Source organism: Nocardioides humi (assembly GCF_006494775.1).
Classification (GTDB): Bacteria; Actinomycetota; Actinomycetes; order Propionibacteriales; family Nocardioidaceae; genus Nocardioides; species Nocardioides humi.
In genome coordinates this window covers 228486-338584 of record NZ_CP041146.1, presented here as the reverse complement: position 1 = coordinate 338584, position 110099 = coordinate 228486, and the positions used below count along the sequence as shown (strand labels likewise).

The 110099-nt window shown below is 73.5% G+C and carries 122 protein-coding genes, 3 pseudogenes and 1 riboswitch (2 of these 126 cut by a window edge); of the genes and pseudogenes, 81 read left to right on the top strand and 44 right to left on the bottom strand.

The window, feature by feature from the left end:
- The 4 genes in view from qcrA to FIV44_RS34275 are tightly spaced (at most 58 nt apart) and all read right to left on the bottom strand, a layout consistent with a single transcriptional unit that may run on beyond the window.
- Positions 1 to 721: the 5' portion of a cytochrome bc1 complex Rieske iron-sulfur subunit gene (gene qcrA / locus FIV44_RS01615; protein ID WP_141002977.1), read on the bottom strand. Its footprint begins 383 nt before the window's first position; 721 of the gene's 1104 nt are visible here — the first part of the coding sequence; its start codon is at positions 719 to 721; the stop codon falls past the left edge of the window.
- Positions 718 to 1593, bottom strand: coding sequence for a cytochrome bc1 complex diheme cytochrome c subunit (gene qcrC / locus FIV44_RS01610; RefSeq protein WP_141002976.1), 876 nt, complete (start codon positions 1591 to 1593; stop codon positions 718 to 720). Before qcrC ends, qcrA begins: the two co-directional genes overlap by 4 nt.
- 58 nt (positions 1594 to 1651) lie before the next feature.
- A complete protein-coding gene (locus FIV44_RS34280) occupies positions 1652 to 1852 on the bottom strand; it encodes a cytochrome c oxidase subunit 3 (RefSeq protein ID WP_484213885.1) in 201 nt (66 codons plus the stop codon).
- On the bottom strand, positions 1840 to 2295 hold the full coding sequence (locus FIV44_RS34275) for a cytochrome c oxidase subunit 3 (protein ID WP_484213884.1): 456 nt from the start codon (positions 2293 to 2295) through the stop codon (positions 1840 to 1842). Before FIV44_RS34275 ends, FIV44_RS34280 begins: the two co-directional genes overlap by 13 nt.
- A gap of 115 nt (positions 2296 to 2410) precedes the next feature.
- Between FIV44_RS34275 and FIV44_RS01600 the strand changes: the two genes are divergently transcribed.
- From FIV44_RS01600 to trpD, 3 genes are read left to right on the top strand one after another with little or no spacing between them, the layout of a single operon-like run.
- Complete coding sequence (locus FIV44_RS01600) at positions 2411 to 3367, top strand: cytochrome c oxidase assembly protein (RefSeq protein ID WP_141007675.1); 957 nt, start codon at positions 2411 to 2413, stop codon at positions 3365 to 3367.
- Positions 3368 to 3377: 10 nt separating this feature from the next.
- On the top strand, positions 3378 to 3779 hold the full coding sequence (locus tag FIV44_RS01595; protein WP_181410924.1) for an Rv3143 family two-component system response regulator: 402 nt from the start codon (positions 3378 to 3380) through the stop codon (positions 3777 to 3779).
- Positions 3780 to 3795: 16 nt separating this feature from the next.
- Positions 3796 to 4818, top strand: a complete 1023-nt coding sequence (gene trpD, locus FIV44_RS01590) for an anthranilate phosphoribosyltransferase (RefSeq protein WP_141002974.1) — start codon at positions 3796 to 3798, stop codon at positions 4816 to 4818.
- On the opposite strand, the gene FIV44_RS01585 is transcribed toward trpD, so the two are convergent.
- The 6 genes from FIV44_RS01585 to FIV44_RS01565 all read right to left on the bottom strand — a co-directional run bounded on the left by FIV44_RS01585 (position 4776) and on the right by FIV44_RS01565 (position 9612).
- On the bottom strand, positions 4776 to 5576 hold the full coding sequence (locus FIV44_RS01585) for an HTTM domain-containing protein (RefSeq protein WP_141002973.1): 801 nt from the start codon (positions 5574 to 5576) through the stop codon (positions 4776 to 4778). The genes trpD and FIV44_RS01585 overlap by 43 nt on opposite strands.
- The gene (locus FIV44_RS01580) at positions 5570 to 5920 is read right to left on the bottom strand and encodes a hypothetical protein (protein ID WP_141002972.1); all 351 of its coding nucleotides are present in this window, start codon (positions 5918 to 5920) and stop codon (positions 5570 to 5572) included. The genes FIV44_RS01585 and FIV44_RS01580 overlap by 7 nt, the downstream gene beginning before the upstream one ends.
- A 13-nt stretch (positions 5921 to 5933) precedes the next feature.
- Complete coding sequence (locus FIV44_RS01575; protein ID WP_141002971.1) at positions 5934 to 7409, bottom strand: DUF2339 domain-containing protein; 1476 nt, start codon at positions 7407 to 7409, stop codon at positions 5934 to 5936.
- Positions 7410 to 7601: 192 nt separating this feature from the next.
- Positions 7602 to 7880, bottom strand: coding sequence for an Lrp/AsnC family transcriptional regulator (locus FIV44_RS01570; protein ID WP_139621662.1), 279 nt, complete (start codon positions 7878 to 7880; stop codon positions 7602 to 7604).
- Positions 7877 to 8326: a hypothetical protein gene (locus FIV44_RS33475; protein WP_342778872.1), complete on the bottom strand. Its 450-nt coding sequence runs from the start codon at positions 8324 to 8326 to the stop codon at positions 7877 to 7879. The genes FIV44_RS01570 and FIV44_RS33475 overlap by 4 nt, the downstream gene beginning before the upstream one ends.
- Positions 8218 to 9612 (bottom strand): DEDD exonuclease domain-containing protein, encoded by a 1395-nt coding sequence (locus FIV44_RS01565; RefSeq protein ID WP_342778871.1) that lies wholly within the window; start codon positions 9610 to 9612, stop codon positions 8218 to 8220. Before FIV44_RS01565 ends, FIV44_RS33475 begins: the two co-directional genes overlap by 109 nt.
- A gap of 432 nt (positions 9613 to 10044) precedes the next feature.
- On the opposite strand from FIV44_RS01565, the gene FIV44_RS01560 reads away from it, so the two are divergent.
- The 4 genes from FIV44_RS01560 (at position 10045) to FIV44_RS01545 (ending at position 14087) form a co-directional block, all read left to right on the top strand.
- A complete protein-coding gene (locus tag FIV44_RS01560; RefSeq protein ID WP_141002970.1) occupies positions 10045 to 10251 on the top strand; it encodes a hypothetical protein in 207 nt (68 codons plus the stop codon).
- 167 nt (positions 10252 to 10418) lie between these two features.
- Positions 10419 to 10584, top strand: a riboswitch (cyclic di-AMP (ydaO/yuaA leader).
- Between the two features lie 26 nt (positions 10585 to 10610).
- Positions 10611 to 11606 carry a C40 family peptidase gene (locus FIV44_RS01555; protein WP_246086756.1) on the top strand — a complete coding sequence of 332 codons (996 nt, stop codon included), beginning with the start codon at positions 10611 to 10613 and terminating at the stop codon, positions 11604 to 11606.
- Entirely contained in the window at positions 11603 to 12811 is a 1209-nt protein-coding gene (locus FIV44_RS01550) for a hypothetical protein (RefSeq protein WP_141002969.1), read from the top strand. The genes FIV44_RS01555 and FIV44_RS01550 overlap by 4 nt, the downstream gene beginning before the upstream one ends.
- A 25-nt stretch (positions 12812 to 12836) precedes the next feature.
- Positions 12837 to 14087, top strand: a complete 1251-nt coding sequence (locus tag FIV44_RS01545; protein ID WP_141002968.1) for a M48 family metalloprotease — start codon at positions 12837 to 12839, stop codon at positions 14085 to 14087.
- Here the strand turns inward: FIV44_RS01545 and FIV44_RS01540 are convergent.
- The 11 genes from FIV44_RS01540 to FIV44_RS01495 all read right to left on the bottom strand — a co-directional run bounded on the left by FIV44_RS01540 (position 14077) and on the right by FIV44_RS01495 (position 25161).
- Positions 14077 to 14247, bottom strand: a complete 171-nt coding sequence (locus FIV44_RS01540) for a Flp family type IVb pilin (RefSeq protein WP_141002967.1) — start codon at positions 14245 to 14247, stop codon at positions 14077 to 14079. The two genes, FIV44_RS01545 and FIV44_RS01540, sit on opposite strands and share 11 nt — an antisense overlap.
- Positions 14248 to 14324: 77 nt before the next feature.
- The gene (locus FIV44_RS01535) at positions 14325 to 14525 is read right to left on the bottom strand and encodes a Flp family type IVb pilin (protein ID WP_141002966.1); all 201 of its coding nucleotides are present in this window, start codon (positions 14523 to 14525) and stop codon (positions 14325 to 14327) included.
- A gap of 150 nt (positions 14526 to 14675) precedes the next feature.
- Positions 14676 to 15326 carry a response regulator gene (locus tag FIV44_RS01530; protein WP_141002965.1) on the bottom strand — a complete coding sequence of 217 codons (651 nt, stop codon included), beginning with the start codon at positions 15324 to 15326 and terminating at the stop codon, positions 14676 to 14678.
- The gene (locus tag FIV44_RS01525; RefSeq protein ID WP_141002964.1) at positions 15323 to 16897 is read right to left on the bottom strand and encodes a sensor histidine kinase; all 1575 of its coding nucleotides are present in this window, start codon (positions 16895 to 16897) and stop codon (positions 15323 to 15325) included. The genes FIV44_RS01530 and FIV44_RS01525 overlap by 4 nt, the downstream gene beginning before the upstream one ends.
- A 30-nt stretch (positions 16898 to 16927) precedes the next feature.
- Positions 16928 to 17848 carry a type II secretion system F family protein gene (locus FIV44_RS01520; protein WP_141002963.1) on the bottom strand — a complete coding sequence of 307 codons (921 nt, stop codon included), beginning with the start codon at positions 17846 to 17848 and terminating at the stop codon, positions 16928 to 16930.
- Complete coding sequence (locus FIV44_RS01515) at positions 17848 to 19776, bottom strand: type II secretion system F family protein (protein WP_141002962.1); 1929 nt, start codon at positions 19774 to 19776, stop codon at positions 17848 to 17850. The genes FIV44_RS01520 and FIV44_RS01515 overlap by 1 nt, the downstream gene beginning before the upstream one ends.
- Positions 19776 to 20105 (bottom strand): hypothetical protein, encoded by a 330-nt coding sequence (locus FIV44_RS31660; RefSeq protein ID WP_246086755.1) that lies wholly within the window; start codon positions 20103 to 20105, stop codon positions 19776 to 19778. The genes FIV44_RS01515 and FIV44_RS31660 overlap by 1 nt, the downstream gene beginning before the upstream one ends.
- The gene (locus tag FIV44_RS01510; protein ID WP_246086754.1) at positions 20087 to 21295 is read right to left on the bottom strand and encodes a TadA family conjugal transfer-associated ATPase; all 1209 of its coding nucleotides are present in this window, start codon (positions 21293 to 21295) and stop codon (positions 20087 to 20089) included. The genes FIV44_RS31660 and FIV44_RS01510 overlap by 19 nt, the downstream gene beginning before the upstream one ends.
- 4 nt (positions 21296 to 21299) lie before the next feature.
- Complete coding sequence (locus FIV44_RS01505; protein WP_141002961.1) at positions 21300 to 22487, bottom strand: CpaE/TadZ family protein; 1188 nt, start codon at positions 22485 to 22487, stop codon at positions 21300 to 21302.
- Between the two features lie 7 nt (positions 22488 to 22494).
- On the bottom strand, positions 22495 to 23199 hold the full coding sequence (gene cpaB, locus FIV44_RS01500; protein ID WP_141002960.1) for a Flp pilus assembly protein CpaB: 705 nt from the start codon (positions 23197 to 23199) through the stop codon (positions 22495 to 22497).
- 174 nt (positions 23200 to 23373) lie between these two features.
- Positions 23374 to 25161, bottom strand: a complete 1788-nt coding sequence (locus FIV44_RS01495; protein WP_141002959.1) for an AMP-dependent synthetase/ligase — start codon at positions 25159 to 25161, stop codon at positions 23374 to 23376.
- 246 nt (positions 25162 to 25407) lie between these two features.
- Between FIV44_RS01495 and FIV44_RS01490 the strand changes: the two genes are divergently transcribed.
- Genes FIV44_RS01490 through FIV44_RS01465 form a run of 6 tightly spaced genes read left to right on the top strand, consistent with a single transcriptional unit; the run spans position 25408 to position 30582 of the window.
- Complete coding sequence (locus FIV44_RS01490; protein WP_141002958.1) at positions 25408 to 25866, top strand: SRPBCC family protein; 459 nt, start codon at positions 25408 to 25410, stop codon at positions 25864 to 25866.
- A 23-nt stretch (positions 25867 to 25889) separates the two neighbouring features.
- Positions 25890 to 27083 (top strand): ArsA family ATPase, encoded by a 1194-nt coding sequence (locus FIV44_RS01485; RefSeq protein ID WP_141002957.1) that lies wholly within the window; start codon positions 25890 to 25892, stop codon positions 27081 to 27083.
- Entirely contained in the window at positions 27080 to 27439 is a 360-nt protein-coding gene (locus tag FIV44_RS01480) for a hypothetical protein (protein ID WP_141002956.1), read from the top strand. Before FIV44_RS01485 ends, FIV44_RS01480 begins: the two co-directional genes overlap by 4 nt.
- Positions 27436 to 28383 (top strand): ROK family glucokinase, encoded by a 948-nt coding sequence (locus FIV44_RS01475; protein WP_141002955.1) that lies wholly within the window; start codon positions 27436 to 27438, stop codon positions 28381 to 28383. The genes FIV44_RS01480 and FIV44_RS01475 overlap by 4 nt, the downstream gene beginning before the upstream one ends.
- 1 nt (position 28384) lies before the next feature.
- Entirely contained in the window at positions 28385 to 29287 is a 903-nt protein-coding gene (locus tag FIV44_RS01470; RefSeq protein ID WP_141002954.1) for an ROK family protein, read from the top strand.
- An 11-nt stretch (positions 29288 to 29298) separates the two neighbouring features.
- Entirely contained in the window at positions 29299 to 30582 is a 1284-nt protein-coding gene (locus FIV44_RS01465; protein ID WP_141002953.1) for a glycosyltransferase 87 family protein, read from the top strand.
- Here the strand turns inward: FIV44_RS01465 and FIV44_RS01460 are convergent.
- Positions 30530 to 30958, bottom strand: a complete 429-nt coding sequence (locus FIV44_RS01460; protein ID WP_141002952.1) for a hypothetical protein — start codon at positions 30956 to 30958, stop codon at positions 30530 to 30532. The two genes, FIV44_RS01465 and FIV44_RS01460, sit on opposite strands and share 53 nt — an antisense overlap.
- Positions 30959 to 30968: 10 nt before the next feature.
- Positions 30969 to 31781: an alpha/beta hydrolase gene (locus FIV44_RS01455; RefSeq protein WP_141002951.1), complete on the bottom strand. Its 813-nt coding sequence runs from the start codon at positions 31779 to 31781 to the stop codon at positions 30969 to 30971.
- An 87-nt stretch (positions 31782 to 31868) separates the two neighbouring features.
- Between FIV44_RS01455 and FIV44_RS01450 the strand changes: the two genes are divergently transcribed.
- The 5 genes from FIV44_RS01450 to FIV44_RS01435 all read left to right on the top strand — a co-directional run bounded on the left by FIV44_RS01450 (position 31869) and on the right by FIV44_RS01435 (position 35073).
- Positions 31869 to 32591: a lysophospholipid acyltransferase family protein gene (locus tag FIV44_RS01450; RefSeq protein ID WP_141002950.1), complete on the top strand. Its 723-nt coding sequence runs from the start codon at positions 31869 to 31871 to the stop codon at positions 32589 to 32591.
- A 47-nt stretch (positions 32592 to 32638) separates the two neighbouring features.
- Positions 32639 to 33721, top strand: a complete 1083-nt coding sequence (gene macS / locus FIV44_RS01445) for a MacS family sensor histidine kinase (protein ID WP_141002949.1) — start codon at positions 32639 to 32641, stop codon at positions 33719 to 33721.
- Positions 33718 to 34227 (top strand): flavin reductase family protein, encoded by a 510-nt coding sequence (locus FIV44_RS01440; protein ID WP_141002948.1) that lies wholly within the window; start codon positions 33718 to 33720, stop codon positions 34225 to 34227. The genes macS and FIV44_RS01440 overlap by 4 nt, the downstream gene beginning before the upstream one ends.
- A 193-nt stretch (positions 34228 to 34420) precedes the next feature.
- Positions 34421 to 34621, top strand: coding sequence for a response regulator (locus FIV44_RS33785; RefSeq protein WP_425465150.1), 201 nt, complete (start codon positions 34421 to 34423; stop codon positions 34619 to 34621).
- On the top strand, positions 34573 to 35073 hold the full coding sequence (locus tag FIV44_RS01435; RefSeq protein ID WP_425465149.1) for a LuxR C-terminal-related transcriptional regulator: 501 nt from the start codon (positions 34573 to 34575) through the stop codon (positions 35071 to 35073). Before FIV44_RS33785 ends, FIV44_RS01435 begins: the two co-directional genes overlap by 49 nt.
- Before the next feature lie 12 nt (positions 35074 to 35085).
- Here the strand turns inward: FIV44_RS01435 and FIV44_RS01430 are convergent, their stop codons facing one another.
- On the bottom strand, positions 35086 to 36303 hold the full coding sequence (locus FIV44_RS01430; RefSeq protein ID WP_141002947.1) for an oxygenase MpaB family protein: 1218 nt from the start codon (positions 36301 to 36303) through the stop codon (positions 35086 to 35088).
- 58 nt (positions 36304 to 36361) lie between these two features.
- Between FIV44_RS01430 and FIV44_RS01425 the strand changes: the two genes are divergently transcribed.
- Both FIV44_RS01425 and FIV44_RS01420 read left to right on the top strand, forming a co-directional pair.
- Positions 36362 to 36964 carry a TetR/AcrR family transcriptional regulator gene (locus FIV44_RS01425; RefSeq protein WP_181410923.1) on the top strand — a complete coding sequence of 201 codons (603 nt, stop codon included), beginning with the start codon at positions 36362 to 36364 and terminating at the stop codon, positions 36962 to 36964.
- A gap of 21 nt (positions 36965 to 36985) precedes the next feature.
- Positions 36986 to 37876, top strand: coding sequence for a hypothetical protein (locus tag FIV44_RS01420; RefSeq protein ID WP_141002945.1), 891 nt, complete (start codon positions 36986 to 36988; stop codon positions 37874 to 37876).
- A gap of 129 nt (positions 37877 to 38005) precedes the next feature.
- On the opposite strand, the gene FIV44_RS01415 is transcribed toward FIV44_RS01420, so the two are convergent.
- Positions 38006 to 38824, bottom strand: a complete 819-nt coding sequence (locus FIV44_RS01415) for a DUF1028 domain-containing protein (protein WP_141002944.1) — start codon at positions 38822 to 38824, stop codon at positions 38006 to 38008.
- Between the two features lie 23 nt (positions 38825 to 38847).
- Here FIV44_RS01415 and FIV44_RS01410 point away from each other — a divergent pair, with 23 nt between their 5' ends.
- On the top strand, positions 38848 to 39876 hold the full coding sequence (locus FIV44_RS01410; RefSeq protein ID WP_141002943.1) for a 6-phosphofructokinase: 1029 nt from the start codon (positions 38848 to 38850) through the stop codon (positions 39874 to 39876).
- Positions 39877 to 39892: 16 nt separating this feature from the next.
- On the opposite strand, the gene FIV44_RS01405 is transcribed toward FIV44_RS01410, so the two are convergent.
- Both FIV44_RS01405 and FIV44_RS31000 read right to left on the bottom strand, forming a co-directional pair.
- The gene (locus FIV44_RS01405; protein ID WP_219996240.1) at positions 39893 to 40294 is read right to left on the bottom strand and encodes an endonuclease/exonuclease/phosphatase family protein; all 402 of its coding nucleotides are present in this window, start codon (positions 40292 to 40294) and stop codon (positions 39893 to 39895) included.
- Between the two features lie 3 nt (positions 40295 to 40297).
- A complete protein-coding gene (locus FIV44_RS31000) occupies positions 40298 to 40480 on the bottom strand; it encodes an endonuclease/exonuclease/phosphatase family protein (RefSeq protein ID WP_219996239.1) in 183 nt (60 codons plus the stop codon).
- A 54-nt stretch (positions 40481 to 40534) separates the two neighbouring features.
- Between FIV44_RS31000 and FIV44_RS30995 the strand changes: the two genes are divergently transcribed.
- The 4 genes from FIV44_RS30995 (at position 40535) to FIV44_RS01385 (ending at position 44750) form a co-directional block, all read left to right on the top strand.
- Positions 40535 to 40879, top strand: a complete 345-nt coding sequence (locus FIV44_RS30995) for a nucleotidyltransferase domain-containing protein (protein WP_219996238.1) — start codon at positions 40535 to 40537, stop codon at positions 40877 to 40879.
- 4 nt (positions 40880 to 40883) lie between these two features.
- Positions 40884 to 42335 carry an APC family permease gene (locus tag FIV44_RS01395; RefSeq protein ID WP_141002942.1) on the top strand — a complete coding sequence of 484 codons (1452 nt, stop codon included), beginning with the start codon at positions 40884 to 40886 and terminating at the stop codon, positions 42333 to 42335.
- A gap of 76 nt (positions 42336 to 42411) precedes the next feature.
- Positions 42412 to 43761, top strand: a complete 1350-nt coding sequence (locus FIV44_RS01390) for a class II 3-deoxy-7-phosphoheptulonate synthase (RefSeq protein ID WP_141002941.1) — start codon at positions 42412 to 42414, stop codon at positions 43759 to 43761.
- Positions 43758 to 44750, top strand: coding sequence for a threonine aldolase family protein (locus tag FIV44_RS01385; protein ID WP_141002940.1), 993 nt, complete (start codon positions 43758 to 43760; stop codon positions 44748 to 44750). The genes FIV44_RS01390 and FIV44_RS01385 overlap by 4 nt, the downstream gene beginning before the upstream one ends.
- A 16-nt stretch (positions 44751 to 44766) precedes the next feature.
- On the opposite strand, the gene FIV44_RS01380 is transcribed toward FIV44_RS01385, so the two are convergent.
- The 4 genes from FIV44_RS01380 to FIV44_RS01365 all read right to left on the bottom strand — a co-directional run bounded on the left by FIV44_RS01380 (position 44767) and on the right by FIV44_RS01365 (position 48632).
- Positions 44767 to 45795, bottom strand: a complete 1029-nt coding sequence (locus FIV44_RS01380; protein WP_141002939.1) for a discoidin domain-containing protein — start codon at positions 45793 to 45795, stop codon at positions 44767 to 44769.
- Between the two features lie 51 nt (positions 45796 to 45846).
- The gene (locus FIV44_RS01375; protein ID WP_181410922.1) at positions 45847 to 46329 is read right to left on the bottom strand and encodes an SRPBCC family protein; all 483 of its coding nucleotides are present in this window, start codon (positions 46327 to 46329) and stop codon (positions 45847 to 45849) included.
- Positions 46330 to 46449: 120 nt separating this feature from the next.
- Positions 46450 to 47310, bottom strand: a complete 861-nt coding sequence (locus tag FIV44_RS01370) for a Stk1 family PASTA domain-containing Ser/Thr kinase (RefSeq protein ID WP_181410921.1) — start codon at positions 47308 to 47310, stop codon at positions 46450 to 46452.
- On the bottom strand, positions 47238 to 48632 hold the full coding sequence (locus tag FIV44_RS01365; protein WP_246086753.1) for a protein kinase domain-containing protein: 1395 nt from the start codon (positions 48630 to 48632) through the stop codon (positions 47238 to 47240). Before FIV44_RS01365 ends, FIV44_RS01370 begins: the two co-directional genes overlap by 73 nt.
- A 114-nt stretch (positions 48633 to 48746) precedes the next feature.
- On the opposite strand from FIV44_RS01365, the gene FIV44_RS01360 reads away from it, so the two are divergent.
- Genes FIV44_RS01360 through FIV44_RS01350 form a run of 3 tightly spaced genes read left to right on the top strand, consistent with a single transcriptional unit; the run spans position 48747 to position 50072 of the window.
- Positions 48747 to 49118, top strand: a complete 372-nt coding sequence (locus FIV44_RS01360) for an Rv2175c family DNA-binding protein (protein WP_181410920.1) — start codon at positions 48747 to 48749, stop codon at positions 49116 to 49118.
- 10 nt (positions 49119 to 49128) lie between these two features.
- A complete protein-coding gene (locus FIV44_RS01355) occupies positions 49129 to 49665 on the top strand; it encodes a guanyl-specific ribonuclease (protein ID WP_246086752.1) in 537 nt (178 codons plus the stop codon).
- Positions 49662 to 50072: a barstar family protein gene (locus FIV44_RS01350; protein ID WP_141002935.1), complete on the top strand. Its 411-nt coding sequence runs from the start codon at positions 49662 to 49664 to the stop codon at positions 50070 to 50072. The genes FIV44_RS01355 and FIV44_RS01350 overlap by 4 nt, the downstream gene beginning before the upstream one ends.
- A 25-nt stretch (positions 50073 to 50097) precedes the next feature.
- Here the strand turns inward: FIV44_RS01350 and FIV44_RS01345 are convergent, their stop codons facing one another.
- Positions 50098 to 51186 carry a polyprenyl synthetase family protein gene (locus FIV44_RS01345; RefSeq protein ID WP_246086751.1) on the bottom strand — a complete coding sequence of 363 codons (1089 nt, stop codon included), beginning with the start codon at positions 51184 to 51186 and terminating at the stop codon, positions 50098 to 50100.
- A 76-nt stretch (positions 51187 to 51262) separates the two neighbouring features.
- Between FIV44_RS01345 and metF the strand changes: the two genes are divergently transcribed.
- Complete coding sequence (gene metF / locus FIV44_RS01340) at positions 51263 to 52153, top strand: methylenetetrahydrofolate reductase [NAD(P)H] (RefSeq protein WP_181410919.1); 891 nt, start codon at positions 51263 to 51265, stop codon at positions 52151 to 52153.
- A gap of 30 nt (positions 52154 to 52183) precedes the next feature.
- Here metF and FIV44_RS01335 read toward each other — a convergent pair whose 3' ends face one another.
- On the bottom strand, positions 52184 to 53485 hold the full coding sequence (locus FIV44_RS01335; protein ID WP_246086750.1) for a phytoene desaturase family protein: 1302 nt from the start codon (positions 53483 to 53485) through the stop codon (positions 52184 to 52186).
- Positions 53486 to 53495: 10 nt separating this feature from the next.
- Positions 53496 to 53975 carry a YbaK/EbsC family protein gene (locus FIV44_RS01330; protein ID WP_141002932.1) on the bottom strand — a complete coding sequence of 160 codons (480 nt, stop codon included), beginning with the start codon at positions 53973 to 53975 and terminating at the stop codon, positions 53496 to 53498.
- A gap of 64 nt (positions 53976 to 54039) precedes the next feature.
- Between FIV44_RS01330 and FIV44_RS01325 the strand changes: the two genes are divergently transcribed.
- The 5 genes from FIV44_RS01325 to FIV44_RS01305 all read left to right on the top strand — a co-directional run bounded on the left by FIV44_RS01325 (position 54040) and on the right by FIV44_RS01305 (position 57683).
- Positions 54040 to 54612 carry a hypothetical protein gene (locus tag FIV44_RS01325; protein ID WP_141002931.1) on the top strand — a complete coding sequence of 191 codons (573 nt, stop codon included), beginning with the start codon at positions 54040 to 54042 and terminating at the stop codon, positions 54610 to 54612.
- 73 nt (positions 54613 to 54685) lie between these two features.
- Entirely contained in the window at positions 54686 to 55144 is a 459-nt protein-coding gene (locus FIV44_RS01320; RefSeq protein WP_141002930.1) for an SAV_6107 family HEPN domain-containing protein, read from the top strand.
- Positions 55145 to 55180: 36 nt separating this feature from the next.
- Positions 55181 to 55897, top strand: coding sequence for a methyltransferase domain-containing protein (locus tag FIV44_RS01315; RefSeq protein ID WP_141002929.1), 717 nt, complete (start codon positions 55181 to 55183; stop codon positions 55895 to 55897).
- Between the two features lie 18 nt (positions 55898 to 55915).
- The gene (gene dinB, locus FIV44_RS01310) at positions 55916 to 57121 is read left to right on the top strand and encodes a DNA polymerase IV (RefSeq protein ID WP_246086749.1); all 1206 of its coding nucleotides are present in this window, start codon (positions 55916 to 55918) and stop codon (positions 57119 to 57121) included.
- Between the two features lie 145 nt (positions 57122 to 57266).
- The gene (locus tag FIV44_RS01305) at positions 57267 to 57683 is read left to right on the top strand and encodes a DUF3040 domain-containing protein (RefSeq protein ID WP_141002928.1); all 417 of its coding nucleotides are present in this window, start codon (positions 57267 to 57269) and stop codon (positions 57681 to 57683) included.
- Between the two features lie 270 nt (positions 57684 to 57953).
- Here FIV44_RS01305 and FIV44_RS01300 read toward each other — a convergent pair whose 3' ends face one another.
- The 3 genes from FIV44_RS01300 to FIV44_RS01290 are packed head-to-tail and all read right to left on the bottom strand — an operon-like array spanning position 57954 to position 62535.
- Positions 57954 to 60317, bottom strand: a complete 2364-nt coding sequence (locus FIV44_RS01300) for a transglutaminase TgpA family protein (protein WP_141002927.1) — start codon at positions 60315 to 60317, stop codon at positions 57954 to 57956.
- Entirely contained in the window at positions 60314 to 61561 is a 1248-nt protein-coding gene (locus tag FIV44_RS01295) for a DUF58 domain-containing protein (RefSeq protein ID WP_141002926.1), read from the bottom strand. Before FIV44_RS01295 ends, FIV44_RS01300 begins: the two co-directional genes overlap by 4 nt.
- An 8-nt stretch (positions 61562 to 61569) precedes the next feature.
- Positions 61570 to 62535, bottom strand: coding sequence for an AAA family ATPase (locus FIV44_RS01290; RefSeq protein ID WP_141002925.1), 966 nt, complete (start codon positions 62533 to 62535; stop codon positions 61570 to 61572).
- A gap of 370 nt (positions 62536 to 62905) precedes the next feature.
- Between FIV44_RS01290 and mraZ the strand changes: the two genes are divergently transcribed.
- From mraZ to FIV44_RS01230, 14 genes and pseudogenes are all read left to right on the top strand, one after another.
- Entirely contained in the window at positions 62906 to 63328 is a 423-nt protein-coding gene (gene mraZ, locus FIV44_RS01285; RefSeq protein ID WP_141002924.1) for a division/cell wall cluster transcriptional repressor MraZ, read from the top strand.
- A gap of 318 nt (positions 63329 to 63646) precedes the next feature.
- The gene (locus FIV44_RS30120; RefSeq protein ID WP_181410918.1) at positions 63647 to 63799 is read left to right on the top strand and encodes a hypothetical protein; all 153 of its coding nucleotides are present in this window, start codon (positions 63647 to 63649) and stop codon (positions 63797 to 63799) included.
- Positions 63800 to 63802: 3 nt separating this feature from the next.
- Complete coding sequence (gene rsmH, locus FIV44_RS01280; RefSeq protein WP_141002923.1) at positions 63803 to 64792, top strand: 16S rRNA (cytosine(1402)-N(4))-methyltransferase RsmH; 990 nt, start codon at positions 63803 to 63805, stop codon at positions 64790 to 64792.
- A 2-nt stretch (positions 64793 to 64794) separates the two neighbouring features.
- Complete coding sequence (gene ftsL, locus FIV44_RS01275; protein ID WP_141002922.1) at positions 64795 to 65322, top strand: cell division protein FtsL; 528 nt, start codon at positions 64795 to 64797, stop codon at positions 65320 to 65322.
- 49 nt (positions 65323 to 65371) lie between these two features.
- Entirely contained in the window at positions 65372 to 67198 is a 1827-nt protein-coding gene (locus FIV44_RS01270; protein ID WP_246086748.1) for a peptidoglycan D,D-transpeptidase FtsI family protein, read from the top strand.
- Entirely contained in the window at positions 67192 to 68724 is a 1533-nt protein-coding gene (locus tag FIV44_RS01265) for a UDP-N-acetylmuramoyl-L-alanyl-D-glutamate--2,6-diaminopimelate ligase (RefSeq protein WP_141002921.1), read from the top strand. Before FIV44_RS01270 ends, FIV44_RS01265 begins: the two co-directional genes overlap by 7 nt.
- A 290-nt stretch (positions 68725 to 69014) precedes the next feature.
- Positions 69015 to 69383: pseudogene (locus FIV44_RS31655) on the top strand (Mur ligase family protein); the annotation flags it as partial.
- Between the two features lie 191 nt (positions 69384 to 69574).
- The gene (locus FIV44_RS33780) at positions 69575 to 70090 is read left to right on the top strand and encodes a glutamate ligase domain-containing protein (protein WP_425465148.1); all 516 of its coding nucleotides are present in this window, start codon (positions 69575 to 69577) and stop codon (positions 70088 to 70090) included.
- Positions 70087 to 71157, top strand: coding sequence for a phospho-N-acetylmuramoyl-pentapeptide-transferase (gene mraY / locus FIV44_RS01255; RefSeq protein ID WP_141002920.1), 1071 nt, complete (start codon positions 70087 to 70089; stop codon positions 71155 to 71157). The genes FIV44_RS33780 and mraY overlap by 4 nt, the downstream gene beginning before the upstream one ends.
- On the top strand, positions 71157 to 72632 hold the full coding sequence (murD, locus tag FIV44_RS01250; protein ID WP_141002919.1) for a UDP-N-acetylmuramoyl-L-alanine--D-glutamate ligase: 1476 nt from the start codon (positions 71157 to 71159) through the stop codon (positions 72630 to 72632). The genes mraY and murD overlap by 1 nt, the downstream gene beginning before the upstream one ends.
- On the top strand, positions 72539 to 73912 hold the full coding sequence (gene ftsW / locus FIV44_RS01245) for a putative lipid II flippase FtsW (protein ID WP_141002918.1): 1374 nt from the start codon (positions 72539 to 72541) through the stop codon (positions 73910 to 73912). The genes murD and ftsW overlap by 94 nt, the downstream gene beginning before the upstream one ends.
- Positions 73913 to 73922: 10 nt before the next feature.
- Positions 73923 to 75029 (top strand): undecaprenyldiphospho-muramoylpentapeptide beta-N-acetylglucosaminyltransferase, encoded by a 1107-nt coding sequence (murG, locus tag FIV44_RS01240; protein ID WP_141002917.1) that lies wholly within the window; start codon positions 73923 to 73925, stop codon positions 75027 to 75029.
- 196 nt (positions 75030 to 75225) lie between these two features.
- Positions 75226 to 76641 (top strand): UDP-N-acetylmuramate--L-alanine ligase, encoded by a 1416-nt coding sequence (gene murC, locus FIV44_RS01235; RefSeq protein WP_141002916.1) that lies wholly within the window; start codon positions 75226 to 75228, stop codon positions 76639 to 76641.
- Positions 76628 to 77392, top strand: a complete 765-nt coding sequence (locus FIV44_RS01230) for a cell division protein FtsQ/DivIB (RefSeq protein ID WP_141002915.1) — start codon at positions 76628 to 76630, stop codon at positions 77390 to 77392. Before murC ends, FIV44_RS01230 begins: the two co-directional genes overlap by 14 nt.
- On the opposite strand, the gene FIV44_RS01225 is transcribed toward FIV44_RS01230, so the two are convergent.
- On the bottom strand, positions 77353 to 78306 hold the full coding sequence (locus FIV44_RS01225; RefSeq protein WP_181410917.1) for a phosphatase PAP2 family protein: 954 nt from the start codon (positions 78304 to 78306) through the stop codon (positions 77353 to 77355). The genes FIV44_RS01230 and FIV44_RS01225 overlap by 40 nt on opposite strands.
- Before the next feature lie 478 nt (positions 78307 to 78784).
- Between FIV44_RS01225 and ftsZ the strand changes: the two genes are divergently transcribed.
- The 12 genes and pseudogenes from ftsZ to FIV44_RS01165 all read left to right on the top strand — a co-directional run bounded on the left by ftsZ (position 78785) and on the right by FIV44_RS01165 (position 90783).
- Positions 78785 to 80008, top strand: a complete 1224-nt coding sequence (gene ftsZ / locus FIV44_RS01220; RefSeq protein WP_141002913.1) for a cell division protein FtsZ — start codon at positions 78785 to 78787, stop codon at positions 80006 to 80008.
- A 14-nt stretch (positions 80009 to 80022) separates the two neighbouring features.
- The gene (locus FIV44_RS01215; protein ID WP_141002912.1) at positions 80023 to 80712 is read left to right on the top strand and encodes a purine nucleoside phosphorylase YfiH/LACC1 family protein; all 690 of its coding nucleotides are present in this window, start codon (positions 80023 to 80025) and stop codon (positions 80710 to 80712) included.
- Positions 80709 to 81407: a YggS family pyridoxal phosphate-dependent enzyme gene (locus tag FIV44_RS01210; RefSeq protein WP_141002911.1), complete on the top strand. Its 699-nt coding sequence runs from the start codon at positions 80709 to 80711 to the stop codon at positions 81405 to 81407. The genes FIV44_RS01215 and FIV44_RS01210 overlap by 4 nt, the downstream gene beginning before the upstream one ends.
- 61 nt (positions 81408 to 81468) lie before the next feature.
- Complete coding sequence (locus FIV44_RS01205) at positions 81469 to 81966, top strand: cell division protein SepF (RefSeq protein ID WP_141002910.1); 498 nt, start codon at positions 81469 to 81471, stop codon at positions 81964 to 81966.
- Between the two features lie 179 nt (positions 81967 to 82145).
- Positions 82146 to 82439 (top strand): YggT family protein, encoded by a 294-nt coding sequence (locus tag FIV44_RS01200; RefSeq protein WP_141002909.1) that lies wholly within the window; start codon positions 82146 to 82148, stop codon positions 82437 to 82439.
- Positions 82440 to 82583: 144 nt separating this feature from the next.
- Positions 82584 to 83351, top strand: a complete 768-nt coding sequence (locus FIV44_RS01195; RefSeq protein WP_141002908.1) for a DivIVA domain-containing protein — start codon at positions 82584 to 82586, stop codon at positions 83349 to 83351.
- A gap of 220 nt (positions 83352 to 83571) precedes the next feature.
- Complete coding sequence (locus tag FIV44_RS33000; RefSeq protein WP_181410916.1) at positions 83572 to 84579, top strand: TraR/DksA family transcriptional regulator; 1008 nt, start codon at positions 83572 to 83574, stop codon at positions 84577 to 84579.
- On the top strand, positions 84552 to 85175 hold the full coding sequence (gene lspA / locus FIV44_RS01185; RefSeq protein WP_141002907.1) for a signal peptidase II: 624 nt from the start codon (positions 84552 to 84554) through the stop codon (positions 85173 to 85175). Before FIV44_RS33000 ends, lspA begins: the two co-directional genes overlap by 28 nt.
- Complete coding sequence (locus FIV44_RS01180) at positions 85172 to 86110, top strand: RluA family pseudouridine synthase (protein WP_141002906.1); 939 nt, start codon at positions 85172 to 85174, stop codon at positions 86108 to 86110. The genes lspA and FIV44_RS01180 overlap by 4 nt, the downstream gene beginning before the upstream one ends.
- On the top strand, positions 86097 to 86567 hold the full coding sequence (locus FIV44_RS01175; RefSeq protein ID WP_181410915.1) for a GNAT family N-acetyltransferase: 471 nt from the start codon (positions 86097 to 86099) through the stop codon (positions 86565 to 86567). Before FIV44_RS01180 ends, FIV44_RS01175 begins: the two co-directional genes overlap by 14 nt.
- 93 nt (positions 86568 to 86660) lie before the next feature.
- Positions 86661 to 90223, top strand: a pseudogene (dnaE, locus tag FIV44_RS01170) (DNA polymerase III subunit alpha).
- Positions 90220 to 90783, top strand: coding sequence for a hypothetical protein (locus tag FIV44_RS01165; protein ID WP_141002904.1), 564 nt, complete (start codon positions 90220 to 90222; stop codon positions 90781 to 90783). Before dnaE ends, FIV44_RS01165 begins: the two are co-directional and overlap by 4 nt.
- Here FIV44_RS01165 and ybaK read toward each other — a convergent pair.
- Both ybaK and FIV44_RS01155 read right to left on the bottom strand, forming a co-directional pair.
- Positions 90725 to 91213, bottom strand: a complete 489-nt coding sequence (gene ybaK, locus FIV44_RS01160) for a Cys-tRNA(Pro) deacylase (protein ID WP_141002903.1) — start codon at positions 91211 to 91213, stop codon at positions 90725 to 90727. The two genes, FIV44_RS01165 and ybaK, sit on opposite strands and share 59 nt — an antisense overlap.
- Before the next feature lie 8 nt (positions 91214 to 91221).
- Positions 91222 to 91887 (bottom strand): LON peptidase substrate-binding domain-containing protein, encoded by a 666-nt coding sequence (locus FIV44_RS01155; RefSeq protein ID WP_141002902.1) that lies wholly within the window; start codon positions 91885 to 91887, stop codon positions 91222 to 91224.
- 64 nt (positions 91888 to 91951) lie between these two features.
- Between FIV44_RS01155 and hisD the strand changes: the two genes are divergently transcribed.
- Genes hisD through FIV44_RS01120 form a run of 7 tightly spaced genes read left to right on the top strand, consistent with a single transcriptional unit; the run spans position 91952 to position 97524 of the window.
- A complete protein-coding gene (hisD, locus tag FIV44_RS01150) occupies positions 91952 to 93268 on the top strand; it encodes a histidinol dehydrogenase (protein WP_141007668.1) in 1317 nt (438 codons plus the stop codon).
- Positions 93265 to 94389, top strand: a complete 1125-nt coding sequence (locus FIV44_RS01145) for a histidinol-phosphate transaminase (protein ID WP_141002901.1) — start codon at positions 93265 to 93267, stop codon at positions 94387 to 94389. Before hisD ends, FIV44_RS01145 begins: the two co-directional genes overlap by 4 nt.
- Entirely contained in the window at positions 94386 to 94994 is a 609-nt protein-coding gene (gene hisB / locus FIV44_RS01140; protein ID WP_141002900.1) for an imidazoleglycerol-phosphate dehydratase HisB, read from the top strand. Before FIV44_RS01145 ends, hisB begins: the two co-directional genes overlap by 4 nt.
- Complete coding sequence (gene hisH, locus FIV44_RS01135) at positions 94991 to 95653, top strand: imidazole glycerol phosphate synthase subunit HisH (protein WP_141002899.1); 663 nt, start codon at positions 94991 to 94993, stop codon at positions 95651 to 95653. The genes hisB and hisH overlap by 4 nt, the downstream gene beginning before the upstream one ends.
- Positions 95646 to 96383 (top strand): bifunctional 1-(5-phosphoribosyl)-5-((5-phosphoribosylamino)methylideneamino)imidazole-4-carboxamide isomerase/phosphoribosylanthranilate isomerase PriA, encoded by a 738-nt coding sequence (gene priA / locus FIV44_RS01130; RefSeq protein WP_141002898.1) that lies wholly within the window; start codon positions 95646 to 95648, stop codon positions 96381 to 96383. Before hisH ends, priA begins: the two co-directional genes overlap by 8 nt.
- The gene (gene hisF, locus FIV44_RS01125; protein ID WP_141002897.1) at positions 96380 to 97156 is read left to right on the top strand and encodes an imidazole glycerol phosphate synthase subunit HisF; all 777 of its coding nucleotides are present in this window, start codon (positions 96380 to 96382) and stop codon (positions 97154 to 97156) included. The genes priA and hisF overlap by 4 nt, the downstream gene beginning before the upstream one ends.
- A 17-nt stretch (positions 97157 to 97173) precedes the next feature.
- Complete coding sequence (locus FIV44_RS01120) at positions 97174 to 97524, top strand: hypothetical protein (protein ID WP_141002896.1); 351 nt, start codon at positions 97174 to 97176, stop codon at positions 97522 to 97524.
- A 6-nt stretch (positions 97525 to 97530) separates the two neighbouring features.
- Here the strand turns inward: FIV44_RS01120 and FIV44_RS30115 are convergent, their stop codons facing one another.
- The gene (locus FIV44_RS30115; protein WP_181410914.1) at positions 97531 to 97704 is read right to left on the bottom strand and encodes a hypothetical protein; all 174 of its coding nucleotides are present in this window, start codon (positions 97702 to 97704) and stop codon (positions 97531 to 97533) included.
- Between the two features lie 430 nt (positions 97705 to 98134).
- Between FIV44_RS30115 and FIV44_RS01115 the strand changes: the two genes are divergently transcribed.
- From FIV44_RS01115 to FIV44_RS01080, 8 genes are all read left to right on the top strand, one after another.
- Positions 98135 to 98371 carry a type II toxin-antitoxin system CcdA family antitoxin gene (locus tag FIV44_RS01115; RefSeq protein ID WP_141002895.1) on the top strand — a complete coding sequence of 79 codons (237 nt, stop codon included), beginning with the start codon at positions 98135 to 98137 and terminating at the stop codon, positions 98369 to 98371.
- Entirely contained in the window at positions 98343 to 98753 is a 411-nt protein-coding gene (locus FIV44_RS01110; protein WP_141002894.1) for a type II toxin-antitoxin system VapC family toxin, read from the top strand. The genes FIV44_RS01115 and FIV44_RS01110 overlap by 29 nt, the downstream gene beginning before the upstream one ends.
- 37 nt (positions 98754 to 98790) lie before the next feature.
- Entirely contained in the window at positions 98791 to 100560 is a 1770-nt protein-coding gene (locus FIV44_RS01105) for an ABC transporter ATP-binding protein (RefSeq protein ID WP_181410913.1), read from the top strand.
- A complete protein-coding gene (locus FIV44_RS01100) occupies positions 100557 to 102389 on the top strand; it encodes an ABC transporter ATP-binding protein (protein WP_246086747.1) in 1833 nt (610 codons plus the stop codon). Before FIV44_RS01105 ends, FIV44_RS01100 begins: the two co-directional genes overlap by 4 nt.
- A 186-nt stretch (positions 102390 to 102575) precedes the next feature.
- Positions 102576 to 102920 (top strand): phosphoribosyl-AMP cyclohydrolase, encoded by a 345-nt coding sequence (gene hisI, locus FIV44_RS01095; RefSeq protein WP_141002892.1) that lies wholly within the window; start codon positions 102576 to 102578, stop codon positions 102918 to 102920.
- On the top strand, positions 102913 to 103515 hold the full coding sequence (locus FIV44_RS01090; protein WP_141002891.1) for a Trp biosynthesis-associated membrane protein: 603 nt from the start codon (positions 102913 to 102915) through the stop codon (positions 103513 to 103515). Before hisI ends, FIV44_RS01090 begins: the two co-directional genes overlap by 8 nt.
- A 59-nt stretch (positions 103516 to 103574) precedes the next feature.
- Entirely contained in the window at positions 103575 to 103775 is a 201-nt protein-coding gene (locus FIV44_RS01085; RefSeq protein WP_141002890.1) for an HGxxPAAW family protein, read from the top strand.
- 19 nt (positions 103776 to 103794) lie between these two features.
- Complete coding sequence (locus tag FIV44_RS01080) at positions 103795 to 104232, top strand: DUF2752 domain-containing protein (protein WP_219996237.1); 438 nt, start codon at positions 103795 to 103797, stop codon at positions 104230 to 104232.
- A gap of 28 nt (positions 104233 to 104260) precedes the next feature.
- On the opposite strand, the gene FIV44_RS30110 is transcribed toward FIV44_RS01080, so the two are convergent.
- The 3 genes from FIV44_RS30110 to FIV44_RS01070 all read right to left on the bottom strand — a co-directional run bounded on the left by FIV44_RS30110 (position 104261) and on the right by FIV44_RS01070 (position 105184).
- Entirely contained in the window at positions 104261 to 104503 is a 243-nt protein-coding gene (locus tag FIV44_RS30110; RefSeq protein ID WP_181410912.1) for a DUF4190 domain-containing protein, read from the bottom strand.
- Positions 104500 to 104691, bottom strand: a complete 192-nt coding sequence (locus FIV44_RS30105) for a hypothetical protein (protein WP_181410911.1) — start codon at positions 104689 to 104691, stop codon at positions 104500 to 104502. The genes FIV44_RS30110 and FIV44_RS30105 overlap by 4 nt, the downstream gene beginning before the upstream one ends.
- Before the next feature lie 148 nt (positions 104692 to 104839).
- The gene (locus tag FIV44_RS01070) at positions 104840 to 105184 is read right to left on the bottom strand and encodes a DUF4190 domain-containing protein (protein ID WP_141002888.1); all 345 of its coding nucleotides are present in this window, start codon (positions 105182 to 105184) and stop codon (positions 104840 to 104842) included.
- Positions 105185 to 105351: 167 nt separating this feature from the next.
- On the opposite strand from FIV44_RS01070, the gene trpC reads away from it, so the two are divergent.
- The 6 genes and pseudogenes from trpC to gltB form a co-directional block, all read left to right on the top strand.
- Positions 105352 to 106158: an indole-3-glycerol phosphate synthase TrpC gene (trpC, locus tag FIV44_RS01065; RefSeq protein ID WP_141002887.1), complete on the top strand. Its 807-nt coding sequence runs from the start codon at positions 105352 to 105354 to the stop codon at positions 106156 to 106158.
- A complete protein-coding gene (gene trpB, locus FIV44_RS01060; protein ID WP_141002886.1) occupies positions 106155 to 107384 on the top strand; it encodes a tryptophan synthase subunit beta in 1230 nt (409 codons plus the stop codon). The genes trpC and trpB overlap by 4 nt, the downstream gene beginning before the upstream one ends.
- Positions 107381 to 108211, top strand: coding sequence for a tryptophan synthase subunit alpha (trpA, locus tag FIV44_RS01055; protein WP_141002885.1), 831 nt, complete (start codon positions 107381 to 107383; stop codon positions 108209 to 108211). Before trpB ends, trpA begins: the two co-directional genes overlap by 4 nt.
- The gene (locus tag FIV44_RS01050) at positions 108204 to 108797 is read left to right on the top strand and encodes an SCO family protein (protein ID WP_141002884.1); all 594 of its coding nucleotides are present in this window, start codon (positions 108204 to 108206) and stop codon (positions 108795 to 108797) included. The genes trpA and FIV44_RS01050 overlap by 8 nt, the downstream gene beginning before the upstream one ends.
- Positions 108798 to 108815: 18 nt before the next feature.
- A complete protein-coding gene (gene lgt, locus FIV44_RS01045; protein ID WP_141002883.1) occupies positions 108816 to 109868 on the top strand; it encodes a prolipoprotein diacylglyceryl transferase in 1053 nt (350 codons plus the stop codon).
- A gap of 106 nt (positions 109869 to 109974) precedes the next feature.
- A pseudogene (gene gltB, locus FIV44_RS01040) lies at positions 109975 to 110099 on the top strand (glutamate synthase large subunit) (it continues 4482 nt past the right edge of the window).

Below are 110099 nucleotides of genomic sequence, written 5' to 3'. Positions count from 1 at the left end.
CCTCGACCTCGGTCGGGTCGATGTCGTAGCGCTCCGGGTTGTGCAGGGCGTCGGGCTGGCAGTTGACCAGGTCGCCGATCTCGAGGTCCGAGGCGAGGATCGGCGTCCAGATGCCGTCGCGGACGATCCGCATCGGAGCGTTCGGCGTGCCGCTGCCCCAGATCGTGTGGTACAGCTTCCGTCCCGGCAGCGGGCCGAGGTCGCGGAGCAGGACGACGGCGGGCAGGCCGAGCAGGCCGACCGCGCCCAGCAGCGAGTTGCGGATCAGCGGCCGGCGGCCGATGCCGGACTCGGCGATGCCGTCGTTGAGCGCCTGGACGGCGACCTCGCGGTCCTCGTCGGAGGACTTCGCCGGGTGGCGCAGCTCGACGATCTCGTGGTCGGCCATCAGCTTGCGGGCCCAGTGGATGATGCCCACGCCGATGAAGAGCAGCGCGAGGCCGAGGAACAGGCCCAGCGCCATCGTCGAGGCGCCGAAGCCGCCGATGACGTGCCAGTTGTCGCCGATGTCGAGGGTGAAGTAGGCGACCAGGAAGGCGACCGTCGAGACGGCCGAGAGGCCGAACAGCGCGGCGACCTGGCGCTCCGCGCGCTTCTCCTTGGCGGGGTCGACGTCCGTCGGCCGCCACTGGTGGTCGGGCAGGCCCGGGTCCGGGATCGGCTCGGCGACCGCGAGCTCGCCCCCGTGCGGGTCGGAGTGGGTGTCGTGTACGTCGGTCACGCTGCCGCCTCGTCCTTCTTCTTGCTCGAGCGGGTGGTGTGCGCTGCGATCCAGACGGCGAAGCCGACCAGGAGGCCGATGCCCACGACCCAGGCGATGATGCCCTCGCTCACCGGGCCGAGGCCGCCCAGCGTGAAGCCGCTGTAGCTCGGGGCCTCGTTCAACGTGTTGAGATAGGCGATGACGGCCTTCTTGTCCTCCGGCGGGATGTTGCCGTCGGAGAAGGTGTCCATCGACTGCGGGCCGGTGAGCATCGCCTCGTAGATGTGCCGGGGCTCGACGTCGCGGATCTTGGGGGCGTAGCCGCCGCGGGGCATGGCTCCGCCGGAGCCCTCGAAGTTGTGGCAGGCGGTGCAGTTGGCGAGGAAGATCTGGCCGCCGCGGACGACGAGCTCCTCGATCTCCTTCTCGCTCATCCCCTCGGTGGAGTAGAGCTCCTTGTCGGGGATGGCGGGACCGGTGCCGAGCGAGGCGACGTACGCCGCCAGCGCGGCGGTCTCCTCCTTGGTGTAGACGACCTCCTTGCGCGGGGCCTGCGAGCCCGGCTGGGCCATCGGCATCCGGCCGGTGCCGACCTGGAAGTCGACCGCCGCGGCGCCCACGTCGGTCAGCGCCGGGCCGTACTGCGAGCCGCCCTGGGTGAGGACGCCCTCACCGTTCTGGCCGTGGCAGAACGCACAGCCGACCAGGAAGAGCTCACGGCCCTCCTTGACCAGCGCCGCACTGTCCTGGTCGGTGTCGGCCTGGGCCGGCGCGAGCGCCGCGTAGGCGCCTCCTGTCAGCAGGAGGGCGCAGACGAGCACCAGGAGTCCGGCGATCGGACCGCGGCGGTGCCGCGAGAGTCGACCGGCGGAGCGGTTCAGAAGGCGCACATTCAGTCCTTGTCAGTCCGGAGGATCCAACAGCTCTTCGTCATCGGGGCCCGCCGCGTCACTTGATCAGGTAGATCGTCGCGAACAGGCCGATCCACACGACGTCGACGAAGTGCCAGTAGTACGAGACGACGATCGCGCTGACCGCCTGCTCGTGCGTGAAGCGCTTCGCGACGTACGTCCGGCCGAGGACGAAGAGGAAGGCGATGAGACCGCCGGTCACGTGGATGCCGTGGAAGCCGGTGGTCAGGTAGAACATCGTGCCGTAGGCGTCGTGGGGATGGTGACGCCGTGGTGGATGAGCTCGGCGTACTCGAGCGCCTGGCCGCCGATGAAGATCGCGCCCATGACGTAGGTCAGGATGAACCACTCGCGCAGGCCCCACTTGCCGATCTGGAGCAGCGAGCCGGCGCGCGAGACCTGCCCGCGCTCGGCGGCGAACACACCCAGCTGGCAGGTGAAGGACGACAGCACCAGGATCGTGGTGTTGACCGAGGCGAAGGGGACGTTCAGCAGCTCGGTGTTGTCCGCCCACATCTCCGGCGACACGGAGCGGATCGTGAAGTACGCGGCGAAGAGCGCCGCGAAGAACATGAGCTCGCTGGACAGCCAGATGATCGTGCCGACGGCGACCATGCTGGGTCGGTCGTGCTGGCCGTGCAGGCGCGAGGCCGGAAGGGATGCCGAAGCTGAGATCGCCACGGGCGCCATTATGGCGGTAACGCTTCCCGTCGGCATCCCGACCCCCCGTTCTGGGTGGTGACCGGGCAAGACCTACGCTCGAACCGGTCCTGAACGGGCCAGGGAGGTACGCGTGATGCTGGTGTTGTCGTCCGCGACAGGTGGGGTCGAGGACCTGCCGCCGTTCGACGCCGGCGCCCTGATCTCCCAGTGGGGGATCGCGCCGCTGCCGCTCGTGGTCACCGTGTGGGCCACTGGCCTCTACGTGGTCGGCGTCCTCGCCCTGCGCCGGCGCGGCGACAGCTGGCCGGTCGGCCGGTCGATCGCGTGGGGCGTCGGCATGCTCGCGTTCTACCTGGCGACGTCGTCCGGCCTGGCGGCGTACGACACGGTGCTGCTCAGCGCGCACATGGTCCAGCACATGGTGCTGTCGATGGTCGTCCCGCTCTCGCTCGCCCTCGGCGCCCCGGTCACCCTCGCGCTGCGGACCCTGCCCCGCCGGCCCCGCGGCTGGCTGCTCGCCGTGCTGCACTCGCGGCTCGCCAAGGTGCTGGGGTTCCCGCCGCTCACCTTCGGTCTCTACGTCATCTCGCCGTGGGCGCTCTACTTCAGCGGCTGGTACGAGGCCTCGCTCCGGTCGACGTACGTCCACGAGATGATGCACGTGCACCTCGTCGTCGTCGGCGCGCTGTTCTTCTGGCCGATCGTCGGGGTCGACCCGCTGCCCGGCCGGGTGGCCCACCCGTTCCGGGTGCTGCTGACCGTGATGACGCTGCCGTTCCACGCCTTCCTCGGCGTCACGATCATGGGCCAGAAGACGCTCCTGGGCGGCGACTGGTACCCCGCGCTGCACGACGGCCCACTCGGGGCCTGGCTGCCCGACCCCTTCGAGGACCAGCGGCTGGCCGGCGGCATCCTGTGGGGCGCGGGGGACCTCGTCGGCGTCGTGTTCTTCGTCGTCCTCTTCGCCCAGTGGGTGCGCTCCTCGATGAAGGAGGCGGAGCGCGAGGACCGCCGCCTCGACCGCCTCGAACGACAGGAGCGGCTCGCCGCGACCGAGGTCACGGCCCCGGACCGGGCGCCGTCCGAGTAGCATCGCGCGGGTGAGAACCCCAGCGACTCTGAAGGTGCTCGTCTACAGCGACGATGTGCACACCCGCGAGCAGGTCATCCTGGCGCTGGGCCGCCGGCCCCACCCGGACCTGCCGGAGCTGGAGTACGTCGAGGTCGCGACCGAGCCGGTGGTCATCCAGAACATGGACGCCGGCGGGCTGGCCCTGGCCATCCTCGACGGCGAGGCCGTCCCCGCGGGCGGCATGGGGATCGCCAAGCAGCTCAAGGACGAGATCCTCGACTGCCCGCCGCTCGTCGTGCTCACCGGGCGTCCCCAGGACGCCTGGCTGGCGACCTGGTCGCGTGCGGACGCCGCCGTACCGCACCCGATCGACCCGATCCAGCTCGCCGACGCCGTGGTCTCGCTGCTGCGTGCCCGCGTGCCCGCCTGAGGCGCGCGGTCCGGCGATGACCTGGCCCGACGTCCTCGGCGCCCTCGTGGCCGGGGAGGACCTGACGCCTGCCCAGTCCACCTGGGCGATGGGCGAGATCCTCGGCGGCGAGGCGACCCCCGCCCAGATCGCGGGCTTCGTGGTCGCGCTGCGGGCCAAGGGGGAGTCGATCGACGAGCTCACCGGGCTCGTCGAGGCGATGTACGCCGTGATGACGCCCATCTCGGTCCCCGGGCGGCTGCTCGACGTCGTCGGCACGGGCGGCGACCGCTCGTTCTCGGTCAACATCTCGACCATGTCCGCGATCGTGGCCGCCGGGGCCGGCGCGCGCGTGGTCAAGCACGGCAACCGCTCGGCGTCGTCGCAGGCCGGCACCGCCGACGTGCTGGAGGCGCTCGGCGTCCGGCTCGACCTCCCGGCCGCCCGCGTGGCCGAGGTGGCCGAGGAGGCCGGCATCACCTTCTGCTTCGCCGCGGCCTTCCACCCGGCGATGCGGCACGCCGCGGTGCCCCGCAAGGAGCTGGGCATCGGCACGGCGTTCAACGTCCTCGGCCCGCTCGCCAACCCCACCCGGCCGGCCGCGCAGGCCATCGGGTGCGCCGACCCGCGGCTCGCGCCGGTGATGGCCGGCGTGTTCGCCCGTCGCGGCGTCGACGCCTGGGTGTTCCGCGGCGACGACGGGCTCGACGAGCTCACCACGACCACCACGTCCCGGCTGTGGATCGTGCACGGCGGCGAGGTCCGTGAGGTCACCGTCGACCCGGTCGCGCTCGGCATCGCGCCCGCGACCGCCGAGGACCTGCGCGGCGGCGACGCCCAGCACAACGCCGGCGTGGTCCGCGACCTGCTCGCGGGGAAGGGCGGTCCGGTCCGCGACGCCGTGGTGCTCAACGCCGGCGCGGCGCTCGCGGTCTACGACGCCCCCGGAGCGCCGTACGACGAGGCGCTGGCCGCCGGCATCGCCCGCGCCGCCGAGGCGATCGACGCGGGTGCGGCTCAGGCGACCCTCGACCGCTGGGTCGCCGCCGCCTCGTCCTGAGGGAGGCGCGGCCAGGTCCAGACGGACGGGTACGCGCTGAGGCACAGCAGGGCGAACGCCGCGAACACCAGCGGCGCCCCCAGCAGGGCGATGATCGACAGGTGGAGGAGCACGCCGAGCCCGAGCACCCACCGGCGGGTGGCGCGCCACCAGATCCCGGCGCCGATGGCGACCTCGGTGGGGACGCTCGCCCAGGCGAGGAGTCCGGCCGGAACCCAGTCGGGCGACATCGAGTCGACCAGGTCGCCGGAGAGGAACTCGGGGTTGAGCTTGCTGAGGCCGGCGAACACGTAGCAGGCCGAGACGGTGGCGACGATCAGGAGCTGGGGCCACCACGGCACCTCGGCGTCCCGGCCGCCTCGGGCCGGGCGGAGCAGCGCTCGCAGCGAGCGGGCGTGGTCGGCGCGGGCGAGCAGGAACCAGACGCAGAGCAGCACCAGCAGGAGGCGATGGTTGCTGTAGAGCTGCTGGTCGGCCAGCAGGAGGAGCACGTTGCCGACCGCGAGGGTGGCCGTGCAGAGACGGCTCGCCGCGCCGAGCAGCAGGAGCAGGCACGCGGTCGCCATCACGAGGAGCCACGGCCCGGCCGGGAGCGCCTCGGGGGAGAGGAGCCCGCCGCTGACGGGGACCCGGATCCGCCCGTCCTGCAGCCCCGACAGCTGGACGGCGCCCTCGACGCAGGTCAGGGCCGCGCCGGCGGCCAGGAGCATCCGCCCCCAGGCCACGGGGCCGGCGGGCACCATGACGGCGGTCAGCACGCCACGCTCCGCCGCTGGAGGCCCCCGGGCTGGGTCCGGCCGACCTCCACCCGGACCGCCGAGGGGAGGCGCCGGCAGAGCTCCTCGGGCAGGAAGGCCGTCCAGTCGATCTCGGTGCGGACGCTGGCGGTCTCGTGCGCGAGATCGACCTCGTGCAGCTGCCCGCTGCGGTCCTCCCAGGAGGCGGTCACCATGCCGTAGCCGGAGTACATCTGGAAGCCGAGCCGGCTCGGCTTCGGGCCGGCCACCAGGAGGACGGCGGGCACCAGGAAGAGCAGGACGACGACGCCGGCGACGACGTGGTCGCGCCAGCCGTCGAGGCCGGCGCCCGCGCTCAGCCGCACGACCGCACCGCGCTCACGCCTCGTCCGCCGGCGGCACGAGCAGCACCAGGTCGCCGGACCGCTGCAGCACCTGCCAGCCGTCGCGCCGGAGGGCGTACGACAGCCGCTCGTCCTCGGGCAGCAGCGCGGCGCGCGGGGCGAGGCGCGCCAGGGTCTGGTCCCAGCCGGGCTCGAGGCGCGCCAGGCCGGCGTACCGCTCCAGCTCGTCGTCGGTGTAGACGTCGCCGTACCCGTGGAGCGGGACGTCGAGCTGCGGCTCCGTCCACAGCAGCACTCCGCCCGTCGGCCAGTCGGTCACGACGCGGCTGCCGTCGGGCAGCGCCGCCAAGGCGGCCGCGAAGGGGCGGACGTCGTCGGCCGGGTCCTCCACGACGGTCTGGAACGGCGCCGCCGCGAGGGCTGCGCCGGCGAGGAGCGCGACGACGGCGTACTCCCTCATGCCCGTCGGCGGGCGCTCCCGCCGGCGTCCCCACTGCGCCGCCACCACGACGGCCAGGGTGATGAGGGCGAGCGGAACGGTGCGGCCGGAGTAGACCGAGAACGCGCCGCCGAGGGCGAGCAGGCCGATGTCGTAGGGCGCGACGCCGGTGCGGCGGACCAGCAGCAGGACGGCGGCGGCCAGCAGGACCGCCAGGGGCGCGGAGCCGAGGGTGAGGATCTCGGGCACCCCCCATTCGGCGAAGTACCTGCCACGGGAGTTGACCTGGACGACCGCGGTGAGCAGGCGCGGGCCCACCGGCGTCACCAGGGCGGCGGCGAGCATGCCCAGCGGCACCAGGAGCAGGACGACGGCGCGGCGGCGGTCCGGGCGCCGCTCCAGGACGACCAGGACGGCGAGCAGCGCGCTGGCGGCCACGCCGATGATCCACATGCCGTGACAGGTGGCCCACAGCCAGCCCAGCGGCACCAGGAGCCACGGCACCCGGCCGGTGCGCCGGGCGCTGTCCCAGGCGGCGAGGAGGGCGATCAGGAACGCATAGCTCAGCACCTGCGGCCGCAGGGACAGGCTCGGCAGGAGGCCGATCAGCACGATGGCCGCGAGCAGGAGCGAGACCCCCGGGCCGGCGTGGCGCCGCAGCAGCAGGTAGAGCGCCGCGGTCAGGCCGGTGCTCAGCACCGCGAACACGATCACGAGGCCGGTCCGTCCGCCGACGTCGGCGATCCAGGACAGGCCGACCTGGGGCAGCCACTGGGTCGGCGCCCAGTCGTTCGTCGAGGCGGGGCTCGGCTGCCCGGGATGGCCGATCGACCAGCCGTGCCGGAACTCGTCGCCGAAGCGCAGGTGGAAGTAGGTGTCGAACGCCCGGAACGGACGGCGGTCCCAGGCGATCAGCAGGGCCGTGAGGAGCGCCCCGCCGGCCAGCGGCAGGGCGCGGGCGACGAGGGGGAACCGGGGCTCCGCCGGCCCGCCGGGGGCGCGCTCGTCGAGCGTGCGCTCGCCAGGGCTGCGCTCGCCGGGGATGCGCTCTCCGGGGGCGCGGGCGGTCATCTGGCCCCGGGCTCAGAACGTGTTGGGAAAGTCGTGGTCGTCGCGAGCGTCGCATCCGTCGAGTGCGTCGCAAAGGCCACTTCGTTCAGACCTAGATGCGACGGCGGTCTGGTTGCACCATCGAGCATCTGCAACGCCGCGAGGCGCCGACGGGGCGGCGCGCAGCAGGCCACGACCTTTCCCAACACGTTCTCAGTCGAGCCCGAGCGAGAACGCCGCCTCGAGGTCGTGGCGGGAGTAGGCGCGGTAGGCGATGTGGGTCTCGGTGTCGACGACGCCCTCGACCTTGTTGAGGCGGTCGGCGACCACCGCGGCGATGTCGTCGTGGGAGCTCACCCGGACCAGCGCGATCAGGTCGATCTGGCCGGTCACGGAGTAGACCTCGCTCACGCCCTCGAGCGCCGCGATCGCCTCGGCGACCTCGGGGATCCGCGCGGTCTCGGCCTGGACGAAGACGATGGCGGTGATCATGGGGCAACAGTAGTGGGGGACAGGGGCGTCGGGGTGGCGGCGTGGCGGCCCGCGCCCCGCACCGGACAGGCCCACTCGCCGACCACGTCGACCAGGCGCACGCCGGGCGACTCCAGCCAGCGCAGGATCCGCTCGGACTCCTCGGCGGTCGCCGCGGGCGTCGGCCCGATCGCCGGGAGCACGGTCTCGGCGGTGGCCCGGAGGCCGTCGACGTACGCGACCGCGTCGGCGCCGGCGGGGATGACGCCCGCGGCCGCCAGCCGCCCGTGGCGCACGACGTGGACGGCCCAGCGCCCGTCGTCCTCCCGGCGGGTGGCGACCACCTCAGGACAGCCGGTCAGCGCGGTGAGCCGCTGGGTGCGGGCTGCGGCGCGCACGAAGTCGGCCAGCCGGTCGCGGTGGTGGGCCGCCTCCTCGAACCGCTCCTGCTCGGCCAGCGCCGCCATCCGGGCGTGGACGAGGTCGACGACGTCGTCGGGCCGCCGCAGCAGCGTGTCGCGCAGCTGGCGGACGACGGCGGCGTACGTCTGCGGGTCGACGCTCCCGTCGCAGGGGAGAGGCAGCGGTCCATCTCGGCGAGGACGCAGGAGCTGCGCCGCGGCTGCCGGGCGAGGCGGTCGTTGCACTGCCGGATCGGGAACACCTCGTGCAGCGCCGCGAGCGAGCTCTCCGCCGCCGCGCGGGAGGAGAACGGGCCGAGGTAGTCGGCGTCGTCGTCGAGCACCCGCTTGACCAGGGACAGGCGCGGCCACGGCTCCCGGGTCAGCTTGAGCCAGGTGACCTTCTCCGGGTGCCGCGAGCGGCGGTTGTAGGGCGGCTTGTGCTCGGCGATCAGGCGCAGCTCGCGGACCGAGGCCTCCAGCGGGGTCGCGCACTCGACCGCGCTCACCGACGTCGCGATCTGCACCATCTCGCCGATCCGGGTGCGCTTCTCCGAGGCCGTGAAGTAGCTGCGCACCCGGCGCCGCAGGTCGCGCGAGGTGCCGATGTAGAGCACCCGCGAGCTGTCGTCGCGGAACAGGTAGACGCCGGGCGCGTGGGGGAGGTGCTCGGCGAGGTGGCGCTTGCGGCGGGCGGCGCTCGCCACCTTCGAGGAGTAGCCCTGGAGCTCCTCGAGCGTGTGGACGCCGAGCCCGCCGAGGCGCTCCATCAGCCCGTGCAGGACGTCGACCGTGGCGCGGGCGTCGGCGAGCGCGCGGTGGTTGGGCGTCGTACCGGACCGGAAGACCCGGGCCAGCGACGACAGCTTGTGGTTGGGCGCCTCGTCGCGGGTGACGACGTGGCGGGCCAGCCTGACCGTGTCGAGGACCTCGAAGTCGGGCCAGACGAGGTCCTGCTCGCGCGCGAAGTGGCGCAGGAAGCCGACGTCGAAGCGGGCGTTGTGGGCGACCAGCACCGAGCCCCGGGCGAACTCCAGGAACGCCGGCAGCGCGGCGCCGACGGGCGGCGCATCGGCGACCATGCCGTTGGTGATGCCGGTCAGCACCGCGATGAAGGCGGGGATCGAGGTGTGCGGGTTGACCAGGGTCTGGAACTCGCCGAGCACCTCGCCGCCCCGCACCTTGACCGCGCCGATCTCGGTGATCATGTCGCCGTCGGCGACCGACCCGCCGGTGGTCTCGAGGTCGACGACGCAGAAGGTGACGTCGTGGAGCGGCCGGCCGAGCTCGTCGAAGCTGCGCTGCTCGTCCCACCTCGCGGGAGGTGCTGCGGCGGGCGGCGCGGTGGTCATGTCCCCGACCGTAGGCGGAGCCTCCGACGGTTTCGGGGAGCCGCGCTGGCCGGTCGGGATGCCCCACTGGCCCCAGGCGTTGCGCGAGGGTGCGCCCGGTGTCCCCAGGCGAGGTGCCGCGGCCGGTTGTCCACAGCGGATGGTCCGTCGCCCGGCGTGCTGCGCTCCGTGCCGACAGGGTCGTGGACATGCCGTCGCCGGAGCACCAGACCCCGATCGGGCTGGTCCGCCTCGATCCGGAGCTGGTGGCATGGCTGCTCGCGGAGGTCCTCGACTACCCCGTGCCTGCGCACGCCTCGGCACGGTCGCACGCGACCGAGGCGCAGACGGTGGTGCCGCGCACCTGCCACGCCGACGCGGTCCTGGTCCTCGCCGACTGGGCCGAAGGCGAGTCCGCCGGTTGTGTCGGAGGGTGCTGCCAGCCTCACCGGCATGACGACGAGGATCGACTGCGACACCTGCGTGGTGCGCGGGCTGGCCTGCCACGACTGCGTGGTGACCGTGCTGCTGGGCCCGCCGCCGGAGCTGGTGATCGGCGACGACGAGATGGCCGCCCTCGAGGCGCTGGCCGACGGCGGGCTGGTGCCGCCGCTGCGGCTGGTGCGACCGGTGAGCGGCCCGCAGGTGGAGTCGGCGTGACTGCTGTGACCACCGTGACCAGAGAGAGACATGTGACGGATGTGACATCGTGTCGCGGGCGTTCGTCCCCAACACACCCCGGACGGGTTTGGTCCGTCCGGGGGCCGGGACTAGGCTGCTCGCTCAGGTGTCCGAGGAAGTGGGTCGACCGACCCGCGCGGGCACCGCGCTGAGTCCGGATCCACTCGGGGATCCGGAGCCGGGGAACCACTCACTCTGGGGTGAATCCCGTACGAGGCGCGAGGGCGGCGGTCCGACCAGGACCACGGTCCGCGCGAGGAGTGCGGGTAGGGCAAGTCGTGCCCGAATCCGTCAGCTCACCCGGTAGGCGTACGACACCAGAGGGGACCCGCCAGCTCGTGCTGAACGGCCGCACACGCACCACCGCCGCGCTCGCGGCACTCGCCGTCACCGGAGCCATCACGCTGTCGATCAGCGGCGCATCGAGCCCGGCGCAGGCGGAGCCCGACATCGACACCGTCCGGGCCAAGGTCGACCGGCTCTTCCACGAGTCGGAGCAGGCGGCCGAGCGCTACAACGACGCCGAGCTCGAGCTCGCCGAGCTCAACGACGACCTGACCTCGCTCGAGGCCGACCAGTCCCGCCAGGGCGACGCCCTCGCCGGCGTCCGCTCCGACGTGCGCGACTCCCTCATCCAGCAGTACCAGTCCGGCAGCCTCGGCCCCGCCGGCGAGCTGCTGTCCTCCGACTCCCAGGGCTTCCTCGACGAGCTCTCCACCATGTCCACCGTGGAGGGCCTGCAGGACTCGCTCCTCGCCGACTACGGCGCCGAGCTCGAGGCCTACGACATCCGCAAGGACCAGACCGAGAAGCGCCGTGACGGCATCGCGCAGCTCAAGACGACCCTCGCGGAGGAGAAGAAGACCGCCGACGCCAAGCTGGCCGAGGCCAAGGACCTGCTCTCCCGCCTCGAGGCGGCCCAGCGCGCCGAGATCCTCTCCCGCAACGCCGGCCGCCCGATCGACCCGACGTCGATCCCGGCGTCCGGCCGTGCGGCCGCGGCGATCGAGTACGCCCTCGCCCAGGTCGGCGACGCCTACGTCTGGGGCGCCACCGGGCCCAACGCCTTCGACTGCTCGGGCCTGACCATGATAGCCTACGCGCAGGCCGGCGTCCGGCTGCCGCACTCCTCGCGGGCCCAGTACGGCACCGGCACCCGGGTCGCGAAGACCGACCTGCAGCCGGGCGACCTCGTCTTCTACTACAGCCCGATCAGCCATGTCGGGATCTATCTCGGCAACGGCCTCATCGTGCACGCGGCCAACCCGGGCGCCGGCGTCAAGGTCTCCGACCTCGACGAGATGCCCTACGCCGGAGCGGTCCGGCCTGGGTGAGCCGGCGCGCCGCCGCGGCGGTCCTGCTCGCCGCCGCCGTCCTGGCAGGCGGCTGCTCGAAGGGTGAGTACGTCGCCCCGCCGCCGTCGGCGACCACCGGCGACGTCGCCGACCCGGCGGCCGCCGCCGACACCCTGGCGCGCCTCCAGACGGCGATCCGCGACGGCGACGGGGACGCCGCCTCCGGCCTCGGCGCCGACGCCGCCGCGGGGGACCTGCTCGCGGCGGTCGTCGCGAACGCCGCCGCCCTGGGCCTCGCCGACGTCACCCTCCGCTATGTGACCGAGACCGGCCGCACCAGCGGTGCGGCCGGCTGGGACGGCCAGGTCGCGGCGACCTGGCGCGTCGACGGCTTCGACGAGGCGTCGGCGCGCATCGAGCTCCCGGTCTCGTTCGCCGGCCACGGGACCTCGATCGCCGCGCTCGGGGGCTCCGGCGCCCGGCTCCCGCTGTGGCTGGCCGGACCGGTCGCCGTCCAGCGCGACGGGGACGTGCTCGTCGCGGTCGCCGGCGACGCGGCGCAGGCCGAGCGCTATCTCCCGGCCGCCCGGCGCGCTGTCGAGGAGGTCCGCGCGGTCGTGCCCGACCGCGGCGGCCTGGTCGTCGAGGTCCCCGCGGACGCGGAGGGCCTGCAGCGCGCGCTCGACACCGAGCCCGGCAAGTACGCCGCCATCGCGGCGATCACCGCGCCCGTCGACGGCACGGAGGCCGCCGGCAGCCCGGTGCACGTGTTCCTCAACCGGACCGTGTACGACGGCCTCGACCCCGTCGCCGCCCAGGTGGTGATGACCCACGAGGCCGTGCACGCGCTCACCGGCGCCGTGGCGGCGCGCCGGGCGCCGCTGTGGCTGGTGGAGGGGTTCGCCGACTACGTCGCGCTGCGCGACGTCGACCTGCCCCTCGCGAAGACCGCCGGGCAGATCGCCGCCCAGGTCCGCACGGACGGCGTACCGAAGGCGCTCCCGGCGCCCGGCGACTTCGACCCGTCGGCCAGCCACCTCGGCGCCGTCTACGAGGCCGCGTGGCTCGTCTGCGTGACCTTGGCCGACCACGCCGGCGAGCGGGCGCTGGTCGCCCTCTACGAGGACGTGCGCGACGGCACCGACCTCGCCGACGCGCTCCGGGAGCACGCCGGCTGGACCGAGGCCGAGCTCACCACCGCATGGCAGGACCGGCTCGCCGCGTTGCCCGGCGTGGCAGGCTGACGTCGTGCTCCCAGACGATCGGCCGGTGGACCGGTCCGCGGTGCGGCGGGTCGCGCTCGGCACCGTCCTGGTGGGGGTGGCCGCCTTCGTGCTGGTCGCCGCGGCGCGGGTCCCGTGGCACCCCGTCCCCGGCGGCCTGCCGGACGCGGTGACGGCGTCGTCGGTGTTCACCCAGGAGCAGATCGACCGTGGCGAGCACTACGCCCTGTGGGCCCGGATCTGGAGCTGGTCCGGCCTCGCCGTCGCGCTGGCGGTCGCGGCCTGGCTCGGCTTCGGGCGGACCGGGCGCCGCTGGGCCGCGCGACTGCGCGGCTGGTGGTGGGTCCGCGTGGTCGTCGTCGTGCTGGGGCTCACCCTGGTCGGTGAGCTCGCCACGCTCCCGTTCGGCGTCGCGCTGCGCAGGCTCGGGCTCGACGAGGGCCTGGTCACGAGCACCTGGGCGGCCTGGGGCCTCGACCAGGTCAAGGGCCTGCTCATCACGGTGATCGGTACGTCGATCGCGGTGGTCGCGCTCGTCGCGTGCATGCGCCGGCTGCCCCGGCTGTGGCCCGCCGTGGCGGGGCTGGTGGCGGCGCTCCTGGTGGTGCTGGGGTCCTTCGCCTATCCGCTGGTGGTCGAGCCGGTCTTCAACCGGTTCGCGTCCCTGCCCGACGGCCCGCTGCGCTCCGACGTGCTCGCGCTCGCCGACAAGGAGGGGGTGGCGGTCGACGACGTGCTCGTCGCGGACGCGTCGCGGCGTACGACCACGCTCAACGCCTACGTCTCCGGCTTCGGGCACAGCCGCCGGGTGGTGCTCTACGACACGCTCGTGGACGGCTCGCCCCACGGCGAGACGCTGTCCGTGGTCGCGCACGAGCTCGCGCACGCGAAGTACGACGACGTGCTGACCGGGACGCTCCTGGGCGCCGCCGGCGCCCTGGTCGGGGTGGGCCTGCTCGGCCTCCTGCTGCCCGGCGTGCGCCGGGAGCCGGGGGAGGACGGCGGCGACGAGGTGTCCGCCGTGCCGCGGGTCCTGGCGCTCGTCGCGATCGCGACGGTGCTGGTGGCGCCGCTCGAGAACGGGATCAGCCGGGCGATCGAGACCCGGGCGGACCAGACGGCGCTGGAGGTGACCAACGCCCCCCAGGCGTTCGTCGACCTCCAGCGCCGGCTGGCGGTGCGGTCCCACGCCGACCCCACCCCTCCGGCGTGGTCGCAGTGGTGGTTCGGCTCCCACCCCACGGTGCTGCAGCGGATCGGGCTGGCGAACCAGTTCCAGGCGCGTCCTACGGACTGATCGCGCTGTCGAAGCTGGCGTTGGTGTTCTCGAACAGGGTGGAGACGCCGCCGCCGAAGAGCACCACCGCGAACACGATCACCGTGGCGAGCAGCGCCACGAGGAGGGCGTACTCGACCGCGGATGCGCCGCGTTGCTCGATCGCGCTCGATGGGGTCATGGCGGTCCTCGGTCTGTGGGTGGAAGTGCGGCGGCCGCGTCATCGCGAGCGATGACGCGGCCGCTGAAGATGGGCGATCAGCTACCGGTGGCCGCGCCCGAAAGCTCGCTGTTGACGTCCTCGAAGGCGGTGTTGAGCTTGCCGCCCAGGATGACGACCGCGCCGATGATGACGGCCGCGATGAGGGCGACGAGCAGGCCGTACTCGACGGCCGTCGCGCCGCGCTCCTCCATCTTGGCGAGGCGGGCGTTGAGCAGGATGTTGAGGTACTGGATCATCGGGGTCTCCCTCTGCACTGGTTCTTCGTGTCCCCGGGGAGTGCTCCCCGACGAGAAGAACTCTGCCGGAGCCGCGACGGCGGCGGATCGGGAGTTCGTCTCCTCGCTGCTAGTCACTTCGGACTAGCGGCCAGGCGCGTGCGCGGGGCGTCAGCGGGCCGAGGGCTGCACGGTCGAGAGCAGCCCGATCCGCATCGCGGTCACCAGCGCCTGGGCCCGGTTGGCGGCGCCCAGCTTCTGGTAGATCCGGGCGATGTGGGACTTGGTCGTCGACTCCGAGAGATAGAGCCGCTGGCCGATCGCGGCGGCGTTCAGGCCCTCGGCCAGCAGCAGCAGGACGTCGTGCTCGCGCTCGGTGAGCGCCGTCGACTCGGCGGACTGGCGGCGCATCATGGCCCCGACGAGACCGGCGCACACGAAGGCCTTGGGAGAGACCGCGGCGTGCCGGGCCGCCTTGATCACCTCGGTGGACGGGGCGTCCTTGCCGACGAAGCCGGAGGCGCCGGCCTGCATCGCCGCGAAGATCTGCTCGTCGCCGGAGTGCATGGTCAGCACGATCAGCCCGACCTGGTCGCTCTCCTTGCGCAGCGTGCGCACGATGTCGAGGCCGGTGCCGTCCTGCATCTGCAGGTCGGTGATCACCACGTCGGGAGCGACCTCGCGGTAGCGCTGGATGCCCTCGCTCACCGAACCGGCGGTCGCGACCACGCTGAGGTCCGGCTCCAGGTCGATCACGGCGCCCAGGCCGTCGCGGATCAGCTCGTGGTCGTCGATCAGGAGGACGGTGGTCGAGTCGCTCATCGCTGCTCCGTGAGGATCGGGGAGGCGACGCCGTCGGCGAGCGCGCTCCGGGGGATCTTGAGGGCGACCGCGACGGTGAGGCCGCGGCTGGCATTGTCGCGGACCACGAGCTCCGCCCCGATCAGTCTGGCACGTTCGCGCATGATCTTCAGGCCGTGGGAGTCCGAGCGGGCCGCCTGCAGGCCCACGCCGTCGTCGGTGACCGTGATGACGGCCTCGGGCGCGTAGACCTGGCAGCGCACGTCGATCGAGGTGGCCCGGGCGTGCTTGACCGCGTTGTTCATCGCCTCCTGGGCGATCCGGAACAGCTCGGCCTCCACCTCGGGCCGCAGCCGGGTCGGCTGCTCGTCGAGGCGCACCCGGATCGGGATGCCGGAGGACTCCGAGAGGTGGCGCGCGACATTGCTGATCGCGGCGCCGAGGCTCTCGCTCTCGCCGATGCTGGTGCGCAGGTTCATCACCGACTGGCGTACCTCGGAGACGACCTTCGAGACCCGCTCGCGCAGCATGGTGAGCGCCTTGGCCTGCTGCTCGTCGGCCGGGCGGGCGGCGAGGGCGTCGATGATGTAGCCGAGCGAGGCGATGTCCTGGGCGACGCCGTCGTGCATCTCGCGGGCGAGCCGGTTGCGCTCGTCGGCGGTCGCGGCGTCGCGGAACTGGGCGAACAGCAGTGCGGCGTCGAGCTTGACCGCGGTGTCGGCGAGGTCGTCGGCCACCGCCGTCAGGGGGAGCGGGCGGGTGGTGTCGGACCCGGCCGGGCGGAGGCCGGCCACGATGGCCTGGTCGCTGACCCGGAACGCGAAGCCCTCGCCGATCTCGACCGGGCGGTGGGTGCCCTCCTCCTGCATCCGGACGTCGCCGGCGAGGGTCTCGGTCGCCACGGCGTCGGCCGGCTCGAGCTCCACGGTCGAGGCGACCGAGGCGAGGGCGTCGCCGCGCGGGACGTACAGCACGAGGGCGCGGTTGGGGATGCCGTCGCTGACCTCGCTGAGCAGCTCGCCGCCGAGGGAGCCCACGTCGAGCCCCGAGCTGAGGCTGCCGGCCAGGCCGATCAGCTGCTTGAGGTGCTCCTGCGCGTCGCGGTAGGGCGCCACCGGGTCGGGGACCCGGTCGGAGGAGAAGGTCACCGCGGCGATCAGGCTGAGCCCCAGGCCGGCCATGACCCACGTGAAGATCGCCACGGCCTGGTCGGAGGTGATCTCCTCCCACCACATGAGGCTGAGCGCCACCACGGCGATCAGCTCGACCAGGACGGTCCGGACCATGGTGCGCACGCCGGAGATCGCGGTGGCGTAGAGAGGCGGCACGACGAGCGCGGCCAGGATGACGGGGGAGTTCTCCATGCCGAGCGCGCAGACGACGCCGATCGCGGCGGCTTCGGTCATCGGGCTCAGCGAGAGCTGAAGCTCGCGGCGTGTCGCGGTCACCGCCTGGTAGATCCAGAGTCCGCCCACGGCGGCCAGGGCGAGCAGGCCCTGCTCCTGGTGGAACCACACGATCGGCCCGCCGATGGCCAGCAGCGCGAAGAGGCGCGCCGCGCCCACCACCGCATAGGTCTGGCTGCTCGGCATGGTCTCCACCCTAGTGCCGCGACCGTCCGCTCACTTGCCGTTGAACGCGTCGAGGGCGTTGAGCACCGCAGGGCCCATCACGACGATGAACAGGCAGGGCAGGATGAAGAGGATCAGCGGGATCATGATCTTGACCGGGACCTGCTGGGCCTTCGCCTCGGCGTACTGCCGGCGCTTGACCCGGATCTCGCTCGACTGGACCCGGAGCACCTGGCTGATCGGGATGCCGAAGGCGTCGGCCTGCACCATGGAGCCGACGAAGGTGTGGAGGTCATCGACGTTGCTCCGCGCACCCATCGCCTTGAGCGCCTCGGACCGGCTCATGCCGAGCTGCATCTCGCGCAGCACCCGGGAGAACTCCTCGGCCACCGGGCCGTCGGTGTTGCGGGCGACCTGCTGGACGGCGGCGTCGAAGCCGAGCCCGGCCTCGACGCTGATGGTGAGCAGGTCGACGGCGTCGGCCAACGAGCGCTTGATCTGGTCGGCGCGGTGCGCGGCCTTGTTGTAGAGGTAGAGGTCGGGGCCGAAGAAGCCCAGCACGGCGGCGGCGATGGCAATCACGACGAGGGTGGTGAGCGAGCCGCCGAGCAGGGCGCCGTAGGCGACCACCAGCACCGGGAGGACCACGGCGCAGAGGACCTTCGTCGAGAGCACCCGGTCGATCGTCCAGCCCCGCGGGTTGCCGGCGAAGTCGAGCCGGCGGCGGATCCGGTCGGCCTTGTCGGCGCCGGTCAGCCGTCGGCCGAGGGCGAGGGCGCGGGCCTGGAAGGGCGCCAGGATCCGGTCCGCGAACGGCCGGTCCGCCTCCTCGGCGAGCTCGTGACCGGCGGGTCCGGAGCGCTCCAGCGCCTCGAGGGCGCGGGCCAGCCCCTGGGGCTGCTCCTTGGTGAAGGCGGCGCCGACCGCGGCGATGGCGGCGAGGAGGAGCACGAAGGCGAGCAGGAGCAGCATCACATGTCCACCTTCACCATGCGGGACATCCAGAAGCTCCCGATGACCATCCAGACGATGCCGAAGCCGGAGAGGATCCAGCCGCGCGGGTCGTGGATCAGCGGATCGAGGAACTGGCGGTTGGTCAGGAACAGGAACGCGAGGAAGAGCACCGGCAGCGCGCACAGGATGATGGCGGACAGCCGTCCCTCGGCGGAGAGCGCGCGGACGTGCCGGCGCAGGAACTGCCGCTCGCGCATCGTGGCCGCGACCGTGGTGAGCAGCTCGGCGAGGTTGCCGCCGACCTGGCGCTGGATCCGGATCGCCATCACGGCCCAGCCGAAGTCCTTGCTCTGGAACCGGGCCGCGACGCCCTCGAAGGCGTCCTCGATGGACACGCCGATCCGGGCCTCGACGAGCACCCGCTTGAACTCCGAGGCGATCGGCTCGGGCCCCTCGCGGACGACCGTGTCGACGGCCTGGGCCAGCGAGAGCCCGGCGCTCAGCGCGCCGGAGAGCAGCTGGAGGACCTCGGGGAGCGCGGCGTCGAAGGCCCGGCGCCGGCGGCCCGCCATGAGGCGCAGGTAGACGGGCGGTGCGACCAACCCGAGCAGCATGAACAGGAGGCCGAGGACGATGCTGCCCTTGCCGAGCAGCAGCCCGACGACGCCGCCGGCCAGCACGGAGCCGATGTGGAGCAGCAGCCACTCCGAGGGCTTGAACTCGCTGCCGGCGGCGGCCAGCCGCCGGGTCATCCGCTCGTTGAGCGCGCTGTTGCGCTCGAGGATCTCCGCGGCCGCGGCTCTGGCCTGGTCGAGCACGGGCTCGGCCTGCGGCTTCTGCTGGCGCTCCTCGAGCCCGGTCACCCGGGTGCTGTACGCCGTCACCCGGTCCGCGATGCTCATCGGGGCCGGGCGCGCGGGCACGAGCAGGACGGCCACCGCGACCAGGCCCACGGCGAAGACACCGATGCCGACCCACAGCAGCCAGTCCGGCGCCGTCCAGCCGGCGCCCTCGTCGGCGATGGTGGGCAGCGGGACCGCGGCGCCCGGGGTGCTGGCGGCCTCGACCGGGGCGAGGGCGCGGGCCACGACCGGCTCGCCGTCGCTCGTCGGCAGGGTGACCTGGACCGTCGCGACCGTGGCCGAGAAGCCCGAGGGGAGGGGAGCGGTGACGAGCACCTGGTCGGCGAGCGCCTCGGCCTGCTCGGCGAAGGCGGCGGCCAGCGCGGACCCGCTCGAGGTGATGACGTCGCCCTTCCCGGCCGCCGCGATGGTGCGCAGCGGGGCCAGCTGGTCCTCGTCGAGGTCGAGCCCGACGATGTGGACCCGGGTGCCGGCGTCCTCGATCGCGGCGGTGGCGTCCTCGAGGGAGGCGCTGCTCCCGGCGTCGGCGCCGTCCGAGAGGAGCAGCAGCGAGCGCTGGCCGCTGTCGCCGGCGAGGTCGGTGGCGGCGAGGATGCCGTCGTACAGCAGGGTGTTGCGCCGCAGGGACAGCCCGTCGATGACGGTGCGGGCGGCGCTGCGGTCGGTGGTCGGCTCGAGGGCGACCTCGACGGCGCTGTCGAAGGTGACGATGCCGACCTCGACGTCGTCGGGGACGGCGTCCAGGTAGGTCGTCGCGGCGCGCTGGGCGGCCGCGAACCGGCCCTGCTTGCGCATCGAGTTGCTGGTGTCGATGAGCAGCACGGTCGTGCGCTTCACGGCCGACCCGGAGGTCGTGCTCGTGGCGGTCGCGTCGAGCTTCTCGCCGTCCAGGGTCGCGGTCGCGCCGGACAGGTCGACCCGGGCGCCGGCCGGGACGTCGACCAGGATCCGGATGCCGTCGCCGGTGGACTCGACGTGCGCGATGCCGCCGTCCTCGGCGTACGCCGGGCCGCCGGGCAGCAGGCCGAGCAGGGCGACCAGCAGCGCGGCCGCCCCGAGGCGCAGGGTGCGCGCCGCGGTCATCAGATGCGTTCCGTCCGGAAGATCGTCGGATCGACCGCGACATTGGCGTAGGCGAGCTTCTCCAGGAACTTCGGGCGGAGCCCGGTCGAGCGCAGCCGGCCGAGGATCCGGCCGTTCTCGTCGAAGCCGGCCGAGTTGTCGAAGACGAAGACGTCCTGGAGGGTGATGATGTCGCCCTCCATCCGCTCCACCTCGGTGAGGTGGGTGACCCGGCGCGAGCCGTCCTTGAAGCGGGTCTGGTGCACGATCAGGTCGACCGCGGAGGCGACCTGCTCCCGGATGGCCCGGATCGGCAGGTCCATGCCGGCCATCATGACCATCGTCTCCATGCGGGAGAGCGTGTCGCGGGGCCGTTGGAGTGCAGCGTGCAGATCGAGCCGTCGTGGCCGGTGTTCATGGCCTGGAGCATGTCGAGCGCGGAGGCGTCGCGGACCTCGCCGACGAAGATGCGGTCGGGGCGCATGCGCAGGCTGTTGCGGACCAGGTCGCGGATGGTCACGGCGCCCTTGCCCTCGATGTTGGCGGGCCGCGACTCCAGCCGGACGACGTGGTCCTGCTTGAGCTGGAGCTCGGCGGCGTCCTCGATCGTCACGATCCGCTCGTCGGTGGGGATGAAGGACGACAGCACGTTGAGCGTGGTCGTCTTCCCGGCGCCCGTGCCGCCGGAGACGATGATGTTGAGCCGGCCGCGGACGCAGGCGTCGAGGAAGTCGGCCGTCTGCGGCGTCAGCGACCCGAAGTTGATCAGGTCCTGCACGGTCAGCGGGTCGGTCGAGAACTTCCGGATGGTGAGCGCGGAGCCGTCGATCGCCAACGGCGGGACGATGGCGTTGACGCGGCTGCCGTCGGGCAGGCGGGCGTCGACCATGGGAGAGGACTCGTCGACGCGACGGCCGATGCGGGACACGATCTTGTCGATGGTCCGGCGCAGGTGGGCCTCGTCGGCGAAGTGGGCCTCGGCCTTCGTCAGCCGGCCGTCCCGCTCCAGCCAGACGTCGTCGTGGCCGTTGACCATCACCTCGGAGACCTCGGGGTCGCGCAGGTAGGGGTCGATCGGGCCGTAGCCGAGGATGTCGTCGGTGATCTCCTGCGTGACCCGTGCCCGGTCGGCCGCGCTGAGCGGCCGGTCCTGGGCCCCGAGCACGTCGGAGAGGACGGAGCGGACCGTCTGGTCGAGCTCCTCCTGGTCCATCTCGGCGTCGTAGAGGTGCGGGCCGAGCTGCTTGATCAGCTCGGCGTGCACGCTCGCCTTGAGGTCCTCGAGGCGGTCGGTCTCGGTCCCCGCGATCCGGCGGCCGCCCCGGCTCTCCCCGGCGGCGGCCGCCGCCCGGGACGACAGCGGGCCGGGGATCTTCTGCTCGGCCTGCGCGGGCGCGGCGGCCGGCATCGGGGTGGTCTGCTCGGTCGCGCCGACGACGTCGGCGAGGAGCTCGGCGTCCGCCGCTGGCGTGGCGGCGTGCTTGCCCTGGGCCGCGGCCTCGCGGCGGGCAGCGGCGAGGCGCTCGGAGAGGCTGGACACGGGCTCAGCCCCTCCCGCGGCGGAACAGGCCGCGCGAGCGCGGCTGCTCGGGCTGCGCAGGGGACGCGGTGGCCGGCGGGGCCACCGGCTCGCCGGTCACCGACGCCGCCAGGTGGGCGTAGGCGAGGCTCGCGGGGTGGCCCGGCTTGTGCGAGACGATCGGCGTACCGGCGTTGGTGGCCGCGGCGATGTCGACCGCCGTGGCGACCTGGGCGCTCACCGGCATGCCGAGGATGCTCTCGACCTTCTCGACGCTGATGCCGACCTGCTCGTCGGCGCGGTTGAGCAGCAGGTGCCGGTGCCCGCGGGCGATGCTGAGCATGTCCATGGTCTCGAGCGCGACCTTGACGTTCTTGAGCGTGGGGACGTCGAGCGTCGCGACGATCACGCACTCGTCGGTCTCGTCCAGCGCGGTCAGCGTCGCGTCGTCGAAGGACGGCGAGGTGTCGACCACGATGTAGTCGAAGCCGTCGCGCAGGGCCCGCAGGATGCGCGAGATCAGCAGCGGCGTCACCCGCTCCCGTACGTCGGGATGGGCCGGCGCGGCGAGCACGGTCAGCGTGTCCTGGTGCCGGGTCAGCAGGCCCTCGAGCATCGCGAGGTCGATGGAGTCCTCCGACCCGACGGCCTGCTCGATCGAGTGCGTCGGGAAGAGCTGCATGGTGATGGCCACGTCGCCGAAGGCGAGGTCGAGGTCGACCAGGCAGACCTTGCGGGCGCCGCGGTCGGTGAGCGCGAGCGCCAGGTTGACCGAGGACGTCGTCTTGCCGACGCCGCCCTTGGGGGAGAAGACGGTGACGACCCGGCCGAGCTGGCGGGCGCCGCCGGGCCCGCGCAGGGCCTGGTAGAGCTGGTGGGCGCGCTCGACGGCGCTGGTCAGCGCCTTCTCGTCGCCGCCCGCGACGACCACGTCGCGGACGCCGGCGTGCATGGCGCGGGTGAGCACCTCGGTGTCGAACTGCTCGCGGACCAGGATGACGCTGACCGTCGGCCGCTTGATGCGCAGCTCCTCGGCGGTGGCGAGCGCCGAGAGGAGCTCGACCGACGGGCCGAGCGCGACGACGTACTCGTCGGGGTGCTGGTCGAGCCACGCCAGCGCGCGGTCGGTCGTGGCGACCGCGTGCGAGCCGGTGGGCATGGCGCGCACCAGGCTGTCGACGAGGGCGGGATCCTGCTCGACGAGAACCGGCATGACGTCCTCACTCGCTCCCGCGGATCGAGGCGCAGGGTCCGGTCTTGTCGAGCTTGACCTCGCTCTCGGAGTTCAGCAGGGCCACCGACAGCTTGCCGCGCTCCCGGCCGTCCTGGAGCCACTCGAACTGCTGCTGGGTGACGGCGAGGTGGAGCGCAGGGGCGCTGCCCTCGGTGGAGCCGCCGTCGGTCGTGGTCTCGGTCTGCGCGCCCTTGGACAGCACGGTCACCCGGTCGATGAGCAGGCAGGTCGGCGTGCTCGGGTTGACGGTCAGGAAGACGGCGAGCTGGGAGCCGGGCTCGATGAACGAGCCCACGGGGAGGTCGAAGGACTCCGGCTTGGCGATCATGCCGGTCGGCAGGGGCAGCGACGCCACGTCGACGGTGTCGCCGACGCCGCCGAACTTGGTGGAGAGCAGCTGCTCGCCGGCGAACAGCGTGGTCAGCGCGACCTTGCCGTCGAGGTCGCCGAGGTCGTCCTGGCGCAGCGCGGCGTCGAGGACCTGGCCCTGGGGGACGGCGGTCTCGGCGAGCTTGCCGGTGTCGAGCGCGGACTTGATGCTCTCGCCGGGGAGGACCGTCTTCCCGGCGGCGACGGTGACGACGTTCGTCGTCTGGTACTTCTCCGCCGCGCGCGACTCGGCGCCGCGGGCGAAGACGAACACGAGCCCGACGCCGAGCGCGGCGATCACCGCGGCCACGACGAGCAACAACCTGCGACGGTCCACTTCAGAGCCCTCCCGCCCCATGTACTGGTGACTGCTCCCCACTGCAGCGCAGGCCGAGGCTAGCGAAGTCCGCGCCGCAGGCGTGAGCGAAATCGCCAAATGCCGGAGAATGATGTCCGATCGCAGCCCGCGGGATGGCCCGTCGGGACTATGTCCCCGTCAGGAGTACAGCGCCGCGATCTCGTCGCGGCACTCGCGCATCACGACGTTCCGCTTGAGCTTGAGGCTGGGGGTCACCTGCCCGGCCTCCTCGGTCCAGTCCGCGGGCAGGATCGTGAACTTCCGGATCGACTCCGCCTTGGAGACGGCCTTGTTGGCCTCGTCGACGGCGGCCTGGACCTCGGCGCGCAGGTCCTCGTCGTCGACCAGGTCGGCGACCTTGCCGGTCTTGCCGTGCTGCTCGGCCCACGCCGGGAAGGCCTCCTCGTCGATGGTGACGAGCGCGGCGATGAACGGCTGGCCGTCGCCGACGACCAGGCACTGGCTGACCAGGGCCGAGGCGCGCACCCGGTCCTCGAGCACGGCCGGCGCGACGTTCTTGCCGCCGGCGGTGACCAGGATCTCCTTCTTGCGGCCGGTGATCCGCACGAACCCCTCGTCGTCGACCTCGCCGACGTCGCCGGTGTGGAACCAGCCGTCCGCGTCGATCGCCTCGGCGGTCGCCTCCGGGTTGTTCCAGTAGCCCGTGAAGACCTGGCCGCCCCGGAACAGCAGCTCGCCGTCGTCGGCGATCCGTACGGCGGTGCCGGGGATCGGTCGCCCGACGGTGCCGACCTTCTGCGCGTCGGGGAGGTTGACCGTCAGCGCCGCCGTGGTCTCGGTGAGGCCGTAGCCCTCGAGCACGGTGACGCCGATGCCGCGGTAGAAGTGGCCGAGCCGGTCGCCGAGCGGCGCGCCGCCCGAGACGGCGAACTCGCAGTTGCCGCCGAGCGCCGCGCGCAGCCGGCCGTAGACCAGGCGGGAGAACAGCGCGTGCTGCGCGCGGACCCGCAGGGGCACCCGGCCGCCGTCGAGCGCCCGTGAGTAGGCGATCGCGGTCTCCGCGGCCCGGTCGAAGATCCGGCCCTTGCCGTCGGCCGTGGCCCGCTGGGACGCGGTGTTGAAGACCTTCTCGAACACGCGGGGCACCGCGAGGATGAAGGTCGGGCGGAAGGTCGCCAGCTGGGGGAGCAGGTTCTTGATGTCGGCGCTGTGGCCCAGGCGGGTGCGGGACTTCACGCAGCCCACCTGGATGATCCGCGCGAACACGTGCGCCAGCGGCAGGAAGAGCAGCGTCGAGGCGTCGTCGGCGTCGAAGAGCCGCTCCAGCTCGGCGACCGCGACGCCGAGCTCGGTCTGGAAGTTGTCGTGGGTGAGCATGCAGCCCTTGGGGCGGCCCGTGGTGCCCGAGGTGTAGATCAGGGTCGCGAGGTCCGCCGGCCCGGTCGTCGTACGACGGGCCTCCAGGTCGGCGTCGGAGACCTCGGCGCCCAGCGCGATCAGGGTCGCGATCGCGTCGTCCTCGATGGTCCACAGGTGCTCGAGCGCGGGCAGCGCGTCCCGGGTGGCCTCGACCCGGCTGCGGTGGCCGGCGTCCTCGCAGACCACGGCGCGGGTGCCGGAGTCGGACAGGATCCAGTTGATCTGCTCCTCGGAGGAGGACTCGTAGATCGGCACCGTCGCCGCGCCCGCGAACCAGACGGCGTAGTCGAGCAGCGTCCACTCGTAGCGGGTGCGCGAGATGAGCGCGACCCGGTCGCCGGCCCCGATCCCCGCTGCCACGAGGCCCTTCGCCACGGCCGTGACCTCGTCGAGGAAGGCGGCGCAGGTGACGTCGTCCCAGCCGCCGTCGCCGGTCGCCCGGCTGAACTGGACCGCGTCGGGCGCGTCGGCCGCGTTGCGGACCACGTCGTCGGTGAGATTGCCCGCGGGGAGCTCGATGGTCAGCGGGGTGGAGTACTCGCGCATCAGTGGTTGTCTCCGGGGGCTCGTCGGGGGTGGTCCGTGCTCCGGGTGCGTGCATGGCAAGGCGGCGGAGCGACGGCATACCGGGTTGTCTTCCGAGCGACGCTAACGCCGCCAGGTGCGTGCCCGGGGTGCGGGACACACGGCGAGTCTCCGGAGACAACCACGTCGCGCAGGCTACCGCCGCCGGAGGCGGGCATCACGTCGCCCAGGCGGCTGGACGGGCGCGTGTTCCGGTAGCCTTCCGGCATGGCCGAACAGACGTCCTCGTCGATCGTCGTCGACGCACCCGCCGCGGATGTGATGGCCGTCATCGCCGACTTCGCGGCCTACCCCCAGTGGGCCAAGGGCGTCACCGTCGCCGACGTGCGCTCGTCGTACGACGACAGCGACCCGGCCGCGGCCGGCCGCGCGCGTGAGGTGTTCTTCGCCCTCGACGTCTCGCCGATCAAGGACGAGTACACCCTCGCCTACGTGTGGGACGGCGACCGCCAGGTCACCTGGACCCTGGTCGAGGGCAAGATGCTCCGGGCGCTCGAGGGCGCCTACGTCCTGCGCGAGACCGGCGCCGGCGCGACCGAGGTGACCTATCGGCTGGCCCTCGACGTCTCCATCCCGCTGATCGGCATGCTCAAGCGCAAGGGGGAGAAGATCCTCATCGACACCGCGCTCAAGGGCCTGAAGAAGCGCGTCGAGTCCGGCGCCTGACGGCGCTGATGCGGAGCCAGTCCGTGCGGATCGTTCTCTTCACCGGCAAGGGCGGTGTCGGTAAGTCCACCGTCGCCGCCGGCACCGCCGCGCTCGCCGCGGCGCGCGGCCTGCGCACGCTGGTGATCTCGACCGACGCCGCGCACTCCCTCGCCGACGCGTACGGCGCCACGGCGGACGCCCGTGCGTCGGAGCCCACCGAGGTGGCGCCCCGGCTCTACCTCCAGCAGGTCGACGCCCAGCTGCGGTTCGAGCAGTCCTGGGCCGACATCCAGCGCTACCTGCTCTCCGTGCTCGACGCGGTCGGCATGGACCCGGTCGCGGCGGAGGAGATGACCGTGATCCCCGGCGCCGAGGAGGTGCTCGCGCTGCTGGAGCTGCGCCAGCACGCCCGCTCGGGCAGCTGGGACGTCATCGTCGTCGACTGTGCGCCGACCGCCGAGACGCTGCGGCTGCTCGCCCTGCCGGAGGCCCTGGGCTGGTACCTCGAGCGGCTGCTGCCCATCCAGCGCCGGCTGGTCAGGGCGCTGCGTCCCGTCCTCAACCGCGCGGCCGGGGTGCCGATGCCCGGCGACGCCGTCTTCGACGCGATCACCCGCCTGCACGCCGAGCTCGACGACGTCCACGACCTGCTGTCGGGGCCGGAGTCGACCGTGCGGCTGGTCCTCACCCCGGAGCAGGTCGTCCTCGCCGAGGCGCGCCGCGCCTACACCAGCCTGTGCCTGTTCGGGTACCGCGTCGACGGCGTCGTCGCCAACCGGGTGTTCCCGGCCGGCGACGACGACCCGTGGCGGGCCGGCTGGGTCGCCGCGCAGGCGGCCGTGCTGCGCGAGGTCGCCCAGTCGTTCGGCGGGCTGCCGGTGTGGACCTCGGAGTACCAGCCCGCCGAGCCGGTCGGCGTGGACGCGCTGAGCGCCCTCGCCGGAGCCCTGTACGACGACGCCGACCCGCTCGCCGTACCCGCCGGGGAGGGGCCGTTCCGCGTCTCCCGCGGCGACGACGGGAGCGCGGTCGCGCATCTGTTCCTGCCCAACGTGTCGCGCTCGGAGGTCGACCTGGCCCGCAACGGCGACGAGCTGGTGATGACGGTCGGCTCGTACCGTCGCCTGCTGACCCTGCCGCCCGGGCTCGCGCGGCTGCGGGTGGCGGGCGCGAGCGTGATCGAGGGCGAGCTCCGCGTGCGGTTCGCGGAGCCCGAGCCGGTGGAGGCCCGATGACGGACGACCAGAGGCCCGACGACCCGAGGCCCGACGACGTCGGCAGCGTCGGCGAGGAGGCGATGCGGCTCCTCGGCGCCTTCGCCGACCTGGCCCGCCAGCACACCGGCGACGCCGCCCACGAGGTCGGCGAGCACCTCGCGACCGACGCGGTCGAGTGCAAGTACTGCCCGGTCTGCCGGGTCGTGCACGCCGTCCGGCAGACCTCGCCCGAGGTCAAGGCGCACCTGATGGTGGCGGCGTCCTCCCTGCTGCAGGCCGCGGCGAGCCTGATGGAGACGCCGCAGGAGGGCACGACCCGGGCGTCCGAGGTGCAGCGGATCGACCTCGACGACCCCGAGGAGCCGGCGCCGTGACCGGCACCCTGACCTGCGGGATCGACATCGGCGGCACCAAGATCGCCGGCGCCGTGGTCGACGAGGACGGCACCGTCCTCGCCGAGTCGCGCGTGGTCTCGCCGGCGACGGACCCCTCCGCGATCGAGGCGGCGGTGGCCGGCCTGGTCGCCGAGCTGGTCGCGGAGCACGCCGTGACCGCGGTCGGCGTGGGCGCCGCCGGCTATATCGCCTCCGACCGGTCCACCGTCCTCTTCGCGCCCAACATCGCCTGGCGCAACGAGCCGCTGGGCGCCGACCTCAGCCGCCTGATCGGGCTCCCGGTGGTGGTCGAGAACGACGGCAACGTCGCGGCGTGGGGCGAGTTCCGGTACGGCGCCGGGCGCGACCACGACGACCAGCTGATGGTCACCGTCGGCACCGGCGTGGGCGGCGGCGTGATCGCTGGCGGCCGGCTGCTGCGCGGCGCCCACGGCGTCGCGGGCGAGATCGGCCACCTCCGGATGGTGCCCGACGGCCGCCTCTGCGGCTGTGGCAACCGGGGCTGCCTGGAGCAGTACGGCAGCGGCTCCGCGCTGGTGCGCAACGCCCGCGAGGCCGCGCTGGACGACCCGGCCGGTGCCCGGGCCCTCCTCGAGCGCGCCGGCGGCGACGTCGAGGCGATCGACGGCCCGCTCGTCACCACCGCCGCCCAGGCCGGCGACCCGTTCGCGGTCGCCCAGCTCGCCCGGCTCGGCGACGCGCTCGGGCAGGGCATCGCCTCGCTGGCCGCCGTGCTCGACCCCGGGGTCGTGGTGATCGGCGGCGGCGTCAGCGAGGCCCACGACCTGCTGCTCGACCCGATCCGCGCGGGCTTCGAGCGCGAGCTGATCGGCCGGGGCAACCGGGTCGAGCCGGAGATCCGGCTGGCGGCGATGGGCAACCGCGCCGGCGTCGTCGGTGCGGCGGACCTGGCCCGCGGCTGACATGACCTATGTCGGCGTCGACGTCGGCGGCACCAAGGTGCTCGCGGTCCGGATCGACGCCGCCGGGGCGGTCGAGGCCACCGCCACCCGGCCGATGCCGGGCCTGGCGGCCGGACCCGACGAGGTGGAGGCGGCGGTCGCCCTCGCCGCCCGGGACGTGTACGGCGACACCGAGCCGCGCGCGCTGGGCGTCTCGGCCGCGGGGCTGGTGGACGGGGCGGGGGAGCGCTTCCTGTTCGGCGCCCACCTCCCGTGGCGCGACGCGCCGGTGCGCCGTACCCTCGCCGAGCGCACGGGCCTGCCCGTCGTCCTCGACAACGACGCCAACTGCGCGGCCCACGCCGAGCTCGTCTCCGGCGCCGCCCGCGGCGTCGGCTCCGCCCTCCTCATCACCATCGGCACCGGCATCGGCGGTGCGGTGGTCCTCGGCGGCCGCGTCGTCCGCGGCGCCCACGGCCTGGCCGGGGAGTTCGGCCACATGCAGGTCGTGCCCAACGGCCTGGCCTGCGAGTGCGGGCTGCGGGGCTGCTGGGAGCAGTACTGCAGTGGCCGCGCCCTCGAGCGGGTCACCCGGGTCGCGCTCGGCCGTCACCTCGACGGGCCGGAGGTCACCGCCCTCGCGCGCGCGGGCAACGAGGTCGCCCTGCACTCCTTCGCCTCGGTCGGCACCTGGCTCGGGGTCGGCGCCGCCGGCCTGGTCTCCGCCTTCGACCCGCAGCTGGTGATCGTCGGCGGCGGGGTGTCGGCCGTGGGCGACCTGCTGCTCGGGCCGGCCCGGCACGCCCTGGCCGGGGCGCTGCAGGGCACCGCCTACCGGGCGGTGCCCGACCTCGTGCCCGCGCTGCTCGGGCCGGAGGCCGGTGCGATCGGCGCGGCCCTCCTCGCCCGGGACGGGCGTTCGTGAGCGGACCGTTCGTGAGCGGACCGTTCGAGAGCGGACCGGTCGTGCCGGGCGCCGTGCCCGACCGGGTCCGCCTGTGGGCATGGTGGGGACTGACCCGGCTGGTGCTCGTCGTGCTGCTGCTGACGGCGGAGTCGGGCTCCATCACCGACCTCAACTACTACCGGGCCAGCCTCGACGACCTCGGCGCCGAGGGCGTGGGCGGCACCCTCGCGGAGTACCCCGTGCCGGCGTTCCTGGCGCTCGCGGCGCCGTACGCGCTGATGGCGGCCATCGGCGCGACGGGCGAGTACCGCCTGCTGCTGATCGTGCTGCTCCTGCTCCTCGACGCGGCCTTCCACCGGGCCCTGCTGCGTCGCGGCAGCGTGCCGGCCGCCTGGATGTGGGTGGCGGCGGCGCCGGCGCTCGGCGCGGTCACCTATGCCCGGTTCGACCTGCTGCCCGGCGTCCTGGTGGGGCTCGCCCTGCTCCGGCTGGTCGACGCGCCGCGGCGCGCGGCCGTGCTGGCGGTGCTCGCGACCGGGTTGAAGTACAGCCCCGCCCTGATGCTGCCGGCGCTCGCCGCGCCCGCCGCGACCCGGCTCCGGGTCGTCGTCGGCGGCGCGGTGGCGGGGATCGGGCTGGTGGCGGTGAGCATCGCGGTCGGCGGGTGGGACCGGATCGTCTCGCCGCTGTCCTACCAGGGCGACCGCGGCCTGCAGGTCGAGTCCGTGGCCGCGACGCCGGCGATGGTGCGCTGGGCGCTCGCCCCGGACGGCCACCGGGTCTTCTTCGCCCCCTCCCTCGCCTGGGAGGTCGACGGACCCGGGACCGACGCCCTGATCGTCGTCTCGACGGTCGTCACCGTCCTCCTCGTCGTGGTGCTCGGCGGGCTGTGGCTGCTCGCCTGGCTGCGGCTGCCCGACCCGCGCACCGGGCTGCCGGCCGTCGTCTGGCTGACCCTCGGCGCGATCGCGGCGTTCGTCGTCAGCGGCAAGGTCCTCAGCCCCCAGTACCTGCTGTGGCTGCTGCCCGCCGCCTGTGCCGGCCTCGCCCTCCTCGAGGGACGCGACCGGCAGCGGCTGCTGCGCTGGAGCACGGTCCTGCTCGTGGCGACCGCGCTGACGCACGTGGTCTTCCCGCACGGGTACCTCGAGCTGCTCGACCACTCCGGCTGGAGCATCGTGGTCGTGGCCGTGCTGGCGGTGCGCAACGTGCTGCTCGTCGGCCTCTGCGCCTGGGCCCTGGTCGCCGCCCTGCAGGCGGTCAGACGCGTGCCCCGTCGTCCCAGGGGTCGCGTGGCGAGCCCGGCATCCTGATGACGAGATAGCAGAAGCCGATCACGAACCCGCCGACGAGGAGCCAGCCCAGCCACGTCGGCATCCCGATCCCGAGCACGACGAACACCAGCAGCACCGTCGGCGAGCCGAACACGCCGAGCCAGGCGAGCAGTCGGTCCGGCGGCGGCAGCGGGACCGGCGGCGGCTGGCCGGGGACGAAGCGGTCGTCGGCCTGGTCCAGGTCGTCGTAGGAGTCGTCGTACGTGTCGTCGTCGTAGGAGTCGTCGTACCGGTCGTCATCGTCGGCGGGGCCGGGGTCGTCCTCGGCCGCGTCGAGCTCGACGCGGTCGCCGTAGTTGTCGACGATCGCCTGCCAGGCGGCGTCGTCCTGGTGGTCCGGGTCCTCCCGCTGCACGTCCCTCAGGCTACGCCCCGGTCACCCGGGCGACGAACGCCGCCGACTCCTCGAAGACGAGCGGGGCGTCGTTGTCGAGGGTCGCCACGTGGTAGCTCGCGGGCAGCGCGACCCGGGTGACGTCGGTCGAGGAGATGCCGTCGAGGACGATCGGCTCCGACGCGTCGTCGACCACGTGGTCGACGGCGGAGCGGAAGTAGACCAGCGGAGCCGTGATCCGGGGCAGGTCGGCCCGCAGCGCCGGCCACGCCCGGATGAGGGAGTGGATGGCCTTGAGCGGGGTGCGGCTGTAGCCGAGCTCGTCGACGCCGGGCCTCTTGATGTCGTTGGCGATCGCGGGGAACGACGGCACCAGGTGCTTGAGCACGGGCAGCAGCTTGATGTCCAGCCGCCGGCTGGCGACCGCCGGGTTGACCACCATCACGCCGGCGACCTCGTCGGGCCGGTCGGCGGCCAGGCGCAGCGCCAGCGCGCCGCCCATCGAGAGCCCGCCCACGACGACGGCGTCGTGCTCGGCCCGCAGCGCGTCGAAGGCGCGGGCGAGCGCGGCGTACCAGTCCGCCCAGCGCCGGGTGTTGAGGTCCTGCCAGGTGGTGGCGTGCCCGGGCAGCAGGGGTACGGCGACGCCGTACCCGAGCGCGCCGAGGTGCTCGCCCCACGGCCGGATCGAGGCCGGCGAGCCGGTGAACCCGTGGCTGAGCAGGACGCCGACCCGGCGCCCGCCGGTCAGCTCGGGACGGGCCGCGATCGCCAGCGGCGCGGTCGGGTCGTCGGTGCTCTCGCTGGTGCTCTCGCTGGCGCTCTCGTCGGTGCTCGGCGGCATGGCGAGATTGTGCCGCACTGCCACTAGGATCCGTCCCAGTGGCGTCCGTCCGGGCGGACGCCGGAGTCTGGGGAAAGGTCCGATCGGTTGTTCTACTGGTTCCTGAAGTTCATCGCCCTCGGGCCGCTGCTCAAGGTCGTCTTCCGGCCCCGTGCCGAGGGCGTCGAGAACGTCCCCTCGACCGGGCCGGCCATCCTCGCCAGCAACCACCTCTCGTACGCCGACTGGCTCTTCATGCCGCTCGTGATCCCGCGGATGGTGCGCTTCGTCGCGAAGGCCGAGTACTTCACCTCACCCGGCATCAAGGGCTGGCTGCAGAAGAACTTCTTCAGCGGCACCGGCAACATCCCGATCGACCGCGCCAGCGGCGACGCGGCGTCGGGTGCGCTGGTGTCGGCCAAGCGCGTCCTGGCCGAGGGCGAGCTGTTCGGCATCTACCCCGAGGGCACCCGCTCCCACGACGGCCGCCTCTACCGCGGCAAGACGGGCATCGCCCGGCTCACCCTGGAGACCGGTGTCCCGGTGATCCCGGTCGCCGTCGTCGGCACCGACGTCGTGGCGCCCCCGGGCAAGAAGTTCGGCCGGATCACCCGCCCGACGGTGCGCTTCGGCAAGCCGCTCGACTTCTCCCGCTACGCCGGCATGGAGAACGACCGCTTCATCCTGCGCTCGATCACCGACGAGATCATGTACGAGATCATGCGGCTCTCCCAGCAGGAGTACGTCGACATGTACGCCACCCGCGCCAAGGCCGAGTCGAAGAAGGCCGACCGGTCCGACCGCGGCGAGCAGGGGAAGCTGGCGTCCTGAGCGATCCGGCGACCACCACGCGGGCGGCGCTCGCCGTCGAGGACCGGATGTTCCGCGCCCTCGCGGTGCTGCGGGTCGTGGTCCTCGGCTACGCGGTGGTGCTCAACGCCTACCGCAACAACTTCGACCACCCGGTCGCCGGCTGGACCTGTGTCGGCGTGATGGTGGTGGCGACCGCGGCGTTCGGCGTGGTCTACGCCGCCCCGGAGCGGCGGGTCCCGGCGGTGCTGCTGGCCGACCTGGCGCTCGCGGTGGCGCTGCTGCTGGCCACGCCGCTGGTCAAGGGCGAGTGGTTCCGGGCGACCATTCCCGGCTACTGGATCGTGGGCGCCCTGCTGGCGTGGGGGATCCGCTACGGCTGGCGGGGCGGCACGGTCGCGGGCGTGCTGCTCGGGGCGGTCGACCTGCTCAGCCGCGCCGAGGTCGCCCAGAAGGACTGGGGCAATGTGTTCCTGATCCTGCTCGGCGGCTCGATGGTGGGCTTCGTCTGCGAGTCGCTGAAGGCGATGGCCGCCGAGCGCGACCAGGCCCAGCGCGAGGCCGCCGCCGCGGCGGAGCGGGCCCGGCTGGCCCGCGCGGTCCACGACGGCGTCCTGCAGGTGCTGGCCCTCGTGCAGCGCCAGGGCGGCGAGCTCGGCCGGGCCGCCGGAGCCCAGGAGCAGGCCCTGCGCACGCTGATCCGCTCCCAGGACGCCGTCACCGCGACCTCGCCCGACGCCGCCGCCGGCCGCGCCGACCTCGCCGCGGCGCTGGGCGCGCTGGGCTCTCGGCCGCACACCGAGGTCGCGCTGCCGGCCGGCCCGGTGGCGCTGTCGGCCCACGTCGTCACCGAGCTGGCCGCGGTCGTGCGCGCCTGCCTCGACAATGTCGACGTCCACGTCGGGGCGGATGCGGCGGCCTGGGTGCTGGTCGAGGACCTCGGCGACCGGGTCGAGGTGACCGTCCGCGACGAGGGACCGGGGATCGCCGACGGCCGGCTGGCCGCCGCCGAGCAGGAGGGCCGGCTCGGCGTCGTCGAGTCGATCCGGGGCCGGATCCGCGACCTCGGCGGGACCGCTGCGCTCGACACCGGCGCGTACGGCACCGAGTGGACGCTCGTCGTACCGCGTCCGCCGGACGGGGCCCGATGACCATCCACAGCACGCACCCGTTCGCCGACGCCGACCCCGACCCGGCGCGGCGGTTCCGCGGCCGGATCGGCGGCGCCGTCACGCTGTGGACCGCGGGCGACGAGCAGGAGCGCGCCGGCCTCACCGTGACCTCGCTGATGGTCGCCCTCGGCCCGGAGCCGGCCGTGCTGGCGCTGCTCGACCCGGACTCCGACCTGCTCGAGGTGCTCCGCGACTCCGGCCGCGGGGTCGTCCAGCTGCTGTCCTGGGCCGACCGCCAGCTCGCCGAGGCCTTCGCCGGCACGGCGCCCGCCCCCGGCGGCCCGTTCCGGCAGGCCGCCTTCGTGGCGAGCCGGCACGGCCCGCGCCTGGCGACGGCCACGACCTGGGCCGGCGTCCGGCTCGCCGCCGAGCGCGAGGCCGGCTGGTCGGTGGAGGTCACCGCGGTCCTCGAGCAGGTCGAGGTCGGCGAGGACGACGACCCGCTGCTCCATCGCCGCGGCCGCTTCCAGCGCTCCCGGGCCTGATGCAGCCCGCGCGGTCCGGCACGCCGGACGAGTACGCCCAGATCACCACGACCATCGACCCCGCCGTGCTCAGCTACCTCGCCACGTGGCTGCAGGAGCACGTGCCGGCCGGCTGACCGCTTCCCGCCCGGCCTGCCCCGGCCCCGACCCGGCCTGCCCCGGTCGTCGGCGGCCATGGCCTAGGGTCCCTCCCATGACGGACCGGATCCGGGTGATGGTCGTCGACGACCACCCCATGTGGCGCGACGCCGTCGAGCGCGACCTGCAGGCCGCGGGCTTCGACGTGGTCGCCGTGGCCGCCACGGGCGCCGAGGCGATCGCCCGGTTCACCGCGACCCGCCCCAGGTGGTCGTCCTCGACCTGCAGATCCCCGAGCCGAGCGGGGTCGAGGTGACCGCGCAGGTCCTGGCCAGCGAGCCGTCCTCGCGGGTGCTGATCCTGTCGGCGTCGGGGGAGCAGGACGACGTGCTGGCGGCGGTCAAGGCCGGGGCGACCGGCTACCTGGTCAAGTCCGCCTCGCGCGAGGAGCTGCTGGCCGCCGTACGCCGGGTGGCAGCGGGGGACAGCGTCTTCACGCCCGGCCTCGCGGCCCTGGTGCTCGGCGAGTTCCGGCGGATGAACGAGCCGGCCATGCCGCCCGGCGAGCGGCTCACCGACCGCGAGACCGAGATCCTCAAGATGGTCGCCAAGGGACTGTCGTACAAGCAGATCGCCGAGCGGCTGGTGCTCTCGCACCGCACCGTGCAGAACCACGTGCAGAACACCCTGCGCAAGCTGCAGATGCACAACCGGGTCGAGCTGACCCGCTACGTCATCGAGCAGGGCCTGGACGACGACGAGGAGTGAGCGGGCCCGGCGTCAGTCGCCGCGGGCCGGGTGCGGCCGGCCGCCGGCGGGCGAGGCGTCGACGAGGTCGTGCCGGACGTTCCAGTCGCGGCGCAGCCGCTGCTCCTGCTCGACCTCGTACGCCTTGCCCTTGCGGGTGCGCGGCTCGAGCGTGGCCGGGATCCGGTCGAGGGTGTGGTGGAGCGCGGTCAGCACCGGCCCGCCGGCGGCGAGCACCCGGGTGAGCCGGGTCGGCGGGATCGCGAGCTCGTCGGCGATCTCGTCGCCGAGGAAGAGGCGCTCGAGGGCGTGCACCACGCGCGGGGCCTGCCTGCCGAGGCGCCGGGGGAGCACCCCCTGGATCTCGGGGACGAGGAACTCCCGGTTGATGCTCGCGACCAGGGCCCGGCAGTAGTCGTCGACCGGCGGCCGGGTCAGCAGGTAGATCTCCTCCAGCCGCTCCTGCTCGGCCGCGTTGCGCGGCAGCAGCGCGTCCTCGATGCCGAGCAGGTGGCCGAGGTAGCGCCAGCGGGCGGAGGCCGCCGCCTCCTCGTGCGGGAGGTACGGCGCCCCGATCCGCCGCATCGCCCGGAGCGGGATGAGCGTGAACTCCACGAGCGTGTAGCCGAGGTAGGCCTGGCAGATCGGCACGCCCCAGGCGGCCGCGTCCCACTCGGGGCGGCGCTGCAGGTCGGCGCGGACGAGGGCGTGGATGACGCGCACCCGCACGGTCAGCTCGAACCCGTCGCTGTACCGGGTCAGGCCGTCGGGCCGGTTGACGGCGAGCAGCCAGGAGCCGACCTCGATGGTGCGCGCGCCGGCGTTCTCGACGTACCGCCCGGTCAGCTCCAGCGGCCGGGACGCGGCCGAGTTGGCGTACCCGCTGACGAGGGAGGCGGCGCCGAGCACGATGCCGGAGGCGCGGGAGTAGCGCGAGGTGTGCCGCGAGTCGCGGTCGATCGTGGCGGTGTCGAGCCAGGCCGGCACCTCGTCGAGCCGGGCGAAGAGCGCGCGCAGCGAGTCGGGGGCGTCCGGGACGGCGTCGACGCCCTCGCGGCAGGCCGTGCGCAGCATCCGCATCGCCCTGCCGTGACCGAGCGCCGGGAAGTCGGCGACGAAGGCGTCGGCCAGCGGGTCGCCGGCCCCCATCGCGGCGAGGTAGGTCTCGGCGAAGGCGCCGAACCGGCGCCGCGCCTCGTCGACGCGGCGCAGGCTGGTGGGGACGGTGCGGGGGACCTGGCCGGTGGTCATGGAGTGAGGCTAAAGGGAGAGATCCTCATCTTCCATTCACTTTTTTCGGAGGCCCGTGGTGGCACAGCGGCAGCGGGTCCGGCCCCGCCAGGACCGGGCCGTCCAGACCCGGCGGCTGCTGCTGGACACGGCCGTGCGGATCCTCGACCGCGACGGCATCGACCGGCTGTCAACGACGGCGGTGACCCGCGCCGCCCACGTGAGCAGCGGGACCTTCTACCGGTACTTCAACGACCGCGCCGAGCTGCTCGGCGTACTCCGCGAGGAGGCGGTGCGCTCGATCAGCGACGACCTGATGGTCAGCGTCGTCGACGCCCTCGAGCTCGACCTCGACGCCGCGCTCCGGCTGGTCGTCGTCACCCTGGTCGACGGCTTCGAGCGGCACCGCGGCGTCATCACCGCGCTGGTCAACCAGCTCCCCGCCGGCAACAACGCCAACGTGCTGCCCGAGATCGAGGCCGACCTGCACCGGCTCGCCTCCCTGCTGCCGCGCCGGCACCGGCCCCACCTCGCGCCCGAGCAGCTCGAGGCGGTCGTGTTCATGCTGATGGGCGTCCTGGTCTCGACCTGCCTGCGGATCGCCCTCGGCCGGCCCGCCGAGGTGGACCGCGAGCAGCTGGTCGACCTGACCGTCGCCATGATCGGGGCCGGCCTGCGGTGACGGGTCTGGAAGACTCGGGCCGTGGCCGACCTGCTGGAGATCGCCGACGGGCTCTACGCCCTGCCGCTGGCCGAGTTCACCCCGGCGCGCGACGCCCGGGCCAAGGAGCTCAAGGGCACGCCGCTCGCGGCGCAGGTCAAGGCCCTGCGCAAGCCCAGCACCGCCGCCTGGGTCGTCGACCTGCTGGTACGCCGGGAGGCGGCCCAGGTCGACCAGGTGCTCAGCGTCGGAGCCGCCCTGCGCGAGGCGCAGGAGGCGATGTCGGCCGGTGAGCTGCGCGCGCTGACCAGGCAGCGCCGCCAGGTCACCGCCGCCGTCACCACCCAGGCCCGCCGGCTCGCCGCCGAGGAGGGCCTGCGGGTCACCGAGGCCGTCGCCGAGCAGGTCGAGGCCACCCTGACCGCCGCGATGGTCGACGCCTCGTGCGGTCAGGCCGTCCGCAGCGGGCTGCTCGTGAGCGCCCTGCGCACCACCGGCCTGGAGCCGATGGACGCCGACGATCTGGCGAGCGCGGTCGCCGTACCGGAGGCGCTCGGCTTCAGCGCCACCCCGCGCGAGGCCCCGCGCCCGGGTCCGCCCGACCTCCACGTCGTACCGGACCCGGACAGGGCGGCCAAGGCCGTCGCCGCCGCCGAGGAGCGCCTCGCCGCCGCCCAGGAGGAGTACGACGCCGCCCGGGCCACGCACGACGACGCGGGCGGCGAGGTCGACCGCCTCTCCGCGCGCTCGCTGCAGCTGGAGGCCGAGACCGACGAGCTGCGTCGCCGGCTGGCCGACCTCGAGGAGCAGGCCGAGGCGCTCGAGGAGGAGCTGGCCGAGGCGGAGGAGGTCCGCGACGCCACCGCCGCCGACCTGCGTACCGCCGCGGCCGAGCGGGACGCGGCGCGGAAGGCGCTCGACCGGCTGCAGTGACGTCCCACCAGCCCCACCAGCATCTGGGTGGGGGTGGTTCATGCGGTTGTCAGGTGTTGCAACCCCTGACAAGCGCATGGATCCCCGGACATCCGGGGATCCATGCAGCCGCGCGCCCAGCGGCGGCCCTCAGCGCTCCCCGCGCACGACCGCCAGGATCCGCCGGTCGATCCAGGCCAGGTCGGGGGCGACCCGCATCTCGTAGTTCTCGGTGCCGGCCCAGGTGTGGAAGTCACGGTGGCCGGCGGCGGCCGCGAAGGTCTCCAGCTCGGCCCGCAGCGCGTCGTCGACGATCACCTTCTCGTCGTCGGTGGAGGCGGTGAGGTAGAGCTCGTGGAGATCGAGCAGCCGGGCCAGCTCGTCGATCGGCGCGGGATGGTCGTCGACGCGCAGGTCGACCGCGACGTCGTCGAGGCCGCCGTACCCGGCGCCTTCGCGGACCACCAGGATCGCCGCCGACTGCCGGCCGCGGCGGTCGCCGCCGGTCTCGTCGCCGGCGGCGAGAGCGGTCAGCAGCCGGTCCTGCAGGGGGAGGTCGGGGTCCGAGGACAGCCAGGCGTCCGCCATCGCCTCGACCACCTCGGAGCCGGCGAGGCAGTTGCCCTGGATCGCGTAGCCGTCCCCGGTCAGCCCGCCGGCCCACGGGATGCACTCGGCTCCGGTGTGCGAGGCGGAGCCGCCGTCGAGGTCGACGATGCCGACCTGGCGGTGCGCCCGGCCCTCGTCCTCCTCGAGGAGCCGCTGCAGCGCGACCGGGGCGGTCGCGCCCTCGTCGAGGTGGGAGAGGGCGAGGCCCTTGTAGGCGACGTTCGCGTCGGCCTGGGTGGCGACGGCGCCCACGCCGGCGACCGCCGCGGGGACGGCCGAGCCGACGGCCAGGAACTTCGAGGCCACGGCCACACCCCACGTCTCGCCGTCGGCGGAGCGGGCCACGATGGAGAAGGTCATGGAATCAGCCTAGGGTGAGCATCATGCGCGTCGGAGTGCTGACCGGTGGCGGTGACTGTCCAGGCCTGAACGCCGTGATCCGGGCCGTGGTCCGCAAGGGGGTGAACGGCCACGGCTTCGAGTTCGTCGGCTTCCGCGACGGCTGGCGCGGCCCACTCGACGGGATCACGATGCCGCTGGGGATCGAGCAGTGCCGCGGCATCCTGCCGCGCGGCGGCACCATCCTCGGTTCGTCCCGCACCAACCCGTTCGCGGTCGAGGGCGGCGTCGAGCGGATCAAGGACAACCTCGCCGCGGCCGGGGTGGACGCACTCGTCGCGATCGGCGGCGAGGACACCCTCGGCGTCGCCACCAGGCTGGCCGAGCTCGGGGTCGCCGTGGTCGGCGTGCCGAAGACCATCGACAACGACCTCTCCGGCACCGACTTCACCTTCGGCTTCGACACCGCGGTCAACATCGCCACCGAGGCGATCGACCGGCTGCACACCACCGCCGAGTCGCACCACCGGGTGCTCGTCGTCGAGGTGATGGGCCGCCACGCCGGCTGGATCGCGCTGCACGCCGGCATCGCCGGGGGAGCGAGCGCGGTGCTCATCCCCGAGGCGCCCTTCGACATCGAGGCCGTCTGTGCCCACGTCGAGACCCGGTTCCGCAGCGAGTACGCCCCGATCATCGTCGTCTCCGAGGGCGCCGTCCCCGCCGACGGCAGCGGCATGACCCTGGTCAGCGGCGAGAAGGACGCCTTCGGCCACGTCCGCCTCGGCGGCATCGGCGACCGCCTCGCCCACGAGATCGAGCAGCGCACCGGCAAGGAGGCCCGCGCCGTCGTCCTCGGCCACATCCAGCGCGGCGGCACGCCGTCGGCGTTCGACCGGTGGCTGGCGACCCGGTTCGGGCTGCAGGCGATCGACGCGGTCGCCGACGGCGAGTACGGCGTGATGATGGCCCTGCGCGGGACGTCGATCGTGCGCGTGCCCCTCGTCGAGGGCACCGGCGAGCTGAAGCTGGTCAGTCCGCAGGAGTACGCCGAGGCGCAGGTCTTCTTCGGCTGACGGCGACGGGTCAGGCTCAGCCGGCCTCGACGTCGACGACCAGCGCCCGGTGGTCGGACAGCGCCATCCGCCGCGCGACCGACCGCGCCGGCAGCGCCGGGTCGGCGGGGAAGGTCGGGTGCTGGGCGAGCGGCGTGAGCCCGCTGAGCCGGGCCGCCCGCGCGGCGCCCATGTTCAGGTCGCCGGTGAGCAGGAGCGGCCGCGGCGCTCCCGACAGCGACCGCACCAGCCGGCGGAGCTGGCGCCGGTTCCACCAGCGCACGAAGGACAGGTGGGTGGTCGCGATCGTGAGCGGGCCGCCGGGCGCCGTCACGGTCGCGGTGACCGCCACCCGCGGCTCGTCGCGCATCCAGGTCGGCAGCCCCCGTCCCGGGAACCTCATCGGCACCGGCGCGGCCACGGCGGGCAGCCGCGCCATCTGTCAGCCGGTCACCGCGAGCGCGGTGAGGTCGGCGTGACCGGAGCGCTGGAGCAGGTGGTCGACCTCCTGCAGGGCCAGCACGTCGGGGTCGAGGTCGGCGATGGCGCGCTGCAGCACGGTCACGTCGACCTCGTCGTCGTGCTGCGTCCGCCCGCCGAGGATGTTGAACGTCACGAGGCGCATCCCGCCACCGGTACCCGCCCGGATGCCGGCCACCCGCCCGGGTACCCCGACCACGTGGGTTCCGATCACCTGAGGGAGGCGCTCAAGCTGGTCGCCGTCCTGCTCAAGGAGGCGGGCGTGCCGTTCGCCCTGGCCGGCAGCTACGGCCTGTGGGCCCGCGGCGGCCCCGAGCCCGACCACGACGTGGACTTCATGATCGCCGAGGAGGACGCGCCGCGGGTCGAGGACGTCCTGGCGGAGAGCGGGCTGGAGTCGGTGCGGATGCCGGTCCTGCCGGCCACCGTGCTGATGGCCGGCGACAACCCCTTCGCCCGGGCCCTCCTCGGGCTCCTCGCCGCGCTCGGCGTGGCCCCGGCGACCCATGACCACACCGCGACATCCGACTCGGGGAAGGAATGACGCCATGACCAGCGACACCAGCGCCACCGTCGAGGACCGACCCGGCCAACCGGAGCTCAGACGGGTCCTCGGGCCCGGTCTCCTGCTGCTCTTCATCGTCGGCGACATCCTCGGGGCGGGCGTGTACGCCGTCACCGGGCGCCTCGCCGGGCAGGTGGGCGGCATCGCCTGGCTGCCGTTCCTCGTCGCCTTCGCGATCGCCACGCTGACGGCGTACTCCTATCTCGAGCTGGTCACGAAGTACCCGCAGGCCGCCGGCGCCGCGCTCTACGCGCACAAGGCGTTCGGCATCCACTTCGTCACCTTCCTGGTGGCGTTCACCGTCGTCTGCTCCGGCATCACGAGCGCGTCGACGTCCTCGGGCCTGCTGGCCTCGAACCTGCTGATCGGGCTCGGCAACGACGCCCCCGGAAACGAGCTGGTGCTGCTCGTGGCGCTGGCGTTCATGGTCCTGCTCGCGCTGGTCAACCTCCGCGGCGTGGGGGAGAGCGTGAAGTTCAACGTCGTGCTCACCCTGGTGGAGATGGCTGCCCTCGCGATCGTCATCGGGATCGGGTTCTGGGTGATCGGCACCGGCGACGGCGACCTCGACCGGATCACGGTCTTCGAGAGCCCCGACGACAAGGGGCTGTTCATGGCGGTCACGGTCGCCACCGCGATCGCGTTCTTCTCGATGGTCGGCTTCGAGGACTCGGTCAACATGGTCGAGGAGACCAAGGACCCGGAGCGGATCTTCCCGCGGATGATGCTGACCGGCCTCGGCATCGCGGTCCTCATCTACATGCTCGTCGCCGTCTCGGTCGTGGCGGTGATCCCCGCCGACCGGATCGGCACGCCCACCAACGCCGAGGCCGGCATCCTCATCGACGTCGTCAAGATCGGCGCGCCCGACCTGCCGATCGACGACTTCTTCCCCTTCATGACGGTGTTCGCGGTCGCCAACACCGCGCTGATCAACATGCTGATGGCCAGTCGGCTGATCTACGGGATGGCCCGGCAGCGGGTGCTGCCGCCGGTCCTCGGGCGCGTCCTGCCGGGCCGTCGGTCGCCGTACGTCGCCATCGCCTTCACCACCGTGCTGGCCCTCGGCCTGATCGCCTACGTCCGGCTCGGCTCCGAGAGCACGATCGTCGGCTCGCTCTCCGGTACGACGGCGCTGCTCCTGCTGGCCGTCTTCACCATCGTCAACGTCGCCTGCCTGGTGCTGCGCCGCGAGCCGACCAGGGGCTTCCGGGCGCCGACGGCGGTGCCGGTGCTCGGCGCGCTGCTCTGCGCCTACCTGCTCGGGCCGTGGGCGCGGCTGGAGGCCGACATGATCCAGTACAAGATCGCCGCCGGCCTGCTCGGCCTCGGCGTCCTGCTCTGGATCCTGACCCGGCTGCTGTACAAGCCGGAGGGCGGCCATTTCGCCGACATCGAGCACATGGACATCGACCCCACGGACGACCCGCGCTGACGGTCGCCGCCCGACCGCCCGTCCACGGGTGGCCGCCGAGTCGGCGACCACCCGTGCGGCGCCGTACGATTGGCCGGTGAGCACCCTCCCGTCCCTCGAGCAGTTGCACGCCATCGGAGCGAAGCAGCAGCCGTCGTACGACGACCCCGCGGCCCTCGCCGCCGCGGTCGCACGACTGCGCACGCTGCCCCCGCTGGTGTTTGCGGGCGAGTGCGACGAGCTCAAGGGCAAGATCGCGGCGGCCAGCCGGGGCGAGGCCTTCCTGCTCCAGGGCGGCGACTGCGCCGAGACGTTCGTCGACGCCACGGCCGACAACACCCGCAACAAGCTGCGGGTGCTGCTGCAGATGGCGGTCGTGCTGACGTACGCCGCGTCCGTGCCGGTCGTCAAGGTCGGCCGGCTCGCGGGCCAGTACGCCAAGCCCCGCTCGTCCGACACCGAGACCCGCGACACCACCGACGGGCCGGTCACCCTGCCGGCGTACCGCGGCGACGCCGTCAACGGCTTCGAGTTCACCCCGGAGTCCCGGCGGCCCGACCCGCAGCGGCTGCTCGACGTCTACCACGCGTCCGCCTCGACGCTGAACCTCGTGCGCGCCTTCACCACCGGCGGCTACGCCGACCTGCGCCAGGTGCACACCTGGAACTCCGAGTTCGTGCGCAACAGCCCCGTCGGGCAGCACTACGAGGCGATGGCCGCCGAGATCGACCGCGCGCTGACCTTCATGAAGGCGATCGGCGCCGACCCCGACGAGTTCCACCGGGTCGACTTCTACTCCTCCCACGAGGCGCTGCTGCTGGAGTACGAGCACGCCATGACCCGGATCGACTCGCGCACCGAGCGGCCCTACAACGTCTCGGGCCACATGGTCTGGATCGGCGAGCGCACCCGCCAGCTCGACGGCGCCCACGTGGAGTACTTCCGCCACATCAGCAACCCGATCGGCTGCAAGCTCGGCCCGACCGCGACCGCCGACGACGCGCTCGCGCTCGCCGCCAAGCTCAACCCGGCCAACGAGCCCGGCCGGCTGACCTTCATCACCCGCTTCGGCGCGGGCCGGATCCGCGACGGGCTGCCCGCGCTGGTCGAGAAGGTCACCGCCGAGGGCGTCGACGTGGCCTGGGTGTGCGACGCCATGCACGGCAACACCTTCGAGGCCTCCAACGGCTACAAGACCCGCCGCTTCGAGGACGTCCTCGACGAGGTGCAGGGCTTCTTCGACGTGCACCGCGGCCTCGGCACCGTCCCGGCCGGCATCCTGGTCGAGAACACCGGCGACGACGTCACCGAGATCATCGGCGGCGGCGAGGAGCTCGACGAGCAGGGGCTGGCGCACCGCTACGAGTCGGTCGTCGACCCGCGCCTCAACCGGGTGCAGTCCCTCGAGCTGGCGTTCCAGGTCGCCAACATGCTCCGCACGCAGTGATCGACCTCCGCTCCGACACCGTCACCCGCCCGACCGAGGCGATGCGGGCCGCGATGGCGGCGGCGGAGGTCGGTGACGACGTGTACGGCGAGGACCCCACGGTCCAGGCCCTGGAGGAGCGCGTCGCGGGGCTGTTCGGCCACGAGGCGGCGCTGTTCACGCCGACCGGGTCGCTGGCCAACGTGCTCGCGGTGGCGGCCGTGGTCGCGCCCGGCCAGGAGGTGCTGTGCGAGGCCCGGGCCCACATCGCCCGCGCCGAGCTCGGCGCCCACGGCGCGGTCAGCGGGCTGACCATGCGCACCTGGTCCCATCCGCGCGGCCAGGTCGACCTCGCCGCGCTGGCGGACCTGTTCGCGCCCGACCTCGGCCCGTACTTCGTGCCGACCGCGGCGCTCTCGGTCGAGAACACCCACAACTTCGCCGGGGGAGCGGTGCTCCCGCTCGCCGATCTCCAGGCGCTGCGCGCGTTCGCCGACGCCCGGTCGGTCGCGGTGCACCTCGACGGCGCCCGGATCTGGAACGCCCACGTCGCGACCGCCACCCCGCTGGCGTCGTACGGCGCGGTGGCGGACGTGCTGGCCGTGTGCCTCTCCAAGGGCCTCGGCGCCCCCGCCGGCTCGCTGCTGCTCGGGAGCCGGGAGGTCGTGACCGAGGCGCGGGTACGCCGCAAGCGGCTCGGCGCCGGCATGCGGCAGGTCGGGATCCTCGCCGCCGCCGGCCTGCACGCGCTCGACCACCACGTCGAGCGGCTCGCCGACGACCACGCCCACGCCCGGCTGCTCGCGGAGGCCGTCGGCGCCGATCCGGCGGGCGTCGACACCAATATCGTGGCCTTCGACGTCGACGACGCGCCGGGCTTCGTCGCGCGCGCCGGGGAGGCCGGCGTGCTGGTCGGCGCCGTCGGCGCGCGCACGATCCGGCTGGTCACCCACCTCGACGTCACCCGCGCCGACGCCGAGCGGGCCGCGAGGACGCTCGCTTCGCTCTGAGCTCCCGGGCGCCCGGTCAGGCCGGGGCGCCCCGGAACCGGACGTCGCTGATCGCGGTGAAGTCGCGGCCGGTCGATCCCTTGCCGGGGGCGGTCACCTCGACCAGGTGGAGCACGACCCGGGTGGTGGCCACCGGCCCGACGGGGATGACCTGCATCTTGCGGCGGTCGGCGAGGTCCTGCGTGATCCGGGTGCCGTCGTCGAACTCCCACTGCACGGTGCGGATCCGCCGGTTGCCGCGGTACCAGTTGTCCGGGCCGTCGACCTTGGCGTACCCGTTGATCAGGCCGACCTCGGTCAGCACGACCTCCTGGCCGAGGTCGAAGACGAGGGTCGCGCCGGTGCCGTCGCCGGGCATCCGCCACGAGGTGCGGGGCCGGCCGTCGAGCATGTTGGCCGCGCCGAAGGTGACCGGGTTGTTCTGCCGGTCGACCGACTCGGGCGCGGTCGCGGGGACCTCGGCCGTCGCCGTCGAGGTCAGGTCGGTGACGTCGCCGGGTGCGGGCGCCTCCACCGGTCCACCGGTCCCGGTGCTGTCGGGCTGGGGGTCCTCGGACCCGTCGGGCGGCGACGGGGTGACGTCGTCGGTGCGCTGGTTCTGCGCGGAGCCGGTGCGGTCGTCGCCGGCGCGGCCGCCGTCGTCGTCCCCGCCGGCGCTGACCAGCAGGAACGCGCCGACCCCCGCGACCAGCGCGAGCACCACGACGCCGATCGCCCACGGCAGCCACGGCGTACCCCGGTCCTGCGACCCTCCGGGCGCGGGCGCGGCGCCGGCGGCGGGCACGTACGGCGCCGGCGTCGGCACGACCTGCGTCACCGGCGCCGGCGGCGGGCCGGCCGGGCCCGGGGGCGTGGTCGGGGCGTCGGCGTACAGCGGGTAGCGCGCGGCCGGCGGCAGCTGTCCCGTCGGCGGCGGCACGACGGGCGCGCTCGCAGCGGGCGCCGCCTCCGGGTGCCGGCCGGGTACGGGCTGCCCGCAGTTCGTGCAGAACCGGCCGACCCCGAGCGTGTGCCCGCAGTCGGTGCAGTGCGTCGGGGTGGTCATCGCGGGGCTCACCGTACCCCGACGCGGTGGTGAGCCGTCAGCAGAAGCGGGTCACGGAGTGGTCGCCCGGCGGCACGCCTCCGCCTCGATGTCCTCGAGGTCGTGCTCGAGCACCTTGCGGGTGCGGTCGTAGCTGAAGCCGCCGAACATCGACCACATCGCCCGCGACAGCGCCGAGCGGTGGCTCATCTCCACCGTCGTGGTCATGGCCAGCCGGGTGCCCGTCGCGTCCGGGCCGGACGGGGTGAGGCGGTAGGCGGTGCGGATGACGTCGTGGCCGACCTCGGCCTCGACGACGGTACGGCGCGGCGGCTCCGACTCCACGACCTGCAGCTGCTCCGGCCCGTGGTGCCCGAACAGGGTGCGCCGCTCGCGCCAGGTCGTCCCGACGTCGTACGTCCCCTCGGTGAGCAGCTCGCTGTCGCTGACGCTGCGCAGCACGTCGCCGGCGTGGGCGACGTCGGTGATGACGTCCCAGACCTGGTCCGGCGGGGCGGGGATGGTGGTGTGCACGTGGATGATGTGACCGGCCATGTCGACTCCGTAGGTTCGCGTCCCCCAGGAACCCATGGTGCGCCCGGAACGCGTCGAGCGCCACCCCGGCCGGGGACGGCCGCGGTGGCGCAGACCCGCCGTGGCGGCAGACCCGTCCGGTCAGACGACGTACAGGACGACCGTGCTGCCCTTCGCGAGCTTCGTGCCGGACTTCGGGTCGGTGTCCCAGGCGACCGATCCGCTGAGGTAGATCGTCGCCCGCTCCTTCCGCACCTCGAAGCCGAGGTCCTCGAGCTTCTCGACCGCGTCGTCGGTGGACAGGTAGCGCACCGCCGGGACGGCCACGAGCTCAGGCCCCTTCGACACCACGAGCTGCACGGTGTCCTGCTTGTGGAGGGTGCCGGAGTCGGGCGTCTGGCTGATCACGCGGCCCTTGGCGACGGTGTCGCTGTAGACCTCGTCGGTGACCTCGACCTTGAGGCCCTTCTTCTCCAGGGCCTGGGTGGCCTTGGCGGCGTCCTTGCCCACCCAGCTGCGGACCTCGATCGGCTTGCGGCCCTTCGAGACGACCAGGGTCACCGAGGACCCGACGGGCAGCGCGGCGGCCTCGGGCGTGCCGAAGGCGGGCTGGCTCCGGATCACCCGGCCGGCCTCGACCGTCTCCGACCACTTCTCGACCGGCTGTCCGGCGACGAACTTCACCTCCGCCAGCGCCGCCTCCGCCTCCTCGACGCTCTTGCCGGTCAGGTCGGGGACGTCGTAGCGCTCCGGGCCGAGCGAGACGACCAGGGTCACGTCGCCGTCGGGGAGGATCCGCGCGCCGGGCCGCGGGTCGGTGGAGATGACCACGCCCTTCTCGACGCTCTCGGAGTAGACCTCCTCGCCGACCCGCACGCCCAGGCCGGCCTTGTCGAGCTTCGCCTGCGCCGCCGCCTGCTCCAGCCCGATCACCCCGGGCGTCGTGGTGTAGCGGCCCCAGCCGACCCACCAGGCGGTGCCGCCGACCGCGGCCGCGAGCACGACGAGGACCAGCGCGATCGTGATGCCCTTGCCGCGACGGCGCCGCTTCGCCGGCCGCGCGGGCGGTGGCTGCGGGGGCTGCGGGGGCCCGGCGATGACGGACGTCTGCTCGCGCGGCGGCGCCGGAGGACGGACGGCGGTCCGGACCGATTGGTCGGCAGTGCGGCGAGAGGCGGCCTCCGGCAGCTTGCTGCCTTTCGCGCCGCCGGAGACGCGCTCGACCCAGCCGGCACCGCGCTGGGGGGCTCCTCGGCGATCGGGTCGGGCATCCCGCCCCACAGCGAGCTGACCGGCTCCGGTGTCGTGTCGCCGCCGACGCCGGCGGGGGAGTCCTGCTCGACGACCCGGGCCGTCGGCATCAGGTCGGCCACCAGCTCGGGATCGGAGCGGACGCCGTCGTGGAGCGCCTGGACGACCCGGCGCACGTGATGCAGCAGCACGGTCGCGTCGGCGGGGCGCTGGCCGGCGTCGCGGGTGGTCGCCCGCACGACCAGCGCGTCGACGTAGTCGGGGATGCCGGGCACGACCGTGGACGGCCGCGGGACGTCCTCGTGGACGTGGCGGTAGGCCACCGCGATCGGCGTCTCGCCGGTGTGGGGCTTGGTGCCGGTCAGCAGCTCGAAGAGGATCACGCCGGCGGCGTACACGTCGGCGCGGGCGTCGGCCCGCTGCTCGACGACCAGCTCGGGCGCGAGATAGGAGACGGTGCCGATGAGGACGCCGTTGGTCGCGGTGTGCTGCGTGTCGGCGCTGACCGCCTTGGCCAGGCCGAAGTCGGCGACCTTGATCCGCCCGTCGTCGGCGATGAGGACGTTCTCGGGCTTCACGTCGCGGTGGATCAGGCCCGCGCGGTGGGCGGCGCCGAGCGCGGAGAGCACCGGGTCGAGCACCGCGAGCGCCCGCTCGGGCGACATCGGCGCCTCCTTGCCGACGGTGTCGCGCAGGGTGTGCCCCGGGACGTACTCCATGACGAGGTAGACCGTGCCGTCGCTGTCGTCGCGCCCCTGGTCGAACACCGCGACCACGTTGGGGTGCGAGAGCCGGGCCGCCGCCTTGGCCTCGCTCACGAACCGGCGGGCGAACGACTCGTCGTCCTGCGTGGACGCGTCGCCCAGGCCGGGATGCATGATCTTGACCGCGACCGTGCGGTCCAGCCGGGTGTCGACGGCCTCGTAGACGCTGGCCATGCCGCCGCGGGCGATCCGGACGCCGATCCGGTACCGCCCGTCGAGCAGGCGGCCGTACCGGTGGTCCTCGATGCGCGGCGAGGGGTCGCCGGGGCGCGCGGCGGTGCCGCCGCGGGCGCGCTGGTCTTCGTGCACAGCGACCCTCCTGTGCATGTTCATCTGGTCCGGCCGGGGAAGGTGACCGGAGCGACCATGGTACGGCGCCGACCCACACCGGCGCGCAGCCACGCCGTGGGGGAGGATGGGACCATGACCGAACCGCGACTGGCCGACCACGACCTCGCCGCCCTCGTCGAGGACTGGCTGGACTGGGACCAGGCCGCCGCCGAGATCGGCGTCACCCCGGCCAAGGTGCGCACCATGGTGCGCGAGCACCAGCTCGCGGCGGCGGTGCCCGGCGACGGCCGGCCGCAGGGCGTGCCGGCGCTCCTCCTCGTCGACGGCGAGCCGGTGAAGGGCCTGCCCGGGCTGCTGACCCTGCTCCACGACAACGGTTTCGACGACCGGGAGTGCATCGCCTGGATCTTCCTCGACGCCGACCTGCCCGGCCGGCCCATCGACGCGCTGCGCGAGAACCGCGGCTCGGAGGTCAAGCGCCGCGCCCAGGCGCTCGCGCTCTGAGGCGTCGCACGTGCCGCGGCTGAGCCGGCGTACGACCCAGGTCGTCTCCACGGCGATCACCGTCGTCCTGCTGCTGGGCGTGTGGTGGCTGCAGTCCCGCGGGTCCGGCGACGCGCCCGACCGGGCCGCGGACACGCCGTCGGCATCCTCCCCGGCGACGACCCCGGCGACGACCCCGGCGACGACCCCGGCGACGACCCCGGCGACGACCCCGGCGACGACCCCGGCGACGACCCCGGCGCCCTCGCGCGACGAGCACGGCCTCCCGTACGTCGACCTGGCCGACCTGCCCCCGGAGGCCGCCGCGACCGTGGCGCTGATCGAGGCCGGCGGCCCGTTCCCGTACCCCGGCAAGGACGGCTCCACCTTCGGCAACTTCGAGGGCCTGCTGCCCGATCGGCCGCGCGGCTACTACGCGGAGTACACCGTCGACACGCCCGGTGTGAGCCATCGCGGCGCGCGGCGGATCATCGCCGGCGACGGCGGCGAGCTGTACTGGACCGCCGACCACTACGCGTCCTTCGAGCGGATCCGGGAGGATCGATGAGCGGTCTGGCCGCCGTCCTCGCCGGGCGCCACGCCCCCGGCGTCCATCGATGGGAGTCGGCGCTCGACGTCGCCGACGTCCGGCGCGCCGTCGAGCACGCCGGCTGGGCCTTCGGGTACGTCGACGGCGCCGGTCTGCAGACCCGGGCCGGCGTGCTGCACGCGATCGGCGACGCCCTGGCGTTCGGCGACCACTACGGCGCCAACCTGGACGCCCTCAACGACAGCCTGCGCGACCTGCCCGGCCGGACCGTCCTGCTCTGGGACGCCTGGGCCGGGCTCGCACGGGCCGAGCCGCGCTGGTTCGGCATCCTGCTGGAGGTGCTGGGGGAGCGCGGCGACGCCGATCCGGAGGTCGAGGTGCTCCTGCGCGGACCGGGTCCGGAGGGCGTACCGCTGCTGGACTGAGCTTCCCGCGACGACCGGCGAGGAGTCAGCGGGTGCGGCGGGTGGCGGCGGCCGCGAGCTGCTCCAGCACCCCGCACGCCTCGGCGTCCCAGCCCGCCTCGGCCTGGCCGCGGCGCAGCGCCTCGACCGCCTGCCGGGCGAGGTCGTCGATCATCGTCTCGACCTCGGCGCGGGCGCCGCAGCCGTCGATGATCGCGCGCAGCTCGGCGACCTCGGGCTCGGCCAGCGGCGTGCCGAGGGCGGCGTCGAGCCGCTCGGCGTCGGCGGGAGCGGCGTGGTCGAGGGCGAGCGCGACGAGCACGGTCCGCTTGCCCTCGACGAGGTCGTCGCCCGCGGGCTTGCCGGTGGTGGCGGGGTCGCCGAACACGCCGAGCAGGTCGTCGCGCAGCTGGAAGGCCTCGCCCAGCGGCAGCCCGAACCCGGTGAGCAGGTCGAGCGCGGCGGGGTCGGCCCCGGCGAGGGCGGCACCGACGTGGAGCGGGCGCTCGATGGAGTACTTCGCGGACTTGTAGCGCAGCACCGTCATCGCCTGTGCGACGTCGGCGCGGCCGCGCGCCTGCACGGACACGTCGAGGAACTGCCCGGCGATCACCTCGGAGCGGCACAGGTCGAACACCTCGAGCGCGGGCCCGACCCGGTCCCAGCCCAGGCCACAGCGACGCAGCAGCTCGTCGGCCCAGGACAGCAGCAGGTCGCCGAGCAGGATGGCCGCGGCGGCGCCGTACTGCTCCGGGTCGCCGCGCCAGCCGTCGGCGCGGTGGGCGCGCTCGAAGGTGCGGTGGGTCGCGGAGCGGCCGCGGCGGGTGTCGGAGGCGTCCATCAGGTCGTCGTGGACCAGGGCGCTGGCGTGGAGGAGCTCGAGCGCGGCGGCGGCCCGTCGTACCGCCTCGGCATCGGCGCCCGACGGGGCACCGGCGAGCGCGGCGTACCCCCAGTGGCAGAACGCGGCCCGGAACCGCTTGCCGCCCGTCACGGTGACCCGCGCCTCGGACAGCAGGCGCGCGGCGTCGCCGCCGAGCGGGGCCAGCCGGGTCGCCTGGTCGGCCAGGAAGGCGTCGAGGGTGGCCTGGACCTCGGTCCGGAAAGCGGTCGGGTCCCACGCCTGCTGTGTCACCCGAGTGAGCCTAGTGACACCCGTGATCGGCGAGATGCCCGGGCCCGAGCCCGCGGGGCCACCTACACTGCGGCCCATGACCACCGGTGCTGGGCGCTCCCTCGGCGAGATCATCCGCGAGGGTGGCCGATCCTTCTCCTTCGAGTTCTTCCCGCCCAAGGACGAGGCGGGTGAGACCCAGCTCTGGGACGCGATCCGCGCGCTCGAGCCCTACCGCCCGACCTTCGTGTCGGTGACGTACGGCGCCGGCGGCAGCACCCGCGACAAGACCGTCGCGATCACCGGCCGGATCGCCCGCGAGACGTCGATGGTCCCGATGGCGCACCTCACCTGCGTCGGCCACACCCGCGACGAGCTCGAGGGCATCCTCGACTCCTACGTCGCCGAGGGCGTCAACCACGTGATGGCGCTGCGGGGCGACCCGCAGGAGGGCCCGCGCGCCGACTGGACGCCGACCGACGGCGGACTCAACTACGCCGTCGAGCTGGTCGAGCTGGCGCGCTCGCGCGGTGACTTCCGGGTCGGCATCGCCGCGTTCCCCGAGGGCCACCCGTCCGCCGACTCCCTCGACGCCGACGCCGACGTGCTCGTCGCCAAGGCCCGCGCGGGCGCGGAGTTCGCCGTCACCCAGATGTTCTTCCGGGCGTCCGACTACTTCGCGCTGGTCGAGCGGGTCCGCGACCGCGGCGTCGACATCCCGATCCTGCCGGGCATCATGCCGATCCTGAACCTCGCCGCCATCCGCCGGCAGGGCGAGCTGATCGGCACCAGCGTGCCCGGCGACATCGTCGAGCGGATCAGCGCCTACGACGGCGATCCCGCCGCCGTGCGGGCCGAGGGGATCCGGATCGCCGCCGAGCTCTGCGACGAGCTGCTCGCCGGCGGTGCGCCCGGCCTGCACTTCTACACGCTGAACCGCTCGAAGGCGACGCTGGAGATCTTCGAGGCGCTGCAGATCACGGTCTGACCGGCCGGGCTCAGGCTCAGGTCGGCCCGATCAGCTGCGCGACCAGTGCCGCCGACTGCGCCACGAACGGCACGCCGGCGCCGGGAGCGGTGTGCGCGCCGGCGGCGTAGACGCCGGCGACGGGGGTCGAGGGGCCGAGCCGGCGTCGTACCGTGCCCCGGCCCTGCCAGAGCACGCCCATCGGCGAGCCGCGCCACTGCGCGACCTGGTCGCGGGGGAGAGGTCGACCCGGGTGACGACGTTCTCGCGGACGTCGATCCTGTGGCGCGCGAGCGCGTCGAGCAGGTCCTCGGCGATCTTGCCGCGGCCGTGGACGGTCCAGGCGGTGCCGCCGTCGGGCGCGGTGCCGCCCGGCCGCACGGTGAGCAGCGGCTCCTCGTGGATGACCAGCTCGTGGGGGAGGTCCGGCACGTCGCCGGCGAGGCCGACATGGGCCACCACCGGCGGGATCGCCGGCATGGTCCGCTCGACGTACGGCGCCAGCACGGGCAGGCGGCGCGGGTCGACCGCGACGACGACGGCATCGGCGTCGGCCTCGCCCTCGGCGGTGCGCACGGCGACCACCCGGCCCTCCCGCACGACCAGGTCCTCGACCTCGACGCCGGTGCGGACCTGCACCCCGCGGGTCCCGAGCCGGGCGCCGAGCAGCTCGGCGACCCGGCCCATCCCGCCCGGGACGCGCCAGCCGCCGAAGCACTGCTCGAGATAGGCGGTGACCCCGACCCACGACGGCACATTGCGCAGCTCGTGGCCCTCGGCGACGGCCGGGTGCCCGGCGACGAGCGCCAGCCGGTCGTCGCGGAACGCGTGCCGCAGCCGCCGGTGGAGGGTCTCGCGGATGTCGAACATCGAGTCCAGCTCCTTGGGGACCGCGCCCTTGGTGCGCGGGTCCCAGGGGACCTCGACGTAGTGGCGGCGCAGGACGTCCCACACCGGCCCGTAGACGTCGACGTGCTGGGCCCACTTCTCGCCGAGGCCCGGCCCGAGCTCGTCGAACGCCGCGATCTGGTCGGCCCGGGAGCCGCCGGGCAGCAGCACCGACGTGCGGTCGGCGAACCGGTGCTCGCGCAGCACCGGGAGCGGCTCCAGGTCGCTCCCCAGCTCCTTCTCCAGCGGCCGGCCCGACTTGCGGAACAGGTCGCGCAGCGCGGCCGGCAGCAGCGTGGACGCCGGTCCGGCGTCCCACCGGTAGCCGTCCTGCTCGACGGGCGCGAGCGCGCCCCCGAGCCGGTGGGAGGCCTCCAGGAGCGCCACCTCGTGCCCCGCCTTGGCCAGCCGGGCGGCGGCGGCCATGCCGCCGAGACCGCCGCCGACGACGACGATGCGCGCCACGTCGGGGCCCTCAGTCCTTCGCGACGTCGACCGGGGTGGCGCCGGTGAGGTCCAGCAGCTCGTCGTACGTCGTCGAGAAGACCGCCGCCGGGTGTCCCGCCGCGGCCCAGACCACGTCGTAGCGCTGCAGCCAGGGGTCGAGGTACGTCGGCACCGGGGCGGGGTGGCCGATGGGGGAGACCCCGCCGATCACCTGGCCGGTGTGCTCGCGCACGAACTCCGGCTCGGCCCGGCGCAGCGGCGGGCCGCCGATGGTGGTCCGGACGAGCTCGGTGTCGACGCGGTGCGCGCCCGAGGTGAGGATCAGCACGGGGGTTCCGTCGGCATCGAAGAGCAGACTGTTGGCGATCGCCCCCACCTCGCAGCCGAGCGCCTCGGCGGCCAGTGCGGCGGTGTGGACCGAGTCGGGCAGAATGACGATCTCGCCGGTGCCACCCCGGCGCTGGTGCTCGTCGCGGAACCGGGTGATCGAGGGATGCTCGGCCGACATGGGGGTGACCCTACCGAGCGCCCGCCCCCGAATTGAGATTGCCCACGCACGGACTGGAGGAAGCATGCCTGAGACCGACACCGAGCAGCCGGAACGGCCGCCCGCGGTCGTGATCGCCTGCTGGCTGCTGTGGTTCCTGGTGGCGGCCGGTCTGCTGGTGTGCGTCCTCGTCGTCGTCCGGCGCGACGACCTCGGCAGCGTCTGGTCGCCGATGCAGGTCGGCGACAGCACCGTCCAACCGGTCGAGTTCGTCCCCGTCATCCTCGTCCTGTACGGCGTCACGGCCGTGCTCTCGGCGACGCTCATCGCGCTCTTCCGCATCGGCCACAACTGGGCCCGGCACTCCCTGGCCGCGATCGTGGTCGGCGTGATCCTGGTCGCGGTCGCCACGGTCCGCACCGACCCGCCCACCATGGTCGACGGGATGGCGATCGCCGCGGCGGTGATCGGCGCGGTGACGCTGGTGTTCCTCTGGCACCCGCAGAGCGCCTGGTTCGTCCGCGAGGCCGCCGGGAAGTCGGCCGGGAGGCCCGTCGGCGCGGCCGCCGCCGCGCCGGCGGAGGCGGAGGCGGCGGCCGAGGAGTCCGCCGCCGCGCCGGTCGGCGAGCCCGCCGAGGAGCCCGCCGCCGACTCTTGAGTCGTGTCGGACCCGCGGTGTACCTTCGGATCGTTCGAACACATGTTCGAACAGAATCGGAGGAGAAGACGCCGTGGCCCAGCAGTTCGCCCCCTTCACGGTCAGCCCGCACGCCCTGCCGGCGACCACCCACAACTACCTGATCCGGTCCGCGGAGTCGCTGAGCGAGGCGGTCGCCGCCCGTGACGTCCCCACCCGCTACGCCTGCGCCCACGTCGCCGCCCTGCGCGCCGCCGCGGCCCTGCTGGCCGCACGCGCCCGGCCGGAGCCGGGCCGGCGCCGCGCCCAGCGCAACGCCTGGGTGCTGCTGGCCGAGGTCGCGCCCGAGCTGGCCGAGTGGGCCTCCTTCTTCGCCTCCGGCGCCGCCAAGCGGGCCGCGGCCGAGGCGGGCTCGGCGCGGGCCGCGACCGAGCGCGAGGCCGACGACCTGGTCCGCGACGCCGACCGCTTCCTCGCCCTCGTCGAGCACGCCCTGGGGCTGACCCCGCACGTCCCGCTCGGCGAGCAGCTCGCCGGCCGCGCCGTGGGCTGAGCGACGTGCTGGCGCCCTCCGACTAATGTTCCGGGCATGCCCTCTCGCGAGCAGCGTGGTTCGGTCCGCACCGCGGTCGTCTGGGACGCCCTCGAGGCCGCGCTCGCGGACGGACCTCGCGACGTGGTCGACCTCGGCGGCGGCACCGGCGGCTTCGCCGTACGGCTGGCCGAGTCGGGCCACCGGGTCCGGGTCGTCGACCCGAGTCCCGACGCCCTCGCCGCCCTGGCCCGCCGAGCCCGAGAGGTGGACCTCGAGGTGTCCGGGCTGCAGGGCGACGTCGCCGACCTCGTCGAGGTGGTGGGAGCCGGGAGCGCCGACGTGGTCCTGTGCCACGGCGTGCTCGAGGTCGTCGACCCGGCCCTGGCGCTGGCGCGGATCGGCCAGGTGCTGCGCCCCGGCGGCCTGCTCAGCCTGGTCGTCGGGCAGCGTCACGCGGCGGTCATCGCCCGGGCCATGGCCGGCCACTTCCAGCAGGCCCGGGGCCTGCTCGACGACCGCGAGCCGGTCGACCCGCGCACCGGCCGCCGGTTCACCGCCGACGAGGTCCGCGACCTGCTGGCCGACCACGGCTTCGGCGCGGTCGCCGTGCACGCAGTCCGGGTCTTCGCGGACCTGGTGCCCGCCGCGCTCGTCGACCAGGAGCCCGGCGCCGCGGCGGCGCTGGTCGACCTGGAGCGCGCGGTCGCGCAGCGCCCGGAGTACCTCCCGCTCGCCACGCAGCTCCACGTCCTGGCCCACGCCGCCTCCTGACCCTCCCGGGAGCGGGCCGTGACGGTCCGCTGCCCGATCCTGCACGTCGACATGGACGCGTTCTACGCGTCGGTGATGATCCGCGACCGCCCCGAGCTCCACGACATCCCGGTGGTCGTCGGCGGCGGCCACCGCGGTGTCGTGCTGTCCGCCAACTACCCCGCCCGCCGCTACGGCATCAGATCGGGGATGTCGGGCGCCGAGGCCCGCCGGCTGTGCCCGCACGCCGTCACCCTGCCGCCCGACTTCGGGCTGCTCACACCGGTGTCGAAGGCGATCATGGAGACCTTCCGCACCGTCACCCCGGTCGTCGAGGTGACCTCGCTCGACGAGGCCTTCCTCGACGTGCGCGGCGCCGTCCGGCTGTTCGGCCCGCCGGAGGCGATCGCCGAGCGGCTCCGCTCCCGGATCCGCGGCGAGCACGGCATCACCTGCTCGGTCGGCATCGCCGCCTCGATCTCGGTCGCCAAGCTCGCCAGCCGGCAGGCCAAGCCCGACGGCGTGCGGGTGATCCCGCCGGAGCGGTTCGTCGCCGAGGTCCATCCCCTCGACGTCGGCGTCCTGTACGGCGTCGGCGAGTCCACCCGCCAGCGGCTGCACCGGCTCGGGCTCGTCACCGTCGGCGATGTCGCCGCCATCCCGGTCGACCTGCTGCGCCGGATGGTCGGCCACCACCTCGGCGGCCACCTGCACGCCCTGGTCTGGGGCACCGACCGCACCGAGCTGCGCCCCGGCGGGGCCGGGGTGTTCGGCTTCGGCGAGGGCGAGCCCGAGAGCAGCATGGGCTCGCAGCACACCCTCGCCGTCGACCTGCGCGACCGCGACGAGCTGCGCCGCGAGCTGCTCCGCATCACCGCGCGGGTCACCGCCCGGGTCCGCGGCGCCGGCCGCACCGGCCGGACCGTGACGGTGACCGTCCGCTTCTCCGACTTCACGACCGTCCAGCGCTCCCGGACCCTGCCGGAGCCGACCGACGTCACCCAGGAGGTGTACGTCGTCGCCCTCACCCTCCTCGACGCGCTCCTCGACGCCCGTCGCCCCCGCCCGCTCGCCGTCCGCCTCGTCGGCGTCCGCGTCGAGGGCCTGCGCCGCCTGCGACCCGGTGACGGCCGCCAGCTGGTGCTGGGGGAGCGCGACCCCGGCTGGCCCGACGCCGACCGCGCGGTCGACCGCGCCGTGGACCGGTTCGGCTCCGCCGCCGTCCGCCGCGCGAGCCTGTTGTGACCCGCCCGGCCATCCCCCGGACGAATCACGTTTCGTGACCGAATGCACAATTTCGGGGGACGCCCTACCCCCGCTGGAGATGCCTGCCTACACTTGGAGGAAGAGTCATCGGCGGAGAACCGCCTCACACGTGTCGGAGGATTCGGTGCCACTCTCGGAAGAGGAGCTGCGACTGCTGGAGCAGATGGAGCGCGCCCTCAGCGAGGAGGACCCCAAGTTCGCGTCCACCCTCCGGGGCACGACCCTCCGGCAGGCCGCTCGGCGCCGCGCGATCCTGGCCGGCGTGGTCTTCGCCGCCGGCGTCGCCGTGATGATGGGCGGTGCCGTCAGCGGCTACTGGCCCGTCGGCGTGGCCGGCTTCCTGATCATGCTCGCCTCCGCGACCATCCTGCTCGGCTCCCTGCGCGGTCAGCGCGGCGGAGCAGCCCCCGACGTCTCGGCCCACCCCTCCGGCTTCGGCGTCGTCGACGGCGGCCGCCGCGGCCGCAACCACGGCCGCTCCTCCGGCTTCATGGACACCCTCCAGGCCCGCTGGCGCCGCCGCAAGGACCGCGGCTTCTAGGACTCTGGCCGAGCCGAACGCGCCGTCCAGGTGCCTACGCGCTGGTTGTCCGGGTCGACGCCGCAGGCGTCGGACGGCTGCCCCTGACGGCGATGTCGGGGTGCCGTCGGCGTGTGCGCGAGATGTCGATGGCGAGACCGAGTAGCGCCGACGGCGGGGTCCCCGCTCCGAGCCGTCAGGGGCGGCCGGGAGACGCCGGAGGGGTCGACCCGGACAGCCACCCGGGCCGGCTCCCGAGCCCGGCTCCAAGGTGCGGCTGCCCGAGAGCGGCTACCGCCCCCACACCGACCGCGGAACCCACCGCGCCCGCCGCCGTACCCGCGGCGTGACCCCGGCCTCCAGCGACGCGACCACGAGCGCGCCGTCCTCGGCGAGCGCGGTCCGCTCCAGCGTCGCCACCGCGCCGGGCCGGGCGTAGCGGGACCGCTCGACCGCGAGGACCAGGCGCTCCAGGGCGTCGGCGGCCTCGGGCGCCGCCGCGGCGCCGGTGCGCGGCCGCTCGGCCGGGCGGGCGGTGGGATCGGCGAGGTGGTCGAGGAGGGCGCCGCCGGCCTCGCGCGGCGACCGGCCGGCGGGCCAGGGCAGGCCGAGGTCGACGGCGCTCGCGCGGACCTCGGCCCACACGTCGTCGGGCGTCCCGGCCAGCCGCGTACGACGCGCCCGGGCGCGCAGCGCCGTCGGCCCGCCGAGCGCGGCGGCGCCGGCCAGGAGGAGGACGAGCAGGACCAGTCCGCCGGCCAGGACCGGGGTCGGGAGCCCGGACTCGTCGCCGTCGCCGGCGGTCCCGGGGTCGCGGTCGATCTCCGGGCGCTGGTTCGGCCCCGCGCTCGGGGCCACGGTCGAGGTGGCGCCGGGCGTCGCGGACGTCGCTCCCGTCGGCCCGCCGCGGGGGTCGTCGCTGCCGCCGTCGACCGGTGCCCGGGTGTAGAAGGGCACATTGCCGACGCGGCCCGACGGGGTGGGCTCGAAGCGCACCCAGCCCGACCCGGCGAAGTACAGCTCCGGCCAGGCGTGCAGGTCGTGGCTGCTGTACTCCCAGGTGTCGTCCGCGATCTGGTCGGGCTGCAGGAAGCCCACGGCGACGCGGGCCGGGATGCCCAGCACCCGGGCCATCACGGCCATCGCGGAGGCGAACTGCTCGCAGTACCCGACCCGTCCGCTGGTGGCGAGGAAGCCCTCCAGGGTCTGGTTGCCGGTGCCCTTGGGCGCCTTGCTCAGGTCGTAGGTGAACCCGCCGTCCTGCCGGAACCAGCGCTGCAGGAGCCGCGCGCGCTCGTAGTCGGAGGTCGCACCGGTGGTGACCTCGCGGGCCAGGGTGCGCACGATCGGCGGCACCGAGCTCGGCAGGTCGAGCACCTCCTCGGGGACGTCGCCGGAGCCGGCGTCGCGGAAGAAGTTGAGGTTCGTGCCGAAGTCCAGGTCCAGCGCGGTCATCCGGTAGGTGATCCCGCGGGTGTCCAGCTCGTCGTCGGCGGCGAGGAAGTCCATGGTCGAGGGGTCGAACCGCCAGTCGCCCGGGGCGTCGACCGCCGAGACGGGGTACTGCGTCGGCAGCCAGGTCGAGTCGAGCTCGTCGGTGATCGAGACCTCGTAGGCGTACGGCGTCCGCGGGACCTCGTCGGACAGCCCCGGGGGCAGCGGGACGTCGCCGGCGGCGACGTTGCTCCGAGCGACGTCGCGGTCGCCGCTGCTCCACTCCTCGCCGGTGTAGCGGTTGAGCACCGAGATCCGCAGGTACGACGGCGAGGGGTCCTGGGTGCGGACCAGGACCAGCGGCACGTCCCGGCCGCGCTCGAGGTCGCGGCGCATGTCCGCGATCGGCTTGCGGATCCGGATGTCGCCGTCGCCGCGCCCCGTGCCGAGGTCGAGCACGTCGAAGCCGACGGCCGGCAGGAAGGTGGGGATCACCAGGGCGAGGGCCGTCGCGGTCACGCCGATCCGCCCGGCCCCGGCGCGCAGCGCCTCCTGCAGCGGGTTGCCGTGGCGCCAGAGGGTGTCCTCCTCCGGGCCGACCGTGCGTCCCCAGCGGAGCAGGTGGTCGCGGGAGTCGAGGTGCAGCAGGACGAGGAAGCCGCCGGCCGCGGCCACGAAGCTCCACACGTCCGGGCCGTCGTCGAGGACCCCGCTCGGCAGGGCGTAGACGGCGAGCAGGCCGAGGCCCGCGGCCGGGACCCGGCGCAGGGTGCAGGCGAGGGTGTCGACGAGCAGCAGTACGGCGGCGCCGGCGACGAGGAGCAGCGGCCAGACCGGGGGCACCTGGGCGCTGATCGGTGCGGCGTACTCGCGTGCGCTCTGGGTCGACGTCTCCAGGGCCTGCCAGATCTCGGCGACCGGGCCGCCGAGGGGGATGAAGGAGCCGGTGATCTCGCGGGAGACGACGACCGCGGTGAGCAGGGTCTGCGCGACGGCGGTCAGCCAGCGGGGCGTGCCGAGCCAGCGCAGGAGGGAGCCGGCGACGGCCAGCAGCCCGGCGAGCACGGCCAGCGGGCGGAGGTAGGTGCCGGGCTGCTCGACGAAGCCACGCCAGGCGGTCAGCGCCGCCCAGGTGGTGAGCGCGGAGACGGCTCCGAGGAGCAGGGCCGGGCCGAACGGTCCGCGGTGGCTCGCCGTGGAGCTGCTCGTCGGGGCGCTCATGCGCGGGCACCGCCTCGGACCGGCGCCCGGCCGAGCTCGCGCCAGGCCGTGTCGAGGTGGTCGCGCGGGCCGAGCCCGGTGGCCCGCCAGGCCAGGGAGGTGACCGGCGCCGCGGCCGCGACGCCGCCGAGGCCTCCGCGGGCCGGCGACCACTGGTCGACGTCGAGGACCAGGGCCAGCGCGACGCCGGCGTCGTGCCGGATCCGGCGCAGCGCCGCGTTGTCGTCGGGGAGGAACCCGCCGAGCACCGCCACCACGACGCCGCCGCGCGCCTGCTCGCCGGACCAGCCGACGTCGAGCGTGGCGCGGTGGCTCATCTCGAGGACCGCCAGGTGCTCCAGCGCGCGCTCGGCGCCCAGGGTCGGATCGCCGGCGGCCCCGCCGCCGAGACCGTCGGCGGTGCAGAGCTGGACGGCGTACCCGTGCTGCTCGAGGTGGACGGCCACCGACGCCGCGGCGATCACCGCCGACTCCAGGCTGGACGCGGGTCCGTGCCCGCGGTGCGCCAGGCGCCGGTTGTCGAGCAGGACCGTCGCGTGCGCCTCCCAGGGCTGCTCCTCGCGCCGCACCATCAGCTCGCCGATCCGTGCGGAGCTGCGCCAGTGGACCCGCCGGAGGTCGTCGCCGCGGCGGTACTCGCGCACGCTGACGTCCTCGGCCGACCCGGCGGCGAACGCCTGCGGCCGGTGCTCGCCCGCGCCCTGCCAGCCGCCGGAGAGCGGGATCGCGGGCAGCGGCACCACGCGCGGGGTGACCGTCAGCTGGGCGGTGCCGCCGATCGCCCGGCGCCGCTCCACCAGCCCGAACGGGTCGGCGAGCCGAGCGACGAGCGGCCCGACGACGTACCGGCCCCGGATGTCGGAGCGGACGGGGTAGGACACGGTCCGCTCCCACGCGCCGCCGAGGCCCTGCAGCACGAAGCGCGCGCGACCGCCGAGGGCGTAGGGGAGCGTGTCCTCGACCAGCAGGGCGCCGTCGGCTCGCCTCCGCTCGCTGGCGACGGTCAGGTCGATCCGGGCGCTCTCGCCGGCCCGGAGCAGGCGCGGCCACACGGTCCGGGTGACGGTGGGATCGTGCCGGCGCCGCCCCACCACCAGCGCCGCGAGCAGCGGCAGCGCCATGACGAGGACGCCGACCCGGGTCAGCGCGGGCTGCCCGAAGCCGATCGCGCACACCACCGCCGTCGCCCCCGCGGCGAGGAACGCGCGTCCGCGGAGGGTCAGGGAGGACAGGTGCCGGCGCATCGGACCGCTCAGGACGAGGGATCGGGCACCGGGACGCTCGCCGCGATGCCCTCGAGGATGGTCGCGACGGTGCTGCCGCCGATCGCCGCCTCCGCGCTCGGCAGCAGGCGGTGGGCGAGCACCGGCTGCACCAGCGCCCGCAGGTCGTCGGGCAGGACGTAGTCGCGGCGGTGGAGCGCGGCCCGGGCCTTGGCCGCGCGGACCAGGTGGAGCGTCGCGCGCGGCGAGGCCCCGAGCACGAGCTCGGGGCTCTGCCGGGTCGCGGCGGTCAGCGCGACGGCGTACCGCTGCACCCCGTCGGAGACGTGGACCTGGCTGACGATCGCGCAGATCTTGCGGATCTCGGCGCTGTCGGTGACCGGCTCCAGGTCGTCGAGCGGGTTGTCCGCGCCGTGGTGGGCGAGCATCGCGATCTCCGCGGCCGGCACGGGGTAGCCGATGGAGACCCGGGCGAGGAAGCGGTCGCGCTGCGCCTCGGGCAGGGGGTAGGTGCCCTCCATCTCGACCGGGTTCTGGGTCGCGATCACCATGAACGGCGACTCGAGCTGGTAGGTGATGTTGTCGACGGTCACCTGCCGCTCGGCCATGCACTCCAGCAGCGCCGACTGGGTCTTGGGGGAGGCGCGGTTGATCTCGTCGCCGATGACCACGTTGGCGAACACGCCGCCGGGGCGGAACTCGAACTCGCGGGTCGACTGGTTGTAGACCGACACGCCCGTGATGTCGGAGGGCAGCAGGTCGGGCGTGAACTGGATCCGGCGCACCGTCGAGTCGATGCTGCGGGCCAGCGCCTTGCTCAGCATGGTCTTGCCGACGCCGGGGACGTCCTCGAGGAGCAGGTGGCCCTCGGCCAGGAGCACGATGATCGCGGCGCCGACGACCTCGCCCTTGCCCTCGATCACCTTCTCCACGTTGGCCTGGATCCGCCCGGCGACGCGCGCCACGGTGTCGACATCGGTGATCGGCGGCTCCACGGCTGTTCTCCCTCTCTCACAGCAGCCTCCTGCTGCGGTGGAGCAACCCTACGGCGGCGGCGAAAACTGCACACTCCTCGGCCGTTGCCTGCGCTTCCTGGCCGTAGCAACGGGCGGGAAGCGCGGGAATCACCGCTGAAGAGGCGATTCCCGCCCGCCGCCTTCCCCGCGGACGCCCCACCGGCGCTCCACTTCTCCTCCACTCCGCTCCACCGGCGCTCCCGGGGCGCTGACCCGCGGTTTTACGCACGCCGGGGGAGCAGGACACGGCCGGAAGTGGGGCAATGGTGGTTGACGGTGGGGGAAAGTGGAGTACTGTGGGGGAAAGTGGAGGACGGCGGAGTCCGGTGGGACGGCTGGGGGTGGCCCGATGCTCTTCATGGGCACCTACACCCCGAAGCTCGACGACAAGGGCCGCCTCTTCCTCCCGGCGAAGTTCAGGGATCGGCTGGCGGAGGGGCTCGTGGTCACACAGGGACAGGACAAGTGCCTCGTCGTGTGGCCGACCGACGTGTTCGCCGAGGAGGCCGAGCGGCAGGCCGCCCGGCCGATGACCAACCGCGCCGCCCGGCGCTACGCCCGGGTGCTCTTCGCCGGCGGCGACGAGAGCACCCCCGACAAGCAGGGACGGGTCGGCATCCCGGCCCACCTGCGTGAGTACGCCGGCCTCGAGCGCGACGTCGTCGTGATCGGCGTCCGGGACCGCCTGGAGATCTGGAACCCCGCCGCCTGGCGCGAGTTCCAGCTCGAGGCCCTGGAGGAGTTCGCCGACCTCGACGAGGACGACGACTAGCCCCGCAGCACCCCGAGCAACACCCCGAGCAACACCCCGAGCAACACCGCAGCACCACCGACAACACAACAGCGGATCCGCAGGACGAGGTCTCAGCCCGCTCCCGCTCGACGTTCCGGCGCCGCCGGCACCTGTAGCACCTTCCCCGGCCACAGGCACCGACGCACCGGGACCACCCGCCTTCTGGGGCACCTTCCCCGGCACCAGACGGCCACCCCGAACACCGGGCCGGGAGCGGGCCGGGACCTGGTCCTGCGGATCCGTCGCCAATTCGGCAGTCACCAGTTTCCGCACGTCCCAGGGTCGAGGGTCGAGAGCATGAGCGTCGTACGCACGCAGCCACCGGAGGTCTCCGGTGAGCCCCGCGTCCGCGAGCAGGCACGCGACGCCCTGACCCTGATGGCGTTCTCCGCCGCGCTCTCCCTCGGCTGCGCGGTCCTGTTGGTCCTCCTCCACCTCGCGGGGCGCTGAGGCATGAGCGGCCCGCACCACGTCCCCGTCCTGCTGGACCGGGTCGTCGCCCTCCTCGCGCCCGCGCTCGGCCACGACGGCGCGGTGCTCGTCGACGCCACGCTCGGCCTCGGCGGCCACACCGAGGCGGTCCTGGAGCGCTGCCCGCGGGCCCGGGTGGTCGGCATCGACCGCGACCCGCAGGCCCTGGCGACGAGCCGGGAGCGGCTGGCGTCGTACGGCGAGCGGTTCACCGGCGTCCACGCGGTCTACGACGAGATCCCCGACGTGCTCGCCGACCTCGGCCTCACGGGCCACGAGGGGGTGGCCGGCGTCCTGTTCGACCTCGGCGTCTCCTCGATGCAGCTCGACCTGCCCGAGCGCGGCTTCGCGTACGCCGTCGACGCCCCGCTGGACATGCGGATGGGCAGCGCCGGCCCGACGGCGGCGGACGTCCTCAACACCTACAGCGCGGCCGAGCTCGCCCGTGTCCTCAAGGAGTACGGCGAGGAGCGGATGGCGCGCCGGATCGCGGACGCCGTGGTCCGGGAGCGGGCCCGGGAGCCGTTCACGACCTCGGGGCGCCTGGTCGCGCTGCTCTACGACGTCATCCCCGCGCCGGCCCGCCGGACCGGGGGGCACCCGGCGAAGCGGACCTTCCAGGCGCTGCGGATGGAGGTCAACGACGAGCTGGCGGTGCTGCGCCGGGCGATCCCGGCGGCGATCGACGCGATCGGCGTCGGCGGCCGCGTGGTCGTGGAGTCCTACCACTCCCTGGAGGACCGCCTGGTCAAGCGGGCCTTCGCCGACGCGACCCGCTCGACGGTCCCCGACGACCTCCCGTTCGTCCCGGAGGGCGCCGAGCCGTCGTACCGCCTGATCACCCGCGGCGCCGAGCAGGCGGCGCCCGCGGAGATCGAGGAGAACCCCCGCGCCGCGTCCGTGCGCCTGCGCGCCGTCGAGCGCACCCGATCGAGCCGTCCGAACACGTCGTCTGGCAAGGGAGCCGAATAGACATGTCCTCCACCTCACCCCTCCGCAACCGGCTCCCGTACGTCGCTCCGCGCCTCGCGCAGGCCGCGCTCGAGCGGGCCCGGCTCACCGTCGTGCCCCGGCGGCGCTCCCGGGCGCCGCGGGTGCCGTTCGTGACCTTCGTCAGCCTGATCCTGCTCGGCGGCGTGATCGGGCTGCTGATGTTCAACACCTCGATGCAGCAGGCGTCGTTCCGCGAGACGGCGCTGCAGAAGCAGGCCACCGACCTCGGGGCGCAGCAGGAGGCCCTGGAGATGGACCTCCAGGCGCTCAACGACCCGGCGCACGTCGCCGCGGCCGCCGAGAGGCTCGGCATGGTGATGCCGACCACCGGCGCGGGCGTGCTCCACCTCGGCAGCGGGAAGATCAGCGGCGACCCGCAGCCCGCCTCGGGCGAGGACCGGCTGCCGCTGGAGCCGCCCGGCCCCGAGCGTCCCGCCGCGCTCGACCCGACCCCGGTCAAGGTCAAGGTGAAGGCCGGTGCCGACGGCGCGCCCGCCACGCCCCAGTGATCCGCCGCCGTAGGTTGGAGGCCCATCCCGCAGCGACCAGGACGAGAGCGTGACCCGACCCACCACCAGCCGACGCGCCGGCCGTCTGCGGCGCCGGACCGGACAGGTCCTGCGCGGCTCGACGCACCGCCGGATGCAGATCGGGTTCGTGCTGATCGCGATGGTGCTGTCGGTGTTCGCCGCCCGCCTGGTCCAGCTGCAGGGCGTCGACCCGCGCTCGTACGCCCAGATGGCCGCGGCCGAGGGGCAGGTGCGGGTGACGCTGCCCGCGACGCGGGGGGAGATCCTGGACCGCAACGGCGAGCCGATGGCCGACACCGTCGACGGGCGGATGGTCGTCGCCGACCCCAAGGTGACCGCCGCGGTCGCGCCCGAGCTGGCGACGATCCTCTCCGACCGCCTCGGCGTCGACTACTTCGAGACCCTGCGGCGGCTGCGGATCGAGGGCAGCCGGTTCCAGTACGTCGCCCGCCAGGTGCCGGCGAGCAAGGCCGAGAAGGTCGTCGCCGACATCCAGGAGCAGTTCAAGGACGAGAAGGGCCGCCCCTTCGCCGGCCTGATGACCGAGCGCGACCCGCTGCGCGTCTACCCCAGCAAGACGGTCGCGGCGAACCTGATCGGCTTCCTCGGCACCCCCAAGAACGACGGCTCCGCGCAGGCCCTGGCCGGCCTCGAGGACTCCTTCAACACCTACCTGTCCGGCAAGGACGGCGAGGCGCGCTACGAGGTCGGCGCCGGCAACCAGATCCCGCTGGGCGACAACACCGTCACGCCGGCGATCGACGGCAAGAGCCTCACCCTCACCATCGACCGCGACCTGCAGTACTACACGCAGCGGGTGCTGCAGCAGACGGTGGAGAAGGCCGGCGGCAAGTCCGGCATGGCGCTGATCATGGACCGCCGCACCGGCGAGCTGCTGGCGCTGGCCGACTACCCGACGTACGACGCCGCCGACCCGTACCGCTACGACAAGAGCCTCTACAAGTCCTCCGCGCTCACCGACGTCTACGAGCCCGGCTCGGTCGAGAAGGTGCTCACCATCAGCTCGCTGGTCGACGCCGGGCTGGCGTTCAAGGAGCAGCGGTTCAAGGTCCCCGGCCGGCTGCACCGCCAGGACCGGCCGATCGGCGACTACTGGGACCACGGCACGCTCAAGCTGACCCTCGCGGGCATCCTCGCGAAGTCCTCGAACGTCGGCACCGTGCTCGCCGCCGACCAGTTCAAGAAGGGCCAGCTCCGCAGCTACCTCACCGCCTTCGGGCTCGGCGCCCGCACCGGCCTCGGCCTCGGCGGCGAGACCCGCGGCATCGTCCCGCAGGGCGCGGCCTGGACGTCCCAGGTCGGCGACCGCATCGCCTTCGGCCAGTCCCTGTCGGTCAACGCGGTCCAGATGATCGCCGCGGTCAACACCATCGCCAACGGCGGCGTCCGGGTCGACCCGAGCCTGGTCAAGGGCAGCGCCCGCACCGACGGCGGCACCGAGGTCGGCACCGACGTCGCCACCAGCCGCCGGGTGATCAGCAAGCAGGCCGCGCAGGAGACCATGCTGATGATGGAGCGCGTGGTCGACCCCGACGCGGGCGTCGCGCCCAAGGCGGCGGTCCCCGGCTACCGCGTCGCCGGCAAGACCGGTACGGCGCAGCGGGTCGGCGAGAACGGCGGCTACGACGGCAGCCTCACCGTCTCCTTCGCCGGCTTCGCCCCGGCCGACGACCCCCGGTTCACCATCTACGTCGTGGTGCACAGCCCGCGCGCGGGCAGCGGCGGCGGCAGCGTCGCCGGCCCGGCCTTCGCCAAGCTGATGAGCCACGCCCTGCGTCGCTACGGCGTCGCCCCGACCGGCACCGAGCCCAACCAGACGCCGGTCGAATGGTGAGCGAGCCCGACCTCCTCACCACGCGCCCCTCGCGTCCCCCGGCAACGCCCCTGGCCGTCGTCGCCCGGACCGTCGGCGCGCCCGCGCCGGCCGCCGGCATCGCCGACCTGCCCGTCACCGGCCTCACCCTCGACTCGCGCCGGGTCCGCCCCGGCGACCTGTACGCCGCCCTCCCGGGCTCGCGCGCCCACGGCGCGACCTTCGCCGGGCAGGCCGCGGCGTCCGGGGCGGTGGCGGTGCTCACCGACGCCGAGGGCGCCGCGATCGCCGCCGCGACCGGGCTGCCGGCGGTCGTCGTGGCGGAGCCCCGGACGGTCCTGGGCGCCGCCGCCGCGCTCGTCTACGGCCGCCCGGCCGCGGCGCTGCGCACCATCGGCGTGACCGGCACCCAGGGCAAGACCACGGTGACCCGCCTGCTCGACGGCGGGCTGCTCGCGGCCGGGGTGCGCGGCGCCGTGATCGGCACCGTCGGCACCCGGATCGCCGGCGAGGAGGTCAAGACCGCGCTGACCACTCCCGAGGCGCCCGACCTGCACGGCCTGTTCGCCCGGATGCGCGAGCTCGACGTCACCGCCTGCGCGATGGAGGTCTCGAGCCACGCCCTGGTGATGGGCCGCGTCGACGGGGTCGTCTTCGACGTCGCCGTCTTCACCAACCTCGGCCGCGACCACCTCGACTTCCATGCCGACGTGGAGGACTACTTCGCCGCCAAGGCGATGCTGTTCACCCCCGAGCACGCCCGGCTCGGCCTGGTCTGCGTCGACGACGAGCACGGCCGCCGGCTGGTGGCCGAGGCGCCGATCCCGGTGCGCACGTACGCCGTCGGCCGCGACGCCGACTGGACGGTCGCGGACGTCGAGCAGCGCCCCGACGGCTCCACCTTCACGGTGCACGGCCCGGGCGGGGTGACGGTGGCCGCGGCGGTCCCGCTGGCGGGGGAGTTCAACGTCGCGAACGCGCTGGCCGCGATCGCCGCGGCGGCCGAGGCCGGCTTCGACCCGCAGCAGGTGGCCGACGGGATCGGCCGCTCCGGCGGCGTACCCGGTCGGCTGGAGCGGATCGAGACCGGCCGCGACCTGACCGTCGTGGTCGACTACGCCCACAAGCCGGACGCGGTCGACGCCGTGCTGAGGACGCTGCGGCCGGTGACCCGTGGCAGGCTGATCATCGTGATCGGCGCCGGGGGGGACCGCGACCGGGGCAAGCGTCCCGTGATGGGGGAGATCGCGGCCGAGCTGGCCGACCTGGTCGTCGTGACCGACGACAACCCGCGCACCGAGGAGCCCGCCGCCATCCGCGCCGCCATCGTGGAGGGCGCCCGCGCCGGCGCCGCCGAGGTGGTCGAGATCGGCGACCGGCGGGCCGCGATCGGCGAGGCGCTGCGCCGGGCCGGGGCCGGCGACGTCGTCCTGGTGGCCGGGAAGGGCCACGAGACCGGCCAGGAGATCGCCGGCGTGGTGCACCCCTTCGACGACCGCGACGTCGTCCGCGAGCTGCTCGCGGCCCTGCCCGGGGAGCACCGGTGATCCCGCTCCTGCTCTCCGAGATCGCCGCGGTCGTCGGCGGGACCCTCCACGGCGAGGACGTCACCGTCGCCGGCCCGGCGTACGTCGACAGCCGGGTGCCGGTCGCGGACGGGCTCTTCGTCGCGGTGGTGGGGGAGCGCGTCGACGGCCACGACTACGCCGACGGCGCCCACGCCGTCCTCGGCAGCCGCCCGACCACGGCGCCGACGGTGGTCGTGAGCGACCCGGTGGCCGCCCTGGGGCGGCTGGCCCGCCACGTCCTCGACCGCCTCGACGCCACGGTCCTGGCGATGACCGGCTCGCAGGGCAAGACCGGCACCAAGGACTACCTGGCGGCGGTGCTCCGCGCGCTGGCCGGCGAGGCCGCCGTCGTCGCCACCGCGGCCAACAACAACAACGAGCTCGGCGTGCCGCTCACGGTGCTGCGCGCCGACGCCGGCACCCGGTACCTCGTGGTCGAGATGGGCGCCCGGGGCGTCGGCCACGTCTCCTACCTCTGCGACATCGCGCCGCCGTCGATCGCGGCGGTGCTCAACGTCGGCACCGCCCACGTCGGCGAGTTCGGCGGGCGGGAGCAGATCGCGCGCGCCAAGGGCGAGATCGTCGAGGCGCTGCCGGCCGACGGCACCGCCGTCCTCAACGCGGACGACCCGCTCGTGGCGGCGATGGCCCCCCGCACCCGCGCCCGGGTGCTCACCTTCGGCGAGGTCGGCGAGGTGCGCTGGCGGGGGTGGTGCTCGACGCCCTGGGCCGCCCGTCCTTCGAGCTGGGCCACGGCGACGCCTGGCACCCGGTCACCCTCCGGCAGACCGGGCCGCACCAGGTGCTCAACGCGGGGGCGGCGGCCGCGATGGCGGTCGGGGCCGGCTTCGACCTCGCCGCGGTCGCGGCCGCGCTCGGCGGCGCCGACGCGGCGTCCCGCTGGCGGATGGAGGTCGGCGAGCGCTCCGACGGGCTGCTCGTCGTCAACGACGCCTACAACGCCAATCCCGACTCGATGCGCGCGGCGCTGGAGGCGCTGGTCGCGATCGGTCGCGGCGACGGCGGCCGGCCGCGGCGTACCGTCGCCGTCCTGGGGCAGATGCTGGAGCTCGGGGACGAGCACGCCGCCGGCCACCGCGCGGTCGGCGCGGACGCCGCCCGGCTCGGCGTCGACGTCGTCGTGGTCGTGGGCGAGGCCGCCTCCGGCATCGCCGAGGGCGCCCGGACCGGGACCGGTGAGGTGATCGTCACGGCGGGGCGGGAGGAAGCCACGGCCTGGGTGCGGCAGAATGCCGGGGCGGAGGACGTCGTCCTCGTCAAGGCGTCGCGCGGCGCCGCCTTGGAAGTGGTGGCAGAGGCGATCCTGGAGGAGACGACGGCGTGAGAGCAATCCTGCTCGGCGGTGGCATCGCCCTCCTGATCTCGCTGCTCGGCACCCGGGTCGTCATCAACCTGTTCACCCAGTGGGGCTACGGGCAGGAGATCCGCGACGACGGCCCGACCAGCCACCACACCAAGCGCGGCACCCCCACCATGGGCGGCGTCGTGATCATCCTGGCGGCGGTCATCGGCTACTTCGCGGCCAAGCTGATCACGATGACGACGCCGAGCGCCTCGGCCCTGCTGCTGCTCTTCCTCTTCGTCGGGATGGGCCTGGTCGGCTTCCTCGACGACTTCATCAAGATCTCCAAGCAGCGCAGCCTGGGCCTGCGCAGCAAGGCCAAGATGGCCGGACAGACCGTGATCGCGCTGGTCTTCGGATGGCTGGCGCTCTCACCGATGCTCGAGGACGAGAACGGCCGCACCCCGGCCAGCGAGAAGGTCTCCTTCCTGCGCGAGCTCGACTGGTTCGTGCTGCCGATGGTCCTGGCGCTGGTGCTGATCTGGCTGTTCGTCGCCGGGTTCAGCAACGCCGTCAACCTGACCGACGGCCTCGACGGCCTGGCCGCCGGCGCGTCGGTGATGGTCTTCGGCGCCTACACGCTGGTGAACATCTGGCAGAGCAACCAGTTCTGCCAGGAGGAGCCCAGCGCCACCTGCTACAACGTGCGAGATCCGCTCGACCTCGCGATCATCGCCGCCGCCATCACCGGCGCGGCCTTCGGCTTCCTGTGGTGGAACGCCTCGCCCGCCCGGATCTTCATGGGCGACACCGGCTCGCTGGCCCTGGGCAGCGCCCTGGCCGGCTTCGCGATCCTGACCCGCACCGAGCTGCTCCTGGTGATCCTGGGCGGGCTGTTCGTCCTCGAGACCGTCTCGGTGATGCTGCAGGTCGGCTTCTTCAAGCTGACCAAGGGCAAGCGGATCTTCCGGATGGCGCCCATCCACCACCACTTCGAGATGCTCGGCTGGGAGCAGGTGACCGTGGTGATCCGGTTCTGGATCATCACCGGCCTGTTCGTCGCCACCGGACTCGGGATCTTCTACGCCGAGTGGGTGTCGAGGCTCTGATGGACGTCTCCACCCTCGGCCGCGCCGACTCCTGGGAGGGCGTGCGGGCCGTGGTCGCCGGCTTCGGCACCAGCGGCGCCGCCGCCGCCGACAACCTGCTCCACCTCGGCGCCTCGGTGCACGCCGTCGCCGAGTCGGCGAACCCGCGCATCCTCGAGCGCGCCGAGCTGCTCGAGGTGCTCGGCGCCCGCATCGACATCCACGAGGGGGCGACCGCCGCCCTGCCCGCGGAGGCCGACCTGCTCGTCGTCTCCCCGGGCTTCCGCCCCGACGCGCCCCTCATCGTCGGGGCCCGCGAGCGCGGGATCCCGGTCTGGGGCGAGGTCGAGCTCGCCTGGCGGCTGCGCGACCCCGCGAACCCCGCCCCCTGGCTGTGCGTCACCGGCACCAACGGCAAGACCACCACGGTCCAGATGCTCGACAGCATCCTGCGCGCCGCCGGCCTGCGCAGCGTGGCCGCCGGCAACGTCGGGCTGCCGCTGACCGAGGCCGTGATGGACCCCGAGCCGTACGACGTGATCGCGGTCGAGCTCTCCAGCTTCCAGCTGCACTACACCGACACCATGGCCGCCGAGAGCGCCGCCGTGCTCAACGTCGCCGAGGACCACCTCGACTGGTACGCCGGGCCGACGGGCATGGACGACTACGCCCGCGACAAGGGGCGGATCTACCAGGGCGTCGAGCGGGCCTGCGTCTACAACGTCGCGGACCCGGCCACCGAGCGGCTGGTCCGCGACGCCGAGGTCGTCGAGGGCGCCCGCGCGATCGGGTTCACCCTCGGCACCCCCGGCGTCGGGATGCTCGGCGTGGTCGACGACATCCTCGTCGACCGGGCCTTCATCGAGCAGCGCTCGACCAGCGCCGCCGAGCTGGGCACCCTCGACGACCTCGCCTCCACCGCGCCGCACTTCGTCGCCAACGCCCTCGCCGCGGCGGCGCTGGCGCGGGCGCACGGCGTCAGCCAGGCCGCCGTACGCGAGGGGCTGCGGTCCTTCCGCCCCGACGGGCACCGGATCGCCGTGGTCGCCGAGCACGACGGCCGCACCTGGGTCGACGACTCCAAGGCCACCAACCCCCACGCCGCGGCGTCCTCCCTGGCCGCCTTCGAGCCGGTCGTGTGGGTCGCCGGCGGGCTCGCCAAGGGCGCGGCCTTCGACGACCTGGTCCGGGCCGTCGGCCCGCGCCTGCGCGCCGCCGTCCTCATCGGCCGGGACCGCCGGGTGATCGCCGACGCGCTTTCGCGACACGCACCCGATGTGCCCGTGATCGAGGTCGCCACCCCCGAGACTGGAGCGGTCGGAGAGCTCGACCTGATGAGGCGCGTCGTCGCCGCCGCAGCCGAGGCCGCCCAGCCGGGCGACACCGTCCTGCTGGCGCCGGGATGCGCCTCGATGGACCAGTTCACCGACTACGCCGCACGGGGCGACGCCTTCGCCGCCGCGGTGCGGGAGCACACGGATCACGCCACGGGCTGAGCAGGAGCAAGGGGGGCGACATCACCACCGCCGATCCTGGGACGACCAGCCCCGCGAAGCTCCGCCTCGGCCTCCGCGCGCGGGTCACCGCCCGGCGCCCGGGCTGGCTCAGCGCGCTCAAGGACGCGCTCGACCGCCCGCTGACGACGTACTACCTGCTGCTGGGCGCGACCGCGCTGCTGCTCGTCATCGGCCTGATCATGGTGCTCAGCGCCTCCAGCGTGCGCGCCTACCGCGAGACCGGCGACTCCTACACGATCGTCCGGCGCCAGCTGATGTGGGTCGTGATCGGCGTGCCCTGCGCCTTCATCGCCTCGCGGGTGTCGGTGAAGTGGGTCCGCGGCCTGTCCTACCCGGCGTTCTCGATCTCCCTCGCGCTGCTCTTCGTGACCGCCTTCGTCGGCCGCGAGGTCAACGGCAACACCAACTGGCTGGTGCTCGGGCCGATCCAGATCCAGCCGTCCGAGATCGCCAAGCTCTCCCTGATCATCTGGGCCAGCCACATCTACGCCAACAAGGAGCGCCGGCTCGGCAGCCTCCACCAGATGCTGGTGCCGGTGGTGCCCGGCATGGTGCTGGCGACCGGGCTCGTCGTCATGGGCAAGGACCTCGGCACGGCGCTCATCTTCTTCGCCCTGCTCGTCGCCATGCTGTGGGTCGTCGGCGCGCCCGGGCGGCTGTTCGGCCTGGTGTTCGCAGCGGTGAGCGTCGCGGCGCTCGGCCTGGCCGCGACCTCGCCCACCCGGCTGGCCCGGATCGCCACCTTCGCCGATCCCTTCCAGGACTACCACGGCACCGGCTGGCAGCCCGCCCACGGCCTCTACGCCATGGCCAGCGGCGGCGTCCTCGGCGAGGGCATCGGCGCCAGCCAGCAGAAGTGGGGCCAGCTGCCCGAGGCCCACACCGACTTCATCTTCGCCGTGCTCGGCGAGGAGCTCGGCCTGGTCGGCACCCTGCTCGTGATCGGCCTCTTCCTCGTCCTCGCCTACGCCGGCATCCGGGTCGCCCGCGAGACCAAGCAGCCGTTCGTGCGCTACTGCACCTTCGGCATCGTGGTGTGGCTGCTCGGCCAGATGATCATCAACGTCGGCATGGTGCTCGCCCTGCTCCCCGTCATCGGCATCCCGCTGCCGCTGGTGTCGTACGGCGGCTCGAGCCTGCTCCCGACGCTGAGCGCCCTCGGCCTGGTCATCGGCTTCGCCCGCCGCGAGCCGGCCGCCGCCCGGGCCCTCGCCCAGCGCCGCCGGGCCCGCTCCGCCGGACTGAGCGCGCGCGGGTAGGTTCTCCCGCGTGAGGATTCTTCTGGCCGGAGGGGGGACGGCGGGGCACACCTCGCCGCTGCTCGCGACCGCCGACGCGCTGCGCCGACTCGACCCGGACGCCGAGATCACCTGCCTCGGCACCCCGCGCGGCCTGGAGAACAAGGTCGTGCCCGCGGCCGGCTACCCGCTGCGGCTGGTGCCGCCGGTACCGCTGCCGCGTCGGCCCGGCAAGGACCTCGCCCTCGTCCCGGCCCGGCTGCGGGGCGCGGTGAAGGCCGCGCTCGAGGTGGTCGACGAGATCCGCCCGGACGTCATCGTCGGCTACGGCGGCTACGTGTCGATGCCGGCGTACGTCGCCGCCCGCCGCCGGAGACTGCCGCTGGTCGTGCACGAGCAGAACGCCCTGCCCGGCATCGCCAACAAGGTCGGCGCCCGGATCGCCGGCCGGGTCGCGGTGAGCTTCCCCGACACCCCGCTGCGGAGGGCGGAGTACGTCGGCCTCCCGATCCGCCGGATGATCTCCACCCTCGACCGGCCGGCCCTGCGGGCCGAGGCCCGTGCCTACTTCGGGCTCGACCCGGACCTGCCGACCCTCGTCGTCACCGGCGGCTCGCAGGGCGCACGCCGGCTCAACCAGGCCGTCAGCGGCGCCGCGGCCGCGCTCGGCTCGGCCGGCGTCCAGGTCCTCCACGTCATCGGCCCCAACGGCGCGAGCGACCCGAGCTGGGCCGAGCCGGTCCCGACCGGCGTGCCCTATGTCGTGCTGCCCTTCGTGGAGCGGATGGACCTCGCCCTCGCCGCCGCCGACCTGATGGTCTGCCGCTCGGGCGCCTCCAGCGTGGTCGAGGCCGCCGCGACCGGCACGCCCGCGATCTTCGTGCCGCTGCCCATCGGCAACGGCGAGCAGGCTCTCAACGCCCGCCCCGTCGTCGACGCCGGGGGAGCGCTGCTCGTCGAGGACGCCGCCTTCACCGCCGACCGGGTCGCCGACACGGTGGCCGCGCTGGCCGGCGACCCGGACCGCCTGGCCCGGATGGGTGCCGCCGCCTCCGACCTGGTCCCGCGCGACGCCGACGACCGGCTCGCCCGGATCATCGCCGACGTCGCCGGGGCCGTGAGTGGTCACCTCCGTTGATTCGTCAAGGGTCTCCGCGCCCAGGGCACGCACCTCGCTGCGTTGGCGACGCTCGGAAGACGCCAGCGGAGCCCCGGGTTGTCGGGAAGTCGCTTCGCTCCTTCTCGACGACCCGGTATGCCTTCGCGCCGCCGCCTTGCGATGCACGCACCCTGAGCACGGATACCCCCGACGCACCAACGGAGGTGACCACTAGGTGAAGATCCCCGTCCCCGACGAGATCCTGCCCGCCGACCGGCTCGGTCACGTCCACCTCGTCGGCATCGGCGGCGCCGGCCTGTCCGCCATCGCCCGGCTGATGCACCAGGCCGGCGTGCCCGTCAGCGGCAGCGACGCCAGCGACTCCGCCGTCGTGCAGGCGCTGCGGGCGGAGGGCATCACGGTCCACGTCGGCCACGACGCCGCCCACCTCGCGGGCGTCGACACCGTCGTCGCCACGACCGCCGTGCGCGAGGACAACCCGGAGATCGTCGCCGCGCTCGACCGCGGGCTGCGACTGTGGCCGCGCTCGGCGGGCCTGCAGTCGGTGCTGCTGGGGCGGCGGGTCGTGGCGGTCGCCGGGACCCACGGGAAGACCACCACCACGGCGATGACGGTGGTGGCGCTGCAGGAGGCCGGTCTCGACCTGACCTTCGCGATCGGGGCCGAGGTCGAGAGCCTCGGCACCAACGCCCGGCTCGGCGGGGGCGAGGTCGCGGTCGTCGAGGCGGACGAGTCCGACGGCGCCTTCCTCGTCTACACGCCCGCGATCGGCGTGATCACGAACGTCGACGCCGACCATCTCGACCACTGGGGCACCGAGGAGGCCTACGAGGCCGCCTTCGCGGAGTTCGCCCGGCGGGCGCCGGTCACCCTCGCGGAGCGGGCGGACCTCGCCACGCGCACGGTCGGGTTCACCGGCGGCGCCCGGCTGCGCGGCCACGACCTGGCCATCGTGGACGGCCGCACCAGCTTCCGGGTCAGCGCCGACGGCGCGGACCTCGGCCGGGTCGAGCTCGCCGTGCCGGGCCGCCACTACGCCCAGGACGCCCTCCTGGCGCTGGCCGTCGGCCTGGAGCTGGGCGGCGACCCGGCCGCGCTGATCCGCGGGCTCGGCCGTCACCGCGGAGCCAAGCGCCGGATGGAGCTCGTCGGCCGGGCTGCCGGCGTCCGCGTCTACGACTCCTACGCCCACCACCCCAGCGAGATCCGCGGCGACCTCGAGGCCGCCCGCTCGCTCGTGGGGGAGGACGCCCGCCTGGTCGTCTGCTTCCAGCCCCACCTCGTCTCCCGCACCCGGATCTTCGGCGAGCAGATGGGCCGCGAGCTCGGTGCCGCCGACGAGGTCGTCGTGATGGACGTGTACGTCGCGCGCGAGGACCCCGATCCCGACGTGACCGGCGCGCTGGTCGCCGCCGCGGTGCCGCTGCCCGCGGAGCAGGTCCGGTTCCTGGCCGACCGGGGCGTCGTACTGGAGCAGGTGGCGGCGCTCGCGCGTCCCGGCGACCTCGTGCTCACCCTCGGCGCCGGCGACGTCACCACGCTCGCCCCCCGGCTCGTCGCCGCACTCGCGGAGGCGAAGCCGCGTGGGAGCGAAGCGACCGACCGCAGGCGGGGCGATGGCGAGGCCTAGGATCCGCGGCAAGGGGCGCGGGAGGAAGGGGCGCAGCCCGCAGGACCGGATGCGCAAGGCGTTCGCCCGCCGGCAGCGCGCCCGCCGCTGGCTGACCTGGCGCTACGTCCTCGCCGCCGTGCTGCTCGTCGGCGCCGTCGGCTTCGGCGTCTACGCCGTCTACTTCTCCGCGTGGCTGCGCGCCGACGGGGTCCAGGTGGTCGGCAACGCCCAGCTGTCCGAGAAGCAGGTGCTCGCCACCGCCGACGTCCCCCTCGGCGGCCCGCTCGCCACCGTCGACCTGCACGCGATCGAGCTCCGGCTGAAGGCCCTCGCCACGGTGAAGAGCGTCGACGTCTCCCGCACCTGGCCCCACGACGTCCGGATCGAGATCGTCGAGCGCACGCCCGTGGCCATCCTCGACCGCGGCGACCGCCTCACCAACCTCGACGCCTCCGGCGTCGCCTTCGGCACCCTCGACAAGGCCCCCGCCGGCCTCCCGCGGGTCAAGGTCGGACCCGGCGCCACCGGCGACGCGCTCGCCGAGGGCGCCGCCGTCGTCGTCGCGCTCGACCCCGGCGTCACCGAGCTGGTCGAGTACGTCGAGGTCCGCACTGTCGACGAGATCGACCTCCACCTCCGCGACGGCCGCCTGGTCCGCTGGGGGAGCGCCGAGCAGTCCGAGGACAAGGCCGCCGTCCTCCTCGAGCTGCTCAACGTCGAGGCCGAGATCTACGACGTCTCCGTGCCCGGCGCCCCCACCACGCGCTGATCGCGGTCGTCCCGCTGATCGCGGTCCTCCCGCCCGCCATGGCGCTCCCAGAGCGTCCAGCCCACCAGCACGATCGCGACGCAGAGGCCGCCGGCGATGATGTCGACGACGTAGTGCTCGGCGTAGTAGACGAGCATGAACGACATCGCGACCGGATACAGCGCGATCAGCCAGCGCCAGGGGCCTCGGAGCCGGCTGATCGCCCAGGCGGCCACCAGGATCGCGATGCCCGCGTGCAGCGACGGCATCGCCGCGACCTGGTTGCCGACCGCCGAGAAGCTCTGGTGGGCGCTGCCGCCCCCGCCCCGGCCGAACTCCCACCAGCCGCGGCCGGTGATCCGGGCGATGTCGCCGGTGAGGTAGCCGTCGCGTGAGGCCATCCACGGCGGCGCCATCGGGTAGACGATGTAGATGACCAGGGCGAGGAAGGTGAGCGACAGGTAGCGCCGCATGTACCGGATCCACTCCGGCCGGTCGCGCATCCACAGGAGCGCGGCGATCGACAGCGCGACGAAGAAGTGCGAGTAGTACACGGTGGTGAGCAGCACGTCGTACCAGGCCGGCGACGAGGCGCGGACGCACGGAGCGCCGCACAGGTGCGCCTGCAGCCACTCCGTGGGCAGCACGCCGCCGAAGAGCCAGCGGTCGGCGTCGATCGGCTCGGTGACGTGCACCGACGCGAACCCGAGATCGTCGGAGATCCCGCGGCTGTAGAGGTAGACGAGCAGCAGGGCGACGGGCAGCGACCAGTCGCGCAGGAACGCCAGGTGCTCGCGGAACGGCTTGCGCAGGTCCCACGCGACCGTGAGCAGCCACAGCCAGATGACGGCCACCCACGACTGCTTCGGCAGCCCGACCACGACGATGTACGCCGCCAGCGCCCCGACGTACACCAGGAGCCACAGGATGCGCACGGCACGCGGAGACAGCGTCCCCGTCCCACCCGCAGCCTCCGTCACTGGCACCTCCGCGGTGAAGGCTAGATGATTGATGCACGAGTCTCGCACGCTCCGCGACGCTCAGCATCCGCGCTCGCTGCGTTGCCGACGCTCGACGTGCGCCCAGCATGCCTTCGCGACGGCGCCTTGCGAGCGCGGCGCCGAGCGCCGCTCGCAGCACGATCCCCGTGCATCAATCATCTAGCCGACGGGGTCGCACCTCGCCCGTCGATATCCGCGATGCTGCGGCGTGTCTGCGCGATCGGCGCAGGCGGCGTACCTACTGTCGTTCACACGACGAGGTTGACATAACTATAACCCTCAGGCTGAGGGTAAGGGTTGTGGGGACACGCCGGACGGCCATCGGGGAAGGGTGGCCGACCCGATCAAGGACACAGACGACGACCGTCGGTCGACAACACAGATCAACCACCCATGGAGAGGTGACGCCGCCGTGGCAGCTGCACAGAACTACCTGGCCATCATCAAGGTCGTCGGCATCGGTGGTGGCGGCGTCAACGCCGTCAACCGGATGATCGAGGTCGGCCTCAAGGGCGTCGAGTTCATCGCCATCAACACCGACGCGCAGGCGCTGCTGATGAGCGACGCCGACGTCAAGCTCGACATCGGCCGCGAGCTCACCCGCGGCCTCGGCGCGGGCGCGAACCCCGACGTGGGCGGCAAGGCCGCCGAGGACCACGCGGAGGAGATCGAGGAGGTGCTCCGCGGCGCCGACATGGTCTTCGTGACCGCGGGCGAGGGCGGCGGCACCGGCACCGGCGGCGCTCCCGTCGTGGCCCGGATCGCCCGCTCGCTCGGCGCGCTGACCATCGGCGTCGTGACCCGGCCGTTCACCTTCGAGGGCGCGCGCCGCAAGAAGTCGGCCGACGAGGGCATCGAGCGGCTCCGCGAGGAGGTCGACACCCTCATCGTGATCCCCAACGACCGGCTGCTGCAGATCTCCGACCGCAACGTGTCGATGCTCGACGCGTTCAAGCAGGCCGACCAGGTGCTGCTCCAGGGCGTCTCCGGCATCACCGACCTGATCACCACCCCCGGCCTGATCAACGTCGACTTCGCCGACGTCAAGGCCGTGATGAGCAACGCCGGCTCCGCCCTCATGGGCATCGGCTCCGCCCGCGGCGAGGACCGGGCGCTCGCGGCCGCCGAGATGGCGATCAGCAGCCCGCTGCTCGAGGCCTCGATCGACGGCGCCCACGGCGTGCTGCTCTCCATCGCCGGCGGCTCCGACCTCGGCATCTTCGAGATCAACGAGGCCGCGGCGATGGTGGCCGACGCGGTGCACGCCGACGCCAACATCATCTTCGGCACCATCATCGACGACGCCCTCGGCGACGAGGTCCGGGTCACCGTCATCGCCGCCGGCTTCGACGGCGGCCTGCCCAAGCGCCGCGAGGACTCGGCCGTACGCCGCCCGCAGGCCCAGCAGTCCCCGCCGGCCCAGCAGGGCCGGTCCGCCGCCCCCGCGGCCCAGCAGCGGCGCGACGAGTCGTCGGCCGCGCCCGGTCGGGGCGCCCCGGCCCGCGAGCCCGCGCCCGCGTCCGAGCCGCAGTCCGACCCGCAGTCCGAGCCGCAGCCCGTGGGCGCCCGCAGCAAGCCGGCGCCGATGCAGTTCGACGACGGCGACGACCTGGACGTGCCCGACTTCCTCAAGTAGCGACGAAGGAACTGGTGTTCGCCTTCCGTGAGACCGCCGACCTCGACCCGGGCCCCGACCGTGGGGACCGGGTCGAGGTCGCGTTCACGGACGCCTCCCTGGACCTGCGCGAGGGCGACGGGCTCCCCGGCGCCCTCGCCGCGCTGACCGAGGCCGCCGGCGTCCCCTTCGCCCGCCTGAACCAGGTGCACGGCGCCGACGTCGTGGAGGTCGGCGGCCCGAGCGACGACCTGCCCACGGCCGACGGCCAGGTCACCGCCGCGGCCGGGGTCGGCCTGATGGTCCGGGTCGCCGACTGCGTCCCGGTCGTCCTCGCCGACCCCGCCGCCGGCGTCGTCGGGGTGGCCCACGCCGGGCGCCGCGGCGTCGAGCTCGACGTCGTCACCCGCACCGTGGAGCGGATGCGCGCCCTGGGCGCGAGCGGCGTCCGCGCCTGGGTCGGCCCCCACATCTGCGGCCGGTGCTACGAGGTTCCTGCCACGATGCGCGCAGAGGTCGCCGCACGCGTGCCCGCGACGTACGCCGAGACCGGCTGGGGCACCCCCGCCCTCGACCTCGGCGCCGGCGTGGCGGCCCAGCTCGCCGCGGCGGGCGTCCCGGTCACCGAGTTCGCCGGGTGCACGCGTGAGGACGAGAGCCTCCACTCCCACCGCCGCGACGGCGCGCGGTCCGGCCGGTTCGCAGGGCTGGTGTGGCGGTCATGAGCCGTGCCGACGAGCTGCGCGCGAGCCTGGCCGCCGTCCGTGAGCGGATCGCCCGCGCCGCCGCCGACGCCGGTCGCTCCGCCGACGACGTCGCCCTGGTCGTGGTCACGAAGTTCTTCCCGGCCTCCGACGTCCGGCTGCTCGCCGGCCTCGGCGTCACCGACGTGGGGGAGAACCGGCACCAGGAGGCGGAGGCCAAGGCCGCCGACTGCGCCGACCTCGGCCTGCGCTGGCACTTCATCGGCGGTCTGCAGTCCAACAAGGCCGCCGCCGTGGCCCGGTACGCCGACGTGGTCGAGTCCGTCGACCGCGCGGCGCTCGTCCCGCGGCTCGCCCGGGGCGCCGCCGACGCCGGCCGGGTGGTCGACGTACTGCTCCAGGTCAGCCTCGACCCACCCGGGCGCGACCACCGGTTCGGCGCCGACCCCGCGACCCTCCCGGCGCTGGCCGACGAGGTCGCCCGCACTCCCGAGCTGCGGCTGCGCGGACTGATGGCCGTCGCCCCCCTCGACGACGACCCCGCCCTCGCCTTCTCCCGGCTCGCCGGGATCCGCGCGGACTTCCTCTCCCGGCACCCCGACGCGACCGTCCTGTCGGCCGGGATGAGCGGCGACCTGGAGGCGGCGATCACCGTCGGCGCGACACACGTTCGTGTCGGCTCCGCGGTCCTCGGATCGAGGCCCGAGGTCAAGTAATGTCCACAACACCACCAGACGTTCCCGGGACCCGGGGACGCGGATCACGGAGGCAACAGTCATGAGCGGTGCGATGCGCAGGATCGGTGAGTACCTCGGCCTGCTGGAGGACACCGGCTATGACGAGTACGACGACGAGACCACCGAGCCGGCCTCCGCGCGCGAGTCGCGCGACTCCCGGCAGGCCCGGCCCGTCCGCGCCGTACCGTCCGGCACCGTCGCCGACCTCGAGGAGCGCCGTCGTCCCGTCGCCGCCGCCCCCCAGCCGGTCGTCGCCGAGCTCTCCCGGATCACCACCCTGCACCCGGCGACGTACAACGACGCGCGCTCGATCGGCGAGGAGTACCGCGAGGGCACCCCGGTGATCATGAACCTCAGCGAGATGGACAACGCCGACGCCAAGCGCCTGGTCGACTTCGCGGTCGGCCTCGTCTTCGGGACCCGGGGCAGCCTCGAGCGCGTCACCAACAAGGTGTTCCTGCTCTCGCCGCCCAATGTCACCGTCGCGGCCGAGGACAAGCAGGCCATCGCCGCCGACGGCTTCTTCAACCAATCGTGATGGGCCGAGCGTGTCGGAGACCGGGCTCGCCGCACGGTCCTCGCTGCGCTCGGACCGCGGGCGTCGCCCGCTGCGGCTTCGCCGCCGTCCGCCACGCTGCCGGCCGCGCGGTCGAGGCTCGCTGAGCGCAAGGCGGTCTGGCGGCCGGACGTGCGCGGCGGCCAGATAGGTTTGACCTCGTGACGATCGTCGGCTGGATCATCGAGGGCGTGCTGTTCGCCTTCATCGCGTTCCTGTGGGTGCGCTTCATCACCGACTGGGTGCAGGTGTTCGCTCGTGCCTGGGAGCCCCGTGGTCCGGTGCTCGTCTTCCTGGAGCTCGCCTACACCGTCACGGACCCGCCGATCAACGGCCTGCGCAAGGTGATCAAGCCGATCCGGATCGGGAACTTCGCCCTGGACATCAGCTTCATCCTGGTCCTGATCCTCGCCTACGTGCTGTTGTCGGTGAACCGGTCCACCCTGCTGCTGTGATACTGCTGTGACGCCAGTGGTCACGACGACGCTGGTCCGGACCCAGTGTCACGCGCGGGGCGCGGATGCCGCCTTCGCCCGCGCAGGCGCTATGGTTCGTGAAGACATACTGTCGATGTTTCTTCCGCATAGATTGGTGAGGTCATGCCCCTGACGCCTGAGGACGTGAGCAACAAGCGCTTTACGCCGGTTCGGCTGCGCGAGGGCTACGACATGGGCGAGGTCGACCAGTTCCTGGACGAGGTCGAGGCCGAGCTGGCCCGGCTGACCCAGGAGAACGACGATCTCCGCGCGAAGCTCGCGGCCGCGCAGTCCGGGTCGTCGGCGACGTTCGACGCGCCGACCCAGCTGGCGCCCGTGCCCGAGATCGTGCCCGAGCCCCCGGCTCCGGTCGAGGTCCCCGCCCCGGTGGTCGAGCCCGTCGCCGCGGCTCCCGCTGTCAGCGGCGGCGTCGAGACCATCCGGGTCGAGACCGTTCCCGAGGCGTCCAACGCCGCGGCCCGTCTCCTCGAGATCGCCACCCGCAACGCCGACGAGCTCGTCGAGGACGCCAAGAACGAGGCCGACAAGATCGTCGGCGAGGCCCGGACCAAGTCCGACCGCCTCGCGTCCGAGGCCAAGGTCAAGGCCGACCGCCTCGAGTCCGACGCCCGGACCCGTGCCGAGATGCTCGACGCCGAGACCGCCGAGCGTCGCACCCAGCTCTTCGGCGACCTCGAGAAGGAGCGCGACAAGCTCTCCGCCGAGGTCGAGACGCTGCGCTCCTTCGAGCGCGAGTACCGCTCGCGCCTCAAGAGCTACTTCACCCAGCAGCTCGAGTCGCTGCAGACGCCGGGCGACACCCTGGCGCCCGTCGAGGAGACGCCGGCCCCCAAGCGGCTGCGCTCCATCCTCGGCGAGGAAGAGGGCTGAGCCACCCGGCTCGACCTCCCACCGCTCCGTCCGACCGGCCGGCCCGCCCCGCGGGCCGGCCGGTCGCGTCGTACCCGGGGCAGGAGCGCGCCCGCCGGGTGATCCGCCGGGTGATCCCGTCTCCTGCGCGCCTGCTTGGACCGCCTCGCCGCACCCGCTACCCTCCGCAGCACGCCCACCGCTCGCTGGCGCGTGGGTCGCCGCCCTTGAGGAGTCCTTCATGGCCCGCAGCACGAAGAAGTCGTTGGCCGGTCAGGCTGCCACCGCTGCCCGGAAGATCATCCGCTCGCGGAAGACGACCGCCAGTGCCGAGGCGCCGGCCAAGAAGACCGCTGCGAAGAAGGCGGCTCCGGCCAAGAAGGCGGCTCCGGCCAAGAAGGCGGCCCCGGCCAAGAAGGCGGCCCCGGCCAAGAAGGCGGCCCCGGCGAAGAAGGCGGCCCCGGCCAAGAAGGCGGCCCCGGCCAAGAAGGCCGCCCCGGCCAAGAAGGCGGCCCCCGCCAAGAAGGCGGCCCCCGCCAAGAAGGCCGCCCCCGCCAAGAAGGCCGCCCCCGCCAAGAAGGCCGCTCCCGCCAAGAAGGCCGCTCCCGCCAAGAAGGCCGCTCCCGCCAAGAAGGCCGCCCCGGCCAAGAAGGCCGCCCCCGCCAAGAAGGCGGCCCCCGCCAAGAAGGCGGCCCCCGCCAAGAAGGCCGCCCCGGCGAAGAAGGCCGCCCCGGCGAAGAAGGCCGCCCCGGCGAAGAAGGCCGCCCCGGCGAAGAAGGCCGCCCCGGCGAAGAAGGCGGCCCCCGCCAAGAAGGCCGCTCCCGCGAAGAAGCGCCCCGCCCGCAAGGTGGCCCCCTCGTCCCTCGTGGTCCTCGACCACGAGGACGCCTGGTCGGCCGACGAGCTCGCCGAGGTGCTGGCCGAGCTCCACGAGCAGCGCGAGGCGAGCGCCCGGATCCTCGAGGAGCAGGAGGCCGACCTGAGCGGCCTGCTCCGCGACTCCGGGGACGGCGCCGGCCAGGACCAGGCCGACCTCGGCGCGACCAGCTTCGAGCGCGACCACGAGCTCACCGTCCTCAACCACGAGCGGGAGAAGCTCGCCCAGATCGACCGGGCCCTGGCGCGCATCGACGACGGCACGTACGGCGTGTGCGAGTCCTGCGGGAACCCGATCGGCAAGATGCGGCTGATGGCCTTCCCGCGTGCCACACTGTGCATGACATGCAAGCAGCGCGAGGAACGCCGGTAGACGACCGCGACGACGGGACCGGCCGGACCCGATCGGGCCTCCTCGCCCACCGGGGGAGCTGGCTGCTCTTCGCCGCGGTCGCCGCGGTCATGATCGCGGTCGACCAGGTCGCGAAGGTGCTGGCGGTGCGCCACCTGACCGGCGAGCCGGACGTCGAGGTGGTCGGCGAGCTGCTGCAGCTGCACCTGACCTACAACCCGGGCGCGGCGTTCAGCCTGGGCACCCGGTTCACGGTCGCCATCGCGTGCCTGGCCTGCGTCGCGACCCTCGTGGTGCTGTGGACCAGCCGCCGGGTCGTCAGCAGGGTCTGGGCGGTCGGCCTGGGCCTGCTGCTCGCCGGCATCGACGGCAACCTGATCGATCGCCTGGTCCGCGAGCCCGGACCCTTCCGCGGGCACGTCGTCGACTTCCTGATGCTGCCGAACTGGCCGGTCTTCAACGTGGCCGACATCTGCATCAACGTCGGCGTCGGCCTCATCCTGCTCCAGGTGCTGCGCGGCGTGAACCTCGACGGCACCCGCGCCCAGCACTCCCACGGCGAGACCGACCCCGAGACCGACCCCGGGACCCCGGCCGAGGCCGAGGAGGAGTCGTGAGCACGGTCGACCACCGCACCCTGCCGGTGCCCGAGAGCCTCGACGGCGAGCGGATCGACGTCGCCATGGCCCAGCTGTTCGGCGTCTCCCGGACCCGCGCCGCCGAGCTGATCGCCCAGGACCTGGTCGTCCTCGACGGTACGCCGGTCGGCGGCAAGAGCGACCGGGTCCTCGGCGGCTCCGTGCTCGACGTCTCGATCCCGGTGGTGAGCGACCCGCTCGAGGTGGTCCCCGAGATCGTCGAGGGGATCAAGATCATCCACGACGACGACGCGATCGTCGTGATCGACAAGCCGGTCGGCGTCGCCGTCCACCCCTCGCCCGGCTGGCGCGGCCCGACCGTGGTCGGCCATCTCGCCGGCGCCGGCTTCCGGATCTCCACCTCGGGGGCCAAGGAGCGCGAGGGGATCGTCCAGCGCCTCGACGTCGGCACCTCGGGCGTCATGGTGATCGCCAAGTCCGAGCACGCCTACTCGGTGCTCAAGAACGCCTTCCGCCACCGCACCGTCGACAAGACCTATCACGCACTGGTCCAGGGCCACCCGGACCCGCTCGAGGGCACCATCGACGCCCCGATCGGCCGGCACCCGAGGTTCGACTACAAGTTCGCGGTCATGGACGACGGGCGGCACAGCGTCACCCACTACGAGACCCTCGAGGCCCACCGCTTCGCGAGCCTGCTCGAGATCCACCTCGAGACCGGGCGCACCCACCAGATCCGGGTGCACATGAGCGCGCTCAAGCACCCGTGCGTCGGTGACCTCACCTACGGCGCCGACCCGGTCCTGGCCCGCCGCGTCGGCCTGGAGCGCCAGTGGCTGCATGCGGTCAAGCTCGGCTTCGAGCACCCGGAGACCAACGCGTACGTCGAGTACGAGTCGGCCTACCCCGCCGACCTCGCGCGCGCGCTCGAGGTCATCCGTGACGCCCACTGAGCTGCTCGTCCGCCCCGCGACACCGCACGACGTACCGCAGATCGCGGCGGTGCAGGTCGCGGCCCGGGCGGCCGCGCCGATGCCGCCCGGGATCCGCTCGCCCGACGAGGTCCGCGCGTACCTCGCCGAGCACTTCGGCACGGCCGAGAGCTGGGTCGCCGAGATCGCCGGCCGCATCGTCGGCTACGCCCGGTTCACGCGGACCTGGCTCAACGACCTGTACGTCGACCCGGCCCACCAGGGCGCGGGCGTCGGCGGCGCCCTGCTCGACCTGGTGAAGGCTCGCCACCCCGGCGGCTTCAGCCTGTGGGTCTTCGCGCAGAACACGCCGGCCCGGGCGTTCTACGCCGCCCGCGGTCTGGTCGAGCGGGAGCACACGGACGGCGCGGACAACGAGGAGCGGGCGCCCGACCTCCGGATGGAGTGGCCACCGGGATCTGTCGGAGGGTCGTCCTAGAGTCGCGGTGTTCTTCACGTAGGCTGGTCCTCTTCCCCGAGCGACCGCCCCTCCCGTTGATTGCTGAGCCACTTGAGGAGAGCCGAACCACCGATGGCTGCCGACGCCGGGGACTTCGTCCACCTGCACGTCCACACCGAGTACTCCATGCTCGACGGTGCGTCGCTGCTCGACGGGTTGTTCACCCGCGTCACCGACCTCGGCATGCCCGCGATCGCGATGACCGACCACGGCAACCTGCACGGCGCCTACGACTTCTACTCCAAGGCGCGGAAGCACGGCGTCCGGCCGATCATCGGCATCGAGGCCTACATCACGCCCGGCACCCCCGCGGTGAGCGGCGGCGCGTGCGCTGGGGCAAGGGCGACGCCGCGGAGGAGGGCGGCGACGACGTCGCCGGCGGTGGCGCCTACACCCACATGACCATGTGGGCGGAGTCCACCGAGGGCATGCACAACCTGTTCCGGCTCTCGTCCCGGTCCAGCCTCGAGGGGTACTTCTACAAGCCGCGGATGGACAAGGAGATCCTCGCCGAGCACAGCAAGGGGGTCATCGTCTCTACCGGCTGCCCCAGCGGCGCGATCCAGACCCGGCTGCGCCTGGGCCAGTGGGACGAGGCGGTCCGCGAGGCGGCCGAGCTGCAGGAGATCTACGGCCGGGACAGCGTCTTCCTGGAGCTGATGGACCACGGCATCTCCATCGAGAAGCGGGTGCGCGACGACCTGCTCCGGCTCGGCAAGGAGCTCGGCATCCCGCCGATCGCCACCAACGACTCCCACTACAACAACCCCGACGACGCCGACGCCCACGACGCCCTCATCTGCGTCGCGTCCGGCAAGCGGCTCTCCGACACCAACCGGCTCAAGTTCGACGGCGGCGGCTACTACATCAAGTCCGCGGCCGAGATGCGCGAGCTGTGGGCGGGCAAGTTCGGGATGCCCGAGGCGTGCGACAACACGGTCGAGATCGCCGAGCGCTGCTCGGTCGAGTTCACCGAGTCCACGGGCGGCTACATGGCCCGCGCCGACATCCCGGCCGGCGAGACCGAGGAGTCCTGGTTCCGCAAGGAGGTCTGGCGCGGGATCGAGGCGCGCTACCCGGGCGACAAGCTCACCCAGGAGGTCCGCGACCGGGTCGAGATGGAGCTCGCGATCGTCTCCCAGAAGGGCTACTGCGGCTACTACCTCGTGGTCGCCGACTTCATCCAGTGGTCCAAGCGCAACGGCATCCGGGTCGGGCCCGGCCGTGGCTCGGGTGCGGGCTCGATCGCGGCGTACGCCCTCAGCATCACCGACCTGTGCCCCCTCGAGCACGGCCTGTTCTTCGAGCGCTTCCTCAACCCCGAGCGCCCCTCGATGCCCGACTTCGACATCGACTTCGACGACGCCCGGCGCGGCGAGGTCATCGACTACGTCAGCAAGAAGTACGGCGCCGAGCGGGTCGCCCAGATCGCGACCTTCGGCCGGCTGAAGTCCAAGGCCGCGATCAAGGACGCCGCCCGGGTGCTCGACCACGGCTTCGCGATCGGCGACAAGATCACCAAGGCCATGCCGCCCGACGTCATGGGCAAGGGCGTGCCGCTGAAGGAGATCTTCAACCCCGAGCACAAGCGCTACAACGACGGCGGCGAGTTCCGCGCGCTCTACGAGCAGGACGCCGACGTCCGCACGATCTACCAGACCGCGCTCGGCCTCGAGGGCCAGATCCGCAACTGGGGCGTGCACGCCGCCGGCGTGATCATGTCCAGCGAGCCGCTGATCGACATCGTCCCGATCATGGCCCGCCCGCAGGACGGCGCGGTGATCACCCAGTTCGACTACCCGATGTGCGAGTCGCTGGGCCTGGTCAAGATGGACTTCCTGGGCCTGTCCAACCTGCGCATCCTCGAGGACGCGCTGGTCAACATCAAGGCCAACCGTGAGGAGGACGTGGTCCTCGAGGACCTGCCCTTCGACGACCGGCCGACCTACGAGCTGATGGGCCGCGGCGACACCCTCGGCGTGTTCCAGCTCGATGGTGGCGGCATGCGCGCGCTGCTCCGCTCGATGCTGCCGGACAACTTCGCCGACATCACCGCCGTCTCCGCGCTCTACCGCCCCGGCCCGATGGGCGCCGACTCCCACAACAAGTACGCCCGCCGCAAGAACGGCCGCGAGCCGATCGAGCCGATCCACCCGGCGCTCGCCGAGGCGCTGGAGCCGGTGCTGGGCGAGACCTACGGCCTGATCGTCTACCAGGAGCAGGTGATGGCGATCGCCCAGGTCCTGGCCGGCTTCTCCCTGGGCGCCGCGGACAACATGCGCCGCGCGATGGGCAAGAAGAAGAAGGAGGAGCTGGACAAGCAGTACGCCGGCTTCGAGGCCGGCATGCTGGAGCGCGGCTATCCGATCGACGCGGTCAAGACGCTGTGGGAGATCCTGGTCCCGTTCGCCGACTACGCCTTCAACAAGTCCCACTCGGCGGCGTACGGCGTCATCACCTACTGGACCGCCTACCTCAAGGCCAACTACCCGACCGAGTACATGGCCGCGCTCCTGACGTCCGTGAAGGACGACAAGGACAAGATGGCGATCTACCTCAACGAGTGCCGCCGGATGAAGATCCAGGTCCTCCCGCCCGACGTCAACGAGTCGGCCCACAACTTCACCGCCGTCGGGCGCGACATCCGCTTCGGCCTCACCGCGATCCGCAACGTCGGCGCCAACGTGGTCGACGGGATCGTCGAGGCGCGCACCGAGAAGGAGCGGTTCGGCGACTTCAACGACTTCCTGTCCAAGGTGCCCGCCACGGTCTGCAACAAGCGGGTCATCGACTCGCTGATCAAGGCCGGCGCCTTCGACGACATGAAGCACGTGCGCCGGGCCCTGGTCGCGATCCACGAGACCGCCGTCGACCAGTACGTCGACATCAAGCGCAACGAGGCGATCGGCCAGGACTCGCTGTTCGCGGGCCTGGGCGACGACGACGGAGGCGACGGCGGTTTCGGGGTGAGCGTCGCGATCCCCGACATCGACGAGTGGGACAAGATGACGCTGCTGGGTCACGAGCGGGAGATGCTCGGCCTCTACGTCTCCGACCACCCGCTCCTGGGCCTCGAGCACGTGCTGTCCAACGGCACCGACTGCACCATCGGCAACCTGGTCACCGACGAGAACCGGCCGCACAACTCGACGGTGACCGTGGCCGGCCTGGTCACCTCGATCCAGCGCAAGATCACCAAGAACGGCGATCCGTGGGCGACCGTGACCCTGGAGGACCTCGAGGGCGCGATCGACGTGCTGCTGTTCCCCAGCAGCTACCGGCTCGCCGCGCCGTACCTCACCGAGGACGCGATCGTCCGGGTCCGCGGGCAGCTCGACAAGGATCGCGACACCCCCCAGCTGCGCGGCCAGGAGGTGACCGTCCCCGACCTGGAGCGGGGCAGCGACGGTCCCGTCGTGATCAGCCTGCCGTCGACCCGCTGCACGGGCCCGGTGGTGCAGCAGCTGCGCGAGGTGCTGACCACCCACGCCGGCCTGACCGAGGTGCGCCTCCAGCTGCTCAGCCGCGACTCCACCAAGGTCATGCGCCTGGGAGACAATCTCCGGGTGACTCCCTCGTCCGCGCTGTTCGCCGACCTCAAGCAGCTCCTCGGCCCCGGGTGCCTCGCCGGATGACGCGGGCGCTCACCCTCCCGGTCGTGCTCGGGGCGCTGCTCGGCGCCGCCGGCGGCTGGCTGTGGTGGACCTGGTGGAGTCCAGCGCCGGACGGCAAGATCTTCGACACCCCCGCCGGTCCGACCTGGTATCCCTCCCCGTTCGACCAGGGCATCACCAGCGACTTCGGAGGCACGGCGACCTACGTCGTGGTCGCCTTCGGGCTCGCCGCGCTGCTCGGCCTCGTCGGCGGCTGGGTGGCCCGTCACCACGCGGTTCCCGGGGTGCTGGCCGTGCTCGTCGGCACCGGCCTGGCCGCGGCGGCGATGACCTGGGTGGGGGAGTCGTTCAGCGCGCCCGATCCCGCCACGCTGGTCGCCTCACACCAGGTCGGCGACGTCCTCCCGGGCCATCTCCACGTGGCCGGCTGGACGCCGTACCTCGCCTGGCCGGTGGGCGCGATGCTCGCCTACCTCGTGCTGATGGTGTCCTTCCCGGTCCCGTCCTCCGGGGACGGGCGGGTCAGCGACGCAGGTGCGCGACCCGGGCAGCCGTCAGCCGCACCAGCTCCGCCGGGCTGAGCTCGATCTCCATCCCGCGCCGGCCCGCCGACACGAACACGGTGTCGTGGGTGAGCGCGGAGTCGTCGACCACGGTCGGGTGCGTCCGGCGCTGCCCGAGCGGCGAGATCCCGCCGACGACGTACCCGGTGGCGCGCTCGGCCGCCTTCGGGTCGGCCATCGCCGCCCGCCGCCCGCCGACCGCGCGGGCCAGCGCCTTGAGGTCGAGCTGGCCGGCGACGGGGACGACGCCGACCACCAGCGCGCCGTCGACGTCGGCGAACAGGGTCTTGAACACCCGGTCCGGGTCGATGCCCATCGCCTCGGCGGCCTCCTCGCCGTACGACGCCGCGCGGGCGTCGTGCGCGTACTCGTGCACCGTGAACGCCACCCCGGCGGCGGTCAGCGCGGTGGTGGCCGGCGTCCCGCCGGACTGCTTCCTCTTCGCCATCGCAGCACTCAGTTCGGGGACCACTTGGTGCGCGCCACCTCGGTCGCCGGCAGCGACGTGATCACGTTCATGGCCCGCAGCTCGGCGCGCAGCAGCTCGGTCACCAGCACCAGCCGCTCGGCGGCGTCGCTCGCCTCGAGCAGCTGCTGCCGCTCGCCCATCGGCAGCGGCGTGCACGCGGCGAGCGTCCACGACAGGTACGTCGGGTCGCTCGGCAGGTCGCCCTGCAGCGGGTCGCCGGCGATCGAGCGGAGCACGTGGCGGTAGGCGGTGAACGTGGCCCGGGCCTGCTCCACGATCTCCGCCGGCACCTCGGCCTCCTGGCCCGGCAGCAGCGTGACCTCCCCGACCGGGTAGTCCCCGGAGGTGAGCAGCCGGTCCAGCTGGATCCGGTCGCGCCCCACCGCCACGATGTCGAAGGTGCCGTCGGGGCGGGCCTCGACGTCGGTCAGCTGCAGCCGCACCCCGACCCGGTACAGCGACTGGTTGCCGTGGTCGCCCACCTCGTAGCCCTCCCGGATCGCGACCGAGCCGAACAGCCGCCGGGACGGGTCGTCGGTCCGGAGCAGGTGGTGCACGAGCGCTCGGTAGCGGTCCTCGAAGACGTGCAGCGGCACGCTGACCCCCGGGTAGAGCACCGCGTTGAGCGGGAACATCGGGAGCTGGTCCGTCACGTGTCCAACGTAGCGGGGACGGCGGCACCGCCGCGCGCGACGACCGTAGAATCGGGGCATGTCCCTGATCCGTCGCATCGACCTGCGCGAGGCCGGTCCCGAGACCGACTACCGCGCGGCAGTGCCCCGTGCCGACTTCGACATCGAAGCCGCGGTGCCGGCGGTGCATGCGATCTGCGAGGAGGTCCGCACCCGCGGGCTGGACGCGATCGTGGAGCTGGGGGAGCGCTTCGACGGCGTGCGCGTCGACGACATCCGGGTCTCGGCGGCGGCGATGCAGGAGGCGCTGGACCGCCTCGACCCCGACATCCGGGCGGGCCTGGAGGAGTCGATCCGCCGGCTCCGCGCGACCTGCGCCAACGAGCTCGAGACCGACGCCGTCACCGAGCTCGGCCCCGGCGCCCGGGTCACCCACCGCAAGGTGCCGGTCGGCCGGGTCGGCCTCTACGTCCCCGGCGGGCTGGCGCCGCTGGTGTCCAGCGTGCTGATGAACGTCGTCCCCGCGCAGACCGCGGGCGTGGAGTCCATCGCGCTGGCGAGCCCGCCGCAGAAGGAGTTCGGCGGCTCCGTGCACCCGACGATCCTGGCGGCGTGCGCGCTGCTGGGCGTCGAGGAGGTGTACGCCGTCGGCGGCGCCCAGGCGATCGCCATGTTCGCCTACGGCCTCGATGACGCAGATCCCGTTCGGCGCGTCGCCCGTGTCGACCTGGTGACCGGACCCGGCAACATCTGGGTGGTCACCGCCAAGCGGATCCTCAAGGGTCAGATCGGCATCGACTCCGAGGCCGGGCCCACCGAGATCGCGATCCTCGCCGACGACACCGGCAACGCGGCGTACGTCGCCGCCGATCTGATCAGCCAGGCCGAGCACGACCCGCTGGCCGCCTCCGTCCTCGTCACCACCTCCGAGCGGCTCGCCGCCGACGTCGAGGCGGAGCTCGACCAGCAGGTCGCCGCCACCAAGCACAGCGAGCGGATCACCACCTCGCTCGGCGGCCGGCAGTCCGGCATCGTCCTGGTCCGCGACCTCGAGCAGGGCCTCGCGGTGGTCGACGCCTATGCCGCCGAGCACCTCGAGATCCACACCGAGGACGCCCCCGCGTGGGCGGCCCGGGTGCGCAACGCCGGAGCGATCTTCGTCGGCCCGCACGCCCCGGTCAGCCTCGGCGACTACTGCGCCGGGTCCAACCACGTGCTGCCCACGGCCGGGTGCGCCTGCCACTCCTCGGGGCTCTCGGTCCGCGCGTTCACCAAGTCGGTCCACGTCGTCGACTACTCCGCCGCCGCGCTCGCCGAGGTCGCCGGCCACGTCGTCACCCTCGCCGAGGCCGAGGATCTGCCCGGCCACGGCGCCGCCATCACGGTGCGGTCGACGCGATGAGCGCGCCGGCCGGTGGCGGCTGGCCGCCGCTGCGCGAGGAGCTGCGCGGGATCGAGCCGTACGGCGCGCCGCAGCTCGACGTGCCGGTCCAGCTCAACGTCAACGAGAACCCCTACGGCCCGTCCGACGCCTGCATCGCCGACATCGCGGCGGCCGCGGCCGCCGCGGCGACCACGCTCAACCGGTATCCCGACCGGGAGTTCGTGGCGCTGCGGGAGGCGCTGGCGGCGTACCTGTCGCGGGACACGCCCGCGGGCATCGCCCCCGAGCAGGTGTGGGCGGCCAACGGGTCCAACGAGGTGATGCTGCAGCTGCTGCAGGCCTTCGGCGGGCCGGGCCGCACCGCGGTGAGCTTCGCGCCGACGTACTCCATGTATCCCGAGTACGCCCGCGACACCAGCACCCGCTGGGTCGCGGGCCGCCGCGCCGAGGACTTCGCGCTCGACCTCGACGCCGCGCGCGACCTGGTCAAGACCGAGCAGCCGAGCGTCATCCTGCTGCCCAGCCCCAACAACCCGACCGGCACCGCGCTGCCGCCCGAGGCGGTGGGCGTGCTGTGCGAGGCGGCGGGCGACGACGGCATCGTCGTGGTCGACGAGGCGTACGGCGAGTTCCGCCGCACCGGCGTGCCGAGCGCGCTGGAGCTGCTGCCGTCGTACCGCAACCTCGTCGTGACCCGCACCATGAGCAAGGCCTTCGCGGGCGCGGGCCTGCGGCTGGGCTATCTGGCCGCCGCGCCGGAGATCTGCGACGCGATCCGCGTGGTGCGCCTGCCCTACCACCTCTCCGCGGTCACCCAGGCCGTCGCGCTGGCCGCGCTCGACCACGCGCCCGAGCTGCTCGGCCGGGTCGACGACCTGCGCCGCGAGCGGGACGCCCTGGTGGGCTGGCTGCGGGCGGAGGAGTACGACGTCGCCGACTCCGACGCCAATTTCGTGTTGTTCGGGCGATTCGCCGACCGTCATGCTGTCTGGCAGGGTCTCCTCGACCGGGGAGTCCTGATCCGGGAGACCGGGCCCGAGGGCTGGCTGCGGGTCTCGGTCGGCACCCCGGACGAGATGGCGGCCTTCCGGGCCGCCCTGCGAGAAGTCAGCACCGAAGCGAACGGAGAGCGCGCATGAGCCGGACCGCCCGCGTAGAGCGGCAGACGAGCGAGTCGAAGGTCCTCGTCGAGGTGAACCTCGACGGCACCGGCAAGCACGACATCTCCACCGGTGTCGGCTTCTACGACCACATGCTCACCGCGCTCGCGCGGCACGCGCTGCTCGACCTCACGGTCCAGACCGAGGGCGACGTCCACATCGACGCGCACCACACCACCGAGGACACCGCGATCGCGCTCGGCCAGGCGCTGCGCGAGGCGCTGGGGGACAAGAAGGGGATCCGCCGCTTCGGCGACGCGACCGTGCCGCTCGACGAGGCGCTCGTGCACGCCGTCGTCGACGTCTCCGGGCGTCCGTACTGCGTGCACACCGGTGAGCCGGAGGGTCAGCAGTACGTCCAGCTCGGCGGCTCCGGCGTCTCGTACCTCGGCTCGCTGACCCAGCACGTCTTCGAGACGATCGCCTTCCACGGCCACTTCGCGCTGCACGTTCGGGTGCTGGCCGGCCGCGAGCCGCACCACATCGTCGAGACGCAGTTCAAGGCGTTCGCCCGCGCGTTGCGCGACGCGATCGCGCTCGACCCGCGCGAGACCGGCATCCCCTCCACCAAGGGAGCCTTGTGAGCGCACCCTCCGTCGTCGTCCTCGACTACGGGTCCGGCAACCTGCGCTCCGCCGTACGTGCGGTCGAGCGCGCCGGCGCCTCGGTCACCCTCACCGGCGACCTGGACGCGGCGATGGAGGCCGACGGCCTGCTGGTGCCGGGCGTCGGTGCCTACGAGGCGTGCATGCGCGGCCTGCGCGCGATCCGCGGCGAGCGGATCATCGCCCGCCGGCTGTCCGGCGGCCGCCCGGTGCTCGGGATCTGCGTGGGCATGCAGATCCTCTTCGAGCGCGGTATCGAGCACGGCGTCGAGACCGAGGGCTGCGACGAGTGGCCCGGTGTCGTCGAGCGGCTGCAGGCGCCGATCGTCCCGCACATGGGCTGGAACACCGTGTCGGTGCCGCCGCAGACCCGCCTGTTCGCGGGCATCGAGGACGAGCGCTTCTACTTCGTGCACTCGTACGGCGTTCGGGACTGGACGCTGGTCACCAACGACCGCACCCCCGAGAGCCACCGGCCGCTCGTCACCTGGGCGGAGACCGGGCCCGCCGAGGAGGGCGGCGACCGCTTCGTCGCCGCGGTCGAGAACGGACCACTCTGCGCCACGCAGTTCCACCCGGAGAAGTCGGGGGACGCGGGCGCCCAACTGTTGAGGAACTGGGTGAAGAGTCTTGTCTGACTACCTGGAGCTGCTGCCCGCCGTCGACATCAAGGGCGGCCAGGCCGTCCAGCTCGTCCAGGGCATCGACGGGTCGGAGAAGAGGTTCGGCGACCCGGTCGAGGCCGCGCTGCGCTGGCAGGAGGCCGGAGCGGAGTGGATCCACCTCGTCGACCTCGACGCCGCGTTCGGCCACGGCGACAACCGCGAGCTCCAGGCCGAGATCGTCGGCCGCCTCGACATCCAGGTCGAGATGAGCGGCGGCATCCGCGACGACGAGTCGCTCGACGCCGCCATGGCCACGGGCTGTCGCCGGGTCAACATCGGCACCGCCGCGCTGGAGCAGCCCGCGTGGTGCGCGAAGGCGATCGCGACGTACGGCGACCGGGTGGCCGTGGGCCTCGACGTACGCGGCCGCACCCTGGCCGCCCGCGGCTGGACCAAGGAGGGCGGCGACCTCTACGAGACCCTCGCCCGCCTCGACGCCGAGGGCTGCGCCCGCTACGTCGTCACCGACGTCAACAAGGACGGCATGCTCCAGGGCCCCAACCTGCAGCTGCTCGAGGACGTCTGCGCGGCCACCTCCCGCCCGGTCGTCGCCTCCGGCGGCGTCACCACGCTCGACGACATCCGCGCGCTGATGGCGCTGGTGCCGATCGGGGTCGAGGGCGCGATCGCCGGAACCGCCCTCTACACCGGGCAGTTCACGCTCGAGGACGCGCTGGCCCTGACCCGGGGCGGGCTCGTATGACGCTCGCGGTCCGGGTCATCCCGTGCCTCGACGTCGACGCCGGCCGGGTGGTCAAGGGCGTCAACTTCCAAGAGCTCCGCGACGCCGGCGACCCGGTCGAGCTGGCCCGGCTGTACGACGCCGAGGGGGCCGACGAGCTCACCTTCCTCGACATCTCCGCCTCCCACGAGGGGCGGGCGACGACGATGGACATCGTCTCCGCGACCGCCGAGCAGGTCTTCATCCCGCTCACCGTCGGCGGCGGCGTCTCCTCCGTCGAGGACGTCGACCGGCTGCTGCGGGCCGGTGCCGACAAGGTCGCCGTCAACACCGCCGCGATCAAGCGCCCCGAGCTGATCGCGGAGATCGCCCAGCGCTTCGGCAACCAGGTGCTCGTGCTGTCCGTGGACGCTCGTCGCGTGCCCGCGGGCTCCGACGTACGCACCGACTCCGGCTTCGAGGTCACCACCCACGGCGGCCGCCAGTCCGCCGGCATCGACGCCGTCGCGTGGGCCGTCCGCGCCGCCGAGCTCGGCGCCGGGGAGATCCTGCTCAACGCCATGGACGCCGACGGCACCACCGACGGCTTCGACCTCGAGCTGATCCGGCAGGTGCGCGCGGAGGTCTCCATCCCCGTGATCGCCTCCGGCGGCGCCGGAGCCGTCGAGCACTTCCCACCGGCGGTCGAGGCCGGCGCGGACGCCGTACTCGCGGCGACGGTGTTCCACTTCGGCACGCTGCGCATCGCCGACGTGAAGTCCTCCCTCGCCGCGGCAGGTGTGCCCGTCCGCTGAGCGGGGAGGGTCCGGCCATGAGCTACGACGTGTACCAGCCGGACGCCGCACGCGAGCCCGGCGCCCCGCCCGCCGACGACGAGCTCGGCAGCCACGGCCCCTGGCGGGTGGCCGTCGAGTACTCCAACCAGGGCCAGGCCAAGCCGCCCACGATCGTCCAGATCGGCAGCACCACCTACGACGACCGGCTCACCGCCCTCCGCGCCGCCCACCAGACGGCGTGGGAGTACGACCCGCCCGATCCGTGGTCCCCCCAGGGCCGCCAGGTCTTCCGCGACGGCCGCAACGGGTTCCTGGTGATCATCGAGGGCGCCACCACGACCTTCCACATGACCGTGCGGCTCGTCGCCCCGGTCGCGGCGCCGTAGCTCTCGCTAGCCGACCCCGCCGGCACCTCGGTCGGCCAGGTCGCCCACGCGATCGGACGGCAGGTCGCGGGCCGGGGGCGTGCGGAGGTCGGGCTCGTCCGCGCCGGCGTCGGCGCAGCCGGTCAACAGCACGGCGATGGTGAGGCAGAGGACCCCGAGACGGGTACCGAGAACGTCCATGTCAGCAGCATCGCTGTTTCCGGACGGTCGTGCTGCCAGTTGTCCACAGGCACCGGGTGGTCCCCTGGTGGACCAGGGGTTGTGTCGGGGGCGAGGTGTGTCATGGACCCATGAGCGAGATGGTGGCGTTTCCGGACCTGGGTGCGGGGTTGCTGGCCGATGTGGCCGGGGCCCGGGCTCGGGTCTCGTCTGCGGCCGACCGCTCGCTGGGCGTGATCACCTCCGACCAGTTGGAGGATGCGGTGCGTCGGACTGCGGCGCTGCGTTCCCAGGTCGATGCTCTCGAGCTCGCCCTGGCGGCCGAGGCCGAGCGCCGCGCCGTCGCGGATGACAGGGGTGACACCGGCACCGAGGAGTGGCTGGGCCGGGCCGCTCCGGCGGGCAACGGCCGAGCGGGCTCCGCGCGGTCGAAAGTGTGTAGCATGTGTGTATGGCGCGCCTCAACGTCTACGTGCCCGACGACCTCGCTGCGCGGGCTCGACAGGCGGAACTCAACGTGTCGAGGCTGACCCAGGACGCGATCGAAGCCGAGCTCCGCAGAGCCGAGCTGAACGCCTGGCTGAAGGAGGTTCGCGCGGATCCGCCGCTGAAGGGCGTCTCCGACGAGGCGATGCGCCGAGTGATGGAGGAGGTCAAGGATGAGCTCGGGCCGTGGCCTGGTGATTGACGCCTCGGCCGCGGCCGACCTGCTCCGCCCGGGTGCTGCGGGGGAGGCCGTCGCGCGGGCCGTCGAGGACGGCGAGCTCCACGCGCCCGACCTGATCGACGTCGAGGTACCGTCGGCCATTGCTCGTTGGGAGCGCGCGGGCGAGACCACGGCGCCGCACGCAGCCCGGTCGTTGGGGAGATATGCGAGGCTCCCGATCGAGCGTCACCCGGGGCGCTCGCTCATCGGCGCCGTGTGGGATCTTCGGCGAGGTGTGCGCATCGCCGATGCCTACTACATCGCGCTGGCGCAGGCCCTCGACGTCGCACTGATCACCACGGATCTCCGGCTCGGCCGGGCCTGTCGTGAGCAGTCGCTGTGCGACGTCATGGCGATCGGCTGAGGGAATAGGCCCGCGCACTGTCCGGTTGCGGGGTGAAGTGAGCACGCGAACAGGTACGACGTCCGCCGGGTTCGGCGTGCTCTGGGTGGCCATCAAGCGGGAGCCGTGGATCTTCACGGTCTCCACCGTCGGCAGCCTGCTGTTCGGCGCGCTGACCGTGGCCGACGCCTGGGTGCTCGGCTGGTCGACGGACCACGTCGTGCTCCCCGCCTTCAGGGACGGCGAGATCGGCGCCGGCCTGCTGTGGGCGGTGCTCGGGCTCTTCGTGGGGGTCGCGATCCTGCGCGCGGTCGGCATCGTGGCGCGCCGGCTGGGTGCGGGCGTCATGCAGTACCGCATGCAGGCGCACAGCCGTCGTGCGGTCACCCGCCAGTACCTCCGGCTGCCGATGGCGTGGCACCAGCGGCACCCGACGGGGGAGCTGCTGTCGAACGCCAACGCCGACGTCGAGGCGGCCTGGGGCCCGATCGCACCGCTGCCGATGGCGGTCGGGACGGTCGCGATGATGGTGATCGCGGTGGTGCAGATGCTGGTCACCGACCTCGTCCTCGCCGTGGTGGGCCTGCTGGTCTTCCCGCTCGTCATCGGCGTCAACGTCGTCTACCAGCGGCTCGCGCAGGGTTGGGCCACCCGCGCGCAGGAGCTGCGGGCCGAGCTCTCCGAGATCGCCCACGAGTCCTTCGACGGGGCGCTCGTCGTCAAGACGCTGGGCCGGGAGCCGGAGGAGACCGAGCGGTTCCGGGCCAAGGCCGCGGAGCTGCGCGAGGCCAATATCCGGGTCGGGCGGATCCGGGCGGCCTTCGACCCGACGCTCGCGGCGCTGCCCAACCTGGCGGTGCTGGTGGTGCTGGTCATCGGCGTGCACCGCGTCGTCTCCGGCGCGACGGTCGCCGGCGACGTCGTGACCGTGTCCTACCTGCTGACGGTCGTCGCCTTCCCGATCCGCTCGATCGGCTGGCTGCTGGGGGACTTCCCGCGCAGTGTCGTCGGGTACCGCCGGGTGGCGGCGGTGCAGGCCGCCACCGGCGCCATGGAGTACGGCGACCGGCCGGCCCCCGCGCAGCCCGGCGGCGCCCGGCTCGAGGTCGACCACGCGGCGTTCGGCTACGTCCCCGAGCGCCCGCTGCTGCGTGACCTGAGCTTCGACGTCGCCCCGGGCCGCACCGTCGCGCTCGTCGGTGCGACCGCGTCGGGCAAGAGCACACTCACCGGCCTGCTCGCCCGGCTCGTCGACGTCGACGCGGGCGCGATCCGGATCGACGGCACCGACCTGCGCGAGCTGCGCCGCGGAGGGCTCGCGGAGGTGCTGGCCGTCGTACCGCAGACCGCCTTCCTCTTCGACGACACCGTCCGCGGCAATGTCACCCTCGGCGCCGAGGTCGCCGACGCCGAGGTCTGGGCCGCGCTGCGCACCGCCCAGGCCGACGGCTTCGTCGCCGCCCTGCCCGAGGGCCTCGACACCCGGCTCGGCGAGCGCGGCACGTCCCTGTCCGGCGGCCAGCGGCAGCGGCTGGCCCTCGCCCGCGCCCTGGTACGACGCCCGCGGCTCCTCGTCCTCGACGACGCCACGTCCGCGGTCGATCCCGAGGTCGAGGCCCGGATCCTCGCGGGCCTCGAGGGCGCGGAGACCACCCTCGTCGTGGTCGCCTACCGCAAGGCCACCATCGGCCTGGCCGACGAGGTGCTCTACCTCGTCGACGGCCGGATCGCCGACCGCGGCCCCCACGAGGAGCTGGTGGCCCGCAACGCCGACTACGCGCGGCTCGTCAACGCCTACGAGGCCGAGCCGGTGGAGGCGACCCCGTGAGCACGACCCTGCGCACCTCCGAGCAGACCCGCCTGAGCACCGGCGAGGACATCGGCGCCTGGGAGACCATCCGGCGCGGCATCCGCCACTCGCCGGAGCTGGTCGAGGGCGTCGGCCGGACGCTGGTCCTGGCCGTGCTGGCGTCGGTCGGACAGGTCGTCGTGCCGATCGCGGTCCAGCAGACCGTCGACAAGGGGCTGCACGGCCCGGACGGCCCGGACACCTCCTACACGACGTGGCTCGCGCTGGCGGCGGCCGCGGCGATCGTGGTGACCAGCTGGGCGTCGTACGCCATGACGGCGCGGCTGTTCACCTCCGCCGAGCGCGGCCTCGCGACGCTGCGGGTCAAGGCGTTCCGCCACGTCCACGACCTCCCGCTGCTCACCCAGAGCACCGAGCGCCGCGGCGCGCTGGTCTCCCGGGTCACCAGCGACGTCGACCAGGTCAGCCAGTTCCTGGTCTTCGGCGGCCTGATCTTCGTCGTCAGCGTCGGCCAGATGCTGATCGCGACCGTGGTCATGGTCGTCTACAGCTGGCAGCTCGCGATCGTGGTCTGGGTCTGCTTCGCCCCGCTCTTCCTCAGCCTGCGCTACTTCCAGCGCAAGCTGGCCGCCGCCTACGGCACGGTACGACGCCAGGTCGGCGTGCTGCTGTCGGCGGTCTCGGAGCCCGTGGTCGGCGCGGCGGTCGTGAAGTCGTACGCGATCGAGGCGCGCACCCAGGAGCGGATCGACGCGGCCATCGACACCCACAAGGCGGCGAGCACCCGCGCGCAGGGCTTCACCGCGTTCTCGTTCAGCCTCGGCGGCATCTCGGCGGGCTTCGCCAACGCCGGCGTGCTCATCGTCGGCATCTGGCTCGGCCAGGGCTTCGCGTGGGGGGAGGGGATCACCGCCGGGGAGGTGCTCGCGTTCGCCTTCCTGGTGACCCTGTTCGTCGGGCCGGTGCAGATGGGCACCCAGATCCTCACCGACGCCCAGAACGCCATCGCCGGCTGGCGGCGGGTGATCGGCATCCTCGACACCCCGGCCGACCTCGTCGACCCCGGCCCCGACGGGCGGAGCCTGCCGAAGGGCGCGATCGACGTCCGCTTCGACGGCGTGACCTTCGCCTACCCCGGCGGGCCGCCGGTGCTCACCGACATCGACCTCGCGGTGCCCGCCGGCCAGCGGGTCGCGGTCGTCGGCGAGACCGGCTCGGGCAAGTCCACACTTGCGAGGCTTCTGACCCACCTGTTCGAGCCGTCCGCGGGGAGGGTGCTGCTCGACGGCATCGACCTGCGCGAGATCTCCGAGAGCGCGCTGCGCCGCAGCGTGGTCCTCGTGCCGCAGGAGGGCTTCCTCTTCGACGACACCCTCGCCGCCAACGTCCGCTACGGCCGGCTCGGGGCCACCGAGGCCGAGATCCGGGAGGCCGCGGAGACGATCGGTCTCGGCGACTGGCTGGCCGGACTGCCCGACGGCATCGACACCCGCGTCGGCCAGCGCGGCGAGTCGCTCTCGGCGGGGGAGCGGCAGCTGGTCGCCCTGCTCCGCGCCCAGCTCGCCGACCCCGACCTGCTCGTCCTCGACGAGGCCACCAGCGCGGTCGACCCCGAGCTCGAGACCCGGATCGCGCGCGCCCTCGAGCGGCTGATGAGCGGTCGCACCTCGGTCACCATCGCGCACCGGCTCTCCACCGCGGAGGCGGCCGACGTCGTGGTCGTCGTCGACCGCGGCCGGATCGTCCAGCACGGCCCGCACGCCGAGCTGGTGCGGCAGCCCGGCACGCCGTACGCACGGCTGCACGCCTCCTGGGTGGCCCAGCGGGGTTCTGTCGCCGGGTCCTGATCTGCTCCTGGCACTCCCCCATCTCGGGGTGAGCGATCACAATGGAGGAGGTCGATGTGTCAGTGCGGCGGACGGCCGGCGTGAGTGGGAGATCCTGCTGACCATCGACGACGACAGCCCGACGGGCGAGGTCCAGGTCGGCGACCGCGGCACGGACCCCCTCGACCTGGCCGCGATAATGCCTTCGTGACCTCCTCCCTCGACCCCGCCATCGCCGACCGCCTCAAGCGCACCCCCGACGGACTGGTGCCCGCGATCGTGCAGCAGCACGACACCGGCGAGGTGCTGATGCTCGCGTGGATGGACGACGAGGCGCTGCACCGCACCCTCACGACCGGCCGGGCGACGTACTGGAGCCGGTCGCGGCAGGAGTACTGGGTCAAGGGGGAGACCTCCGGCAACCCCCAGCTGGTCGAGGAGGTCCGCCTCGACTGCGACGGCGACACCCTCCTCGTCAAGGTCGACCAGGTCGGGGTGGCCTGCCACACCGGTGCCCGCACCTGCTTCGACGACGGGGTGCTCGGTGCCTGATCCCCGACCCGCCGACGACGGCGCCCGCCGTACCTTCGGGCCGGTCGTCCTGGTCGGCCTCGCCAGCAGCGGCTTCGCCGCGGTCGCGGGGCACAAGGAGATGCTCTCGATCCCGGAGGCCACGCTCACCGCGGCGGGCGGGATCGCGCCCACTGCGCAGGAGCGGTCGGTGGAGTTCCCGCTCGCGGGCGCGCTGGCCCTGGTCGCCCTGGCCGCGTGGGGCGTCCTGCTCGTCACGCGCGGCGTCGTGCGCCGCGCCGCCGCCGTCCTGGCGCTCGCCGCGTCGGCCGGGATCATCGCCGTCGTCGTGGTCGGCGGCTTCGTCCAGGACGGCGACGCCGCGGCCGATCTCGCCACCCGGCTCGGCCTGGACCTCGCGGCGGTCGACGTCGAGCGCAGCGCCTGGCTGTGGGTGGCGCTGGGCTGCTCGCTCGTCGCCCTCGTCGCCGCCGGGCTGGCGGTGCGGCTGGTCCCCGCCTGGCCCGAGATGGGCAGCCGGTACGACGCCCCGAGTGCCGCCCCCGCCCCGCGCGGAACCGACCACCTGGACCTGTGGAAGTCCCTGGACGAGGGCCGCGACCCGACCGACGACTGACCTCCGTGGTCCCCTAGAATCACTCCCGATCCACCCGAACCAGCGAGGAGTCCCCACTCATGGCCGACAACCACGGCAACACCCCCGCGGCCTGGACCGCCGTCCTGGTCTCGCTCGTCGGCTTCGTCGTGGGCGCCGTCGGGATGTCCGTCAGCCCGCTGAACTGGGCGCTGTTCTGGGTCGGGACCGCCGTGGTCGTCGCCGGCGGCGTGGTGTTCCTCGTCATGGCCAAGATGGGCCTCCACGAGTCCGGGCACTGACCGTGACCCCGGCGGACGCATGACCCTGGCGGCCGGAGCGGTCCGCACCAGCGCCCCCGGGCGCTGGCGCCGGATGGTGCCGCCGGCCCTGGTCGCGGGCGGCGTGATCGTCGCGTCCGTGGCCCTGCACCTCCGCGACCCTCACGAGCAGGGCAGCTGGGGACTGTGCCCGTCGGCGGCGCTGGGGATCTCCTGTCCCGGCTGCGGCGGCCTGCGCGCCGTCAACGACCTGACCGACCTGCGCCTCGCCGACGCCGCCTCGAGCAACCTGCTGTTCGTGCTGTCCATCCCGTTCGTGCTCTGGATGTTCCAGCGCTGGGCGGTCGGCCGGTGGACCGGGCGTCCGTGGAATCCCGACAGCCGCACCGTCGCCCGGGTCTCCGCCGCCCTCATCGCGGTGATGGTGGTCTTCGTCGTGCTCCGCAATCTCCCCGTGGGGGCCTGGCTGGCGCCCTGACCGGCACCGACCGCTCCGGCGCGCTCGCTCAGCGGTAGTAGAACCCGTCGGAGAGGCCCAGGGCGAGCGCCAGGACCAGGCTGCCCAGGCCCAGCACGATCCCGATGGAGCCGGTGATGATGCCGGCCAGGGCCAGCCCCTCGCCGGTCTTGGCGCCGTTGGACTGCTGGATCTCCTTGCGGGCCAGCGCGCCGCAGATGACCCCGGCCAGGCCGACCAGGCCGAGCAGCCCGCAGCAGCAGACGCCGACGATGCCGAGGATGCCCGTCACCAGCGCCGCCGTGGCCAGGCCGGACTGCTGCGGCGGCTGGTAGCCGTAGCCAGGGGCGGCGGGCCGTAGCCGCCGTACCCGCCGTGGTCGGCCTGGCCGGCGTACTCGCCGTATCCGCCGGTGCCGCCGTAGGGGTCGTAGCCGCCCGGCGGCGGCGATCCGTACGGCGGCGGCTCGTCGTTGCTCATCGTGTCCTAGCCTCGATCCACGGATCGAGGCTTAGCCTGGATCCGGTCTGTCCTCGGAGCGGGTCGTCCCGAACGCGCCGGCGGGGCCGGGGCTCGCGCCCGACCCCGCCGGAGGAGTTCGTCGGCCGGTGTCCGGCCGGGAGGCCGATCAGCTGCTGCTGAGGCTGATCGAGCCCGCGATCGCGAACAGGATGATGTAGGCCACGATGCCCACGATCATCAGGATCGTGGCGATCATGCCGCAGATCCGGCCGGCGTTGACCGTGCCCCGGTTGGTGTAGGCGCTCGGGTTGGCGTCGATCTCCTTGATCGCCTTGTTGCCCATCACCCACGCGGCGATGCCGAGGGGACCACAGCAGACGAGGCCGAGGATGCCGAGGATCAGGATGGTCGTGCCCTGCGGGTGGTCGCCCCCGCCGTAGCCCCCGGCGCCGTAGCCGCCGGCCGGAGGGGGCGGCGGGGTGCCGTAGTTGGGCGGCTCGTTGTAGCTCACGATGAGTCCCTTCTGCAGGTCTACAGGTGTCGTGGGTCCCGGCCGAGTTCCGGGCGGTGTGTGGAACCCTAACGGCCGCGTGCCACACTCGACACCATTCGTCGGGTTTCGGTGCCGTCGTACCCTGCCCCGCCCTGCCCACCTGCGAAACGTCACGGAGGCGTCAGATGTCGGCCCCCCAGGCCTCTCAGCCCACGGTGCTCGACGGGATCGTCGCCGGAGCACTCGAGGACCTCGCGGTCCGCCGGGCCGCCGTCAGCGAGGCGGACCTGCGGGCCGCGCTCGCCGACGTCGACCCGCCGCGCGACCCGATGCCCCACTTCCGCGGGCCCGGCTCGAGCGTGATCGCCGAGGTGAAGCGCAGGAGCCCCAGCAAGGGCGAGCTCGCCGACATCCCCGACCCCGCCGCCCTCGCCCGGGAGTACGCCGCCGGCGGAGCCGCCGCGATCAGCGTGCTCACCGAGCGGCGCCGGTTCGGCGGCAGCCTCGACGACCTCCGCGCGGTGCGTGCCGCGGTCGACGTCCCGCTGCTCCGCAAGGACTTCATCGTCACCGAGTACCAGCTGCTCGAGGCGCGTGCCGCCGGCGCCGACCTGGCGCTGCTCATCGTCGCGTCGCTGCCCGGCGAGCTGCTGCCGCGGCTCCACGACTACGCCCGCGAGCTCGGCCTCACCGTGCTCGTGGAGGTGCACGACGAGGAGGAGACGGCTCGCGCGGTCGACCTCGGCGCCGAGCTGGTCGGCGTCAACGCCCGCAACCTCAAGACCCTCGCGGTCGACGACGGCACCTTCGGGCGGCTCGCCCCGCTGATCCCCGACGACCGGGTCAAGGTCGCCGAGTCCGGGATCTTCGGGCCGCAGGACGTGCGGCGCTTCGTCGCCGAGGGCGCCCGGGCGGTGCTGGTCGGCGAGGCGCTGGTCAAGGACGGTGCGCCGCGCCGGGCGGTGGAGGCGATGACGGGGATCCGACAGTGAGCACCTACGACGCCGACGCGCTCGGCTGGTTCGGGGGAGCGGGCGCGTTCGGCGGCCGCTTCATGCCGGAGGCGCTGATCGCGGCGCTCGACGAGCTCGACGTGGCCTGGCGCGAGGCGATGGCCGACCCCGCGTTCACCGGCGAGTTCGACCGGCTGCTGCACGAGTACGCCGGCGTCCCGAGCCTGCTGTACGACGCCACCCGGCTCTCCGAGCACGCCGGCGCCCGGATCCTGCTCAAGCGCGAGGACCTCAACCACACCGGCGCCCACAAGATCCGCAACGTGCTCGGCCAGGCGCTGCTCACCCAGCGGATGGGCAAGACCCGGGTGATCGCCGAGACCGGCGCCGGCCAGCACGGCGTCGCCTCGGCCACCGCCGCGGCGTACCTCGGCCTGGACTGCACCGTCTACATGGGCGAGGTCGACACCGAGCGGCAGGCGCTCAACGTGGCCCGGATGCAGCTGCTCGGCGCCGAGGTGATCCCGGTCAAGAGCGGCTCGCGCACCCTCAAGGACGCCATCAACGAGGCGCTGCGCGACTGGGTCGCCAGCGTCGACGAGACCGCCTACCTGTTCGGCACCGCCGCCGGGCCGCATCCCTTCCCCAGCCTGGTGCTCAGCTTCGTGCGCGGGATCGGCGACGAGGCCCGTCAGCAGTGCCTCGACCAGTTCGGCGCGCTGCCCGACGCGGTCGCCGCCTGCGTCGGCGGCGGGTCCAACGCGATCGGCCTGTTCGCGGGCTTCGTCGACGACCCCGAGGTCGCGATCTACGGCTTCGAGGCCGGCGGCGACGGCGTCGAGACCGGACGGCATGCCGCGACCATCTTCGCCGGCTCCATCGGCGTGCTCCACGGCGCGCGCACGTACGTCCTGCAGGACGAGGACGGCCAGACCATCGAGTCCCACTCGATCTCCGCGGGCCTGGACTACCCGGGCGTCGGGCCGCAGCACTCCGCGCTGTCGGCGGCCGGCCGGGCGTCGTACCTGCCCGTGACGGACGCCGAGGCGATGGACGCCATGGCGCTGCTCGCCCGCACCGAGGGGATCATCCCGGCGGTCGAGTCCGCGCACGCCGTCGCCGGCGCGCTGCGGGTCGCGAAGGAGCGGCCGGGCCAGACGCTGCTGGTCAACCTGTCGGGCCGCGGCGACAAGGACATGGGCACGGCCCTGGAGTGGTTCGGGCTCGGCCGGGCCGGGGCGCAGGAGCAGGGGGAGCAGGGGTGACCGCCAGCAGCACCGCGTTCGAGAAGGCGCGGGCCGACGGCCGTGCGGCGCTCGTCGGCTACCTGCCCGCCGGGTTCCCCGACGTCGACGGCAGCATCGCCGCCCTGAAGGCCATGGTCGAGGCGGGCTGTGACGTCATCGAGATCGGCCTGCCCTACAGCGACCCGGTCATGGACGGCCCGATCATCCAGGCCGCCGCCCAGCAGGCGCTCGACGCGGGCGTCCGCACCACGGACGTGCTCCGGGTCGTCGAGGCGGTCGCGGCGACCGGGACGCCCACGCTGGTGATGACCTACTGGAACCCGATCGAGAGCTACGGACGCGTCAGCGGCCGGAGCCATGGGCGCAGTGGCGTCGAGCGGTTCGCCCAGGACCTCGCGAACGCCGGGGGAGCGGGCCTGATCACCCCCGACCTCACGCCCGACTTCGCGCCGGAGTGGACCGCCGCGGCCGACGAGCGCGACCTCGACAAGGTCTTCCTCGTCGCGCCCTCCTCGACCGACGAGCGGATCGCGATGACCACCGCCGCCTGTCGCGGCTTCGTCTACGCCACCGGCATCATGGGCGTCACCGGCACCAGGCAGGCGACGGCCGCGGGCGTCGCCCCGCTGATCGCCCGGACCAAGGCGACCACCGACCTCCCGGTCGGCGTGGGCGTCGGGGTCAGCACCGGGGCGCAGGCCGCCGACCTGGCGTCGTACGCCGACGGGGTGATCGTCGGCTCGGCGTTCGTCCGCACCCTGCTCGACCACGCGGGCGACCGGACCGCCGGACTGGCGGCGCTGGCCGCCCTCACCGAGGACCTGGCCGGAGGCGTTCGTGCCTAGGGCCCTCGCGGTGCTGGTGGTGCTGCTCGGCCTCGTCGTCTCGGCCTGCGACGACCCGGAGGAGTTCACGGGCAGCCGGCTGAAGAACCCCTACCAGGCCGCCGACATCGCGCTCACCGACACCAGCGGCGCGGCGTACTCCCTCGGCGCCGACACCACCAAGGCGCTCACCGTGGTGTTCTTCGGCTACACCAACTGTCCGGACTACTGCCCGATGGTCATGAACAACCTGGCGGCGGCGATGAACCGCCTCGACGCCGCGGACCGCGCGAAGGTCGACGTGGTCTTCGTGACCACCGACCCCAGCCGCGACGACGAGAAGACGCTGCGGACCTACCTCGACGGCTACGACAAGGGCTTCATCGGCCTCACCGGCGACCTGGACACGATCATCGAGGTCGGCGAGCCGCTGCACGTCTACGTGAACGACGGCGTCGAGCTGCCCTCCGGCGGCTACGACCTCGGCGGTCACTCCACCTTCACGCTCGCCATCGACAGCAGCCACCAGGCGGTCGCACTGTGGAACCAGGAGACCTCCAGCACGGAGTTCGCCTCCGACATCCACACCCTGCTGACCGAGGACTGACCGAACCCAGGAGTCGCCGTGCTTCCCGAGCTCATCGCCGCCAGCATCCCGAGCCCGTCCGAGGGCGTCTGGCACATCGGGCCCTTCCCGCTGCGCGGCTACGCCCTGTGCATCATCCTCGGCATCGTCGTCGCGATCTGGATCGGCGAGCGACGCTGGGCGGCCCGCGGTGGCCGGGTCGGCGAGATCCAGGACGTCGCGATCTGGGCCGTCCCGTTCGGCCTCGTCGGCGCCCGGCTCTACCACGTCGCCACCGACTGGGAGAAGTACTTCGGCGCCGACGGCAGCCCCGTCGACGCCCTCTACGTCTGGCACGGCGGCCTCGGCATCTGGGGCGGCGTCGGTCTCGGCGCCGTCGGCGCGTGGATCGGGGCCCGCCGCAAGGGCATCCGACTGGCGCCGCTGCTCGACGCCCTCGCACCCGGCGTCCTGGTCGGCCAGGCGATCGGGCGGTGGGGCAACTGGTTCAACCAGGAGCTGTACGGCCGCCCGACCGACCTGCCCTGGGGCCTGAAGATCGACAGCGACCACTTCAGCAGCGCCTACCTGGCCAGCAAGGACTACCAGGACGCGCTCGCCGCCAACGGCGGCCTGGTCCCGGAGTTCGCGACCTTCCACCCGACATACCTCTACGAGTGCCTGTGGAACCTCGCCGCCTTCGCGCTCCTCATCTGGCTGGACCGCCGCCTCCGCCTCGGTCACGGCCGGGTGATGGCGCTCTACGTCATGGCCTACACGCTGGGCCGCGGCTGGATCGAGTACATCCGGATCGACGACGTCCAGCTCAACGACGTCCTCGGCCTGCGGTTCAACGTGTGGACCTCGGTCGTCCTGTTCGTGCTCGCCGCCGCCTACTACGTGTGGGCCAGCAGGAACCGGCCGGGCCGCGAGGAGAGCGTGTACGTCGACGGGCGGAACGACCCCGCGGACGACTCCACCGACGACCGGGCGGACGAGCCCGCCGACGAGCCGTCCGGGGACGCCTCGGCCGAGCCGGCCGGCGACCCTGTGGACGAGCCTGCCGAGACCGAGGATGTGACCGAGGATGCGTCCACGGCGAGCGACGATTGAACACACGCCGTTGACACTGTAGTAATCTGAGGGCTCCGCCGCGTGGGCCAATGCTGTCCCCTGCGCCCCACCTTCTGTCGTTCCCTCCTGGCCCCCGGGTCGTCGGATGGACGCAGACGTAGTCGACGGGAGAACCCTGGTGCCCTCTTCGCACGCGTTCCCGCCGCCGGAGGGTCTCTACGACCCGCGTCACGAGCACGACGCCTGTGGCGTCGCCTTCGTCGCGACGCT

Excerpts from the sequence above, each read along its gene's own strand:
- FIV44_RS01565 (WP_342778871.1), bottom strand. The coding sequence starts at position 9,612 with ATGACCACCGCGCCGCCCGCCGCAGCACCTCCCGCGAGGTGGGACGAG.
- FIV44_RS31660 (WP_246086755.1), bottom strand. The coding sequence starts at position 20,105 with ATGGAGACGATGGTCATGATGGCCGGCATGGACCTGCCGATCCGGGCC.
- trpD (WP_141002974.1), top strand. The coding sequence starts at position 3,796 with ATGACCTGGCCCGACGTCCTCGGCGCCCTCGTGGCCGGGGAGGACCTG.
- FIV44_RS01360 (WP_181410920.1), top strand. The coding sequence starts at position 48,747 with ATGACCGAACCGCGACTGGCCGACCACGACCTCGCCGCCCTCGTCGAG.
- FIV44_RS31000 (WP_219996239.1), bottom strand. The coding sequence starts at position 40,480 with ATGCGCCTCGTGACGTTCAACATCCTCGGCGGGCGGACGCAGCACGAC.
- FIV44_RS01600 (WP_141007675.1), top strand. The coding sequence starts at position 2,411 with ATGCTGGTGTTGTCGTCCGCGACAGGTGGGGTCGAGGACCTGCCGCCG.
- FIV44_RS30105 (WP_181410911.1), bottom strand. The coding sequence starts at position 104,691 with ATGAGCAACGACGAGCCGCCGCCGTACGGATCGCCGCCGCCGGGCGGC.
- FIV44_RS01515 (WP_141002962.1), bottom strand. The coding sequence starts at position 19,776 with ATGACCGCGGCGCGCACCCTGCGCCTCGGGGCGGCCGCGCTGCTGGTC.
- FIV44_RS01430 (WP_141002947.1), bottom strand. The coding sequence starts at position 36,303 with ATGACCACCGGCCAGGTCCCCCGCACCGTCCCCACCAGCCTGCGCCGC.
- FIV44_RS01575 (WP_141002971.1), bottom strand. The coding sequence starts at position 7,409 with ATGACCGCCCGCGCCCCCGGAGAGCGCATCCCCGGCGAGCGCAGCCCT.
- FIV44_RS01405 (WP_219996240.1), bottom strand. The coding sequence starts at position 40,294 with ATGGCGCGGCTGCCCGCCGTGGCCGCGCCGGTGCCGATGAGGTTCCCG.
- ftsW (WP_141002918.1), top strand. The coding sequence starts at position 72,539 with ATGCGCCTCGATGGACCAGTTCACCGACTACGCCGCACGGGGCGACGC.
- hisB (WP_141002900.1), top strand. The coding sequence starts at position 94,386 with ATGAGCCGGACCGCCCGCGTAGAGCGGCAGACGAGCGAGTCGAAGGTC.
- FIV44_RS01165 (WP_141002904.1), top strand. The coding sequence starts at position 90,220 with ATGACGCGGGCGCTCACCCTCCCGGTCGTGCTCGGGGCGCTGCTCGGC.
- FIV44_RS01530 (WP_141002965.1), bottom strand. The coding sequence starts at position 15,326 with ATGAGCGACTCGACCACCGTCCTCCTGATCGACGACCACGAGCTGATC.
- FIV44_RS01395 (WP_141002942.1), top strand. The coding sequence starts at position 40,884 with ATGACCAGCGACACCAGCGCCACCGTCGAGGACCGACCCGGCCAACCG.
- FIV44_RS33785 (WP_425465150.1), top strand. The coding sequence starts at position 34,421 with ATGACGGACCGGATCCGGGTGATGGTCGTCGACGACCACCCCATGTGG.
- FIV44_RS01560 (WP_141002970.1), top strand. The coding sequence starts at position 10,045 with ATGACGACGAGGATCGACTGCGACACCTGCGTGGTGCGCGGGCTGGCC.
- FIV44_RS01495 (WP_141002959.1), bottom strand. The coding sequence starts at position 25,161 with ATGCGCGAGTACTCCACCCCGCTGACCATCGAGCTCCCCGCGGGCAAT.
- FIV44_RS01380 (WP_141002939.1), bottom strand. The coding sequence starts at position 45,795 with ATGACCACCCCGACGCACTGCACCGACTGCGGGCACACGCTCGGGGTC.
- macS (WP_141002949.1), top strand. The coding sequence starts at position 32,639 with ATGTTCCGCGCCCTCGCGGTGCTGCGGGTCGTGGTCCTCGGCTACGCG.
- FIV44_RS01570 (WP_139621662.1), bottom strand. The coding sequence starts at position 7,880 with ATGATCACCGCCATCGTCTTCGTCCAGGCCGAGACCGCGCGGATCCCC.
- FIV44_RS01145 (WP_141002901.1), top strand. The coding sequence starts at position 93,265 with ATGAGCGCGCCGGCCGGTGGCGGCTGGCCGCCGCTGCGCGAGGAGCTG.
- FIV44_RS01375 (WP_181410922.1), bottom strand. The coding sequence starts at position 46,329 with ATGGCCGGTCACATCATCCACGTGCACACCACCATCCCCGCCCCGCCG.
- FIV44_RS01205 (WP_141002910.1), top strand. The coding sequence starts at position 81,469 with ATGAGCGGTGCGATGCGCAGGATCGGTGAGTACCTCGGCCTGCTGGAG.
- FIV44_RS01330 (WP_141002932.1), bottom strand. The coding sequence starts at position 53,975 with ATGTCGGCCGAGCATCCCTCGATCACCCGGTTCCGCGACGAGCACCAG.
- FIV44_RS01480 (WP_141002956.1), top strand. The coding sequence starts at position 27,080 with ATGACGGACGACCAGAGGCCCGACGACCCGAGGCCCGACGACGTCGGC.
- metF (WP_181410919.1), top strand. The coding sequence starts at position 51,263 with ATGACCACCGGTGCTGGGCGCTCCCTCGGCGAGATCATCCGCGAGGGT.
- FIV44_RS30115 (WP_181410914.1), bottom strand. The coding sequence starts at position 97,704 with ATGGACGTTCTCGGTACCCGTCTCGGGGTCCTCTGCCTCACCATCGCC.
- FIV44_RS01535 (WP_141002966.1), bottom strand. The coding sequence starts at position 14,525 with ATGATCCAGTACCTCAACATCCTGCTCAACGCCCGCCTCGCCAAGATG.
- trpC (WP_141002887.1), top strand. The coding sequence starts at position 105,352 with ATGTCGGCCCCCCAGGCCTCTCAGCCCACGGTGCTCGACGGGATCGTC.
- FIV44_RS01085 (WP_141002890.1), top strand. The coding sequence starts at position 103,575 with ATGGCCGACAACCACGGCAACACCCCCGCGGCCTGGACCGCCGTCCTG.
- hisF (WP_141002897.1), top strand. The coding sequence starts at position 96,380 with ATGACGCTCGCGGTCCGGGTCATCCCGTGCCTCGACGTCGACGCCGGC.
- FIV44_RS01520 (WP_141002963.1), bottom strand. The coding sequence starts at position 17,848 with ATGCTGCTCCTGCTCGCCTTCGTGCTCCTCCTCGCCGCCATCGCCGCG.
- FIV44_RS01120 (WP_141002896.1), top strand. The coding sequence starts at position 97,174 with ATGAGCTACGACGTGTACCAGCCGGACGCCGCACGCGAGCCCGGCGCC.
- FIV44_RS01195 (WP_141002908.1), top strand. The coding sequence starts at position 82,584 with ATGCCCCTGACGCCTGAGGACGTGAGCAACAAGCGCTTTACGCCGGTT.
- FIV44_RS33000 (WP_181410916.1), top strand. The coding sequence starts at position 83,572 with ATGGCCCGCAGCACGAAGAAGTCGTTGGCCGGTCAGGCTGCCACCGCT.
- FIV44_RS01350 (WP_141002935.1), top strand. The coding sequence starts at position 49,662 with ATGAGCGGTCTGGCCGCCGTCCTCGCCGGGCGCCACGCCCCCGGCGTC.
- FIV44_RS01300 (WP_141002927.1), bottom strand. The coding sequence starts at position 60,317 with ATGAGCGCCCCGACGAGCAGCTCCACGGCGAGCCACCGCGGACCGTTC.
- FIV44_RS33475 (WP_342778872.1), bottom strand. The coding sequence starts at position 8,326 with ATGGCGGCGCTGGCCGAGCAGGAGCGGTTCGAGGAGGCGGCCCACCAC.
- FIV44_RS01410 (WP_141002943.1), top strand. The coding sequence starts at position 38,848 with ATGCGCGTCGGAGTGCTGACCGGTGGCGGTGACTGTCCAGGCCTGAAC.
- FIV44_RS01540 (WP_141002967.1), bottom strand. The coding sequence starts at position 14,247 with ATGACCCCATCGAGCGCGATCGAGCAACGCGGCGCATCCGCGGTCGAG.
- FIV44_RS01210 (WP_141002911.1), top strand. The coding sequence starts at position 80,709 with ATGAGCCGTGCCGACGAGCTGCGCGCGAGCCTGGCCGCCGTCCGTGAG.
- FIV44_RS34280 (WP_484213885.1), bottom strand. The coding sequence starts at position 1,852 with ATGTTCTACCTGACCACCGGCTTCCACGGCATCCACGTGACCGGCGGT.
- FIV44_RS30120 (WP_181410918.1), top strand. The coding sequence starts at position 63,647 with ATGAGCGTCGTACGCACGCAGCCACCGGAGGTCTCCGGTGAGCCCCGC.
- FIV44_RS01110 (WP_141002894.1), top strand. The coding sequence starts at position 98,343 with ATGAGCTCGGGCCGTGGCCTGGTGATTGACGCCTCGGCCGCGGCCGAC.
- ftsL (WP_141002922.1), top strand. The coding sequence starts at position 64,795 with ATGTCCTCCACCTCACCCCTCCGCAACCGGCTCCCGTACGTCGCTCCG.
- FIV44_RS01470 (WP_141002954.1), top strand. The coding sequence starts at position 28,385 with ATGACCTATGTCGGCGTCGACGTCGGCGGCACCAAGGTGCTCGCGGTC.
- FIV44_RS01440 (WP_141002948.1), top strand. The coding sequence starts at position 33,718 with ATGACCATCCACAGCACGCACCCGTTCGCCGACGCCGACCCCGACCCG.
- mraZ (WP_141002924.1), top strand. The coding sequence starts at position 62,906 with ATGCTCTTCATGGGCACCTACACCCCGAAGCTCGACGACAAGGGCCGC.
- FIV44_RS01115 (WP_141002895.1), top strand. The coding sequence starts at position 98,135 with ATGGCGCGCCTCAACGTCTACGTGCCCGACGACCTCGCTGCGCGGGCT.
- FIV44_RS33780 (WP_425465148.1), top strand. The coding sequence starts at position 69,575 with ATGGCGGTCGGGGCCGGCTTCGACCTCGCCGCGGTCGCGGCCGCGCTC.
- murD (WP_141002919.1), top strand. The coding sequence starts at position 71,157 with ATGGACGTCTCCACCCTCGGCCGCGCCGACTCCTGGGAGGGCGTGCGG.
- FIV44_RS01490 (WP_141002958.1), top strand. The coding sequence starts at position 25,408 with ATGGCCGAACAGACGTCCTCGTCGATCGTCGTCGACGCACCCGCCGCG.
- FIV44_RS01295 (WP_141002926.1), bottom strand. The coding sequence starts at position 61,561 with ATGCGCCGGCACCTGTCCTCCCTGACCCTCCGCGGACGCGCGTTCCTC.
- lspA (WP_141002907.1), top strand. The coding sequence starts at position 84,552 with ATGCAAGCAGCGCGAGGAACGCCGGTAGACGACCGCGACGACGGGACC.
- FIV44_RS01080 (WP_219996237.1), top strand. The coding sequence starts at position 103,795 with ATGACCCTGGCGGCCGGAGCGGTCCGCACCAGCGCCCCCGGGCGCTGG.
- ybaK (WP_141002903.1), bottom strand. The coding sequence starts at position 91,213 with ATGGCGAAGAGGAAGCAGTCCGGCGGGACGCCGGCCACCACCGCGCTG.
- FIV44_RS01415 (WP_141002944.1), bottom strand. The coding sequence starts at position 38,824 with ATGACCTTCTCCATCGTGGCCCGCTCCGCCGACGGCGAGACGTGGGGT.
- FIV44_RS01315 (WP_141002929.1), top strand. The coding sequence starts at position 55,181 with ATGCCCTCTCGCGAGCAGCGTGGTTCGGTCCGCACCGCGGTCGTCTGG.
- rsmH (WP_141002923.1), top strand. The coding sequence starts at position 63,803 with ATGAGCGGCCCGCACCACGTCCCCGTCCTGCTGGACCGGGTCGTCGCC.
- FIV44_RS01505 (WP_141002961.1), bottom strand. The coding sequence starts at position 22,487 with ATGCCGGTTCTCGTCGAGCAGGATCCCGCCCTCGTCGACAGCCTGGTG.
- FIV44_RS01525 (WP_141002964.1), bottom strand. The coding sequence starts at position 16,897 with ATGCCGAGCAGCCAGACCTATGCGGTGGTGGGCGCGGCGCGCCTCTTC.
- FIV44_RS01265 (WP_141002921.1), top strand. The coding sequence starts at position 67,192 with ATGGTGAGCGAGCCCGACCTCCTCACCACGCGCCCCTCGCGTCCCCCG.
- FIV44_RS01325 (WP_141002931.1), top strand. The coding sequence starts at position 54,040 with ATGCCTGAGACCGACACCGAGCAGCCGGAACGGCCGCCCGCGGTCGTG.
- FIV44_RS01455 (WP_141002951.1), bottom strand. The coding sequence starts at position 31,781 with ATGCCGCCGAGCACCGACGAGAGCGCCAGCGAGAGCACCAGCGAGAGC.
- FIV44_RS01230 (WP_141002915.1), top strand. The coding sequence starts at position 76,628 with ATGGCGAGGCCTAGGATCCGCGGCAAGGGGCGCGGGAGGAAGGGGCGC.